Here is a 111,640-nt window from a genome sequence, read left to right as displayed (position 1 = left end):
GGCGCTTGAGCGAAGCCGAAATCCGCATTGCGAAGCAATCCGTCGGATTTCGGATGAGCGGACCTGCCTCGGGCCGGTCTGCCCGGCGGGCGCCGGCGCGCCCGCTCCGCGCACGGCTCTTCGTCTCTGACCATCTCGCGAGATCCCCAGGCGAGATCCTCAGGCTGCGTCCGATCGCGGCCGGTCCGCATCGGACGCAGACATCCACCATCCCACCCCAGAGGGACCCCATGCAGATCTTCGACACGCTGAGCCTCGGCCCCCCGGCCGGGATCGCCGACGCGCGCGCCCTGCGCAGCGGCGCCGTCGTGGTGGAGGGGCGCGCCGCCCGCGCCGGCAACGTCCAGCTCTACCAGGGCGCCGAGCTGGAACGGCCGGATCTCGGCACGGTCCGGGTCTACCGCGACCCCGAGGCCGTCTTCCGGGCGGAGTCGCTCGCGAGCTTCGGCCACAAGCCCGTCACCCTCGGCCATCCGCCCGAGGCGGTCACGCCCCGCACGTGGCGCGCCGTCGCCCGCGGCCATGTCGGCGGCGAGGTGCTGCGCGACGGCGAGTTCGTGCGCATCCCGCTCCTCCTGGCCGATGCCGAGGCCATCGCGGCCGTCGCGGGCGGGCAGCGCGAGATCTCGGTCGGCTACACCTGCGACCTCGACTGGACGCCCGGCACGACGCCGGACGGCGCCCCCTACGACGCCCGCCAGACCAACGTCGTCGTCGACCACGTCGCCATCGTGGCGCAGGGCCGGGCCGGGCCGGAATGCCGCCTCGACGACGCGGCGGCGCTGCGCCGCAGGCTCGCCGAGGCCGAGCGCGAGGTCGCGGCCCTGCGCGCCCCCGGCGCCCTCGACGCCCTCGCGGCGGAGCGCGCCGGCCTCGTCGCCGCCGCCCGCCTTCTTCTCGGGGACGCCTTCGATCCCGCGGGCCTCGACGCCGCCGCGATCCGCCGCGCCGCCGTCGCCGCCCGCCTCGGCGAGGCCGAGGCCTGCCGGGGCGAGGCCGAGGTCGCCGCCGCCTTCCGGGCCCTGGCGGCGACGGCCGCCCCCGCGCCCCCGCCCGACCCGCTGCGCGCGGCCCTGAGCCGCCCCGCCGACGCCCTCGACCCGCGGGCGGCCCACGCCGCCATGATCGAGACCCTCCGCACCGCCTGGCAGCAAGGAAGCCGCTGATGCCCGTCCAGACCGCCTATTCCGGCCGCGCCGCCGCCGCCTACGAGGGCATGCTCGCCTTCGAGGAGCCGAGCCTCACGGTCAGCCGCCTCGTCGAGACACCGGCGGGGATCGGCTTCGGCAAGCCCGCCTTCCAGGGCGCCCGCGACGAGGGCATCGCCGCGCAGGGCGCCACCTTCCGGGGCGTCACCCTGGCGGACCGCAACGTCGCTCCCCGCAACGGCGGCGACCTCTTCGCTCAGGGCGACACCGCCCCGGTGATGATCAGGGGCGCGGTCTGGGTCGTGGTCGCGGGCGCGGTCGCGGCCGGCAACCCGGCCTTCCTCACCCCGGCCGGCGCCTTCACGGCCGCCGCCTCCGGCAACGTCCCGATCCCGAACGCCCTGTTCGATTCCTCCGCCGCCCCCGGCGGGCTCGCGCGCCTGCGCCTCAACTGACGGAGATCCCCGTGACCGCCCTCGTCACCGACGCCCCCCGGGCCCTCGCCTTCCTGGTCAGCCAGCAGGCCTTCATCGAGCCCGGCGTCTATCGCAGCCTCTACCCGGCGATCCGCTATCCCCGGCTGATCCCGGTCGACACCGCGGCCCCCGAATGGGTGCCGACCGTGACCTACTTCTCGTCCGACCGGGTCGGGCAGGCCGCCTGGCTGCACGGGGCGGCGAGCGACGTGCCCCGGGCCGAGGTGCTGCGCCGCCAGAGCGAGACCGCGGTCGCCATGGCCGGGATCGGCTACGGCTACGACCTCGAGGAACTCGGCAAGGCCCAGCTGCTCGGCATGAATCTCGGCAGCGAGAAGGCCGAGGCCGCCCGCCTCGCCTCGGAGGAGTTCATCGACCAGGTCGCCCTGTTCGGCGACGCCGGCAAGGGCTTCTCCGGCCTCCTCAACCACCCCGCCGTCACCACCGGCCTCGCCGCCGCCACCGGGGAGGGCGGCGCCACCGCCTTCGCCCGCAAGACCCCCGAGCAGATCCTCGCCGACGTCAACGGGCAGCTCGTCGGCCTCTTCACCGCCTCCGCCACCGTGGAGATGGCCGACACCCTGCTCCTGCCCTACGAGCAGATGCTCGGCCTCGGCCTGCGCCGCATCGACGCCGTCAACCCGGTCACCATCCTCGACTGGATCCGCCGCCACAACGTCTACACCCTGGAGACCGGCCAGGACCTCACCATCCTGGGCGTGCGCGGCCTGGAGAATGCCGGGGCCGGGGGCTCGGCCCGGATGGTCGCCTATCGGCGCGACCCCACGGTGCTGAAGCTCTGGCTGCCGATGCCGTTCCGGTTCTTCCCGGCCTGGCAGAGCGGCCCCTGGCGCTTCGACGTGCCGGGCGCCTTCCGGCTCGGCGGCCTCGACATCCGCCGCCCCGGCGCCTTCCGCTACCTCGACGGGATCTGACGCCATGGTGCAGGTGACGAACCGCGCCCGCGGCGCCCGGCTGTTCTGGGTGCGCGGCGAGGCCGCGCCCCGCCGCCTCGCGCCCGGCGAGAGCGCCGACCTCGACCGCAACGATCCGCTCCTGCGGGCCTGGGAGGCGGCGGGCGAGATCGAGATCGCCGGGGAGCCGGCCCCGCGCCGGCGCGCCCGGCCCCGGGAGGCCTGAGATGGAGGCGCCCGCACCGGCGGAGCTCAAGGCCCGCTTCCCCGTCTTCGCGGGGCTGCCCGACGAGGCGGTCGCCCCGGCGCTGGCGGAGGCCCGCGCCCGGGTCGATGCCGCCCTCCCGCAGGCCGGCCTCGCCCGGATGCTCTACGCCGCGCACCTCCTCACCCTCGACGGGCATGGCGGCGCCGAGGGGGCCTGGATCCGGGCGGGGCGCCCCCGGCTCCTGCGCAGCGGCACCCTGACGGTCGAGCGCCGCGGCGCCGGCGAGGCCGGACCCGACCCGGCCGGCACCCTCGCGGAGACCTCCTACGGGCGCCGGTTCCGCGACCTCCTGCGCCTGACCAGCCCCGGCATCGCGGTGGTGTGATGGATCGCCCCGACAGCCTCGCGGCCCTCCTCGCCGCCGCCGCCGATCCCCTCTGCCGGGACGGCCTCCTCCACCGGGCCCGGGAGGAGGGCGGCTTCGCGGATGTCCCGGTCCGCTGCCGCGTCGAGGCGCTCGGCGCGGGCGAGGAGGCCCCCGGCCTCCCCGGCCGCCGCATCAGCCTGATGCTGCTCCTCCCCGGCCTCGACCCGCCGCCCACGCCCGAGGACGAGATCACGCTGCCGGAGGGCCGCTGGCGGATCACCGCCGTGGAGCGGGACCCTGCCGGCAGCCACCTCCTCCTGCAGGGGAGGCCGGCCTGATGGACGCGACCCGCCTGCGGGCCCGCCTCGACGCGGTGAGGCGGCGGGACCGCGCACGGGTTCGGGCCCGCCTCGACGCCGCCGGCCGGGCGATCCTGGCCGGGCTGCCGCCCGGCCTCGCCGGCAGCCCGGCCCCGACCCCGGCCGGCCTCGCCCTCACCGTCGCGGGGCCCGGCCTCGCCGCCCGCGAGTTCGGCACCGCCGCCCGGCCCGCCCGGCCCGTGCTCGGGCCCCTCATCGACCGCCTGCGGGCGGACCCGCCGCCCGGCAAGCCCCCCGACCCGGAGCCCTGACATGGCGAGCCTCGATCTCGGCGAACCCCTCGGCCAGGCCGTGATGGCGCGGCTCGCCGCCGATCCGGCCCTCTGCGCCCTCGTGCAGGGCCGCGTGCGCGACTACGTGCGGGCGAGCGAGGACTGGCCCTTCCTGCGCCTCGACCCCGTCGAGACCCGCCCCTACGAGGCCGAGGGCTGGGTCGGCTGCACCTGCCGCATCACGCTGCACGCCTTCGCCCGCGGCGAGCGCGGCACAAGCGCCATCCAGCGCCTCGCCGCCGCGGCCGCGGCCGCCCTCGACGAGGCCGATCTGCGCCTGTCCCGCGGCCGGCTCCTCTGGATCGCCCACGAGCGCAGCCTGTACGTGCCCGAGCCCCAGGGGCCCGCCTCCTGGCACGCGGTGCTGCGCTTCTCCGCCGTCGCCGCCGCCTGAACCCCCGGGGCGCCGCCCCGGACCCGCCGGGGACGCGGTCCCCGGACCCCCACGAGGAATCCCGCCATGACCGAAGCCGCCACGCTGCCCTTCTCGGGCGTCTCCGTGAAGCTCGAGAGCCCCGACCGGGCCGGTACCTTCGAGGCGCCGGTCGGGCTCACCGAGCGCTCCGTCTCCTTCAGCAAGGAGACCAACAGCGTCGCCATCCCGGACGCCGTCAACGAGGACGCCGCCCCCTTCGTCGCCCGCGACGTGGTCTCGAAATCCGTGACCATCTCGGGCAAGGGCGTGATGGCCCGCCAGAGCCTCGGCCGCTGGCGCGCCGCCTTCGAGGCGGACGGCCCCGTGCGGACCCGCGTGGACGTCGCCGGGGACGGGACCGGAGGCACCGGCACCGGCGCCGGAGGCGCCGGCCACTGGGAGGGGCTGTTCCACCTCACGAGCTTCGAGGTCGGGGCGATCCGCGGCGAGCGCTGCACCGTCACGGTCGCCCTGCAGTCGAGCGGCCCGGTGCCGTTCACGGCCGCGCCCTGACGGATCCGATGAGCCGCGACGGCCATGTCGACCTCGCCCTCGGCGGCGCGGTCCGGCGCTTCCGCCTCGCGATCGGCGACCTGGAAGCCCTCCAGGAGGCGACCGGCCTCGGCCCCGCCGACCTCCTGCACCGGCTCCGGACCGGGCGGCCCTACCGCTTCCGGGACGTGGCCGAGACCCTGCGCGTCGCCCTGGTCGGCGGCGGCCTCGGCGTCGGCGAGGCCCACGCCCTCGCGGCGGGCCTCGACGGCCTGCCCTGCCTCACCGTCATCGCGGCGGCGACGCTCGCCCTCGCGGCGGGCCTCGACGGCGCCGAGGACGAGGAGGTCGGGCGCTGGACCCGGCCCTCGCCGGCCCGCCCGGACGGGCGCATGGCCTTCGCGCCCTTCTACGAGGCCGCCGCCGCCCTCGGCCTCGCCGTCGCCGACCTGCGGGCGATGAGCCTCTGGCAATTCGCCGCCTACCTGGACGGCTTCAACCGGGCCCACGGCCCCGACGGGCCCGAACCGATGAGCGCCGCCGAAGAGGACCGGCTCTGGGCCTGGATCCGGGCCGAGACCGCGGGAGCCCCGCATGCCGACCGAGCTTGACCGCCTCGTCGTCTCCCTGGAGGCGAATCTCGACGCCTACGAGCGCGCCCTCGACCGGGCCGCGCCCCTGGCCGAGCGCGCCCTCGGCCAGGCCGAGCGGGCCGTCGCGGCGAGCGCCGCCCGGATGCAGGCCGCCATGGCGCGGGCCGGGGAGGGGGTGCGCGGCGAGATCGTCCGGATGGTGGCGCAGGCCCCCGCCGCGGCGTCCGCCGTCCCCGCCGCCCAGGCCCCCCGCCCTGCCGGCGGCGCGGCCGCGGCGCCGGCCTCCTCCGTATCCGGCGCGCCGCCGCAAGCCGCGCCGCCGACCGGCGCCCGCGCCCCCGAACCCGCCCGGAGGATGTCCGGCGCCGAACCCGGGCCGACCCGCGCCGGGGAGGCCGAGGAGCCGGCACCCGCGCGCGCCCTCCCGCCCGCCCTCCCGGTCCCGGCACCCGCCGGGGCCCCCGCGCCCGCGGCCGCGGCGCCCGCGTTCCAGGGCGCCGCCCCGGCATCCCCGCCCGCGGCGCGCCCCGGGACATCCGCGGCCCCCGACGGCGACGCCTTCCGCTCCGAGGTCGCCCGCCTCACCAAGCGGACCGGGCTCCTGCGCGTCGAGGCCGAGACGCTCGGCCAGTCCGAGGGCGCCGCCGCCCGGGCCGAGGCCGCCTTCCGCCTCCTCGACGCGGCCAAGAAGGCGGATCTCGCCGTCACCCCCGCCCTCACGGCCGAGGTTGAGAAGGTCGCGGCGGCCTACGGCGCGGCGACCCAGCAGGTCGAGGACGCCGAGCGGGCGCAGCGCGCCTTCCAGCAGGCCTCGCGGGATTTCGGCTCCGCCCTCTCGGGGGCGCTGAAGGGCGCGATCCTCGACGGCGAGCGGCTCAACGCGGTGCTCTCCCGCTTCGCCATCACGCTCGCCGCCCGGAGCATCGACCGCACCGTCGAGGGCTTCCTCGCCAGGGGCGGGGCGGGCGGCGACCTGCTGGGGGAGGCCGCCAAGGGCCTCGGCCTCGACCTCAACCCGACCGGCCGCGCCGAGGGCGGGCCGGTGGTGCCGGGCGTGGCCTACACGGTGGGCGAGCGCGGCCGCGAGACCTTCGTGCCGCTCCAGCCCGGCCGCATCGTCCCGGCGGCCCGCGGCCCGGCCGCGGCGCCCGCGCCCGCCCCGATCCAGGTGAGCGTGGTGGTGCAGACGCCCGACGCGCCGAGCTTCGCGCGCGCCGAGGCGCAGGTCACCGCCGCCCTGGCGCGCGCCGTCCAGCGCGGGTTGCGGGGGCAGTGACATGGCCTCGCCCTTCCACGAGGTGCGCTTTCCGCTCGCCCTCTCCTACGGGTCCCGCGGCGGCCCGGAGCGGCGCACCGAGATCGTCACGCTCGGCTCCGGCGACGAGGAGCGCAACAGCCTCTGGCGCCACTCTCGGCGCGCCTACAATGCCGGGCCGGCGCTCCGCCGCGCCGAGGACATCGCGCTCCTGATCGCCTTCTTCGAGGAGCGCCGCGGGCCCCTCTACGGCTTCCGCTGGCGCGACACCTTCGACCACGCCTCCGCCCCCTTCGGCCGCGCGCCCGCCGCCACCGACCAGCCCCTCGGCACGGGCGACGGCGCCGCGACCGTGTTCCCGCTCGCCAAGACCTACGGGGCGGCCTTCGCCCCCTACACCCGCCCGATCGTCAAGCCGGTGGCCGGCTCGGTCCGGGTGGCGGTGGCGGGCGCCGAGTTGCCGGCCTCCGGCTTCGCCGTCGACGCCACCACCGGCCGCGTCACCCTCGCGCAGGCCCCGCCCGCGGGCGCCGCGGTGACGGCGGGGTTCCTGTTCGACGTGCCGGTGCGCTTCGCCACCGACCGCCTGGAGATCGACCACCAGGCGGTGCTGGCCGGCGTGGTCGCCGATATCCCGATCCTGGAGCTGCGCCGGTGAGATCCCTGCCTCCCGCCCTCGCCGCGAGCCTCGCGAGCGGCGTCACCACGCTCTGCCGCTGCTGGATCCTGACCCGCACGGACGGGATGCGGCTCGGCTTCACCGACCACGACGAGGACGTGGTCTGCGACGGGGTTCCCTGCGCGGCCGAGACCGGCGCCACCGGCTCGGCCCTGGAGCAGGGCGCGGGCCTGAGCCCCGACACGGGCGAGATCATGGGGGCGCTCCGCTCCGGACGGCTGGCGGAAAGCGAACTGGCGCGCGGCCTCTACGACGGGGCGGCGGTGGCGGTGTGGTGGGTGGATTGGTCCGCCCCGGCGCACGCGGTGCCGGTGCTGTGCGGGCATCTCGGCGAGGTGTCCCGCGGCGCCTGCGGCTTCACCGCGGAGGTGCGGGGGCTCGCGGACCGCCTCGGCCAGCCGACCGGGCGGCTCTATCAGCGCTCCTGCGACGCGCTGCTCGGCGATGCGCGCTGCGGGATCGACGCGACGGGAGCCGCCTACCGCGGCACCGGCACGGTCGCGGCCGTGCGCTCGCCGCGGACGCTCCTGGCCGCGGGCCTCGACGCGTTCCGCACGGATTGGTTCACGGCCGGGCGGCTGGTCTGGACGCGGGGCGCCAATGCGGGCGCGGTGGTCGAGGTGCGGGCGCATCAGCGCGGGGTCGCCGGCGCCGCCGCGCTCCTCGACCTGTGGGAGCCGGCCCCGGCCGCGATGGCGGCGGGCGACGCGTTCACGGTCACGGCCGGCTGCGACAAGTCCTTCGGCAGCTGCCGGACCAAGTTCGGCAACGCGGTCAATTTCCGCGGCTTCCCGGACCTGCCGGGCAACGACTACGCGGTGTCCTCCAGGCGGGACGAGGCCGGCAATGACGGCGGGCGCCTGCGGTAGCCGGGCGCCCGCGGCAGCAAGGAGGTTGCCGGCGCGCCGGCCGCCCGGTCCGGCCGCCCGGTCCGGCCGCCCGGTCCATGCCGGATCGGCCCGTCCACGCGCCGCGGGATGCGCGTCACCGCCAAGCATCCGCCCGCCGAGGCCGGAGCGACCGGGGAGCGTCCGATCCGCGCCTGCGGCGGAGCCGGGACCGCATCCGAGACCAGTCCCGAGCGCGCCCGCCTGCCGCAGCGGCAAGGACCGTCGTGCCCGGTCCGGACCGGTTCGGGCCGGGCTCGGCACGACCCGCTCGGGACGAACAAACGGCCTGTTTGCAAGTTAGCCGGCTTTCCAGAGAAGCGCCTGCGGGCGGTCGGACGAGGCAGGTGGGGCATGCTGGGCTGGTTTCGCGCGCTGATGCCGAAGGAGGACCGCTTCTTCGACCTGTTCGAGCGGCACGCCGACACCCTGGTCGCGGCGGCCGAGGCGCTGCAGGACCTGCTCAAGGGCGGGGAGGACGTGCCGCGCTACTGCCGGATCATCGCCGAGCGCGAGCACGAGGCGGACGACATCTCCCGCGAGGTGCTGCAGGCCGTGCGGCGCAGCTTCATCACCCCGTTCGACCGCGGCGACATCAAGGACCTGATCCAGTCGATGGACGACGCCATCGACCAGATGAACCGCACCGCCAAGGCCATCACCCTGTTCGATGTGCGCCGGTTCGATCCGATCATGCAGGAGCTGGGCGGTACGGTGCTGGAGGCCGCCCGGCTCACCGCCCAGGCCGTGCCGCTCCTGAAGGCGATCGGCCCGCAGGCGGGCCGCCTCGCCATGCTGACCGAGCTGGTGGTCAAGGTGGAGGGCCGCTCCGACGCGTTGCACGAGCAGGGCCTCAAGTCCCTCTACCGCGCGCACGGGCGGACCGATCCCATGGCCTACATCGTCGGCAGCGAGATCCTGGGCCACCTGGAGGACGTGGTCGACCGCTTCGAGGACGTCGCCAACGAGATCAGCGGCATCGTGATCGAGAACGTGTAGGGCGGCGATGACCGACGCCCTCGCGCTGCCGGCGCTCACCGGCCTCATCGCCGTCGCGCTCCTGTTCGACTTCCTCAACGGCCTGCACGACGCGGCCAACTCGATCGCCACCATCGTCTCGACCCGGGTGCTGCGGCCGCATTACGCCGTGGTCTGGGCGGCCTTCTTCAACTTCATCGCCTTCCTGTTCTTCGGCCTGCACGTCGCCCAGACGCTCGGCACCGGCATCGTGGAGGCGAGCCTGGTCGATGCCCGCGTGATCTTCGGCGCGCTCGTGGGGGCCATCGCCTGGAACGTGCTGACCTGGGTGCTCGGCATCCCGTCGAGCAGCTCGCACGCGCTCGTGGGAGGGCTCGTCGGGGCGGGGATCGCCAAGGCGGGCTGGCAGGCGGTGGTCTGGGGCGGGCTCGGCAAGACCGCGGCGGCCATCGTGCTCTCGCCCCTGCTCGGGTTCCTGCTCGCGCTCCTGCTGGTGCTGATCGTCTCGTGGGGGTTCGTGCGCTCGACGCCCTTCGCGGTCGACCGCACCTTCCGCCACCTGCAATTCGTCTCGGCCTCGCTCTACTCGCTCGGCCACGGCGGCAACGACGCGCAGAAGACGATGGGGATCATCGCGGTGCTGCTCTACAGCCAGGGGCACCTCGGGAGCGCGTTCTTCGTGCCGCTCTGGGTGGTTTTGTCCTGCCAGGCGGCGATGGCGGCCGGCACGCTGCTGGGCGGCTGGCGGATCGTGCGCACGATGGGCTCGCGCATCACGCGGCTCACGCCGATGCAGGGCTTCTGCGCCGAGACGGGCGGGGCGCTGACGCTGTTCGGGGCGACTTGGCTCGGGATCCCGGTCTCGACCACGCACACCATCACCGGGGCGATCATCGGGGTGGGGGCGGCCCGCCGCACCTCCGCGGTGCGCTGGGGGGTGGCGAGCAACATCGTGGTGGCCTGGGTGCTCACCCTGCCCGCGGCGGCGCTGATCGGCGCGGGCGCCTACGGTCTCGCAGTGCTGATGTCCTGACCGGGGCCCTGCCGCGGCCGGTTCCCCGTCCCGGACCGGGCCGAGGAGGGCGGCCCGGCGAGGGTCTCCGTCGCCGCGGCGGTCTGGCCCGCGAGCGCCTTCACCTCGCTGGCGACGACCGCGAAGCCGCGCCCCGCCTCGCCGGCCCGGGCCGCCTCGATCGTGGCGTTGAGCGCCAGCAGGTTCGTCTGCCCGGCGATGCTGGCGATCAGCGCGACCACGTCGCCGATCCGCTCCGCCGAGGCCGACAGCTGACGGAGCATCGCGTCGGTCCGCTCCGCGTCCTCGCAGGCGCGCTCGGCGATGGCGGAGGAGCGGGCGACCTGGCCGGCGATCTCCTGGATCGAGGCCGCCATCGCCTCGCTCGCCGCGGCCACGGTCTGCACGTTGGCGGCGGCCTGCTCCGCCGCGGAGGCGACCGAGACCGCGTGCGCCGTCGTCGCGTCCGCGGTCCCGTTCATCGAGCGGGCAATCACCGCCATCTCGGCCGAGGAGGCGGAGAGGCCCCGCGTCAGGGCGGAGACCTGCGCCTCGAACTGCCGGGTGAGCGCGTCGAGCACCTGCGCGCGGCGCGTCCTGGCGGCGTTCTCGACGGCGCCGGCCTCGTCCGCCTCGCGCTTGGCGATCATCGCGTCCTTGAACACCTGGACGGCGCGCCATCGCGCCGATCTCGTCGCGGCGCGCGGTGCCCTCGACCGGCACGGCGAGGTCGCCCCCGGCCAGCGGCGTCATGGTCGCCGTCGCGGCGAGGAGCGGGCGCGTGACGCCGACCAGCACGGTGACCAAGCCGAGCACGCTCGCGACGACGGCCAGCGCGAGGCACGCGGTCAGCGCCATCTTGGCCCATGCCGCGGAGATCCGAGCACGCTCGAATTCGCTGCGCGTCTCACGGAGCTGGTAATCCGAGAGGCGCGTAAGCACCTCGTTGGTCGGTTTCATCATCTCGTTGAGCGAGAGATGCGCCGCACCGTAGCCGTCGAGGGACATCGATCGTGGGCGTTCGGGTGCGGTCGCGATAGGCGGCTTCCATCCGGGCCGCCCGTGCACGGGTGCCCGGAATGAACGCGGATCCTCATCTCACCCGCGCCCGCGTGGTCGCGACCGCCCGGGCGTGGCGCGGCACGCCCTACCACCACCAGGCGGCGCTGAAGGGGCTCGGCTGCGACTGCCTCGGCCTGGTGCGGGGCGTCTACGCCGAACTCTACGGGCGCAGCCCCGAGGAGCCGCCCCCCTACGCCCCGGGCTGGGCCGAGAGCGCCGCGCTCGGACCGGACGGCCCGGCCGAGCCCCTGCGCGACGCCGCCCGCCGCCACCTCGCCGAGATCCCGCCCCCCGAGGCGCTGGCCGGCGACGTCCTGCTCTTCCGCTGGCGCGACGGCCTGCCCGCCAAGCACTGCGCCATCCTCACCGCCCCCCTCGCCGGGCCGGCGCCCCGGATGCTCCACGCCTATGACGGCCACGCCGTCCTCGAATGCAGCCTCCCCCGCGCCTGGTCGCGGCGCATCGCCCACGCCTTCCGCTTCCCGGGCCTCCGCGCATGAGCACCCTCGTCCTCTCCTATGCCGGCAAGGCCGCCGGTACCGCCCTGGCCGGCCCGCTCGGCGGCCTCCTCGGCGGCGTCGCCGGTGCCGGCCTCGGCGGCGTCCTCGACCGCGCCCTGTTCGGATCCCGCCCCAGGCCGCAGATCAACGCGGGGCCGCGCCTCTCCGAGCTCTACGTCACCGCCTCCAGCGAGGGCGCGGCGATCGCCCGCGTCTTCGGCCGCGCCCGCGTCGCCGGCCAGATCATCTGGGCCACCAAGCTCCGCGAGGAGCAGCACGTCGAGACGGTGAAGACCCGCGGCGGCAAGGGCGCGCCCACCCAGAAGACCTACAACGTCACCTACACGTACAGCGTCAGCCTCGCGGTCGCCCTCTGCGAGGGGCCGATCACCGCCATCGGCGAGATCTACGCCGACGGCAAGCCGCTGCGGCTCGCCGATTACCAGGCCCGCATCTACCTCGGCGACGAGGCGCAGGGGCCCGATCCCAAGATCGAGGCCGTCGAGGGGGTCGCCCCCGCCTATCGCGGCCTCGCCTACATCGTGGTCGAGGACATGCCGCTCGCCGCCTTCGGCAACCGCGTGCCGGTGATCACCGCCGAGGTCATCCGGCGCCCGCCCCGCGCCGATGGTCGCCCGGCGCTGGAGGACCTCGTCACCGCCGTGACCCTGATCCCGGCCATGGGCGAGTTCGTCTACGCCACCACCCCGGTGACCGCGAACGCCTTCGGGGCGCTCGCCGGGCAGAACACCGTCTCGGGCGCGGTCGACCTCGTCCGCGCCCTCGACCAGCTTCAGGCCGAGGCGCCGGCCTGCCGCCACGTCTCCCTCGTCGTCGCCTGGCAGGGCACGGACCTGCGCCTCGCGGCCTGCCGCATCGTCCCCAAGGCCGAGGCGGCGCGGAAGACCACCGACCTGCCCTGGAGCGCCAGCGGCCTCGCGAGGGCGCAGGCGCAGCTGGTCAGCCGCGACCCGGACGGCAACCCGTTGATCGGCGGGGCGCCCTGCGACCTCTCGGTGGTGCAGGCGATCCGCGAGCTGAAGCGGCGCGGGTTCTCGGTGACGCTCTACCCGTTCGTGATGATGGACGTGCCGGCCGGCAACGGCCTGCCCGACCCCTATGGCGGCCCGGAGCAGGCGGCCTTTCCCTGGCGCGGGCGCGTCACCTGCGATCCGGCGATCGGCCGGCCCGGCAGCCCGGACGGAACGCCCGCCGCCGCCGACCAGGTCGCCGCCTTCTTCGGCCGCGTCGCCCCGGCCGACCTCGCCTGGAGCGGCGGCACGGTGACCTGCGCCAGGGCCGAGTGGAGCTTCCGCCGCTTCATCCTGACCTGCGCCCGGCTCGCCGAGGCGGCGGGCGGGGTCGACGGCTTCCTGATCGGCTCCGAGATGGTCGGGCTGACCGCGCTGCGCTCCGGCCCCGGCCTCTTCCCGGCGGTGGCGCAGCTGCGCGCGCTCGCCGCCGACGCGCGCGCCATCCTCGGGCCCGGCACGGCGATCGGCTACGGGGCGGACTGGACCGAGTACGCCAACCATCGCCCGCAGGACGGCAGCGGCGACGTCTACTTCCACCTCGATCCGCTGTGGGCCGACCCCAACATCGACTTCGTCGGGATCGACAACTACATGCCGCTCGCCGATTGGCGCGACGGCTTCGGCCACCTGGACGCGCGGCGCTTCGCGAGCGTCGACGACCCCGCCTATCTCGCCGGCAACGTCGCCGGGGGCGAGCTGTTCGACTGGTTCTACCCGACGCAGGCCGACCGCGATGCGCAGAACCGGGTGCCGATCCGCGACACCGCCCACGGCGAGGACTGGGTGTTCCGGCTCAAGGACCTGCGCGCCTGGTGGGCCAACCCCCACCACGACCGGCCGGGCGGGGTGCGCCGAGCCACGGCCACGGCGTGGGTGCCGCAGTCGAAGCCGATCCGCTTCACCGAGCTCGGCTGCCCGGCGGTCGACAAGGGCGCCAACCAGCCCAACGTCTTCGTCGACCCGAAATCCTCGGAGAGCCTCCTGCCGTACTTCTCGAACGGCCGGCAGGACGTGGCGATGCAGCGCGCCTTCCTGGAGGCGGTGCTGCGCCACTGGCGGGCGCCGGAGGCCAACCCGGTCTCGGCAGTCTATGGCGGGCGCATGGTCGATGCGGAGCGGATCTTCGTGTGGACCTGGGATGCGCGGCCCTACCCGGACTTCCCGCGCCAGGTCGGGGTGTGGAGCGACGCGCCGAACTACGCGCTCGGGCACTGGCTCAACGGCCGGCTGACCCTGGGCAGCCTGCCGGACGTGGTGGCCGACCTGTGCCGGGGCACGGGGGTCGAGGTCGACGTCTCGGCCCTGCGCGGGGTGGTGTTCGGCTACGTGGTGGCGGAGGTGCAGGCCCCGCGCGACAGCCTGGCGCCGCTGCGCACCGCGTTCTTCTTCGACGGGGTCGAGAGCGGCGGGGTGCTGCGCTTCCGGCCGCTCGCCCGGGCGCCGGTGGCCCGCTTCACGCAAGCGGATCTGGTCGCCGCGGGCCAGGGCCCGGATTTCCGGCGCACCCGGACCGAGGAGGCGGCGCTGCCGGCGGCGCTGTCGCTGAGCTTCGTCGATCCGGCGCGGGGCTACCAGAGCGCGGCGGTCGAGGCGCGCCGGCTCTCCGGCCGGGCGGCCTCCGTGTCGCGGGTGAGCCTGCCGCTCTGCCTGGAGGAGGGGGCGGCGCGGGGCCTGGCGCAGGCGCTGCTCTACCAGGCGGTGGTCGAGCGCGAGGCGGTGACCGCGACCCTGCCGCCCTCGGCCCTGGCCCTGGAGGTCGGGGACGTGGTCGCGCTCGACCTCGCCGGCAGCCCGGTCGAGGTGCGGCTGACCCGGCTCGGCCTGGAGGCGGGCCGGCCCTTCTCCGCCGTGCGGGCGGATGCGGGGGTCTACGCCTACCGGGACGGGGGCGGGACCGGGCGGGCGCCGGCACCGCCGGCGGCGGTGGGGGTGGGGCTGTTCCGCATCCTCGACCTGCCGCTCCTGAGCGCGCAGGCGGTGCCCCACGCGCCCTCCTTCGCGGCCTACACGGTGCCGTGGTCGCCGGTGAGCGTGCTGCGGGCGCTCGCCGGCGGGGCGCCGGAGGCGGACGCCCTGATCCAGGCGCGCTCGATCATCGGCGAGCTCGTGGCCGACCTGTTCCCGGGCCCGACCGGGCGCTGGGACCGGGTGAACGAGGTGTTCGTGCAGGTGCCGCCCGGCGCCGAGCTGGTCTCGGCCTCCGATCTCGACGTCCTGAACGGCGCCAACACGGCGGCCCTGCTCGGGCCCTCGGGCGCGTGGGAGGTGCTGCAATGGGCCGGCGCCACCCTGCTGGGGGCGGGCCGCTACCGGCTCACCGGGCTCCTGCGCGGGCAGCTCGGCACCGAGTTCGCCATGGGCACCCCGACGCCGGCCGGGGCGGCGTTCGTGGTGCTCTCGCAGGCCCTGGTGCAGTCGGGCATGCCGGCCTCGGCGCGGGGGCTGCCGCAGGACTTCCGCTGGGGGCCGGCGGCGCGCGGGCCGGAGGAGCCCTCCTACGCCGCGGCCCGCGTGACGGTGACGGGGGCGGGGTTGCGGCCCTACGCGCCCGTGCAGGCGCGGCTGCGGCGGCGCGAGAGCGGCGACCTCGACCTGTCCTGGATCCGGCGCACGCGGCGGGACGGGGACAGCTGGGACCAGGTCGAGGTGCCGCTGGCCGAGGAGACGGAGGCCTACGCGGTGGACATCCTCTCCGAGACCGGCGCCGTGCGGCGCAGGCTGGCGGCGGCGGGCCCGTCCCTGACCTATCCGGTGGCCGAGCAGGCGGCCGATTTCGGCGGCCCGGTGCGGCGGCTCACCGTGGCGATCTGTCAGGTCTCGGCCGCCTACGGCCGGGGCACCCCCTTGAGGATCACGCTCGATGTCTGAGGCCACCCCCAACCTGGCGCTGCCGCTGCTGGCGGCCGCGCAGGCGCAGAAGCACGTGACGCACAACGAGGCGCTGATGGGCCTCGACACGCTGGTGCAGCTCGCGGTGCTGGACAAGGACCTGCTCGCCCCGCCGGCCTCGGCGGCGGAGGGGGACCGCTACCTGCTCGCCGGGGCGAACCCGACCGGGGCCTGGGCGGGCTGGGCGGGGCGGGTGGTGCGCTACCAGGACGGGCGCTGGCTGTCGTTCATCCCCCGGCCGGGCTGGCTGGCCTACGTGGTGGACGAGGGCGACCTCTACACCTATGCGGCCGCGCCGGCCGGCGCGGCCGGGCCGGCCGGCGGCGGCGCGTGGGTGGGCTTCCGGAGCAGCCTGAGCGCGCTGCAGAACCTGGCGCGGCTCGGGATCGGCACCACGGCCGACGCCGCCAACCCGTTCGCCGCCAAGCTGAACAAGGCGCTGTGGGCGGCGCTGCCGGCGGCGGAGGGCGGCAGCGGCGACCTGCGCTACACGCTCACCAAGGAGGCGGCCGGCAACACGCTCTCCCTGCTGCTGCAATCGGGCTGGTCGGGGCGGGCCGAGCTCGGGCTGACCGGGGACGACGACCTGCACCTGAAGGTCTCGGGCGACGGGGCAACCTGGACGGAGGCGCTGCGGGTCGACCGGGCCACCGGCGGGGTGGATTGGCGGGCGGCCGAGGCGAGCGTGGCGGCGGGGCCGAGCGTGGATCTCGGGGCGGTGAACGCGCTGTGCGTGACGCTGACCGGGGCCGCGACGGTGACGAGCTTCGGCAGCGCGCCGCGGCGGCTGCGGCTCCTGCGCTTCTCGGGCGCGATCGGGCTGACGCACGACCCGGCGCGGCTGATCCTGCCCGGCGGCGCCACCCTGGTGACGGCGGCCGGGGACACGGCGCTGGCGACCTCGGACGCGGCGGGGGCCTGGACGGTGCGGGCCTACAGCCGCGCGAGCGGCAGGGCGCTGGCCGGGCCGGCCGCGGCCGAAATCGCCGACGCGACGGCGACCGGCCGCGCCGTGCTGACCGCGGCGAGTGCGGCCGCGGGGGCGAGCGCGCTGGGGCTTGGGAGTGAGAGCGCGCCGACCTTCGCCGGGCTGACCATCTCCGGTTGGTCGACGTTCAGCGCGGGCACGGCGTCGTTCATCGGCACAACCGGGACGATAGCAGTCGCCTCTGGGACACCCCGACTCGAAGTCAGGGCTGGCACTGGCACCGGTGATGCCGCGTTTATGGCGTTCCACCGGCCGGGCCAGTTCGCGGCCTATTTCGGCCTCGACGTCGACAACGCCTGGAAGGTCGGCGGCTGGTCCATGGGGGCCAACGCCTACAGGATCTTCCACCAGGGCTTCCGCGACGCCACGAAGGCCGACCTCTCCGGAGCGGCCTTCGCGGGCCCGGTGCGGCTGCCGGGCTACACGGTGGCGACGGTGCCGAGCGCGGCGGCCGCGGGGGCGGGCGCGCAGATCCACGTCGCGAACGAGGCGGGAGGCCCGGTGCCGGCCTTCAGCGACGGGGCGACCTGGCGGCGGGTGACCGACCGGGCGGCGATTTCCTGAGGGGGCCTGAGGATGGCGATCGAGAAGACGGTGCACCTCTACGAGGTGCTGTTCCGGATTGCGGCGAGCGGTGCGATCGCGGCGCACCGCAAGGACCTGGAGCGGGTGGCGGATCCGGCGACGGGCGAGGTCTACGCCGAGCGCGAGACGGATCCGGTGCCGATCGCCGGGGCGGAGGTCGCGGCGGTGCTGGGGGAGGTGCTGAGCGCGATGACGGCGGAGCGGGACGCGAAGGCGGCGGCGCTGGCGACGGCGGAGGCCGAGCGGGAGGGGCTGCGCCGGCAGCTCGCGGCGGCGACGGCCGAGCGCGACGCGCTGCTGCGCGAGGCCGCCCGTCCGCCCGCCGCGGCGCCCGCGGCCTGAGCGGCCGCCCCGCCGCACGACCCGCGGCCGCCTCGGGCGGCCCCTCTCTCCCGGAGGCACGTCGTGGACTTGTCACCCATCGGCCGCGCGGTCCTGCGGGCGCGCGAAGGCGAGCGGCTGACCGCCTACAAGGACAGCGTGGGCGTCTGGACCATCGGCGTCGGGATCACCACGGCCTCCGGGCTGATCGTGGTCAGGCCCGGGCTGCGCATCACGCGAGCCGAGAGCGCCCGGCTCTTCGCGCAGGCGGTGGAGACGTACGTCGACCCGGTGCGCAGGGCGCTGGCGAAGCCGGTGCCGCAGGAATTCTTCGATGCCTGCGCGAGCCTCGCCTACAACATCGGCCCGGTGCGCTTCGCGGAATCGACCATCGTCCGCAAGGCCAATGCGGGCGACCTCGCGGGGGCGGCGGAGGCGTTCCTGCTGTGGAACCGGCCGGCCGCGATCCTGCCGCGGCGGCGGGCGGAGCGCGACCAGGCGCGGACGCCCTACGCGCGGGCCCTGCCGAGGGCGCGCGCCGGCGACGCGGCGCCGGTGCCGGCCGGGCCGCCGCCCGGGCCCGCGCCGCGGCCGCCCGACCCGATGGCGCCGCTCACCCGCCCGGGACCGGCCCGGCCCGCCCCCTCCGGCGGGCCTTCCGCTGCCGGCCGGGCCGCACCGGCGCCCTCGGGCCGGACGCTCGCGCGGGGCTGATCCGCGCGGCCCTCGATGTCTCGCGCGCCGCCGGACGGCGCGCCAACCTGGAGAGAGACGATGACCAAGATCCTGACGCCCGGGGTGGTGACCGGGCTGCTCTCGGCGGCGGCGGTGGCGGCGAGCCTGGCGGGCCGGCCGGCCCTGGCGGCCTTCTTCCAGGATCCCGGCACGGCCGCGAACGTCCTGGCCCTCCTCGGCGCGGCCGGCGCGCTCGCGGCCGGCTTCCTCAAGGGCGCGCGGACCGGGTGACCGGCCGGCGTCTCCCGCTGCAAGTCTTCGCGAGACCGCGCATGGCGGCCGGGCGCGATCCGGCTGTCGTTCGCCGCCGAAGACCGGGCCCGGCTTCGGGAACGCTGCGTTCCGGGGGCGCCGTTCCATGGGACAGCGCTGCCCGTGGCGCAGCGGCATCCTCGGCGCTCCGCCTCCGGGGGGCTCGACGCGGATGCGCGCAGGTTCCCGTTTCGTTGCCGGGGCGCCTGTGCTCTTCTGGTCTCCTCTCAGAGGTCGTTCCTTGGCCCGGCTGCCCCGCGCAGCCGGGCTTTTTCCTTTCGCGGCTCGGTGGCACTGCCGCGCCGAGACGGCTCAGCGCCCGTGGCGGGCGGCGAGCGCCTCGGCCAGGGCCAGGTCGTCGGGCGTGTTGAGGTTCAGGAACGGATCGACCGGCTCGGACGGCCACGCCGCCTCGGCGGTGCCGTGCCGGGCGATCCACTGCCCGACCCGCCGCAAGCCCTCCGTCACCAAGGCCGCCCGCAGGTCGTCGCGCAGCACGACCGGCCAGAGCCCGTCCACGTAATGCGCCCGGCCCCCCGACGCGGCCGTGGCGAGGGGCGTGCCGGCCGCCGCGCGGGCGGCGTGGAGCCGGGCCACGAAATCCCCCGGCAGGAAGGGCGTGTCGCCCGCCACCGTGGCCACGAAGGCGACGCCCGGGTGATGTGCGGCGGCGTGGTCGAGCCCGGCCAGCACCCCGGCGAGCGGACCGGGCGCGTCCGGCACCGAATCGGGCAGGACAGGCCCCGCGAAGGCGGGCCGGAAGCGCGCCGGATCGCCGTTGGCGCTCAGGACCACGCCCGCGGCGCATTGCGGCGCGAGCCGCGCGGCGACCCGCGCCAGCAGCGTCTCGCCGCCGAGCCGCAGCAGGGGCTTGTCGCCGCCCCCCATCCGCCGGGCGAGGCCGCCGCCCAGGATCACCCCGAGGGTGGGCGGGACGCTCACTCGATGACGATCCGCGGCGGCGTGCGGCCGGCGGGAGCCCCCGACAGGCCCGCCCAGAGGCGCGCCGCGATCTCCCGGTAGATCGCGGCCTGGGGCCCGTCCGGGTCCACCGCCACGACGGGACGGCCCGCATCCGAGGATTCGCGGATCGCCATCGTCAGCGGCACCTCGCCGAGGAAGGGCACGCCGAGGCGCTCCGCCTCGTGGCGCGCCCCGCCATGCCCGAAGATGGCCGAGGCCTGCCCGCAATGCGGGCAGACGAAGGTCGCCATGTTCTCGACGATGCCGAGGATCGGCACCTCGACCCGCTTGAACATCGTCACGCCCCGCCGCGCGTCGATCAGCGCGAGGTCCTGCGGCGTCGAGACGATCACCGCGCCCGCGAGCGGGGTCGCCTGGGCCAGGGTGAGCTGCGCGTCGCCGGTGCCGGGGGGCATGTCGACCACCAGCACGTCGAGGTCGCCCCAGGCCACCTCGCGCAGGAGTTGGGTGAGGGCCGATTGCACCATCGGCCCGCGCCAGATCATCGCCGTCTCGGCCTGGATCAGGAAGCCGATCGACATCACCGGCATGCCGTAGCCGGAGAGGGGCACGATCCGCTGGCCCTCCGGCGTCGACACCGTCTCGGGCTTCCGGTCGAGGCCGAACAGCTTGGGCACCGAGGGGCCGTAGATGTCGGCATCGAGCAGGCCGACCTTCAGGCCCTGCGCCTTCAGGGCCAGGGCGAGGTTGCAGGCGGTGGTCGACTTGCCGACCCCGCCCTTGCCGGAAGCCACCGCGACCACGTGGCGGATGCCGGGCAGCGCCGGCCCGGGCCGGGGCGCCCCGCCGGGACCGGCCGGCCGCTTCGGCGGTTGCGGCCGGGCCTGCGGCCGCTCGGACGTGAGGCTCGCGAGCGCGCCCGTCACCCCCGGCAGCCTGAGCACGGCGACCTCGGCGGCCCGCCGCACCGCCTCGAAGGCCTCGGCCTCGCTCGGATCGATCCCGATCGAGAACATCACCCGGTCGCCCGGGCCGATCACGATCTCGGAGAGGCGCCCCGAGGCCGGAAGCGGAGTGCCCTTCTGGTCCACCGTCACGCCCGACAGCGCCTGCAGCACGTCCTCACGGGTGATCGCCACGTCTCGTCACTCCTGGCGGGCGGGAAGGCGCCCGGTCCCTCATGCGTGCATGTAACCTTGCGGGTGCGAAACACCAGAGTGCGCCGGCGCGCGGCTTGGATCGGGCGAATGCGCTTCAAGGCGGCTCCAAGGATTCCGTCGCCCGCCGCGTCCAAGGGGGCGAGCGCGGCCGCGGGGCCGCCGGGATCGTCCGATGCGGGACCTCGCCATGCTCCACCCCGACACGCCGCCGGCTTCCCCGAAGGCCGCGATCCCGCCGCCCGATCCCGACGCGGACCTGGTCGCGCGAGCGGGGCAGGGCGATCGAGCGGCCTTCGAGACGCTGCTGCGGCGCCACTACGACCGGCTGCACCGCGTCGCGTGGCGCATGACCGGCTCCCGGGAGGATGCGGAGGACCTCGTGCAGGAGGTCTGCTGCGCCCTGCCGGCCAAGCTCGCCGGGTTCCGGGGCGAGGCGCGGGTCGCGACCTGGCTCACCGGGATCCTGATCAATGCCTGCCGCGACCATCACCGCCGCCGGGGCGCGCTGGACCGGCTCCGGCGGGGGCTCGCCGTCTGGGCCGGCCTCGCCCGGCCCCCCGACGGACGCGACCTCTACCGGCGGTCTTGGCTCGCAGGGGAACTCGCCCGGCTCGACCCGGCCCTGCGCGCGACCGTCATCCTGGTCCACGGCGAGGGACTGACCCACGCCGAGGCGGCCGCCGTTCTCGGCCTCGCCGAATCCACCGTCTCGTGGCGCCTGCACGACCTGCGCCGCCGTCTCAAGGCCTCCGGGGAGGAAAGCCATGGCGCCTGATCCCGCCCTCACGCCCCCGCCCGCCCCCTCGCCGCAGGCGCGCGAGCGCGCGGTTGCGGCGGCGCTCGCGCGCTTCGACGCGCTGCACGGCGAGGCTCAAGGATCCGGTGTCCAAGGATCCGGTGTCCAAGGATCCGGCGCGCCGGTGCGTCCGAGGGAGCGGCAGATCCTCGGGAGACCTCCCCTCATGCGCCGCGCCCGCCCGCTCATCGCCGCCGCCCTGATGACCGCGCTCGCCGGTCCCGCCGCCTGGACCATCCTGCGCGAGGATCGCGCCCGCGAGGATCGCGCCCGCGAGGATGCCGAACCGCCCGCACCCGCCGCCCCGGCCTCCGGGGCGGACCGGCAGAATTCCGCCGGGCCCGAGGCCCGACCCGCGCCCCGGGCGCAGGCCGCGCCGATCCCGGACGCGGCGCCGCCCCCGCCGGTCCTGACCCCGCCGATCCTGCCCGCGCCGCGCCCGGCCGCTCCGCCCGCCGCCGTCGCGCCCCGGGCGGCGGGCGCGCCGCCGGTTCCCGCCCCCGCGCTGGACCGGAACCGCGCCGGCGAGGCCGATGCGGGCCGCACCCTCCAGGCCTTCCGGTCCTCGGGAGGCTTCCGGTTCGAGGCCTCGCCGCGAGGCCCGGCCGCGATGGCCCGGGCGGCCGGCGAGACCGCCCCGGTCCCGTCCGAGCCCGTCGGCCGCGACCGCTTCGCCAACGCGCCGGAGGGGGGCTTCCGCATCACCCGCGAGGCCCCGGTCTCGACCGTCTCCCTCGGGGTGGACACGGCCTCCTACGGTATCGTGCGCGACGCCCTGAACCGCAACCACCTGCCGCCGCCCGCGGCGGTGCGCACCGAGGAATTGATCAACTACTTTCCCTACGCCTATCCGGCGCCGGCGAGCCCCGACGCGCCGTTCCGGGTGACGGCCTCGGTCTTTCCGAGCCCCTGGGCCGAGGGCCGCAAGCTCCTCCACATCGGCATCCGGGGCTACGCGGTCGCCCCGGCCGAGCGCCCGCCGGCGAACCTCGTCTTCCTGGTCGACACGTCCGGCTCGATGGCGGCGCCCAACCGGCTGCCCCTGGTCAAGCAATCCCTCGCCATGCTGCTCACGACCCTGGATGCCCGCGACCGCGTCGCCCTCGTCGCCTATGCGGGCGAGGTCGGCACCGTGCTGGAGCCGACGCCCGCCGGCGAGGCGGGCCGGATCCTGGCGGCGATCGAGACCCTGCAGGCGCATGGCAGCACGGCGGGCGGGGAGGGGATCCGGCAGGCCTACGCCCTCGCGGCGCGCCACTTCGACCCGAAGGCGGTCAACCGGGTGATCCTCGCCACCGACGGCGACTTCAACGTCGGCATCACCGGCCGGGACGAGTTGACCGGCTTCGTCGCCCGCGAACGCCGGAAGGGCATCTTCCTGTCGGTCCTCGGCTTCGGGATGGGCAACCTCAACGACGCGCTGATGCAGGCCCTGGCCAAGGACGGCAACGGCGTCGCCGCCCACATCGACACCGCCCAGGAGGCCCGCAAGGTGCTGGTGGAGGAGGCGACCTCGACCCTGATCCCGATCGCCAGGGACGTGAAGATCCAGGTCGAGTTCAATCCCGCGACCGTGGCCGAGTACCGGCTGATCGGCTACGAGACCCGCCCCCTCGACCGGGCCGATTTCGCCAACGACGAGGCCGATGCCGGCGAGGTGGGCTCCGGCCAGACCGTGACGGCCCTCTACGAGATCGTGCCCGCGGACGGGAAGCGGGTGACCGGCGACCTGCGCTACGCCCCCCGCGAGGCGGCGCCCGCCCCGGCGAGCCGCGACTACGCCCACGTGGCGATCCGCTTCAAGCGCCCGGACGCGCGCGAGAGCACGCTGATCGAGACGCCGGTCGGCCCGGAAGGCGAGGCCGCGCGCTTCGCCGAGGCGCCGCAGGAGGCCCGGTTCGCCGCCGCGGTCGCGGCCTTCGGGCAGATCCTGCGCGGGGGCAAGCATACCGGCCGCTTCTCCCTCGACGACGTGATCCGCATCGCCGCCCCGGCCCGGGGGGACGACCCCTTCGGCTACCGGGCGGAGTTCCTCGGCCTCGTGCGGGCGGCCAAGGTCGCGCCGGGCCTGCCCGCCCAGAACCTGCCCGCCCAGAACCTGCCCGGCGCGGGCCTGCCCGGGCCGCGGTGAGGGGCCGCGCCTCCTGTGCTGCACCGCACCGCCGGGCCCCGGCCGGCGCCGTATTCCGGTCGCCAGCAGAACGGACCTGCCAAGCCCACGGAGGCAGCCATGCGCGAGCGGATCGAGGATCTCGGCTTCATCATCAAGATCGCCGGACTGGCGATGCTGGGCAGCCTGCTCACCAGCCTGTTCGCCTGATCCGGGATCCGCTTGATCGAAGCGGATCCCGGATCCCAAGCCCGCGCGGCGCCTGAGCGACGCCGACATCCGCATGGCCGAGATGGGAGATGGCGCAGCCATCAACCGGATGGCGGATGCGGCGCCCGCGTCCCGACCCGGGGCGGCTCCCCGCGAGGGCGCCGCGTCAGGCCCGGGAGGCCGGGCCGTAGAGGAGATGCCGGAAGGCGCTGCGGATCGGCGCCTCCGGCTCCTCCAGGAGAGGGCCCCGGTCGGCCCCGATCCCGTCCGCGAGGAGCTGGGCCGCGAAGACCGCCCCGGCCTCGCCGGTCATCCGCTCCTCGACCCGGTCGAGCAGGCGCTCGGCCTCCTCCGCTCCCAGGAGCTTTGCCCGCAGCAGCGTGCGCATCAGTTCCGTCGTGAGCGCCTCGAGCGCCCGGAGCCGGTCTTCGAGTTCGAGCGTCCCCACGGCGTCCCCCTGGCGGGTTGATATCCCGCTATCCTCGCCGGGAGGTTGCAACGTCCCGCAAACGCGGTCGCTCGATTTCGAGCGATGCCGCGTGGTCCGGACGGCGGCCGCCCGCGGCTCAGACCGACCGGATCGCGCCGCCGTCGACCCGGATCATGCTGCCGGTGACGTAGGAGGCCCGCGCGGAGGCGAGGAAGCAGGCCACGTCGGCGAATTCCTGCACGCGGCCGTAGCGGCGGGCGGGGATCGCCGCGCGGGCGGCCTCGGCGATCTCGGCCGGGCTCTTGCCCTGCGCCTTGGCGTTGGCGGCGTCGAGCTCGCCGGTCCGGTCGGTCTCGATGCGGCCCGGCAGGATCATGTTGACGGTGACGCCCTCGGCCGCGACCTCGCTCGCCAGCGTCTTCGCCCAGCCGGCCAGCGAGGCGCGCAGCGCGTTCGACATCACGAGGTTGGGGATCGGCTGCTCGACGCCGCTCGACGCCACGATCAGGATGCGCCCGAAGCCGCCCTGCCGCATGCCCGGCAGGACGAGGCCGGCGAGCCGGATCACCGGCACCACCATGGCGTCGAATTGCGGCGCCCAGGCCTCAGGCGCCACATTGGTCGCTTGGCCGGCCGGCGGGCCACCCGTGTTGGCGACCAGGATGTCGACCCCGCCGAGATGCTGCTGCGCGGCCGCGTGGATCGCCTCGACGCTGTCCTTCAGGTCGCCCGCGACCGCGAAGGCGCGGCCCTGGCCGCGGGCGTTGATGGCCGCCACCGCCTGGTCCAGGCGCTCGCCGCTGCGCGCCGCGAGGAGGACGTTCGCCCCCTCCGCGGCGAGACCCTCGGCGATGCCGCGCCCGAGGCCGCGGCTCGACGCCAGGACGATGGCGCGCTTGCCCGTGAGGCCGAGATCCATGGGGTGTCCTCCGTTCCAATCATAAGCTGTCCGGAAGATCACTTCCGGCCAGCGCATGACAAGCCCGCGCGGCGCGTGAGCGAGGCCGAAATCCGCATTGCGACGCAATCCGTCGGATCACGAGCCCGCGCGGCGCTTGAGCGAAGCCGAAATCCGCATTGCGACGCAATCCGTCGGATTTCGGATCACTGCGTGTCGCCGAGCGCGGCGAGCCAGCGCTCGGCCTGCGCCCGCACGTTGGCGGGCGCGGTGCCCCCATAGCTGGTGCGGCTCGCCACGGAATTCTCGACGCCGAGCACGGCGTAGACCGCCTCCGTGATGCGAGGCTCCTCCTCCCGCATCTCGGCGAGGCTCAGCGCCTCCAGCCCCACCCCCCGGGCCGAGGCCCTGCCGACGAGGCGGCCGGTGACGTGGTGGGCGTCGCGGAAGGGCAGGCCGAGTTCCCGCACCAGCCAGTCGGCGAGGTCGGTGGCAGTGGCGTAGCCCGCGCCCGCCGCCGCCTTCAGCACCTCCGGCACCGGCTCGAGGTCGCGCACCATCCCGGTCATCGCGGCGAGGCAGAGCGAGAGGGTCTGGAGCGCGTCGAAGGTGCCCTCCTTGTCCTCCTGCATGTCCTTCGAATAGGCGAGGGGCAGCCCCTTCATGACGATGAGGAGGCCGGCCAGCGCCCCGATCACCCGGCCGGCCTTGGCCCGCACCAGTTCGGCGGCGTCCGGGTTGCGCTTCTGCGGCATGATCGAGGAGCCGGTGGTGAAGCGGTCGGAGAGCCGCACGAAGCCGAACTGGGCCGAGGTCCAGACCACGATCTCCTCGGCGAAGCGCGACAGGTGCACGGCCGCGATCGCGGCGGCCGCGAGGGCTTCGAGGGCGAAGTCGCGGTCGGCGACCGAGTCGAGGGAATTCGCGGTCGGCCGGTCGAAGCCGAGCGCCGCCGCGGTGGCGTGGCGGTCGATCGGGAAGGAGGTGCCGGCGAGCGCCGCCGCGCCGAGCGGGCACTCGTTGAGCCGCGCGCGCGCGTCGCGGAAGCGCCCGCGGTCGCGGCCCAGCATCTCCACGTAGGCCAGTAGGTGGTGGCCGAAGGTGACGGGCTGGGCCGATTGCAGGTGGGTGAAGCCCGGCATCACGGTGCCGGAATGCGCGAGGGCGAGCGCCGCCAGCGCCCGCTGCAGGTCGGCGGCCTGGGCGTCGAGGGCGTCGAGGGTGTCGCGCACCCACAGGCGCATGTCGGTGGCGACCTGGTCGTTGCGCGAGCGGGCGGTGTGCAGGCGGCCCGCGGCCGGCCCCACGAGTTCGGTGAGCCGGCTCTCCACATTCATGTGGATGTCCTCGAGGGCGCGCTGGAACGTGAAGGCGCCGGACTCGATTTCCGCCTGGACCGTCTTGAGGCCGGCCTCGATCGCCGCCACATCCGCCTGCGGCAGGATCCCCGTCTTCCCCAGCATCGCCACGTGGGCGAGCGAGCCCCGGATGTCCTGGGGGGCGAGGCGCTTGTCGAAGCCGATGGAGGCGTTGATCTCCTCCATGATCTCGGCGGGGCCGCTCGCGAAGCGCCCGCCCCACATCCGGTTGCTCATGTCCGCACCTCATCTCGCCCGCACGCCGCTCGCCCTCGCCCTGGGAGGCGGGATCGCCGCCGCGGCACTGGCGCTCGGCGCCGCCCTATACGCCGCGGGCAGTCCGGGCAACAGCGGCGCCTGCCGGGCGGCCGCCGCGACCGCCGCCCGGGTGGCGCCCTTCTCCCGCGGCGAGGTCGCGGCGCTGCAGGTCGATCCCGCCCCCAGACCCGCCCCCGCCCTGTCCTTCACGGGGCCGGACGGCAGGCCGCGCAGCCTCGACGACCTCCGGGGGCGGACCGTGCTCCTGAACCTGTGGGCGACGTGGTGCGCCCCCTGCAAGGCCGAGATGCCGTCCCTCGACCGGCTCCAGGCGGCGCTCGGGGGGCCGGATTTCGAGGTCGTGGCGATCAACCTCGACACCCGCAACCCGGAGCGCCCGCCCGCTTGGCTGCGCGAGAACGGGATCGCGCGGCTCGCCTACTACGCCGATCCGGGCGGGCGCGTGCTGCCGGTGCTGCAGAAGAGCGGGGAGGTGGTGGGGCTGCCGACCACGCTCCTCCTCGACAAGGCCGGCTGCGAGATCGGCGTCATGAAGGGCCCGGCCGAGTGGGCGAGCGAGGACGGGCTCGCGCTGGTGCGGGCGGCGCTCGGCCGCCTGCCGCCGGGCTGAGCGGGGCGCCCCTGCGGGCCCCCCGGCCCGCCCTGCGGGCCCCCCGGCCCGCCCTGCGGGCCCCCCGGCCCGCCCTGCGGGCCCCCCGGGCCGCCCTGCGGGCCGGCGGTGGTCAGCCCGCCGCGAACCCGACCGTGATCCGCCCGCCGAGCGCCCGCGCGGCCGCCTCGATCGCCTCGATCTCCGTGGCGTGGTCGGGATCCAGGATCTGCCTCACCTGCGCGACGGGGCATCCGAGCCGCGCCGCGAGGGCCTCCTCGCCGAGCCCGCTCAGGTGCCGCAGGACGTGGAGCGACGCCTTCGCGGCGAGCCGCGCGGGCAGCACCACCCGGTAGGTCTCGGCCCGCGTGGCCGGGCTCGGCAGGGAGAGGTGCTCGCCGTTGGCCATGGCGAAGTAGGCGAGCGCGGTGAGGGACTTGGTCATCCCGTCGAGGGCCGCCTCGACGCTCGCGCCGGACGCCATCGCGGCGGGCTCGCCCGACGCGTAGGCGTGGTAGCGTCCCTCCTCCCACCGCAACTCGACCGGGTAGCTCCAGGTGAGGTCCATCAGGTGTCTCCGTCGCGGGGGGCGTGCCGATCGGGCCCGGGCGCCCGAACGGGGGTCCAACCCGCGGCGTTGAACCCACTCTCGATTCCTGGCAGGGGGCCCCATGACCGCACAGCGCCCCCCCCGCCGGTTCCCGCGGCCGCTCTCGGCCCTGCGCAGCCTCCTCTCCAGCAGCGCCGGCGGCGGCGTCGCGCTGATGGGCAGCGCGCTGCTCGCCCTCGTCGTCGCCAACGGCCCCCTCGGCGAGGCCTACGCGCACGGGCTCCACGCCGAGGTCGGGCCGCTCAGCCTGCTCCACTGGATCAACGACGGCCTGATGGCGGTCTTCTTCCTGCTGGTCGGGCTGGAGATCAAGCGCGAGTTCCTGGACGGGGGCCTGCGCACCTGGCCGGACCGGGCGCTGCCCGGCATCGCGGCGCTCGGCGGCATGATCGCGCCCGCCCTCGTCTACGCCGCCCTCAACTGGCACACGCCCGCCACCCTGCGCGGCTGGGCGATCCCCGCCGCCACCGACATCGCCTTCGCGCTCGGCGTGCTGGCGCTGCTCGGCTCCCGGGCCCCGGTCTCGCTCAAGGTCTTCCTGACCGCGCTCGCGATCCTCGACGATCTCGGCGCGGTGCTGATCATCGCGCTCTTCTACACGGCCGACCTGTCCTGGCCGATGCTCGGCCTCGCCGCCGGGATCACCGCGATGCTGTTCACCCTCAACCGGGTCGGCCTGCGCCGGCTCGGGCCCTACCTGATCCTGGGGGCGGCCCTGTGGCTGGTGGTGCTGCGCTCGGGCCTGCACGCCACGGTGGCGGGCGTGATCCTGGCGCTGGCGATCCCCTGCCGCCCGAGCCCGGGCCGGCCGGACGACGCGCATTCGCCCCTGCACGCCCTCGAACACGCGCTCCAGCCCGTCGTCGCCTACGCGATCGTGCCGATCTTCGGCTTCGCCAATGCGGGCGTGTCGCTGCGCGGGCTCGGGCTCGACGCGCTCGTCGCCCCGGTGACGCTCGGCGTCGCGGCGGGGCTCTTCCTCGGCAAGCAGGTCGGCGTCTTCGGCGGGGTCTGGCTCGCCGTGAGGGCCGGCCTCGCCAAGAAGCCCGCGGGGGCGACCTGGCAGCAGATCTACGGGGTGGCGCTGCTCTGCGGCATCGGCTTCACCATGAGCCTGTTCATCGGCGCGCTCGCCTTCGCGCCCCATCCCGAATTCGAGGCCGAGACCAAGCTCGGGGTGCTGCTCGGCTCGCTCGCCTCGTCGCTCGCCGGGGCGCTGGTCCTGTCGCTCGCGGCGCGCAGGATGCCGCCCGAGGCGTGATCCTGCGGGACCCGCGACCGGGCCATCGGCGCGGATCGGCGGGAGGGCGCCGCGCCTCAATTCACCTCGACCTCAATTCACCTCGACCTGCACCACCCCCGGCACCGCCCGGAGCGCGCCGGCGATCTGCGGGCTCGCCTGGTAGCGGTCCCTCAGCTTCACCTCGACCTCGCGCTCGCCCCCGTCGAGGATCAGGATCAGCGAGACCTCGCCCTCGCCGCGGGTGGTGAGCCGCTGCTGCACGCTCGGGATCGGGCGCTCGTCGCGCAGGTAGATCCGCATGCCCTTCTGGTAGCGGGCCACCGCCTGGTCGAGGGGCTCGCAGGTCTGGATGCGGGCGCGCACGTCCTCGCCCTCGGCACTCGCCTGGAGCTGGAGGGCGAGCGCCCGCCCGGGTTCCAGCAATTCGCGGTATTGCTGCAGCCCCTCCGAGAACACGATCGCCTCGAAATGCCCGGTCTGGTCCGAGAGGTTGACGATGCCGAGCTTGTTGCCGGTCTTGGTGCGCCGCTCCGAGCGGTCGAGCACCGTGGCGGCGACCCGGCCGACGCTGTTGCCGGCCCGCACCGAGCGGCAGAACTCGACCCAGGTCTGGACGCGCAGCTTCTTGAGGAGCTCCCCGTACTCGTCGAGCGGGTGGCCCGACAGGAAGAAGCCGACCGCCTCGTACTCCTTCTTGAGCCGGTCGGCGGCCGGCCAGGGATCGTAGGGCGGGATGCGCAGCGCCACCGTGGCGGCGGCGACGCCCCCGAACATGTCGGTCATCCCGACCGTCTCGGCCTCGAGCGCGCCCTGCGCCAGGCGCAGCATCGGCTCGATCGCCGCGAAGGCCCGCGCCCGGTCGGGCTCGATCTCGTCGAGGGCGCCCGCGCCGACGAGGCTCTCCAGCGTGCGCTTGTTGACCAGCCGCGGGTTGAGGCGGCGGGCGAAGTCGCCGAGGTCGCGGAAGGGCCGGTCGCCCCGCGCCTGCACGATCGCCTCGACCGCGGCCCGCCCCACGCCCTTGATCGCCGCGAGCGCGTAGCGGATCGTCCCGTCATGCACCTCGAAGGTGACGCCGGAGCGGTTCACCGACGGGGGCTCGACCTTGATCGCCAAGCGCTGCGCGTCCTGGCGCAACTCGGCGAGCTTGTCGGTGTCGTCGAGGTCCTGGGACATCGAGGCGGCCAGGAACTCGACCGGGTAGTTCGCCTTCAGGTAGGCGGTCTGGTAGGTGATCAGCGCGTAGGCGGCCGCGTGCGACTTGTTGAAGCCGTAATCCGCGAACTTGGCCAGCAGGTCGAAGATCTCGTTGGCCTTGGCCTTGTCGAGGCCGCGCTCCATCGCCCCCTTGAGGAAGCGGTCGCGTTGGGCGTCCATCTCGGCCTTGATCTTCTTGCCCATGGCGCGGCGCAGGAGGTCGGCGTCGCCGAGCGAGTAGCCGGCGAGCACCTTGGCGACCTCCATCACCTGCTCCTGGTAGACGATGATGCCGAAGGTCTCGGCCAGGATCGGCTCCAGCTTGGGATGGGGGTACCAGACCGCCTCGTTGCCGGCGTCGCGCCCGAGCTTGCGCTCGCAATAGACCGGGATGTTGGCCATCGGGCCCGGCCGGTAGAGGGCGACGAGCGCGATCAGGTCCTCGAAGCGGTCGGCGCACATCTCGACGAGCGCCTTGCGCATGCCCGCCGATTCCACCTGGAACACGCCGACCACCTCGCCCTTGCGCAGGCGCTCGTAGGTGAGCTCGTCGTCGAGGGGCAGGGCCGCGAGGTCGAGGGTGATGCCGCGCTGCTCGAGCAGGTCGGTGGCGCCGCGCAGCACCGTCAGGGTCTTGAGGCCGAGGAAGTCGAACTTCACGAGGCCGGCCTGCTCCACCCACTTCATGTTGAACTGGGTGACCCGCATGCCGGTCTTCGGGTCGCGGTAGAGCGGCACCAGCGCCTCGAGCGGCCGGTCGCCGATCACCACGCCGGCCGCGTGGGTCGAGGCGTGGCGGTGCAGGCCCTCCAGCTTCTTGGCGATCTCCATGAGCCGGGCGACGACCGGCTCCTCCTCCATGGCGCTCTGCAGCCGCGGCTCGCCCTCGATGGCCTGGACGAGGGTCACCGGGTTCGCCGGGTTCTGCGGCACCAGCTTGGTGAGCTTGTCGACCTGCCCGTAGGGCATCTCCAGCACGCGGCCGACGTCGCGCAGCACGCCGCGGGCGAGCAGCGTGCCGAAGGTGATGATCTGCGCGACCTGGGCCTCGCCGTAGCGGCTCTGCACGTACTCGATCACCCGCTCGCGCCCGACGACGCAGAAGTCGATGTCGAAATCCGGCATCGAGACGCGCTCGGGGTTGAGGAAGCGCTCGAACAGCAGGCCGAAGCGGAGCGGGTCGAGGTCGGTGATGAGGAGCGACCACGCCACCAGCGAGCCCGCGCCCGAGCCGCGGCCGGGCCCGACGGGGATGTCGTTGGCCTTGGCCCACTTGATGAAGTCCGAGACGATCAGGAAGTAGCCCGGGAACTTCATCTTGGTGATGATGCCGATCTCGTAGGCGAGCCGGTCCCGGTAATCCTGCTCGCTCAGCCCCTCGGCGGGGCCGGCCTCGGCGAGGCGGCGCGCCAGCCCGGCCTCCGCCTGCCGCTTCAGCTCCCCCGCCTCGTCGAGGGCGGGATCGCCCGCCGGGGGGGGGGAGCCCGCCTGCGCGGCATCCCTCGCCGCCGGCCCGCCGCTCACCCCGAAGCTCGGCAGGATCGGCTTGCGGGTGCGCACCCGGTAGGCGCAGCGCATCGCGATCTCGACGCTCGCCGCGAGCGCGTCCGGCAGGTCGCGGAAGAGCTCGGCCATGGCCGCGCGGGTCTTGAAATCGTGGCGCGGCGTGAGCCGGCGGCGCTTCTCGTCCGAGACGAGGCGGCCCTCCGCGATGGCGAGGAGCGCGTCGTGCGCCTCGTAATCCTCGGGACGCGCGAAGAACGGCTCGTTGGTGGCGACCAGGGGCAGGCCGTGGCGATCGGCGAGGCCGATCAGCTCGGCCTCGACCGCCCGCTCGTCGGGCAGGCCGTGGCGCTGGATCTCGACGTAGAGGTGATCCTCCCCGAAGGCCTCGACGAGCCGCGCGAGGCGGCCCGCCGCGTGCTCCGGCCGCGCCGCCCGCAGGCAGGAATCGAGCGGGCCGCCGGGCCCGCCGGTGAGCGCGATCAGCCCCGGCGCGCAATCCCGCAGGGCCTCGACCGGGACCCGGGGCGCCTCGCCGAGGGGACCGTCGAAATAGGCGAGGCTCGCGAGCTTCAGGAGGTGGCCGTAGCCGGTCTCGTCCTTGGCGAGCAGCACGAGGTGGGGCAGGGGCGCGGGCCCGCCGCGCTGGCCGGGCTCGGGCGCCTCGAACAGCACCGAGAGCTGGATCCCGGCGATCGGCTGGATGCCGAGGCCGGCCGCCTTCTCGGAGAATTCCAGCGCCCCGAACAGGTTGTTGGTGTCGGTGAGCGCCAGCGCCGGCTGGCGGTCGCCGGCCGCCGCCTTGACGAGGTCGCCGAGCTTCAGCGCCCCCTCCAGCAGCGAGTAGGAGGAATGGGTGTGGAGGTGAACGAAGCCGACGTCCTTGAGAACCCGCACCCGGCGCCCTCCGCGTGTGCCGCTTGGAGCAGGGGAGCTTTGCAGGCTCGGCCGGAGAGAGTCAGCAGGGGCGCGGCCACACCGGCCGGCATTCCGGCCGCCTTCCACAGAGATCGTTGGGGCCGGGCTCAGTGGACCGGCGCCAGCGCCACCGCCCAGAACGCCACCGCGCCCGCGAGCAGCCCCATCGAGGCGATCTCCGTGACACCGAGAAGGATCTTGCGTAGGATCATGGGGCGGACCTCGTTCGCTGTTGAGACCATGTTTGTTCGCTCTCCGTTCGCAGTCAAAGGGGACTGCCCGGCGACGTGGTCCTGCGGTAAACGACCGGTGAAGAGGGCGGCGCCGGCTTGGAGGGCGCCCCGAGGTTTCCGCGTTGCGGCGCGGGGGGCCGCGGCCTATCTAAGCGCGACCGTTTCGGCGGGGTCTCTGCCGGATCCGAGCAACCGACGACGAGGTGGCGCATGGCGCGCGACGAGTCCGACGCGACCCCGCTCACCACGCGGGACGAGCTGATCGAGTGGTTCGCGGAGGGCGAGAAGCCCGCCGCCGCCTTCCGGATCGGCACCGAGCACGAGAAGGTGCCGTTCTACCGCGCCGACCGCTCCCCGGTGCCCTACGCGGGCGAGCGGGGCATCGGGGCGCTCCTCGACGGCCTGCGGCGGGCGACGGGCTGGGAGCCGATCGTCGATGCGGGGCGGGCCATCGGGCTCGCCGGGCCGGAGGGCGGCGGGGCGATCTCGCTGGAGCCCGGCGGCCAGTTCGAGTTGTCCGGCGCCCCGCTCGCCGACGTGCACCGGACCAGCCTCGAACTCGCCCAGCACCTCGACGCCGTGCGGGCGGCCGGCGATCCCCTCGGCATCGGCTTCCTGACGCTGGGCGCGAGCCCGAAATGGACGCGGGCCGAGACGCCCGTGATGCCCAAGAGCCGCTACCGCATCATGCAGGCCTACATGCCGAAGGTCGGCCGCCTCGGCCTCGACATGATGCTGCGCACCGCCACCGTGCAGGTGAACCTCGACTTCGCCTCCGAGGCCGATTTGGTGCGCAAGATGCGGGTCGGGCTCGCGCTCCAGCCCGTGGCGACGGCGCTCTTCGCCAACTCGCCCTTCACGGACGGCCGGCCGAACGGCTTCCTGTCCTACCGCTCCGAGATCTGGCGCCACACCGATCCCGACCGCACCGGCATGCTGCCGCGGGCCTTCGAGCCCGGCTTCGGCTACGAGGCCTACGCGGACTGGCTCCTCGACGTGCCGATGTACTTCGTGAAGCGGGGCGAGACCTACCACGACGTGAGCGGCGCCTCGTTCCGCGACCTGATGGCGGGGAGGCTCGCCGCCCTCCCGGGCGAGCGCGCGACCCGCTCCGACTGGGCGAACCACGCCTCCACCGCCTTCCCGGAGGTGCGGCTCAAGCGCTTCCTGGAAATGCGGGGCGCGGATGTCGGCGATCCGGGGATGATCGCCGCGAATGCCGCCTTCTGGGTCGGGCTCCTCTACGACGCCGCCGCCCTCGACGCGGCGATCGACCTGATCGACGGCTGGGACGCCGCCGCCCGCGAGGCGCTGCGGGCGGAGGCCCCCCGCCGGGGACTCGACGCCGCGATCGCCGGGCGCAGCCTGCGCGACGTCGCCCGCGAGGCCCTCTCCATCGCGGAGGCGGGCCTGCGCGCCCGCGCCCGCCTCGACGCGCAGGGGCGCGACGAGACCCTCCACCTCGCGCCCCTGCACGCCATCGTGGCCGGCCGCACCCGCGCGGAGGACCTGCTCGCCCTCTACGCGGGGCCCTGGAACGGCTCGGTCGACCCGGTCTTCGAGATGTGCGCGTTTTGACGCAGGGACGGGGCGTCCCGCGCAAGCACAGCGCTGATGTCGGCGCCGCCTCGCATGCGCTTCCGCACAGTCGGCGCGCCGCGCGCGCGCGCTCCTCTGCGATCGATGCGGCGCCAAGCGGGCGCGTCATTCCCGGGCGGCGGATCTGACCTGCGGGACAACGGGGCGAAGACGGGAACGAGGCCTGCCCTTGCCCGTTCTAGAGCCCAGCAGGGCCGCGGTTCGCCGCCGGTCCGATCTGGCAACAGGAGACCCAGCATGTCGCGGATGAAGACCATCGCCCTGGCCGGCAGCGCCGTCCTGGCGCTCGGCACCGGCCTCGCCAGCACGGCCGAGGCAGCTCCGCTCCCGGCCGCGACCTCGGCCGCCGTCGCGGGCGCGCCCGCGACCCTCGACCAGGTCCGCTGGCGCGGCGGCTATTACGGCGGCTACCGGGGCTACGGCTACCGCGGGTACGGCTATCGCCGCGGCGCCGGCGGCGCGCTGGCGGCCGGCGCGGCCCTCGGCCTGATCGGCGGCGCGATCGCGGCGAGCGCGGCCCCGCGCTACTACGATTACGGCTACGGCTACCCGGCCTATGGCTACGCCGCTCCCGCCTACGGCTACGCCGCCCCGGCCTACGGCTACAGCTACGGCTACCCGGCCTACGGCTATTACGGCTACTGAGCTGCCGCCCCGCGGCGGTGCCCCCTGACGGCGGCGCCGCCCGAGCACGATCGGCGGCCCGGCGCCCCGCGCGCCGGGCCGCTGCCCTGTGGAGCCCCCGGTGAGCGACACGACCGACGAGTCCGGCGCCGACGATCTCGACCTGCGCGGGCTCAAATGCCCGCTGCCGGTGCTGCGCACCCGCAAGGCCCTGCGGGGGCTCCCCCCCGGCCGCCGCCTCGTGGTGCGCTGCACCGACCCGCTCGCCGCCATCGACATCCCGCACCTGCTGCACGAGACGGGCGACCGGCTCGAGGCCGCGCGCGAGGCCGGCGGCGTGCTGGTCTTCGAGATTCGCCGCGCCGCCGCGGACGGTTGACGCTGGCGCCGTTCCCCGCGACACCGCGTGCGCCCGCGAGGGCGCCTCCCCCGGAAACCGGAAGCCCCATGCCCAGCCCCTCCGCCGCGTCCCGCCCCGCGATCACCGGCACGAGGGTGCTGTACGAGGGCTGGGCGCGCTACCTCCTCGCCGAACTGCGCCTGCCCGACGGCCGCACGGTGACGCGGGAGGTGGAGGATCACGGCCGGGCCGTTGCCGTCCTGCCCTACGATCCCGACCGGCGCACCGCCCTGCTGGTGCGCCAGTTCCGGGCGCCGGTCGCGCTCACCGGCGCGGCCGAGGACCTGCTGGAGGCGCCGGCCGGGCGCCTCGACGAGGCCGACCCGGCCGATTGCGCCCGGCGCGAGGCCTTCGAGGAGGTGGGCGTGCACCTCGCGGAACTGGAACCCCTCGGCCGGGTCCACGCGATGCCCGGCATCTCCACCGAGGTGCTCGACCTCTACCTCGCGCCCTACGCCGCGGCCGACCGGGCCGGGGAGGGCGGGGGCCTCGCCGAGGAGGACGAGGCGATCACGGTCGTCGAGGTGCCGCTCGCCGGCCTCGCCCGGATGGCCGATTCCGGGGCGCTCCCCGACCTCAAGACCCTCGTGCTGATCCAGACCCTGCGCCTGCGCCGCCCGGACCTGTTCGCGGACGGGCAGGCCTGATCCGGGATCCGGTTGATCACGGCGGATCCCGGATCGCGCGCCCGCGCGGCGCGCGAGCGAAGGTCGATCGGATTTGGTCTGAGACGACGAAGGCCGGCGTCGCCGCCGGCCCTCGCGCGCCGTGCCGCTGCGCTCAGCGCAGCACCACCACCTTCGTGCCGACCTTGGCGCGGGTGTACAGATCCATGACGTCGTCGTTCGTCATCCGGATGCAGCCCGAGGACACCGCGGTGCCGATCGTCTCCGGCTCGTTCGAGCCGTGGATGCGGTAGAGCGTGCCGCCCAGATACATGGCGCGGGCGCCGAGCGGGTTCTCGGGTCCGCCCTTCATGTAGCGGGGCAGGTCGGGCCGGCGGCGGATCATCTGCGACGGCGGGCGCCAATCCGGCCACTCGCGCTTCATGGTGATGGTCTGCATGCCGCCCCAGGTGAAGCCCGGCCGGCCGACGCCGATGCCGTAGCGCAGGGCCTGGCCGCCGCCGAGCACGTAGTAGAGCCGCCGCTCGGCGGTCGAGACCACGATCGTGCCCGCGCCGTAGGGACCGTCATACGACACGGTCTCGCGCGGGACCGGGCTGATCTTCGGCACGGTCGTGTCCATCGCCGCCGGCGAGGTCGGATCGGCGGCCGTCGCGGAGGGGCGGACCGTGACGCTGAGGCCCTGGTTGAGGGGCTGACGGGTGAGGGGGTCGATCTCGTAGGCGGCGGCGGGGGCCGCCCACGCGGCGACGGCGCAGGCGAGCCCGGCCAGAACAGGGGCGAAGCGGCGCATGGGAGCCTCTCGGGGAACTCTCGGCTGGGGAAGGAGCGATGCGTGAACTGCCGCGCATCGTGCGGCGGAACCCATCGCCAAGCCGTAAACGGGCCCGGCATAAAGCCAAGCTTAAAACCGCCGCGCTTGTGCGGATGCGAAGCGCCCGTTGTGCGTGGGTCACACTGATGCATCCGCGCCGCAGGTGCGGGCGGCTGCCGGGTCCCCGCCGGCGACGCGGGGCTTACGGCTCGGCCGCGCCCGGCTGCGGGCCGGGCACGAGCCGGCGCACCGCGGCCTCGATCCGCTCGGCGGCCCGGCCGATCCCCTCGGCGATGCGGCCCTCCACGGCCTCGCGCTCGCTGCTGGCGGCGGCGGCGGCCTCGCGCAGGGCGGCGGTCTCGCGCTCCAGCGCCTCGACCCGGCGGCGCGTCTCGGCGAGTTCGTCCGAGACCATCAGCGCCGCCATGACGTGCAGGCGCATGTCGCCGATCTCGCCGAAGGCCTTGCGCATCTCGCCGATCCGCGCGTCGAAGCCCCGCGCCAGCTCCTCGAGGTGGCGCTCCTCGCCCTCGCCGCAGGCCATGCGGTAGGTCTTGCCGGCGATGCTCACCGTCACCTGAGGCATCCGGATCCTCACCCTTCCGCGCGGTTGCGCGTCAGCACTGTCTCGACGGTGCCGATCGCCCGCCCGAGGCGATGCTCGACGTCGTCGGTCACCGCCACCGCCTCGGCGAGCTGGCCCAGGGCCGCGTCGAGCTCGGCGGCGAGGCGGGCCCGGTCCTCCTGCATCAGGGCGAGTTCGGCCTCCAGGTCGCCCCGGCTGCGCTCGGCGTCGAGCCGACGGGTCACGGCGGCGTCGAGCAGGGCGACGGCGGCATCGAGCCGGCGCAGCGCGTCGTCCACGGCCGCACTCATGGTTGAACCCCTGAACTCCTCACCCCGGCCCGAGCCTAGACGCTGGCCGCGCGGCCCGCAATCGCCCGGCCGGGGCGCTCCCGTCAACGGGCGCGGACCGCCGCGGGGCGGCGGGCGGGGCCGATTTGACAGGGGAGGGTGTCATGTTAGGAAGCCCGCGCTCGCGCCCGGCCATGTCGGCCGGCGGACAGCCGCAGATCTCGGGTTCCCGTGACGCCTCCCGCCCTCCTCGGTCGCGCCGCCCGCAACGGGACCTCCGGCGCGCGCGGGATGGCCGTCCCGCCCGCGGCACCTCATATCACCCGGCAACCCCATCCACCCGCACGGGCGCTCGCAGGCCCGGGCCGCACCACGAGGCGGGGCGCCGGCACCCCCGCCCGCTCTCGGGAGTCATCGACATGACGGTCAAGGTCGCCATCAACGGCTTCGGACGCATCGGGCGCAACGTCCTGCGCGCCATCAAGGAGGCGGGGCGCACGGACGTCGAGGTCGTCGCCATCAACGATCTCGGGCCGGTCGAGACCAACGCCCACCTGCTGCGCTACGATTCCGTGCACGGCCGCTTCCCGGGCGAGGTGAAGGTCGAGGGCGACGCCATCGTGGTCGACGGCCAGCGCATCCGCGTCACCGCGATCAAGAGCCCGGCCGAGCTGCCCCATCGCGCGCTCGGCGTCGACATCGCCCTGGAATGCACCGGCATCTTCACGGCGCGCGACAAGGCCAAGGCCCACCTGGACGCGGGCGCCAAGCGCGTCATCGTCTCGGCCCCCTCGGACGGCGCCGACCTCACCGTCGTGTACGGCGTCAACCACGACAAGCTGACCGCCGACCACCTCGTGATCTCGAACGCCTCCTGCACGACGAACTGCCTCGCGCCGGTTGCCAAGGTGCTCAACGACGCGGTCGGGATCGAGCGCGGCTTCATGACGACGATCCACTCCTACACCAACGACCAGCCGTCGCTGGATCAGATGCACAAGGATCTCTACCGGGCCCGCGCCGCGGCCCTGTCGATGATCCCGACCACGACGGGCGCCGCCAAGGCGGTGGGCCTCGTCCTGCCGGAGCTGAACGGCAAGCTCGACGGCACCTCGATCCGGGTGCCGACCCCGAACGTCTCGGTCGTCGACTTCAAGTTCGTGGCCAAGCGCGCCACCTCGGTCGCCGAGATCAACGAGGCGATCAAGGCGGCGGCGAACGGGCCGCTCAAGGGCGTGCTCGGCTACACCGAGGCCCCGAACGTCTCGATCGACTTCAACCACGACCCGCATTCCTCGACCTTCCACATCGACCAGACCAAGGTGATGGACGGGACCTTCGTGCGGGTGCTGTCCTGGTACGACAACGAGTGGGGCTTCTCGAACCGCATGGCCGACACCGCGGTCGCCCTCGCCAAGCTGATCTGAGCCTCGATCCCGGGCGGGGATCCCCCGCCCGGCGCCCTCTCTTCCCGCGAACCGGCGCCCCGCCGCGGCGGGGCGAGACCGAGGAGCAGCCATGACCGACGCGACGGACGTCACCTCCACCTCCGGAACCGCCACCGCGAGCCCGCTGCCGGTGCCGGCCGGCACCGCGCTCGCACCCGCCGCGGCGGCCCCCGCCGGCACCGCTGCGGCAGCCGGCGCCGCACCCGCCGCGGCGGCCGAGGCCGCCCGGCGCCCCCAGCCGGCCGCGAGCCTGCCGCCCCCGGTCGCCGACCAGCTCGCCCGCATCGAGGACAAGGCCTCGCGCATCGAGGACAAGTACGCCCGCTCGGAGGCGCTCCTGTCCCGCGTCGAGGACCGGGTCGAGGCGGCGAGCCAGCGGATGAACGAATCCGCCCGCCAGTCCGACCTCGCCGCCCTGCGCAGCGAATTGCGCGCCGTCGCCGACCGCACCCGGCGGCTGCCGGGCTTCGGCACCCTGCTCCTGACGGCGATCATCACCGCCGTGCTGACGGTGGCGCTCACGCTCGCGGCGCAGCGCCTCAACCTCCAGAACCTCATCCCGCCCCGCTGATCCGCGCCGCGAATCCCGTCCCGTGAATCCAGCCCCAGGAATCCCGCCCAAGGAGGCCCGAGGTCCATGACCCGTTTCCGTACCCTCGACGATGCCGGCGACCTGAAGGGCAAGCGCGTCCTCGTCCGCGTCGACCTCAACGTGCCCATGGAGAACGGCCGCGTCAGCGACGCGACCCGGATCACCCGGGTGCTGCCGACGATCCGGGAGATCGCCGAGGCCGGCGGGCGCGTGGTGCTGCTCGCGCATTTCGGCCGCCCCAAGGGCAAGCCCGACCCCAAGGAATCCCTGCGCCCGATCGCCGAGGCGGTGGCGGCCGATCTCGGCCGCCCGGTCGCCTTCGCGGAGGATTGCGTCGGCGAGGCGGCCGCGGCCGCCGTGGCGGCGCTCGGCGACGGCGACGTGGTGATGCTGGAGAACACTCGCTTCCACCCGGGCGAGGAGAAGAACGACCCCGATTTCGCGAGGGCGCTCGCCCGCAACGGCGACGTCTACGTCAACGAGGCCTTCTCCGCCTCGCACCGGGCCCACGCCTCGACCGAGGGCCTCGCCCACGTCCTGCCGGCCTATGCGGGGCGCCTGATGCAGGCCGAGATCGAGGCGCTGACCAAGGGCCTGGAGGCGCCGGCCCGGCCGGTGGTCGCGATCGTCGGCGGCTCCAAGGTCTCGACCAAGATCGACCTCCTGGTGAACCTCGTCGGCAAGGTCGACGCCCTGGTGATCGGCGGGGGCATGGCCAACACCTTCCTGCACGCGGCCGGCCTCGGGGTCGGCAAGTCGCTCTGCGAGAAGGACCTCGCCGGCACGGCCCTGCGCATCATCGAGGCGGCCCGCGAGAAGAACTGCGCCATCATCCTGCCGGTCGACGCGGTGGTGGCGGAGGAGTTCAAGGCGAACGCGCCCCACCACACCTACGGGGTGGACGCGATCCCGCAGGCCGGCATGATCCTCGACGTCGGCTCGCAATCGGTCGAGCGGGTGGCCGCCGCCCTCAACGACGCCCGGACGCTGGTCTGGAACGGGCCGCTCGGCGCCTTCGAGTTCCCGCCCTTCGACCAGGGCACGGTCGCGGCGGCGCGCCACGCGGCCGAGCGCACCCGGGCGGGCCGGCTCGTCTCGGTGGCGGGCGGCGGCGACACGGTGGCGGCCCTCAACCACGCGGGCGTGGCCGAGGCCTTCACCTACGTCTCCACGGCCGGCGGCGCCTTCCTCGAATGGCTCGAGGGCAAGCCCCTGCCCGGCGTCGACGCGCTCAGGGCGTGAGGCGCGCGTTCAGGGTGCGGCCGTGAGGACGGCGGCGCCCCGATCGCCTATACTGGTGGAAGTCGGTTCTCTCGGAGGGTTGGAGATGGCGCGTATCACGCTGAGGCAGCTTCTGGACCACGCGGCCGAGCACGGCTACGGGGTCCCGGCCTTCAACATCAACAACATGGAGCAGGGGCTGGCCATCATGGCGGCCGCCGACGCGACCGACTCGCCCGTCATCCTGCAGGCGAGCCGGGGCGCGCGCGCCTACGCCAACGACGTCGTGCTGGCCAAGCTGATCGACGGCCTCGTCGAGATCTACCCCCACATCCCAGTCTGCATGCATCTCGACCACGGCAACAACGAGGCGACCTGCGCGACCGCGATCCAGTACGGCTTCACGTCGGTGATGATGGACGGATCGCTCAAGGCGGACGGCAAGACGCCGGCCGACTACGCCTACAACGTCGAGATCACCCGCAAGGTGGCCGAGATGGCGCATTGGGCCGGCGTCTCGGTGGAGGGCGAACTCGGCGTGCTGGGCTCGCTGGAGAGCGGCCAGGGCGAGGCCGAGGACGGCCACGGCGCCGAGGGCACGCTCAGCCACGACCAGCTCCTCACCGACCCGGAGGAGGCGGTGAAGTTCGTCGAGGCCACCAAGGTCGACGCGCTCGCGGTCGCCATGGGCACCAGCCACGGCGCCTACAAGTTCACCCGCAAGCCGGACGGCGCCGTGCTCGCCATGCACGTGATCGAGGAGATCAACCGCCGCCTGCCCAACACCCACCTGGTGATGCACGGCTCCTCCTCGGTGCCGCAGGACCTGCAGGACATCATCAACCAGTACGGCGGCGAGATGAAGCCGACCTGGGGCGTGCCGGTGGAGGAGATCCAGCGCGGCATCAAGCACGGCGTGCGCAAGATCAACATCGACACCGACAACCGGATGGCGATGACGGGCCAGATCCGCAAGGTGCTGGCCGAGAACAAGGCGGAGTTCGACCCGCGCAAGTACCTCAAGCCCGCCATGGACGCGATGACGAAGCTGTGCAAGCAGCGCTTCGAGGAGTTCGGCACGGCCGGGCAGGCCGGCAAGATCCGTCCGGTCTCGCTCTCCGAGATGGCCAAGCGCTACGCCGCCGGCAAGCTCGACCCGTCCTTCGGGGCGACCCGCAAGGCGGCCGCCGAGTAGGGCGGGCCGCGGTCCTGTCTCCGGCGCAGGACGGGGGTCCCGCGCCGGAGAGCCGCTGTCGCGGCAAAGCTCGGCTGCGTCGAACGGGCCTGCCGTCGCCGAGGCAGGCGCGTCGGCGCGTGAGGGACGCGGAGCGCGCGCCTTACTTTTGAAGCGTTGCCACGCCACACAGCGCTCATGAGCGACCCGACGATGCCGACCCCCCATCCCCCGAAGACCCGCCTCGTCCTGATCGCCGGCCCGGAATCCGGCCCCGATCTCGCCGCGCGCCTCTCGGCCGCCTGCCGGGCCGGGGACGTGGCGGCGGTGATCCTGCGGCTGGCCGCCGCCGACGAGCGCGCCCTGATCAGGCGCGTCAAGGACGTGGCGCCCGCCGTGCAGGAGGCCGGCGCCGCCCTGGTGGTCGCCTGCGACGCGCCGGGCATCGACCCCGTGGCCCTCGCCGCCCGGGCGGGGGCGGACGGCGTCCACGCGGGGGCGGGCGAGGAGCCCGGCGAGGCCCTGCGCGACCTGCGCGAGCGCCTGCGCGACGGGCGCATCCTCGGGGTCGGATCCCTGACCTCCCGCCACGCCGCCATGGAAGCCGGGGAGGCGGGAGCCGATTACGTGCTGTTCGGCGAGGAGCCCCGGGCCACGCCCGCCGGCACCCGCGCCCTCGCCGCGTGGTGGGCGGAGATCTTCGAGACCCCCTGCGTGGCCCTGGCCCGCAGCCTCGACGCGGTCGCGGACCTCGCCGCGACCGGGGCCGAGTTCGTCGCCCTCGACCCCGCCCTCTGGGAGGGCCCCGCCCTCCGGGAGGGCGCGGGCACCCAGGGCCCCGACGCCGTGGCGCAGGCCCAGGCGCGGCTGGCGGGAGGCGCCGCGTGAGGCGGAACGCCCTCGCCGGGCTCGCGCTGCTCCTCGCCGGCGGGGCCGCGGCCGCGCCCTCCACCACGATGCCGACCGCGCTGCTGCCGGGCGCCACCACCCTGCCGCCCGCCATCGGCAGCACCGACCCGAAGGCGGACGTCGCCTACGGCGCCTATCAGCGCGGCTACTACAACGCCGCCTTCCGCGAGGCGACGAAGCGGCTCGAGGCCAACAAGGCCGACGCCCCGGCCATGACGCTGCTCGGCGAGCTCTACAACCAGGGCCTCGGGGTGCGGCAGAGCCCCGCCAAGGCGGCCGAGTGGTACCGGCTCGCGGCCGATCTCGGCGACGCGCCGGCCATGGGCCTGCTCGCCATGATGGCGATCGAGGGCCGCGGCCTGCGCAAGGACCTGGCGGCCGGCCGGGCCTGGCTGGAGAAGGCCGCCGCCAAGGGCGAGCCCACCGCATCCTACAACCTCGCCCTGATCCTGCTCGGCACCGGCTCGCCCGAGGACCTCGCCCGCGCCGCGACGCTGCTGCGCCGGGCCGCCGACCAGGAGGTGCCGGCCGCCCAGCACGCGCTCGGGATCCTCTACCTGAAGGGCCGCGGCGTGGCGAAGGACCTCGCCGAGGCGGCCTCCCTGTTCCGCCGCGCGGCCGACAACGGCGACATCGCCGGCGAGGTCGAGTTCTCGATCCTGCTCTTCAACGGCGAGGGCGTGGCCAAGGACGAGGCGAGGGCTGCCCGCTACTTCCGCCACGCCGCCTACCGGGGCAACGCCGTGGCGCAGAACCGCATCGCCCGGCTCTACGCGGCCGGACGGGGCGTGCCCAAGAACCTCGTCGAGGCGGCGGCCTGGAACATGGCGGCGAGCGCCCAGGGCCTGAGCGACGCGTGGCTGGCCCAGGTGGCCGCCGGGCTCACGGCGGAGGAGCGCGCGCGGGCCGAGCGCCTTGCCGCGGACCGGATGACGCCTTAAGGCCGGACCCCAATTCCAGAGGGCGGCCGGCGCGCGCCCCGCGCCCCGCGCGGGCGCCCGTCCATGCCGCCCGCCCCCGGCCCGAGCCGCCACGCAACCGGACCCTCTCGCGATGATCAACTCTCCCCTCATGACCGTGATGGTCGATGCCGTGCGCAAGGCCGCGCGGGGCCTCAAGCGCGATTTCGGCGAGGTCGAGAACCTCCAGGTCTCGCGCAAGGGCCCGGGCGACTTCGTCACCGCCGCCGACCGGCGCGCCGAGGCCAGCCTGCGCGAGTCCCTCATGAAGGCGCGGCCCGGCTACGGCCTCGTGATGGAGGAGGGCGGCGCCGTCGAGGGCTCCGACAAGACCCATACGTGGCACGTCGATCCCCTCGACGGCACCACCAACTTCCTGCACGGGATCCCGCATTTCTGCATCTCGGTCGGGCTGGAGCGCGAGGGCGTGGTCGTCGCGGGCGTGATCTACGACCCGATCAAGGACGAATTGTTCATCGCCGAGCGCGGCAAGGGCGCCTTCCTCAACAATCGGCGGCTGCGCGTCTCCGCCCGCGGCGACCTCGCCGACGCGCTCGTGCTCTACGGCTCGCCCTATCTGGGCCGCGGCAACCACCCGCGGCTGCTCAAGGAGCTCGGCACCGTGATGGCCGTGACGGGGGGCGTGCGCCGCTTCGGCTCGGCCGCCCTCGACCTCGCCTACGTGGCCTGCGGCCGGGCCGACCTCTACTGGGAGCGCGACCTGCAGACCTGGGACATGGCGGCGGGGCTGATCCTGGTGCGCGAGGCGGGCGGCTTCGCCACCAGCGCCGATGGCGGGCCGGACGCGCTCGCGGCCCGGTCGGTCGCCTGCGGCAACGAGGGGCTGCACCGCGACCTCGTCGCCCTGCTCAGGAAGGCCAACGCCTGAGCCTCGTGCGCGGATGGGGGCGCCGGCCCCCGGGAGCGGCCGGGCGCTTTCCAGCGCGGCCGCGATCTGCTCTAACCCGCCTCCGGCTCGACCGTTTGGGCCGTGGCGTCTCGACCCCAAAGGCTCCCGCATGGACCCGCGCACGCTCTCAGCGCTGAAGGACGCGATCCGCTCGATCCCGGATTACCCGAAGCCGGGCATCGTCTTCCGGGACATCACGACGCTGCTCGGCGATCCGGGCGCGTTCCGGCGCGCGGTCGACGCCCTGGTCCATCCCTTCGCGGGCGGGCGGATCGACCGGGTCGCCGGCATCGAGGCCAGGGGCTTCATCCTGGGCGGGGCGGTGGCCCACCAGCTCTCCTCGGGTTTCGTCCCGATCCGCAAGAAGGGCAAGCTGCCCCACACCACGGTGTCGATCGCCTACGCGCTCGAATACGGCACCGACGAGATGGAGATCCACTCGGACGCGGTGAAGCCGGGGGACCGGGTCGTGCTGGTCGACGACCTGATCGCCACCGGCGGCACGGCGGAGGCGGCGTGAACCTCCTGCGCCAGATCGGCGCCGAGGTGGTGGCGGCCTGCTTCGTCATCGACCTGCCCGCACTGGGCGGCGCCGCGAGGCTGCGCGCCCTCGACGTGCCGGTCTTCACCCTGGTCGAGTTCGAGGGGCATTGAGGGCGCGCCCGCGCCGTTCCGGTCCACGATGACGGCCCGCGGGGCACCTCCGGACAGGAGGGCGGCCCCGCGACGCGTCAGGGCCGCTGGGAGGTCCGCATGACCGACGTCTCCGCCCGCCGCGCCGCCTTCCGGGCCCTCCACGCGAGCGGCTGCTTCGTGATGCCGAACCCCTGGGACATCGGCACCGCCCGCTACCTCGCCGCCCTCGGCTTCCCGGCGCTCGCCAGCACGAGTTCCGGCTTCGCCTTCTCGCGCGGGCTGCCCGACACCGACTGGGCGGTGCCCCGGGACGCGATGCTCGCCCACATCGCCGAGATCGCGCAGGCCACCGACCTGCCGGTCAACGCCGATCTCGAATCCGGCTACGCCCACGACCCCGAGGGCGTCGCGGCGAATGTCCGGCTCTGCGTCGCCACCGGGATCGCCGGCCTCTCGATCGAGGACGCGACCGGCGATCGCGGCGCCCCCCTCTACGACCTCGGCCTGGCGGTCGAGCGGATCCGGGCCGCCCGCGCGGCGATCGACGAGGCCGGGGGCGAGGTGCTGCTGACCGCCCGCTGCGAGGCCTACCTGGTCGGCCACCCCGAGCCGCTCCCCGAGGTGCTGCGCCGCCTGCAGGCCTACGCGGAGGCGGGGGCCGACGTGCTCTACGCGCCCGGCCCCAAGCGCCGCGAGGAGATCCGCGCCGTCGTGGCGGCGGTGGCGCCCAAGCCCGTGAACCTGCTGGTCAGCACCAATGCGGGGCTGCGGGTCGCGGATCTCGAAGCCCTCGGGGTGCGGCGCGTCAGCGTCGGCTCGTCCCTCGCGCGCGCCGCCTGGACCGGTTTCATCCGCGCCGCCAAGCGCATCCGCCAGGAGGGCAGCTTCGCCGGCTTCGACGGCTCGGTGAGCTTCTCCGACCTCAACGGCTTCTTCCGAGAGGACCGCGCGGCCCGATGAGCCACGAGACCGATCCGGCGACCGGCCTCCCGGTCGGCGCCCCCGTCGTCCCGGCCGATCCGGCGCCCCGCCCGGCGCGCGTCACCCTGCGCGGGCGCTTCGTCACCCTGGCCCCCCTCGACGCGGCGGCGCACGGGCCGGACCTCGCGGGCGGCGCGGTCGGCCCGGGCACCGAGGCTCTGTGGCTCTACATGGCCCGCGGGCCCTTCCCGGAGGCGGCCGCCTTCCAGGATTACCTCAGGGCGGGCGCGGCCTCGGAGGATCCCCTGTTCTTCGCCATCCTCGATGCCCGCTCGGGCCGGGCGCTCGGCCACGCCGCGCTGATGCGGATCGACCCGGCGAACCGGGTGATCGAGGTCGGCCACATCCTGTACACGCCCGCCCTGCAGCGCTCGCCCGGCGCCACCGAGGCGATGCGGCTCCTCGCCGCCCACGCGTTCGGCCTCGGCTACCGCCGCTACGAGTGGAAGTGCAACGCCCTCAACGCGCCGTCGCGGGCGGCGGCCCTGCGCCTCGGCTTCACCCCCGAGGGCGTCTTCCGGCAGGCCATGATCGTGAAGGGCCGCAACCGGGACACGGCGTGGTACTCGATCCTCGACCGGGAATGGCCGCAGGTGGCGCAGGGCCTCGACCGCTGGCTCGCCCCCGAGAACTTCTCCCCGGACGGCGGCCAGCGCCTGCGCCTCTCGGTGCTGAACGCGCCCTCCATCCCGGGCCATCCGCTGCGCCGGGCGACCCGGGCGGACCTCCGGGCGCTCGGCGCCCTGCAGGCGGCGGCCTACGCGCCCAACCGGGCGCTGCTCGGCGCCGAGCCGCTGCCGCTCCTCACGCCCCCCGAGGCCGTGCTCGCCGCGCACGAGGTCTGGCTCCTGGAGGAGGGGGACGACCTCGCGGGCGCCCTCATCCTCGATCCGAGGCCCGACCACCTCCTGGTCTGGAGCATCGCGGTGGCGCCGTCCCGCCAGGACCGGGGCCTCGGCGCCGGCCTGCTCGCGGCGGCCGAGGCCCGCGCGAAGCATCTCGACCTCTCCTGCCTGCGCCTCTACACGGGAGAGAAGCTCGCGCGCGCGATCGGCTGGTACGCGCGGCACGGCTGGAAGACGGAGCGGGTCGAGGCCCGCCCGGACCGCCGGCTGGTGCACATGGTGAAACGCCTCGCGTGACGGGCGGCTGGGGAGGGAGCGCATGGTGGGACGTCTTGCGGGCAGGAGCGCCGTGGTCACGGCGGCGGGGCAGGGGATCGGCCGGGCGATCGCCGAGGCGTTCCTGGCGGAGGGCGCCCGCGTGCTCGCGACCGACCTCGACGCGGGCAAGCTCGAAGGGCTGAGCGGCGCCGCGACGGCGTCCCTCGACGTGCGCTCGGACGAGGCGGTGGCGGCCTTCGCGCGGGGCGCCGGCCCGGTCGACATCCTGGTCAACGCGGCGGGCTTCGTCCATCACGGCACGATCCTCGACTGCACCGACGCGGAGTGGGACCTCGCCTTCGACCTCAACGTGCGCTCGATGCACCGGACCATCCGGACCTTCCTGCCCGGCATGCTGGAGCGCGGCCACGGCTCCATCGTCAACATCGCCTCGGCGGTCTCGACCCTCGCCACCGCGCCCAACCGCTACGTCTACGGCACCACCAAGGCGGCGGTGATCGGCCTCACCATGGCGGTGGCCCGCGACTTCATCCGCCAGGGCGTGCGCGCCAACGCCATCTGCCCCGGCACGATCCAGTCGCCCTCCCTCGACGAGCGGATCAAGGCGCTCGCCGCCCAGACCGGCACCAGCGAGGCCGAGGCCCGGCAGAGCTTCATCGACCGCCAACCGATGGGCCGCCTCGGCCGCGCCGAGGAGGTGGCCGCGCTCGCCGTCTACCTCGCCTCGGACGAATCCCGCTTCACCACCGGCCAGACCCACCTGGTCGATGGCGGCTTCGCGCTCTGACCGGCACCGGGATCCCAGCCATGCACATCCTGATCCTCGGCGCGGCCGGCATGGTCGGCCGCAAGCTCCTCGCCCGCCTCCTGCGCGACGGCCGGCTCGGGGCCGAGCCGATCACCCGGCTCACCCTGCACGACGTGGTGGCGCCCGAGGCGCCCGCCGCCCGCTTCCCGGTCGCGCTCTCGGCCTCGGACCTGTCGCTGCCCGGCGAGGCGGAGCGGCTGGTCGCCGGCCGCCCCGACGTCATCTTCCACCTCGCGGCGATCGTCTCGGGCGAGGCGGAGGCCGATTTCGACAAGGGCTACCGGATCAACCTGGACGGCACGCGGGCCCTCCTCGACGCGGTGCGGGCGATCGGGGACGGCTACCGCCCGCGCCTCGTCTTCACCTCCTCGATCGCGGTCTTCGGCGCGCCGATGCCCGACGTGATCGGCGACGAGTACCTGACCGCCCCGCTCACCAGCTACGGCACCCAGAAGGCGATCGGCGAGCTTCTCCTCTCGGACTACACGCGGCGGGGCTTCCTCGACGGGGTCGGGATCCGGCTCCCCACGATCTGCGTGCGGCCGGGCAAGCCCAACAAGGCGGCCTCGGGCTTCTTCTCGGGCATCATCCGCGAGCCGCTCGCCGGGCAGGAGGCGGTGCTGCCGGTGCCCGACGGCGTGCGCCACTGGCACGCCTCGCCCCGCGCCGCGGTCGGCTTCCTCCTCCACGCCGCCACGATCGAGGGCGCGCGGCTGGGCGACCGCCGCAACCTGACCATGCCGGGCGTCGCCGTCACGGTGGCCGAGCAGATCGAGGCCCTGCGCCGCGTCGCCGGCGAGGCGGTGGTCGCGCGCATCCGCCGCGTCCCCGACCCGACGGTCGAGCGCATCGTGGCGGGCTGGCCGCGCGCCTTCGACCCCCGCCGGGCGCTGGACCTCGGCTTCACGGCGGAGCCGGATTTCGAGACGATCATCCGGGTGCATATCGAGGACGAGCTCGGCGGCAGGATCGCCGCCTGACCCGGGATCCGGTTGATCGAAGCGGATCCCGGATCACCAGCCTGCGCGGCGCCTGAGCGACGCCGACATCCGCATGGCCGAAATCGGAGATGGCGAAGCCATCAACCGGATGTCGGATGAGGGCGGCCGCCGCGGGCGGGGCCGCCCGCGGGGTCTCCCGCCGCCCGGCGGGGGACCGGATCAGGTCAGCTGGTTGCGCAGCAGGATCGACAGGCCGAAGGCGAGGGCGGCGCCCGCCTCGGTGACGGCGATCCACTGCAGCCGCCGCGGCTGCTCGGCCGATTGCGGCAGGCTCGGCTGCACCGCGACGGTGAAGAACTCGACTTGGCGGTCGGCGATCATCCGCGCCTGCTCGCGCGCGGCGATCATGCGGCCGTAGAAGGCCTGCGCGTTCTTGCGGTCGACCTCCAGCTGCTCGAAGCGCGTGAGGGCGTCGGACAGGACCCGCCGCTGGTTCGGATCCTGCGTCGTCGCCTCCCGCTCCAGGCCCGCGATCGTGGCGTCGAGCTGCGCGATCTGCGCCTTGAGATCCTGGACGCTGCGGGTGTCCTCCTTGAGGTCGCGCTGCAGCAGCGCGAGCCTCACGCCGAGCGCGATGCGCTGCTCGCGCACCTGCGCGACCATCTTGACGTTGATGCCGGCGGTCTTCTCGGCGTCGAGCACGCCGCCGCGGTTGCGCAGGTTGCGCATCTCGACCTGGAGCCCGGTCAGGCGCTCCTCGGCGCGCGCGAGCGCGCGCTCGCTCTCGGCGAGCGCGTCCTCGCGGGCCTTGGCGGTGAGTTCGTTGATCCGCCGCTCGCTCTCGGCGAGGATCGCCCGGCTGATCGCCACCGCCTCCTCGGGGGCGAAGGCGTTCACCTTCACGGAGACGAGGCCGGCCCCCTCGACCGTGACCTGGACGCGGTCGCGCCAGTAGCGCACCAGCCTCTCGACCGGCTCCTCGGCGTCGAAGCGCGAGAACTCGTCGATGGAGTCGCGGGAGAAGATCGCGCGCAGGGGCAGCGCGCGCTCGACCGCCTCCACCATCGGCCGGCTGGTAATGTACTCGGCCGCGAGCGCGATGTCCTGGGCGATCATCTGGCCGATCACGCTCGCGAAAGCGTTGCCGCTGCCCCCGCTGCCCCCGCTGCCGCTCTCGCCGCGGCCCCCGGCCTCGGTCGCGCCCACGGCCGGGCGGATCGCGAACTGCGTCTCCGCCACGTAGCGGTCCGAGAGGTAGAACCCGAACACCCCGATCCCGGCGAGCGAGGGGAGCACGAACAGGGCCAGGAACAGGATCGGCGTGACGTAGTCGCGCCGCCGCTGGGCCCGCGCCTCGCGCAGCTGCTGGCGCGGATCGTTGTAGCGCGAGATGCGCGCCATCTGGCGCAGCGACTCGGAGATCAGCCGCGAGCGCTCGATCGGTTCGAGCGGCTGGCCGGTCGGGGGGCGGGCGTCGGCCGTCATGACGAGGTCCGGTTCGGGGGCGGGGGGAGAGGGCGGCGGCGGCGCGAGAGTCCGGGCGGGCGCAGGATCCGCTCGGGAGCCCTGGCCGCCTCGGCCGAGATCCCCGCTTCCGCCATGCGCCGCACTCCCTCGCGCCGAGCCGGCATCCCCCTCGGCCGCGAGCGCTCTAGGGCCACATCGCGACCAATTTGTGAGGGGGCGCTCACGCGGGGATCCGCACCGTCGCGCGCAGGCCCCCGAGGGGCGAATCGTGGAGCGCGATGTCGCCGCCATGGGCGCGGGCGATGTCGAGGGCGATGGCGAGGCCGAGCCCGGAGCCGCCCGCATCCTGGCGCGCGTCGTCGAGGCGCACGAAGGGCTTGAACACCTCCTCGCGCCGCTCCGGCGAGATCCCCGGCCCGTCGTCGTCGATCGAGACCGCGAGCCAGCGGCTCTCCTGGCGGGCGGTCAGCGCGATCGTCTCCCCGTAGCGCGCCGCATTGGCCGCGAGGTTGAACAGGCAGCGCCGGAAGGCGTCGGGCCGCACCGTCACGGTGGCGGGCCCCTCGAGCGTGACCTCGCTCACGTGGCCGCCCAGGCGCTCCACGTCGGTGCGCAGGTCCTCCAGCAGCGCCCGGATGTCGACGGGGGCGGCCTGCTCGCCCGAATCGCCCCGCGCGAAGGCGAGGTAGGCCTCCAGCATCCGGCTCATCTCGTCCACGTCGCGCAGGAGGTCCTCGATCTCCGGATTCTGCTCCAGCAGCGCCAGCGACAGGCGGAAGCGGGTCAGGATCGTGCGCAGGTCGTGGCTCACCCCGTTCAGCATCGCGGTGCGCTGCTCCATCGCCCGCTCGATGCGCCGCTTCATCTCGATGAAGGCGTGGCCGGCCTTGCGCACCTCGCGGGCGCCGCGGGGACGGAACTCGACGTCCCGGCCCTTGCCGAAGCTCTCGGCGACGTCGGCGAGCCGCAGGATCGGCCGGATCTGGTTGCGCAGGAACAGGATCGCCACCCCGAGCAGCACCAGCGAGGTCCCGCCCATCCAGAGCAGGAAGATGTGCGAGTTCGAGGCGTAGGCCTGGCTGCGCTTGGCGATCACCCGCATCACCCCGCCCGGGATCGCCACCCGGATCTCGATCAGGCTGGAGCGGCCGACCGTGTCGATCCAGAACGGCCGCTTGATCTGGCGGCGGATCTCGTCCGAGAGGGCCTCGTCGAGGAGGGAGAAGAACGGCCGCGGGCCCGGCGCCGGGATCCTGGCCCCCTCCAGGATGTCGACGTCGAGCTTGAGGCGCTGCTCCGCGATGCGCTGCAGCGTCTCGGCATCCCGGTCCTGGGGGTAGCTCTCGTAGATGTCGATCAGCGCCGCGACGTCGGCGGTCACCGCCGCGGAGAGGCGCCGCGTCACCAGCTGCCAGTGCCGCTCCATGAAGGTGTAGGCGATCACCGATTGCAGCAGCACGACCGGCGCGATGATGATGATCAGGGAGCGGGCGTAGAGGCCCTTGGGCAGCCGCTCGCCCAGCGCCCGGCCGAGGCGGCGCCAGAGCGCGGCCGGCGAGAGCTGTGCGGCCAGGGTCGGGCGGGCGGCTCCTTCCTCCGCGGCGCCCGCCTCCGCGGCGCCCGCGATCCCGCCGGGCAGCGCCATCTAGTCGAGCACGAGCCGGTAGCCGATCCCCCGCACCGTCTGCAGGTAGCGGGGATTGGCCGGATCGTCCTCGAGCTTGCGGCGCAGGCGGTTCATCTGCACGTCGATGGTGCGCTCGTTGCCCGGCTCCGCCCCGCCGGTGAGCGCCTCGCGGGCGACGTTCCCGCCCTTGGCCAGGGCCAGGATGGTGAGGATCTCGCGCTCGCGCTCGCTCACCCGGATCGGCTCCTCGTCGCGGGTGAGTTCCCCGCGCTCGACCCGGAACAGGAAGGGGCCGAAGCGCACCGCGTCGAGGGGCGCCGCCGCGCCGACCGGCCCGCTGCCCGCGCTGCGGCGCAGGATGTTGTTGAGCCGCAGGATCAGCTCGCGGGGCTCGAAGGGCTTGGGCAGGTAATCGTCCGCCCCGATCTCCAGCCCCGTCACCCGGTCGTTCGGGTTCGAGCGGGCGGTGAGCATCAGGATCGGCACCTGCGAGGTCTGCCGGATCTGGCGGGCGTAGTCGAAGCCGGTCTCGCCCGGCATCATCACGTCGAGGACGAGGGCGTCGAAGACGAGGTTCGCCCCCTTGGCGCGGGCCTCCGCGGCGCTCGCCGCGGCGGTCACCCGGTAGCCCTGCTCGTAGAGGAAGCGCGAGAGCAGGTCCCGCAGGCGCCGGTCGTCGTCGACGACGAGGATGTGGGGCGCGTGGTCGGGGAGATCCGCCCGGGCGGCGAGCGCCGTCATTCCCTCAGCCCTCCTCGGGCGCCGGCGCGGCGCCGAGTGCCGGCGCGGCGCCGAGTGCCGCCCCGGCGCCGAGTGCCGGCGCGGCGCCGGATCCCGCCGCGGCGCCGTCCGGCGCCGCCGCGATCAGGCGGCGCACCGCCGGGCGGTCGCCGGCATCGATCATTGCAAGGAGGAAGCGGCTCGCCGGGCCGCGGGCAGCCGGGCCGGCCTCGGCCAGGGCCCGCCGCACCCGCTCGCCCTGCAGGCGGGCGAGGTCCGCGGCCAGCCGATGCCCCTTGGGGGTGCAGGTCAGCAGCCGGTGGCGGCGGTCGCTCGTCCCGGCGCGCTGCGCGATGTAGCCCGACTCGATCAACTCCTTGAGCACCCGGTTGAGGCTCTGCTTGGTGATGCGCAGGATATCGAGGAGTTCGGCGATCGTGAGGCCGGGATTGCGCTCCACGAAGTGCAGCACCCGGTGGTGCGCCCGCCCGAAGCCGTATTCCGCCAGGATGCGGTCCGGATCGGAGACGAAGTCCCGATAGGCGAAGAACAGGAGTTCGATCAGGTCGTAGGCGTGGCCGACCTCCGGCAGGTCCTCGTTCGCCGGGTCCGGCGGGGCCTCGCCGGCCGGGTCGGCCGGCGCCGCGCGCGGCCCCTCCGCGGGGTTCGGCCGGGTTCGGGCAGCTCGGTTCGCCGTCCTGTCCATGGTCTCACCGCCCCGATCTCCGGGCCCCGCCCGGCCGTCCGATTTATGTCAGCCTTGTTGACATATCTCAGCCCCGTTGATACCCGTCAACCCCGCCGGCGCAACGAACGAACGCCATTCGCGTCGCTGAAGCACGAAGATTGCGAGCCGGCCCGCCCTTCCGGACACGAACCGCAACCGAGGATCATCGTCATGTCCGTCATCCCCTTCGACCAGCGTGAAGGCCACATCTGGTTCGACGGCCGCATGGTGCCGTGGGCGGACGCGAAGATTCACGTCCTCAGCCACGGGCTCCATTACGGCTCCTGCGTGTTCGAGGGCGAGCGCGCCTATGGCGGGCAGATCTTCAAGAGCACGGAGCATTCGCAGCGGCTGCGCCGCTCGGCCGAGCTCCTCGATTTCGAGATCCCGTTCTCCGTGGCCGAGATCGACGCCGCCAAGGCCCTCGTCCTGAAGGAGAGCGGTCTGCAGGACGCCTATCTGCGCCCGGTGGCGTGGCGCGGCTCGGAGATGATGGGCGTCTCGGCGCAGAACAACACCATCCACCTCGCCATCGCGGCCTGGGAATGGCCGAGCTACTTCGACCCGGCCACCAAGATGAAGGGCATCCGCCTCGACCTCGCCGAGTACCGGCGTCCCGACCCGCGCACGGCGCCCTCCGCCTCGAAGGCGGCGGGCCTGTACATGATCTGCACGATCTCCAAGCACCGGGCCGAGAAAAAGGGCTACGCCGACGCGCTGATGCTCGACTGGGAGGACAACGTCGCCGAGTGCACCGGCGCCAACGTCTTCTTCATCCGGGACGGCGCGATCCACACCCCGCTCGCCGACCGCTTCCTCAACGGCATCACCCGCCAGACGGTGATCGAGCTCGCCCGCCGCCGCGGCGTCGAGGTGATCGAGCGGCGCATCCGGCCCGAGGAGATGGCGGGCTTCTCGGAGTGCTTCATCACCGGCTCGGCCGCCGAGGTGACCCCGGTCTCCGAGATCGGCCCCTACCGGTTCCAGCCGGCGGCGCTCACCCGCGCCCTGATGGACGATTACACCGCCGAGGTGCAGCCCCGCGCCAAGGCGGCCTGACCCGCCCGGGAGACCTCTCCCGAGCACCGCGCCGCCGCATTCCCGCGGCGGCGTCCCCGGGCGCGGGATGTCGCGGCCGGGGACGGAACAGGGCGCCTCCTCCGCGCGTTCCCCCGACGAGAACAATACGGGAACAGAGGAGCCGACATGACGGCCAAGACGCACGCGGCCAAGACCCACGCGGCCGAGACTCGCGCGGCGGAGAATCCGAAGACCGCGCCCGAGGCGGCGGAGCCCTCGAACCGGATCAAGGATCCGAAGGACTGGACGACCGGGCACGAGCCGATGACCGGCGCGCAGGCCTCCTACCTCAAGACCCTGTCGGAGCAGGCCGGGGACGGCGAGGCCTACGATCCCGATCTCGACAAGGCCGAGGCCTCGGAGCGGATCGACGCCCTGCGCAAGGCGACCGGCAAGGGCTGACCAGGAGCTGACCAGGAAGGTTGATCCGGGCAGGGCGGCCGACCAGGCCGGCCCTGACCCTGCGGAAGAGGCGTGGCGGGCGGCTCACTTTCGGGGGTTCTCTTAACCGATGATGAGGGAGTTCCGCCCTATCGTTGCACTGTGAGGTGGAGGGGGGGCGTGTCGTGACCGGCAGATGGCTGCGTGCCAAAACCGTGCGACTGTTCCTGTGCGATTCCTCAGGGAGCACGGCGATCGAGTACGTGATGATCGCCGGTTTCATCTTCCTGGCGCTGGTCGGGGGCTTGAGCCTGTACGGCAATCAGACCGGGAATCTCTACGCCAACTTCAGCAGCCAGGTGGTGAACGTGCTCTCGAAGCCGTGAGCGCGCGGGCCCCCGCCGACGCCGCTCCTATTCCGCGGCGACCCCGAGATTGTCGAGGCACTCGCGGATCTGCGCCGCGAGGGCGTCGGCCAGCGGCATCGGCTCCGGGATGCGCGGGCGCATGAGCCCGATCCGGCAGGTGGGGAGGGCGGGAAACCCGTCCGCCGGGGAGAGGATCCGCATCCCGGGCCTGAGCGCGCTCTCGGGCAGGACCGAGACGGCGAGGCCGGCCAGCACCGCGGCGCCGACCGCGGTCGAGCTCCAGCTCACGAACAGGATGCGGTTGGGGCGGCCGACCCGCTCCAGGGCCGCGAGCGCCGCCGCGCGCCAGACGCAGGCCGGGCGCCCGAGGGCGAGCGGCAGGGGCGTCTGCGCGTGGGTGCGGTGGCGGCCCGACCCGACCCAGAGCAGCGCCTCGGTGCGGATCGTCTCGATGCTGCCGCGGTGGCGCGCCTCCGTGATGATGGCGAGGTCGAGGTCGCCGCTCCCGATCCGGGCGACCAGCATGTCGGTGGGCTCGCAGACCACCGTTACCTCGGCGCGCGGATGCGCCCGCGCGAAGCGGGCCAGGATCTCCGGCAGGTAGCGCTCGGCGTAGTCGTCGGGCAGGCCGAGCCGCACCCGGCCCGCGAGGTCGCCCTCGGCGAAGCGCGCGAGGCACTCGGTCTGCAGCCGCACGATCCGCCGCGCGTAGTCGAGGAGGCGCTCCCCGTCGTCGGTGAGCCGCACCCCGCGCCCGGCCCGGGCGAAGATCTCGCGCCCGATCCGCTCCTCCAGCCGCTTCATCTGCATCGAGACGGCCGATTGCGTCTTGTGCACGCGCTCGGCGGCCTGGGTGAAGGAGCCGGTTTCGGCGATCGCCACCAAGCTGCGCAGCTGGTCGATGTCGAGGGGGTGCAGGGCGGCCTCCTTTCATCAGCTTCCGTGATGTGACACATCTCAAGCATTCGCTCAACGGATCGGTCGCGCCGGCGTATGAGGGGGCTGCGGCGCGCCCCGGAATGGCCGCCGCCGGAGGTCAGGATGACGGTCGGTTTCGCTCCCCTCGGTGTTCTCTCGCTGGTCCTGCGGGCCGGTCGCGTGGCCCGCAAGGGCGTGGCGACGGTGATCCGCCTCCTCGCCCACCGGCGCGCCGCCCATCGCCTCGCCGCGCTCGACGACCGCATGCTCAGGGATCTCGGGCTGACCCGCGCCGAGGTCGTGGGCGCCCTCGACCTGTCGTGGCGGGACGACCCGACCCTGCACTTGGCGGACCGACGTCACTCCAAGATCCTGGGCGCTTCGCCTGTGGGCCCTTCAGCGGTGCGCGTGACCCTGGTGGCCCGCGACGGGAGCCGGGTGGGGCGGGGCCTCGCCGCCTGAGGCCGCGCCGGGGACGGGGGCCGGTCCGCTGCGCGGCCGGCGCTCCAGCACGCCCACGACCCGGAACGCGGCGAGGAGCGCCAGCGCCCCGAAGGCGACCGAGCCCGCCCCGACCCCGAGCAGGGCGCCCTCCGGCCCGCCGAGCCGGGCGCCCAGCACCGCGAAGGGCATGGTGCCGAGCGTCGCCCGGCCCCAGTTGAAGGCGGTGGAGAGGAGCGGGAAGCCGAGATTGTTGAAGGCGGCGTTGGCCAGGAACAGCAGCCCGTTGAAGAACCAGATCGCGCTGCCGACGAGGCAGAAGAAGGCGACGAGGCGCGCCGCCTCGCCGTCGAGGGCGAAGGCGCGGGGGATCGCCCCGCGCCCGAGCGCCAGCGCGAGCCAGACCGCCGCGAGGTAGAGGGCGGTGACCAGGACGGCGTCCCGCAGGATGCGCCGCATCCGGTCGAAGCGGCCCGCGCCCCAGTTCTGGCCGAGGATCGGCCCGATCGCCCCCGAGAGCGCGAACAGCCCCCCGAAGGCGACCGGGATCAGCCGGTCGATCACTGCGCCGGCCGCCACGGCCTGCGTCCCGAACCCCGCGATCACCTGGGCCAGGAAGGCGCTCGCCACGGGCGGGGCGAGGTTGGTCAGCACCGCCGGCAGGGCGATGCGCAGCACCTCGGGGGCGTCGGCCAGGACCGCCTCAGCCCGCGGCAGGGCCACCATGCGGTGCACCGCCACGGCGCCCTGCCAGCCGATCGCCGCGAAGGCGAGGCGCACCGCCACCACGCTGAGCGCCGCCCCGTCGAGCCCGAGCCCGAGGCCGAAGATCAGCAGCGGGTCGAGGACGGCCATGACCACGGCCCCGCCGACCGTCACGGCGCTGGACCGGCGGGCATCGGCCACGGCGCGCAGCACGCCGGACAAGCCCATGCCGAGCGCCATCAGGGGCAGGGCCGGCAGCGAGATCAGCAGGAAGCGCCGCGCCGCCGGCACCACCTCCGGCCCCGCCCCGACGAGGCGCAGGAGCGGGTCGAGGAAGAGCACGAGGAGCGCGAGGACGAGGAGGGAGGCCAGGACCGTGAGCGCCATGGCGGAGGCGGCGAGGCGCCGCGCGCGCTCCCGGTCGCCGGCCCCGAGGGCCCGCGCCACCAGGGCGCCGACCGCGATCATCATGCCGATGTTGATGGAGACGCCGAAGACCTGGAGGATGGAGGCGAAGCCCACCGCCGCGGTGAGCGACGGGTCGCCGAGCCAGGACACGTAGAGCAGCGACAGGAGGTCGACGGCGAAGACCGCCATCAGCCCGGCCGAGCCCGCCGCCCCCATCACCACCACGTGGCGCAGCGTCGAGCCGGTGACGAAGGCGGCCTCGCCCGTCCGGGCGGCGTCAGGCCTCATCGGAGACCGGCTCCGGGCTGGCCTCGGGGGCGGGCTCGGGCGGCGCCGGCCGCTCCTTGGCGAGGATGTCCCGCGTCTCCTGGGTCAGCGCCCGGGAGGCGCGCTGGGGCGCGGTCAGGGGCTCGGGCTTGATGCGCACGAGGCCGCGCACCGGGTCGGTGCGGTCGAGGGGCTCGCCGGCCTGCTGCAGGACGAGCCGGGCGACGTCGCGCTTGCGCACGTCGTCGGCGATGCCGGCCGCCTCCTGGGCCGGCACGCCGAGCGCCTCCAGGGTGGCCCGCCCGAAGGCCAGCGCCGACTCGACCGTCTCGCGGATCAGGAAGTCGACGTCCCGGTTCATCGCCTCGATCGCCTGGACCCGGTCGAAGACCCGCACGTAGGTGCGGGCGGCGGGGAATTCCGCGTGGACGAGGTCGATGATCTTGAGGGTCTCCTCGGCCTCGTCGATGCAGATGCAGATCACCTCGGCGCGCCCGGCCCCGGCCGCCCGCAGCACGTCGAGGCGGGTGCCGTCGCCGTAATAGACCCGGAAGCCGAAGCGGGCGGCGCTGCGGATCTGCTCCACGTCCTTGTCGATCACCGTGACGCTGATCCCCTGCGCCAGCAGCACTTGGTTGAGGATCTGGCCGAAGCGGCCGAAGCCGACCACGAGGACGCGGGCGTCGGTGCTCTCGATCTGGTCGTAGGCCGGTTCGAGGGCGCCGGTGCGCCGCCGCGCGAGCAGCCCGTCGAGCCCCTTGGCGGCGAGCGGCCCCACCAGCATGGTGAGCGCCGCGAGCGCGATGGCGAGCCGCCCCGCCGCCCCGTCCACGATCCCGAGCTCGCCCGCCATCGGCAGGAGCACGAAGGCGAATTCCCCCGCCGGCGCGAGCACGGCGGCGCCCCGCAGGGCGTCGAGCCAGGGCGAGCCGAACAGGCGGAACAGGGCCGCCACGACCGCGGTCTTGAGCAGGATCGCCGAGACCGTGGCGGCCGAGAGCCCGAGCCAGTGCTCCCGCACCAGCGCCACGTCGATCGACATGCCGACGCTCATGAAGAAGAGGCCGAGCAGCATGCCGCGGAACGGCTCGATATCGGCCTCGAGCTGGTGGCGGAAGTTCGATTCGGCGAGCAGCAGCCCGGCCAGGAAGGCGCCCATCGCCATCGAGAGGCCGACATGCTCCATCAGCAGCGCGGTCCCGAGCACGACCAGGAGGGCGGCGGCGGTCATCACCTCGCGGGCGCCGCTGGCGGCCAGCAGCCGGAAGAACCGGTTGAGGCCGTAGCGTCCGACCAGCACCGCCGCCAGGATCGCCGCCACCGCCGAGCCCGCCGCGCGCAGCGCCTCGCCGAGCGGGTTGCCGCTCGCCGCCGTGCCGGTCGAGGCGAGCAGCGGCAACAGGGCCAGGATCGCCACCACCGAGAGGTCCTGGAACAGCAGCACCGCGAAGGCGCGCTGGCCGTAGGGGGCGGCGAGGTCGCGCCGTTCCTCCAGCAATTGCAGGGCGACCGCCGTCGCCGAGAGGGCGAGCGCCGTGCCGACCACCCCGGCGGCGGCCGGGGTGAGGCCGCCCAGGATGCCGAGTCCCCCGAGCGCCGCCGCGCAGGCGACGAGCTGGAGCGTGCCGAGGCCCAGGATGTCGCGGCGCATCGAGATCAGCCGCGAGAGCTCCAGTTCGAGCCCGACGATGAACAGCAGCAGCACCACCCCGAGCTCCGAGACGCTGCGCGCCGTCTCGGCCTCCGGGATCAGCGAGAACCCGGAGGGCCCGATCACCACCCCGGCCAGGAGGTAGCCCAGAACCGCGCTCTGGCCGAGCAGGCGCACGATCGGCACGCCGACCACGGCGGCCGACAGGAAGGTGAGGACCGGCGGCAGGAAGCTGGCGTGGTCGGCGGCACTCGCCATGCGGGGCTCCCGGTGGGTGAGGGGAGCGCACTCCTTAACCCGGGGATGTGGCGCAAAGCGAGGCGGGAGGGGGCGGGGCGGGAGGCCGGAGCGAGCCTCGGTCGGCGGGCGCGCCATCGCGGCGCGCCCGGAGCGTCGCGCGGCGCGACGCGTCGCTCCGACGTTCGCCGGCGCCCCCGCCGGCGCCCCTCGCCGAAGCCGAAGCCCCGAGGGGCCGGCGCGAGAGGGCGCCCGCGCCGCCCCGCCGTTGCGGCAGATCCGTGAAGCGGCCATGCTGCGGCGCTCCCGCCCGCCCATCCCCGGTTCCCCATGCAGGTCCGCCTCGGCCGCCCCCTCGCCATCCTGGGCGCCACGCAGGTGATCGGGTGGGGCAGCATCCTCCTGCCCCCGGTGATCGGCGCCCGGATGGGGGCCTCCCTCGGCCTCGACCTGCCCACCGTTCTGGCCGGATCCTCGCTCGTGATGGTGGTGTCGGGGCTCGCCTCGCCGCTCCTCGGCCGAGCCTACGCGCGCATCGGGGCGCGGTCCGTGATGATGGCCGGGTCCCTCCTCGGCGCCGCCGGCCTGCTGCTGCTCTCGGCCGCCGCCGGCCTCGCGAGCTACCTGCTCGCCTGGGCGGTGCTCGGCCTCTTCGGCGCGGCGATGCTCTCGACCAGCGCCAACGCCTACCTGACCGAACTCGCCGGGCCCCGCGCCCGCAGCGCGATCGGCCTCGTGATGCTGGTGACGGGCCTCGCCACCGGGATCTTCTGGCCGCTCACCGCCTGGCTCGACGCCGCGATCGGCTGGCGCGGGGCGGTGCGGCTCTATGCCGGGCTCCAGCTCGCCCTCGTGCTGCCGCTGCTCGCCTGGCTGCCGCCCGCGCGGGGCCCGGTCCCGGCCACCGCGGCGGCGCCCGCGCCCTCCGCCGCCGATTCCCCCTTCCGGCTGATGGCGGCGGCGATCGGGCTCAGCGGCTTCGTCTCCTTCGGGCTCGAAGCGGTCACCATCGCGCTCCTCACCGCCTACGGCTTCGGCACCGCCGAGGCCGTCGCCGCCGGCTCCGCCATGGGCCTGCTCAAGGTCGCCGGGCGGATGATCGACATGGCCGGCGGCGCGCGTTGGGACGGCCTGACCACCGGGATCGTCGCCACCGGGGCGATGCCGCTCGGCCTCGCGGCGCTGCTCCTCGGCGGCGGCGGCAGCGCGGCGGCCCTGGTCTTCGCGGTCCTGTTCGGGCTGGGCAGCGGCGCCTTCGCGATCGCCCGGGCGACGATGCCCCTCGTCTTCTACGACGGGGCCGCCTACGGCGCGGCGCTGGCGCGGATCGCGCTGCCGCTCAACCTCGCGGCCGCGGCGGCGCCGCCGCTCCTCGGTGCCCTGCTGACCCGGTTCGGGCCGGCCCCCGCGCTCGCCACCGCGATGGGCTGCTCGCTCGCGGCCTGCGCCCTGCTCGCGCGCCTCGCCCGGCTGCGGCCGGCCCGCTGACCGCCGCCCGCCGAAGCCGCCGCGCCGCGCGGGGCGCGCCCGCGACGCGCGAGGTGCGCCTGCGCCGCGCAGGTGCGCCGTCTCACCCGGCGCGCGGGCGATCCGGCGGTTGCGTCTAGGGATCGCCGTGATTCGATGCGATGAGAGGTTGACAGGCCAAGCCCCCCTTCGCCACATCCCGGGTATCATGACCGCTCCCGCGAACTCCTCCGCCCCCGGCGCCGCCGCGCCCGAGAAACCCCCGCTCGAGATCATGCTCTGCGCGCCCCGCGGCTTCTGCGCGGGCGTGGTGCGCGCCATCGACGTGGTCGAGCGGGCGCTCGCGATCTACGGGCCGCCGGTCTACGTCCGGCACGAGATCGTCCACAACAAGTACGTGGTCGAGAGCCTGAAGCGCAAAGGCGCCGTCTTCGTCTCCGAACTCGACGAGGTTCCGGACGGCAACGCCCCGGTGATCTTCTCGGCCCACGGCGTCGCCAAGACCGTGCCGCAGACCGCCGAGAGCCGCGGCCTCACCACCATCGACGCGACCTGCCCCCTCGTCACCAAGGTCCACCGCGAGGCGGAGATCCACCACAAGCGCGGGCGCCACGTGCTCCTCGTCGGCCATTCGGGCCATCCCGAGGTGGTCGGCACGATGGGCCAGCTGCCGGCGGGCTCGATCACCCTGGTGGAGGACGTCGAGCAGATCGAGGCGCTGGAGCCCGCCAACCGCGACAACCTCGCCTGGGTGACGCAGACCACCCTCTCGGTCGACGACACCCACCACATCGTCGAGGCGCTCAAGCGCAAGTTCCCGGCGATCGTCGGCCCGCACAAGGACGACATCTGCTACGCCACCACCAACCGCCAGGAGGCGGTCAAGCAGGTGGCGCCCCTCGTGGACGCGCTGATCGTGGTCGGCTCGTCGAACTCCTCGAACTCGCAGCGCCTGCGCGAGGTGGCCGAGCGGGCGGGCTGCCCGATCACCCGGCTCCTCAACCGCGCCGAGGAGATCGACTGGGACGCCTTCGCCAATATCCGCCGGCTCGGCCTCACCGCCGGCGCCTCGGCCCCCGAGGTGCTGGTCGAGGAGATCATCGACGCCTTCGCGACCCGCTACGCGGTCACGGTCGACACGGTCTCGACCACCACCGAGGACATGGTCTTCCCGCTGCCGCGGGAATTGCGCAGCGAGGCCGCCGAGTGACCTGACCGCCCCGCCGGGCGGTCTTTGACAAGCGCGGGGCGCCGCCCCATCACCGGGGCGGCGCCCCTCGCGCGCCGGGGCGACGCCGTCCGGCCGCCTCCTTCCTTCGAGACGGATACGGACCGTGGCGGTCTACACCGAGGTTCCCGACGAGGCGCTCGCCGCCTTCCTGGCCGATTACGACATCGGCGGCCTGCTCTCCTACAAGGGCATCGCCGAGGGGGTCGAGAACACCAACTTCTACCTGCACACCACGGCCGGCTCCTACATCCTGACCCTCTACGAGAAGCGGGTGGCGGAGGGGGACCTGCCCTTCTTCCTCGGCCTGATGGAGCACCTCGCGGCGCGCGGCCTCGCCTGCCCGCAGCCGATCCGCAACCGGGCCGGCACGGCGCTCGGGCGGCTCTGCGGGCGGCCCGCCGTGATCGTGTCCTTCCTGGACGGCGTCTCGGTGCGCCGGCCCGGGGTGCGCCACTGCCGGGCGCTCGGCCGGGCGCTGGCCGGCCTCCACGCGGCCGGGGTGGATTTCCCGATGCGGCGCCCCAACGCCCTCTCGGTCGCGGCGTGGCGCCCGCTCTTCGCCCAGGCCGAGGCGCAGGCCGACCGGGTCGCCCCGAACCTCGCGGCGCGCACCCGCGACGACCTCGCCCGGCTGGAGGAGGCCTGGCCGCGGGACCTGCCGGGCGGCGTGATCCACGCCGACCTCTTCACCGACAACGTCTTCTTCATCGGCGACGCGGTCTCGGGGCTGATCGACTTCTACTTCGCCTGCACGGACGCCTTCGCGTACGACCTCGCCATCTGCCTCAACGCGTGGTGCTTCGAGCTGGACGGCTCCTTCAACCGCACCAAGGGCCAGGCCATGATCGCCGCCTACCAGGCGGCACGGCCCCTCGATCCCCGCGAGGTCGAGTCCCTGCCGCTGCTCGCCCGGGGCGCGGCCCTGCGCTTCATGCTCACCCGCCTGGTGGATTGGCTCAACGTGCCGCCCGGCGCGCTGGTGAAGCCGAAGGATCCCCTCGAATACGACCGCAAGCTCGCCTTCCACCGCCGGGTGACGGGGGCGGAGGAATACGGCTGGACGCCGTAGGGGAGGGCGCCCGAACCCCCCGCGGCCGCCCGCGGGCGATGCCATGGGCCGGAGACCGGTTCACGCCCCCCGGGGCCCGGCCCTGGGTTCCAGCAGCGGCACCACCACCCCCGCCGCCGCGAAGGCGCCGCCGACGAGGCAGAGCAGCGGCCAGCCCCCCGCCGCGAAGGCGCGGGTGCCCGCCGAGGCGCCGAGGGCGCCGCCGATGAACACCGCCGTGAAGAACACCGTGTTGATCCGCCCCCGCGCCCCCGCCGCCAGCGCGTAGACCCGGGTCTGGTTGGCGATCAGCGCCGTGTTGATGCCGATGTCGATGAGGAGCACGCCGAGGGCCATCGCGGCGAGGGAGCGGCCGCCGAGGAGCCCGAACACCGCGAAGGAGGCGAGCGTCAGCAGCGCGCCGCCGATCACCACCGGCCGCGGGCTCTTCGCGTCGGCGAAGCGCCCCGCATAGGGCGCGCAGAGGGCGCCCGCGGCGCCGATCAGCCCGAACAGCCCGGCCCCGGCCGGATCGAGGCGGAAGGGCGGTCCCTCCACGAACAGGGCGAGGCTGGTCCAGAAGGCGTTGAAGGCGGCGAAGAGCAGCGCCTGGGACAGCGCCGCGCGCCGCAGGGGCGCCTGGCCCCGGGCGAGGTCGAGGACCGAGGCCATCAGCGCGCCGTAGGGCAGGCGGGTGGCGGCCCGGGTCGCCGGCAGGGTCAGGGCCGCCAGGGCGGCGAGGGCGAGGGAGAGGCCGCAGGCGGCGCCGAACATCGCCCGCCAGCCGAACCACGCCCCCACGAGCCCGCTCAGGGTCCGGGCGAGCAGGATGCCGAGCAGGAGCCCGGTCATCACCTGGCCGACCATCCGGCCGCGGCTGGCGTCCGGGGCGAGTTCGGCCGCGAAGGGCACCGCCTGCTGGGCCGCCGTCGACAGGACGCCGATCAGGAAGCTCGCCGCCGCCAGCGTGCCGAGCCCCGGGGCCAGGGCCGCCAGCACCAGCGCGCCCGAGAGCAGGAGGAGCTGGCCGACGATCAGCCCGCGGCGCGGGTAGCGGTCCCCCATCGGGACGAGGCCGAGGATCCCGAGCCCGTAGCCGGCGAGCGTCGCGGTCGGGACCAGGCTCGACGCCGCCGCGCCGAGATCCTGCGCCAGCACGGCGAGGAGCGGCTGGTTGTAGTAGATGTTCGCCACGGCCCCGCCCGCGATCAGGCTCAGGCTGAGGCGCGTCGCCGGGGTGAGGGCCGGCAGCGCGGCGTTCTGCGGCAGGGCGGAGGACGGGGCGCTCGTCATCGGGTCCGGTTCGCTGGGCAGGGGCGACTCGCCCCGAATGGTCCCCCCAGGGTAGGGCCTGCGCCCGCCCGCGCACGGGTCCCGCGCCGCGCGGCCGCCCCGCGCTGCGCACATGCCGCACGCCCCTCACGGGGCCCGGGGGGGCCCGCTCACGGGGCCCGCGGGGTCCCGCTGCGACGATCCCGGCGGGCCCGAGCCCTTTCGCCCCCAACCCGCCGGCCCCATCTCCGGGGCCGGCGCAGGCCGGCGACATTCTGCACGACGAATTCCGCTTGGCCTGGCGGCGCGGCCCGGGGATACTTGGCGCCGGATGTCCTGCCGGGACCGCTCCCGGATCGGCACGGTCGAATGGCCGCGCTGCACTGGCGGCGGGTCCGGGCAGGACAGCGTGAACTCTTGGTGAGGCAGCTCCGCAGGGCCGGCGCGACGCCGGCATGACCTGGATCCGCGAGGGATCGGACGATGTCGCAATACCGTGTTCAGTTCGCCAAGGAGATCATGGGAGTGCCGTTCGCGGTCGGCACGGTCGAGATCACCCGCGCGCGCGACCCGCAGCGGGCCGAGCGGGCCGCCGCCCTGCGCTTCGCCCGCCAGCACGGCATCGAGGATTGGCGCGAGCGCGCCGACCGCATCGAGCTGACGCCGCTGCCCGGCCGCGGCGGCTGAGCCTCATCCGCCGAGGGGCGCCGCTTCGGCGGACGCGCCCGCGGGCGATCCGGCCGGGGCTCACGCCGCCGCGCTGTCGCGGCGCAGGCTCAGGATCAGGTCCGCGAAGCGGTCGCCCTGCACGATGACGTGGGCGCGCATGCACTCGCCCGCGCGCGCCTCGTCGCCCGCCAGGATCGCCTCCACGGCCCCCGCGTGCTCGGCGAAGGACTGGCCGAGCCGGTGGCGGGCGCGCAGCTGGATGCGGCGGAACGGCGCGAGGCGCCGGCTCAGCTGCACGGCCTGCTCGCACAGGAATCCGTTGCGCGAGGCCCGGTAGATGACCGCGTGGAAGACCGCGTTCTCGGCGTAGTAGGCCTCGGTGTCGCCGGTCTCGGCCGCCTTCCGGCAGGCCTCCAGGGCCGCGACGAGCTCCCGCTGGTGCTCGGCCGTCAGGCGCCGGGCCGCCAGCCGCGCGCAGGACGCCTCCAGCTCCGCCATCGTCTCGAACATCTCGAGGAGCCGCGCCGGATCGGGCGTGCTCACCACCGCGCCGCGGCGCGGCTTCACCTCGATCAGCCCGGTCGCGGCGAGCTGCAGCAGCGCTTCCCGGATCGGCGTGCGCGAGACCCCGAACCGCGCGGCGAGCTGGACCTCGTCGAGCCGCGCCCCGGGCGGCAGCACGCCGTCGACGATCTCGTCCTCGATCGTCTGCTTCAGCCGCTGGGCGTGGTTCCTGGGCGGGTTGTTCCTGGGCGGGTTGTTCCTGGGCGGGTGGTTCCCGTTCGGGTGATTCCCGAGCGGGTGATTTTTGGGCGCGTGACCCTCGGTCCTGTCCGCGGGACCGTTCCTGTGCGTGTGACTCATGGCGGCGTCACCCCCCGGGCGGCCCGAACCGGATCCGCGCGGATTATGCAGGCCGGTTGACAAAATATACAAGAGCGGGCTTCTTTCCGTGCAATATACCACGAGCCGCCCCGTCCATAAGGGGTGGCCGCACACAGAGCCGGGGCGTGGCCCCGGCCGCGCCGGGATCGACCCGGCCGGAGGAGACACGCCATGGCTCTCACGCGTCGTTCGCTCGTGGCCGCCGGTCTGGCGGCGCCCGCGCTCCTGTCCGCCCGGACGGCCCGGGCGGCCACCACCCTCAAGCTGTCGCACCAGTTCCCGGGCGGCTCGATCGACGAGGGCGACTTCCGCGACCGCATGGCGCGCAAATTCGCGGTCGCCCTCAAGGAGCGCTCGAAGGGCGCCCTCGACCTGCAGGTCTATCCGGGCTCGTCCCTGATGAAGACCAACGCCCAGTTCAGCGCGATGCGGAAGGGCGCGCTCGACATGAGCCTCTACCCGCTCCCCTACGCGGGCGGCGAGGTGCCGGAGACCAATATCGGGCTGATGCCGGCGCTGGTGACCTCCTACGAGCAGGCCAAGGCCTGGAAAGCCGCCCCGGTCGGCCGCAAGCTCGCCGAGATCCTGCAGGCCAAGGGCATCGTGATGGTGTCCTGGGTCTGGCAATCGGGGGGCGTGGCGAGCCGCGAGCGCCCGCTGGTGACGCCGGACGACGCCAAGGGCATGAAGGTGCGCGGCGGCTCCCGCGAGATGGACCTGATGATGAAGGCGGCGGGCGCCGCCACCCTCAGCCTGCCCTCCAACGAATCCTACGCGGCGATGCAGACCGGCGCCTGCGACGCCGTCATCACCTCCTCGACCAGCCTGATCTCCTTCCGCCTGGAGGAGCTCGCCAAGGCGCTGACCTCCGGCAAGGGCCGCTCCTACTGGTTCATGCTGGAGCCGATCATGATGTCGAAGATCGTCTTCGACGGCCTGCCGAAGGACCAGAAGGACCTGATCATGCAGGTCGGGGCCGAGCTGGAGTCCTTCGGGCAGCAGGGCGCGATGGCGGACGACGACCGGGTCGAGCAGGTCTTCGGGAAGGCCGGCGCCAAGATCGCGACCCTCGACGAGGCGACCCTCGGCCGCTGGCGCGACATCGCCCGCGACACCGCCTGGAAGGATTACGCGGCGAAATCGTCGAGCTGCGCCGAGATGCTCAAGCTCGCGGAGGCAGTCGCGTGAGCCACGCCTTCGACGCGGCCTCGGCGGCGGCCGCCGGCCACGACGGGCGCGGCATCCCGCGCGCCCCGGGGGCGCTCGGCGCCGTCGAGGCCGCCATGGCGGCCGTCAACCGGCTGATCCTGCTCCTCGGGGGGCTCGCCCTGATGGCGGCCTGCCTGGTCCTCACCCACAGCGTCGTGGTGCGCTACTTCCTCAAGGTCCCGACCGAGTGGCAGGACGAGACGGCGGTGTTCCTGATCGTCGGCGCGACCTTCCTGTCGGCGGCCGCCGTGCAGGCGCGGCGCGGCCACGTCGCCATCGAGGCGCTGACCGGCCTGCTGAGCCCCCGCGTCAACGCCGCGCGGCTCGTCCTCGCCGACCTCGTCAGCCTGCTCTTCGTCGCCTTCTTCTCGTGGAAGAGCTGGACCCTTCTGCATGAGGCCTGGGTCGACGGGCAGACCTCGCAATCGACCTGGGGCCCGCCCCTCTGGATCCCCTACGCGCTGATGGCCTCCGGCATGACACTGCTCACCCTGCAGCTCCTGCTGCAGCTCGCCGAGGGGATCGCGCGGGGCCCCCTCGCGGCCGGCCGCGCCGATCCCAAGGTCGGGCTCGGGGCCGACCTCGCCGAGGTGGCCTCGCGGCCCGAGGCGGGCCCGCGGCCCGAGGCGGGCCCGCGGCCCGAAGTGGCCCCGCAGCCCGAAGTGGCCCCGCAGCCCGAAGTGGCCCCGCAGCCCGGGAGGGCCCCGCGGCCCGGGAGGGCCGCCCAATGAGCACGGCCGTCGTCGGAATCCTCTATGCCGGGGCGACGCTCGGGGCGATGCTGTCGGGCATCCCGATCGCCTTCGCGCTCGGGGCGGTCGCCCTCGTCTTCATGCTGGCCTTTATGCCGGGCGCCTCCCTCGATACGGTGGCGCAGAACGTCTACGAGGAGATGGCGTCGATCACGCTGCTGTCGATCCCGCTCTTCATCCTGAAGGGCGCGGCGATCGGGCGCTCGAAGGCCGGCCAGGACCTCTACTCGGCGATGCACGCCTGGATGCACCGCATCCCCGGGGGGCTCGGCATCGCCAACGTCTTCGCCTGCGCGCTCTTCGCCGCCATGGCGGGGTCGAGCCCGGCCACCTGCTCGGCGATCGGCTCGGCCGGCATCCCGGAGATGCGCAAGCGCGGCTATTCGGGGGGATTCGCGGCCGGGATCATCGCGGCGGGCGGCACGCTCGGCATCCTGCTGCCGCCCTCGATCACCATGATCCTCTACGCGGTGGCGGCCGAGCAATCCCTCGGGCGGCTCTTCCTCGCGGGGATCGGTCCGGGCCTCCTCCTGGTCGCGCTCTTCGCCCTCTACGCGGTCTTCCGCTTCCGGCGGGAATTCGCCGCCGCGCGGGCGGTCCAGGCGGCGGGCGGGCCCGGCCACGCGATCCTGGCCGAGGAGAGCTACTCGATGGCGCAGCGCTTCTCGACGCTGCCGCGGGTGATGCCCTTCGTGGTCCTGCTCACCGGCGTGATGGTGGCGCTCTACGGCGGCTACGCCACCCCCTCCGAGACGGCGGGGCTCGGCGGCATCCTGGCGCTCGTGCTGATCGCGCTGATCTACGGGGTCTGGAAACCGCGGGACGTCGACCCGATCCTCACCGCCACCCTGCGCGAATCGACCATGCTGATGCTGATCATCGGCATGTCGCTGCTCTACGCCTACGTGATGAGCTACCTGCACATCTCGCAGGCCGCGGCCGCCGCGATCGTGGCGCTGCAGCTCTCGCCCTGGCTGCTGCTGGCGACGATCCTGCTCCTCGTCGTGGTGCTCGGCTTCTTCCTGCCGCCGGTCTCGATCATCCTGATGACCGCGCCGATCATCCTGCCGCCGCTCAAGGCCGCGGGCTTCGACCTCGTCTGGTTCGGGGTGGTGATGACCATCACCATGGAGATGGGCCTGATCCATCCCCCGGTCGGCCTCAACATCTTCGTGATCAAGAACATCGCGCCGGACATCCCGCTCTCGGACATCATCTGGGGCACGCTGCCCTTCGTGCTGCTGATGGCGGCGGCGATCCTGATCCTGTGCGTCGCGCCCGGCATCGCCCTGTGGCTGCCGGACCGGCTGCTCGGGAGCTGACGCCGTGGCGGGCCGAGACTTCTCCGCCGGCGCGGCGGAACCCTATCTGTCCCGGACGGGCGGCGCGGCAGGAGACTTGCCCGTCGCGGAAGACTTGCCCGTCGCGGAAGACTTGCCCGCCGCGGACAGGCGGCACGGAGCGTGGGCTGGCGACATGGTGGCGATCTCCTTCCTCGGCGACCTCCTCCAGAGCATCACGGAGCGAGGCCGCGGGCTCATCCCCTTCGGCCGGGGGGAGGCTCTGTCGCGGGCGAGCGTCCCCGACCTCGTCAAGCTCTGCGAGGACCTGATCTCGCGGCGGGGCGAGGCCTCGGGCGTCGCCCTCGCCCGCATCATCCTCGACCGCTACGCCACCTTCACGGTGGCCGAGCGCCACGACTTCCTGCGCCGGATCGCGGTGGATTTCGGCGCCGACGTCGAGGCGGTGGCGGGCGCCATCGCGGGCTACCAGGCGGCCCCCTCGCGGGCGACCCTCGGGCGGCTGCACGAGGCGGCCGAGCCGCGCTCGCAGGAATTGATCCGCCGCCTCAACCTCGCCCGCGACGGCACGATCGCGCTGGTGCGCATGCGCGAGGACCTGTTCAGCTACCGCGACCTCCTGCGCGGCGCCGAGGACCGCGACGCCGCCCTGCTGGACGCGGTCGAGAGCCTCGATTCCGACTTCGAGCACCTCTTCGCCTCCTGGTTCAACCGCGGCTTCCTGGTGCTGCACCGGATCGACTGGACCACGCCGGCCCACATCCTGGAGAAGATCATCCGCTACGAGGCGGTGCACGCGATCTCGGGCTGGGACGACCTGCGGCGGCGGATCGAGCCGGCGGACCGGCGCTGCTTCGCGTTCTTCCACCCGGCCCTGGTCGACGAGCCGCTGATCTTCGTCGAGGTGGCGCTGACCACCAGCATCGCCACGGCGATCGGCCCGATCCTCTCGGATGAGCGCCAGCCCATGGCCTCGCGCGAGGCCACGGCCGCGATCTTCTACTCGATCTCGAACTGCCAGCGCGGGCTCGCCGGCGTGACCTTCGGCAATTTCCTGATCAAGCAGGTGGTGGAGGATCTCTGCCGGGAGATGCCGGCGCTGAAGACCTTCGTGACGCTCTCGCCGGTGCCGGGCTTCCGCCACTGGCTCGACCGCGAGCGCCGGGCGGACGCGCCGCAGGGCCTCACGCGCGAGGACGTCGAGACCCTGCGCCTCCTCGACAGGCCCGACTGGCACGCCGACAAGGCGACCGCGGAGACGGTGCGCAAGGCGCTGCTGCCGGCCGCCGCCTACTACTTCCTGCGCGCCAAGACCCCGCGCGGCAAGCCGGTCGACCCGGTCGCCCGCTTCCATCTCGGCAACGGCGCCCGGCTGGAGCGGCTGAACTTCCTCGGCGACGTCTCCAAGAAGGGCCTCGCCCAGTCCTACGGGCTGATGGTGAACTACCTCTACGACCTCGCGGCGATCGAGAAGAACCACGAGACCTACGCCAACCTCGGCACGGTCTCGGCCTCCATCGCGGTCAACCGCGAATTGCGCCAGAACCTGCCCCCCGCCCGCGCCGTCGCGCTGGCGGAGGCCTGAGGCGACCCGACGCGCCGCTCCCTGTCCGGATCCCCACCATGGCCAACCACTTCTTCGACCTCGTCCGCGCCCGCCTGCCGCAGGACCCCGCCGCGCGCCTCTTCCTCGAGACGCCCGAGGGCCTGCGCTGGAGTTACGCCGACCTCGTGGCGGCGTCCGGGGCCTACGCGGCCGCCCTCGTCGGCCTCGGCGTGGCGCCGGGCGACCGGGTCGCCGTGCAGGTGGAGAAGAGCCCGGCGGTGATCGCGCTCTATCTCGGCTGCGTGCGGGCGGGCGCGGTGTTCCTGCCCCTCAACACCGCCTACACCCCGGCCGAGATCGCCTACTTCCTCGGCGACGCCGAGCCGGCGCTGTTCGTCTGCGATCCGGGCCGGCTCGACACGCTGCGGCCGGTGGCGGAGGCGGCGGGCGTCAAGCAGGTCGCCACCCTCGACGCGGCGGGCGAGGGCACGATGGCGGCGGAGGCGCGCGGCCAGACCGAGAGCTTCGCGGACGTGGCGCGGGGCTCCGACGACCTCGCGGCGATCCTCTACACCTCCGGCACGACCGGGCGCTCGAAGGGCGCCATGCTCACCCACGACAACCTCGCCTCGAACGCGCTCACCCTGGTCGAGGCGTGGCGCTTCACGGCGGACGACGTGCTGATCCACGCGCTGCCGGTCTTCCACACCCACGGGCTGTTCGTGGCCACCAACACGGTGCTGATGGCGGGCGCCGCGATGATCTTCCTGCCCCGGCTCGACCCGCCGCGGATCCTCGCCCTGATGGGCCGGGCGAGCGTGCTGATGGGCGTGCCGACCTTCTACACCCGCCTCCTCAAGGAGCCGGGCCTGACGCCGGCGGCGGCCAGGGGCATGCGCCTGTTCGTCTCCGGCTCGGCGCCGCTCCTGGCCGAGACCCATCGCGAGTGGCGCGAGCGCACCGGCCACGCGATCCTCGAGCGCTACGGCATGACCGAGACCAACATGAGCACCTCGAACCCCTATGACGGGGAGCGGGTGGCGGGCACGGTCGGCTTCCCGCTGCCGGGGGTGGCGCTGCGGGTGGTCGATCCGGAGAGCGGGGCGCCGCTCCCGGCCGAGGCGGTCGGCATGATCGAGGTGCGCGGTCCCAACGTCTTCAAGGGCTACTGGCGCATGCCGGAGAAGACCGCGGCGGAGTTCAAGCCCGACGGCTTCTTCATCACCGGCGACCTCGGCAAGATCGACGCGCGCGGCTACGTCCACATCGTGGGGCGGGGCAAGGACCTCATCATCACGGGCGGCTACAACGTCTACCCGAAGGAGGTCGAGACCGAGATCGACGCGCTGCCGGGCGTGCTCGAATCGGCCGTGATCGGCCTGCCGCACCGGGATTTCGGCGAGGGCGTGACGGCCGTGGTGGTGCGCCGGCCGGGCGAGCGGGTGGGCGAGGCCGAGATCCTGGGCGCCCTCGAGGCCCGGCTCGCCAAGTTCAAGCTGCCCAAGCGCGTGCTGTTCGTGAACGAGTTGCCCCGCAACACCATGGGCAAGGTGCAGAAGAACGTGCTGCGGGACGCCAACCGGGACCTCTACGCGGGCTGAGACCCGCCGCCCGAGGGGCCGCGATGCCGGAGAGCCGGCGCGTCCGACCCCGCCCGCGGCCGGCGCCCGCACCCCGCGCCCGGATGCCCCTCCGGGGCCGGGTGGCCCTCCGGGGCCGGGTGGCCTCCAGGACCCCGACGGCCGCGCATCGCCCGTAATGGTCGGGAAGCGCCCGGCGGGCTGCCTCCGGGACGGGAGCGCTGCCGAAGCGCGGCGCAGCGCACGCGGCCGACCATCCGCCCGGATCACACCCCCGCGCGGCGCCTGAGCGAAGCCCCAATCCGCCATCCCAAAGGGGTCGAGCGGATGTGGTCTGACGCGCACGCCCCAGCCGCATCCCCGCAATCCACACGCGCCCCCGCCGCCCGTCCGCAACCTTGACCGATTGCCCGCCGCGTGTTTTGTTCACGTTATGTTCTCAAGATGAGTCGGCGGCGATGGCGGATGGCGCGAGGCAGGGCGAGGCGCATCCGGCCCTCGACGCGGTGACGGCGGCCTATCTGCGCGAGGCGGGCGGCGATCCCTGCGCGGCCCTGCGGCGGGCGGTGGCCGACGCGCTCGCAGCGCTCGACGAGGCGGAGCGGCAGCGGGCGGCGCGCGAGCGGCTGATCTCGCGCGGCTACGTCCGGGCGGGCTGCCGCCCGGCGGCGGGCTGCCGCCCGGCGGCGGGTTGCTGCCCGGCGGCGGGTTGCTGCCCGGCGGCGGGTTGCTGCCCGGCGGCGGGCTGCCGCCCGGCTGACTGATGGCCCTCGGCCCCGAAACGCGCCGGCCCGCGCCGGCCGGCATGTGCGGGCGAGCACCTAGGCCGGAGCGCGGCGGAGCTATTCCGCCGGCTTCCCGATGATCGCGACGGAGCGGATCCATGGACACCAAGGCAGACCTGATCCGGGCAGACCTGATCCGGTACGACATCCGCCGCGACCGCCACGGCTGGACGGTCTACGACGTGCGCACCGGCGAGACCGCGGTGATCGACGGCGTGCTCCAGGTCGGGCTCGACATGGACGAGGCGGACGCCGTCGCGGACGCGCTGAGCGCGGACGCGCCGCTGCCGGGCCTGGCCGCCTCGCTGGCGGCGCGCTGGCCACACGCCGCACCCGAGGCGGGCCGATTTCGCCGCGCCTGATGCCGGCGCCGACGCTCCGCCGGAAGGCCCCGAGCGGCCCTGACGGCCCCGGACCGAGCGCATCGTCCGACGAAGGGGATGCCGGTTCGTCGAAGACAAGGCCCCGAGATCAGAGACCTGGAGCGGCGCCCGATCGCCGCGTGATCGCGTGCCGCCCTAGGCCGCGCCGTCCCGGGCGAGGGACGCCGTCGCGCCCGGCCCCGCCTCGCCGCGGCGCAGATGCGCCACGAAATCCTGCGCGAAGGGCGGCAGGGCGGCGAGGTCGCGCATGCAGATGGTGAGGTCGCGGGTCGCCCAGGGATCCTCCAGCGCCACGATCGCGATCGCCATGGTGCGGGCGGCCCGCCGGGCCGTGGTCTCCGGCACGATGCCGAGGCCGACCCGGCACTCCACCAGCCGGCAGACCGCGTCGAAGCCCCGCAGCTGCACCCGCAGCCGCAGCGGCTGGCCGATCCGCGCCGCCTTGGTGAGCAGGAACCGGGTCAGGGCGCTCGCCCGGTCGAGCCCGACGAGGTCGTGGTCGATCACCTCCGCGAAGGGGACGGCGACGCGGGACGCCAGCGGGTGGTCGGCCGCCACCGCCAGCACGAAGCGGTCGCGCCGGAACGGATAGGTCTGCAGCGTGCCGGTCTCGACGGTCGCCGCCACCAGGCCGAGATCCGCCGCCCCCTCGGCGACCAGCCCGACGATCTCGTCCGAGAGCCGCTCCTCGATCTCGACGCTCACCCCCGGATGCTGCGTCAGGTAGGCCGAGAGCACCTCGGGCAGGAATTCGGTGAGCGCGTTGGTGTTCGACAGGACGCGGATCTGCCCGGCCGCGCCCCCCGCGAAGGCCGCCAGGTCCGCCTGCAGCCGCTCGACGCCCCCCAGGATCGCCCGGGCATGCGACAGCAGCGTGCGCCCGGCCGGCGTCGGCGTCACCCCGTGCCGGGCCCGGGTCAGCAGCGCGGCCCCGAGGGAGGCCTCCATCGCCCGGATGCGGTGGCTCGCCGCGGCGAGCGCGAGGTTGGCCCGGGCCGCCCCGTGGGTGATCGAGCCCGCCTCGACCACGTGGCGGAACAGGCTCAGGTCGACGAGGTCGAAATGCATCGGGCAGTCCCGCCGGGAGAGGGCCCGATCCTGCGCCGCGCACGAAGGGCCGCCGCGGGAAATCTCTGGTATACCAGGGAGCGGATGGGTCCCCAGGTTTCGCGGATCGCGAAGTCTCCGTCAACGAGATTCGCATTGCGAACCGGACCATTTCCAAACAAAGAGGGCACGAATGGGCGGCGCGCCGCCGGAACGCCCGGGCCCCGTGGCCGCGTTGTCGCCCCGTGACGGAGCCGATACGTAGCTGAGTTGGGAGCCGGACCAGTCGCCGGGCCTGCACGGAGCAAGGATCGCATCATGGCCGAAATCGTCAGGCCCGCCGTGGCCCGACCCCTCTCGCCCCACCTCCAGATCTACCGCTGGACCTGGACCATGGCGATGTCGGTGGCCCATCGCCTCACCGGGATCGCCCTCTACGGCGGCACCGCGCTGGTGGCGGTCTGGCTGGTGGCGCTCGCCTCCGGCAAGGCGGCCTACGATCCCGTGGCCTGGCTCTACGGCTCGATCCTCGGGCGGCTGGTGATCTTCGTCTATACCTGGATCCTGATGCACCACATGCTGGGCGGCATCCGCCACCTCATCTGGGATTTCGGGCACGGCATGGAGCCGGGCACGCGCATCGCGATGGCGCGGTACACGCTCGTCGGCTCGGCCGTGCTCACGGTCGTGATCTGGGCCGCGGCCCTGCTGGCACGCTGAGGGAGAGCGCCATGGTCGACAACCGTCCCGAGGCCACCCGCACCATCCGGACCTCCTACGCCCGGGTGCAGGGGCTCGGCCCGGCCCATCACGGCACCGGCGAGTGGTGGCTGCACCGCGTCACCGCGGTCTCCAACGTGCCGCTGATCCTGTCCTTCGTGGTGATCGTCGCCCTCTGCGCCGGCCGCTCCTACGAGGACGCGGTGCGCCTGGTGTCGCACCCGCTCGTCGCGATCCTGCTGATCCTGGGCGTCCTCTCGGTGACGAACCATATGCGGATGGGCATGCAGATCGTCATCGAGGATTACGTCCACGACAAGGGTCTGAAGATCGCCGCGGTGATCGCCAACACCTTCTACAGCACGGTGGTGGCGGTCGCCTGCCTGTACGCCATCGTGCGGATCAGCCTGCGCGCCTTCGCCTGACGTCCAACCCCCTCGAGCAGCGCCCGATCACGTTGCCGCCGGACGCTGCTCCAGGTTCCTGATTTGCCGCATTTTCTTCGACGAGCCGGAAGCCACTTCGTCGGAAAATGCTAGAGGGATCACGCCCATGGCCATCAACGGAAAAGCCGCGCCGGCCCAGACCGGCCAGGCGTACCCCATCGTCGAGCACAGCTTCGACGTCGTCGTCGTCGGCGCCGGCGGCGCGGGGCTGCGCGCCACGGTCGGCTGCAGCCAGGCGGGCCTGCGCACCGCCTGCATCACCAAGGTCTTCCCGACCCGCTCGCACACGGTCGCGGCCCAGGGCGGCATCTCGGCCTCCCTCGGCAATATGGGCCCGGACGATTGGCGCTGGCACATGTACGACACCGTGAAGGGGTCGGACTGGCTGGGCGACCAGGACGCGATCGAGTACCTGGTGCGCAACGCCCCGGCCGCGGTCTACGAGCTCGAGCACTGGGGCGTGCCCTTCTCGCGCACGGCCGAGGGCAAGATCTACCAGCGGCCCTTCGGCGGCATGACCACCGATTACGGCAAGGGCACGGCCCAGCGCACCTGCGCGGCGGCCGACCGCACCGGCCACGCCATGCTGCACACCCTCTACGGGCAGGCGGTCAAGAACCGGACCAACTTCTTCATCGAGTACTTCGCCCTCGACCTGATCATGGACGAGGAGGGCCGCTGCCGCGGCGTCATCGCCCTCGACCAGGCCACCGGCGAGATCCACCGCTTCCGCGCCGCCATGACCATCCTGGCGACGGGCGGCTACGGGCGCGCCTATTTCTCGGCGACCTCGGCCCATACCTGCACGGGCGACGGCAACGCCATGGTGCTGCGCGCCGGCCTCGCCCTTGAGGACATGGAATTCGTGCAGTTCCACCCGACCGGCATCTACGGGGCGGGCTGCCTGATCACCGAGGGCGCCCGCGGCGAGGGCGGCTACCTCACCAATTCGGAGGGCGAGCGCTTCATGGAGCGCTACGCGCCCTCGGCCAAGGACCTCGCCTCCCGCGACGTGGTCTCCCGCTCCATGACCATGGAGATCCGCGCCGGCCGCGGCGTCGGCAAGAACAAGGACCACATCTACCTCCACCTCGACCACCTCGATCCCAAGATCCTGCACGAGCGCCTGCCCGGCATCTCGGAATCGGCCAAGATCTTCGCCGGCGTCGACGTCACCAAGGAGCCGATCCCGGTGCTCCCGACCGTCCATTACAACATGGGCGGCATCCCGACGAACTATCACGGCGAGGTGCTGACCCTGCGGGACGGCAATCCCGACTACGTGGTGCCGGGCCTGATGGCGATCGGCGAGGCGGCCTGCGTGTCGGTGCACGGGGCGAACCGGCTCGGCTCCAACTCGCTCATCGACCTCGTGGTGTTCGGCCGCGCGGCCGGGCTGCGCTGCGCCGAGATCGTGGAGGCGAACGGCCGGCTGCCGGACCTGCCGAAGGACTCGGCCGACAAGGCGCTCGCCCGCCTCGACCGCTTCCGTTACGCCAATGGCGGCAGGCCGACCGCGGAGCTGCGCCTCGACATGCAGCGGACGATGCAGAACAACTGCGCGGTCTTCCGCACCGGCGAGGTCCTGGAGGAGGGCAAGCACCTCATCCACAAGGTCTGGTCGGGCATCGACGACATCCGGGTCACCGACCGCTCGCTGGTCTGGAACACCGACCTGCTGGAGACGCTCGAATTCGACAACCTGATCGGCCAGGCGGTGGTCACGATGGAATCGGCGGTCAACCGCACCGAATCCCGCGGCGCCCATGCCCGCGAGGACTTCCCCGACCGCAACGACAAGGACTGGATGAAGCACACCCTCGCCTGGCTCGACCCGGAGGGCCGCAAGGTCACGATCGACTACCGGCCGGTCCACACCTACACGATGTCGAACGACATCGCCTATATCGAGCCGAAGGCGCGGGTCTATTGAGCGGCGCGGCGGGCGGGAGAGCCCCATGCTGAAGCGGATGCGCCGCGCCAAGCCGGCGGCCTCGCCCGATTTCCTGCGGGCCGGGGCCCCGGCGGAGCCGCCCGGCTCCTGGCAGGAGATCGTGCGCGGGGCCTCGTCCGGGGACCTCGCGGCCGAGCGCCTGCGCGTCGCCAACCCGATGCGGGAGGCCTACTTCGCGCAGAACGCGGATCCGGAGAGCCGCTTCGCCTCGAAATGGACCCACTACCTCGACGCCTACGATCGCCACCTGGCGCGCTACCGCGGCCGGCCGGTCCGGCTGCTGGAGATCGGGGTCAACCACGGCGGCTCCCTCCAGGTCTGGCGGCGCTATCTCGGGCCCGAGGCGGTGATCCACGGCCTCGACATCGACCCGCGCTGCGCGACGGTCGGGGATCCGGACGTCACCATCCACATCGGCAGCCAGACCGACCGGGCGCTGCTGGGGCGGATCGCCGAGGCGATGGGCGGGATCGACGTGGTGATCGACGACGGCAGCCACGTCAGCGCCCACCAGATCGCCACCTTCGAGACCCTCTACCCGCTGCTCGCGCCGGACGGGGTCTACGCGGTGGAGGACGTGCACTGCTCCTACTGGCCGGAGGTCGGCGGCGGCTACCGGGCGCCCGGCGCCTTCATCGAGTACGCCAAGGACCTGCTCGACCGCCTGCACGCCCGCTACGTGCTCGACCCCGACCCGGGGCCGCGCGACCCGGGCTTCGCCGACGTGACCGACGCGATCGCCTTCTACGACAGCCTCGTCGTGTTCGAGCGGCGCCTGAAGGGGCCGGCCCGGGCGATCCCGGTCGGATTCCGGATGCTGGAGTGAGGGAGGCGCGCCGTGACCCGATTTCCCCGCAGCGCCCGCGATCCCGCCGTGAGGGGCGGCCGCGCCTGCATCCGCGGCACGGTTCGGGCGATCGGGAGGGCGCACGACGATCGTCTTGCCGGTTCCCTCCTCCTGACCATCGAGGCCGGTCGGCTCCGGCTTCGGGCTCTCGGTTCCGATCAATCTGCCTAGGTTTGCGACATGGCCCAATTCTCCCTTCCCAAGAACTCGCAATACGGCGAGGGCAAGACCTGGCCGAAGCCGGCCGGCGCCAAGAACCTGCAGGAGTTCCGGATCTACCGCTGGAACGAGGATGACGGCCACAATCCGCGGATCGACACCTACTACGTCGACCGCGACGATTGCGGGCCGATGGTCCTCGACGCGCTCTTGTGGATCAAGAACAAGGTCGACCCGACCCTGACCTTCCGGCGCTCCTGCCGCGAGGGCATCTGCGGCTCCTGCGCCATGAACATCATGGGGCAGAACACGCTGGCCTGCACGCTCGGCATCGACGATTGCCGGTCGGCCCAGATCCGGATCTATCCGCTGCCGCACATGCCGGTCCTGAAGGACCTCGTGCCGGACCTGTCGAGCTTCTTCGCCCAGCACGCGGCCATCGAGCCCTGGCTGCAGACCGAGACGCCCTCGCCCGAGAAGGAGTGGCGCCAGACGCCGGAGGACCGCGCCCGCCTCGACGGGCTCTACGAGTGCATCCTCTGCGCCTGCTGCACCACCTCCTGCCCGAGCTACTGGTGGAACGGCGACCGCTTCCTCGGCCCGGCGGCGCTGCTCCAGGCCTATCGCTGGCTGATCGACAGCCGCGACGAGCACACGGGCGAGCGGCTCGACATCCTGCACGACCCGTTCCGGCTCTACCGCTGCCACACGATCATGAACTGCGCCAATACCTGCCCCAAGGGGCTGAACCCGGCCAAGGCCATCGCCGAGATCAAGAAGATGATGGTGGCGCGCGAGGTCTGATCCGGGATCCGGTTGATCCGAGCGGATCCCGTCTCACGCGCCCGCGCGGCGCCTGAGCGAAGCCCGCATCCGCATGGCGACGCAATCCGCCGCATTCGGGATGATCCTTCCCGCTGCGGCATTGCGGCCACACCCCCTCGAAAAGGCGCCTGCGGGCGCCTTTGTCGTTCCGGCCGGCCCTGCGGGCGCCTTCCGGTGCGGCTATGGCGGCGAAAACCCCTCCTGTCCGGGATCCGTGATGCCGCGTTCGACCCTCCGCCCCGTCGCCGTGCCGTCGCTCGCCGTCGCGGCGCTCGCCGCGAGCCTGGGGGCCTGCGCCTCCTCGCGCTTCGACGCGGCGCCGCCGCGCCTCGCCGCCCGGCAGGCGCGCCCGGCCGCGCCCGAGGCGGAGCCGGATCTCGGCCCGCCCGGCCTCGCCGCCGGCCCGGTCACCTCCGCCCCGCTCGCGCCGCCGCCCGGCGCCAGCGCGGCGCCGGGCGAGCCGGCGGCCCCGTCCGGCGTGGCGGCCAATCCCGGCGGGCCGATCATGGCCGAGCCGGGCCCGGCGCCCGCGCCGGTGCAGCAGCAGGCCGCCCTGGCGCCGCCCCCGCCGGTCGCGGCCGGCGGGCGCTCCTCGGTGGTCGGCGGCTGGACCGCCAAGGACGCCACCGGGGCGAGCTGCCGCATCACGCTCGCCAGCACCCCGGCCCTCGACCTCTACAAGGCGACCTCGAGCGGCTGCGCCAACAAGGACCTCGCCAAGGTCACGGCCTGGGACTACCGCGACGGCGAGGTCTACCTCTACCAGCCGGGCGGCACGGTCGCGGCGCGGCTGCGCGCGGCGGGCGGCGCCATGGACGGCGCCCTCTCCAAGTCCGGCGCGCCGCTCGCGCTGGTGCGCTGAGGCTGGACAGGGGCGCGGATCGGGGCGAGGGTCGCGGCCTCGTCCCGCCGCCCCGGAGTCCCCGATGCCCTCCCTCGCCGAAGAGGTCGCCCGCACGTTCGGCAGCCCGGCCGTGATGATCGACCTCGACCGGGTCGAGCGGAACATCGCCCGGCTGCAGGCGGCCTGCGACGCCGCCGGCCTCGCCAACCGCCCGCACATCAAGACCCACAAGAGCCCGGTCCTGGCGCGGATGCAGCGGGAGGCAGGGGCGCGGGGCCTGACCTGCCAGACCCTCGGCGAGGCCGAGGTGATGGCCGAGGCCGGCCTCGACGACATCCTGATCAGCTACAACCTCGTCGGGCCGGAGAAGCTCGGGCGCCTCGCCCGCCTGCTGCGGCGCACCGCCCTGACGGTGAGCGCCGACCACCCGGCGGTGGTGGCGGGGCTGGGCGAGGCGGCGGCCGCGGCCGGGCGCCCCCTCGCGGTGATGGTGGAATGCGACACCGGCCGCGCCCGGGCCGGCGTCGCGCGCCCCGAGGAGGCGGTGGCCCTGGCGCGGCAGATCGCCGGCACGCCCTCCCTGCGCTTCGCCGGGCTCCTGCTCTACCCGCCGGAGGACGGCGTCGCGGCGACGCAGGCCTTCCTCGACCGCGTCCGGCAGGGCCTGGCCGGGGAGGGGCTGGAGGCCGGCATCGTCTCGACCGGCGGCACCCCGAACCTGCGGCATCTCGGGGCGGTCCGCGGCGCCACCGAGCACCGGGCCGGTACCGTGATCTTCAACGACCGCATGATGATGGCCTGCGGGGCGGCGCTCCCGGAGGATTGCGCCCTCGACGTGGTGGCCACGGTGGTGAGCCGGGCCGTGCCCGAGCGCGGCGTCCTCGACGCGGGCTCGAAGACGCTCACGGCGGATCCGGGCGGCGGCCTCGACGGGTACGGGCTGATCCGCGAGGCGCCGCGGGCCCGCATCCACAAGCTCGCCGAGGAGCACGGCTTCCTCGACCTCGCGGCCTGCCCGGAGGCGCTGCCGGTGGGCAGCGTGGTGCGGGTCGTCCCCAACCACGTCTGCGTCGTGGTCAACATGGTCGACCGGCTGGTGACGACCCGCGCAGGACGGATCGTCGGCGAGATCCCGGTCGCCGCCCGCGGCCTCACGGGCTGACGGGCGCGCCCGCGCGGGCGGCGGCGAGCATCGCCCCGGCGCGCGACACCTCCCGCATGATCCCCGCCCCGTCGTCGAAATCCGCGTCCCTCTCGACGATGACGACCCGCGCGGCCGCCCGCCGGAGGAGGTCCGCGTAGAGGCTCCAGCTCCGCTCGGAGATCGGCGCGCTGTGGCTGTCGATCATCCGCCCCCCGGCCTCGACGCCGCCCGAGAGGTGGACCTGCACGACGCTCTCCAGGGGAAAGGAGCGCAGGATGTCGGCCGGGTCCAGGCCGCGGTTGAGGCTGTTGACCTCGATGTTGGTCACGTCGAGGAGCATCCCGCACCCCGTCGCCCGCACGAGCTCGCGGAAGAACTCGCCCTCCGTCATCTCGGCCCCGGGGATCGTCAGGTCCGCGGTGATGTTCTCGAGGACCAGCGGGATCCCGAGGCAGTCCTGGACCGCGTTCACGTTGTCGATCGCGGCGCTCAGGTTCGACCGGCCGTACCAGACCGGCGTGAGGTGGCCGAGGCTCACGCCCCGCACGCGGGTCACCGCGAGGTGGTCGCTGTAGTAGGGCGCCGCCGTGAGCCGGCAGAGGCGGCGCACCTCCCCGAGATAGTCCGGGTTCGGGCGCTCCGCGCTCCCCACCGAGAGGTCGAGGCCGTGCAGGACGATGGGCAGGCGCTCGCGCAGCGCGGCGAGTTCGTTCCGCCGCTCCGGCCGGAACAGGTAGTTGTCGGCCATCACCTCGACGACCTCGACCCGGCCCGCGGCGCCGAGGATCTCCTCGCGCAGGTCGAGCCGGTAGCCGATCCCCGCGCCCAGGTGGGCGCTGGCGTCAGGGCGCTCAGGCATGCAGGACTCCGAGCCGGACCAGGTGCGAGACGTGCCGGCGCACGAGGTCCGCGACGTCCCCCCGCCGCAGCTCCTCTCCCAGGATCCGCGCGCAGGCGGCGAGGTCGGTGCGCCCGTCGCACAGGTCGAGCAGGCGCTCCGTCGCCGCGTTGATCGCGAGCGCGCCGGGCGCGCCGTCCTCCCGCCGGCGATAGACCGCGAGGATGCAGGCCGAGGGCTGCGGCGCCACCGCCTCGCCCCGGCCGAGCGCGGCCGCGATCGCCGCGACCGCGAAGCCGTGCCGCTCCACCGTCGTCCCGCGCGCCAGGCGGGGCCGGGCCTCGCGCGCCGGTTCGCCGTCGCCCGCGGACCGCGCCGGCTCCGCGCCCCGCTTCGTGCAGAGCCGCTGCCGCTCGTACCGGACGAGGTCGAACAGGTAGGGCGGGTCGCCGGCCCCGACCGCCTGGGCGAGGCTGCTGCCGAACCCGATGAGATGCGCCAGGGACTGCGCCCTATCCTGGGACGGGTGGCCCGCGTAGTAGCGGCGGTAGGCCCGCGCGACGCGGTCCGGCGCCGCGGCGCAGGCCGCCGGGTAGGCGTTGCGGATGCGGTCGAGCGCCTTGCCGAACAGCTCGCCGGCGATCTCCTCCACGGGCGCGCGGGGCAGCGCCGCCAGCGCCGCGGCCTCGGCCGCCGGCAGGCCCAGGCTCTCCACCGCGGCTTCCGGATTCTTGAAGAACAAACCCCGATAGATTTCGTCGGTATAGAGTTTCGCCAGCACGGATTGCATGTCAGACAAGCTCATCCTGGCGATCTCACCCCCTCATCTGAAGGAGAAGAACTTCACGATCGTGGTGAGAATGCCGGAATTGAACCGGCTGCTGGTGTCCGTGATCTGGACGAACTCGGATCGCCGGCACTTGGTGTTGTCGGCCGAGCAGGAGCCGGCCCCGCAGGAGGCGCCGCCGCTCGCCAGATCGAGGTCGTCCAGGGGCAGGGATTGCGGGTCCGAGGGCGCCGCGACCTCCACGGCCTCGAACGGGTCGCCCTGCTCGGGGGCGCTCCCCTCGGGCCGGGCGCCGTCCTTGTCGTCGCGGGTCGGCATGCCGGTCTCCTCCGTGGCGCGTCGGGTCGATGGTCCGGCCGCGTTCGGGGGCACGCGGCGCCCGCCCTGGCCGTGCACCGCGCATGTCCGTGACCGGCAGGACGCGTCCTCCTCGGCGGGGCAGTCCTCGACGCCTCCCCTCCCGGGGGATGCGCCCGCACTCCCGCCGATGCTCCAATCCGGCCGGACTTGCAACTGTACAGACGAAGAGTATCACTTGGGCATGACTCCCGCAACGCGGCCTTCTCGTTGCGTATGCTCCGGCCTCGGCGCAAGTCGGGCGCGCTCGTCTGCGCCGGGACGCCGCGAGGGCCGGTCTCTCCTGATGCGGGGGAGCCTGTGCCGGCCCGCGGCGGGGAGCGGCCGGCCGTGACCGACCGGGCGCAGGCGCGCGGCGCGTCCCCGATCGACGATCCGCCCCGGGCGTCCCTCGTCGAGGCGCTGAGGCGGATGGGCCGCGGCGGGGCGGGCGCGCGGCGGCTCGCGATCGATCTCGGCTGCGGCGCCGGTCAGGACAGCCTCGCCCTGCTGCGCCGGGGGTGGACCGTCGTCGCGATCGACGCCTCCGCGCGCGCCGGGGAGGCCGTGCGGGCGGCGGTCGAGCCGCGCCACGCCGCCCGGTTCCGCTTCGTCCGGGCGCGGTTCGAGGCCGCGGCGCTGCCCGCCGGAGCGGCGCTCGTCAATGCCAGCTTCAGCCTGCCGTTCTGCGCGCGGGAGCACTTCCCGCGCGTCTGGGCCGGGATCGAGGACGCCCTGGCTCCGGACGGATGGTTCGCCGGCCACTTCTTCGGCATGCGGGACGAGTGGGTCCGCGAGGGCGCCTGCCTCGGGTGGACGGCGGAGGAGATCGCGCGGCTGTTCGCGCGCTTCGAGGTCGTCTGGCGGCGCGAGGAGGTCGAGCGCGCCCCGTCGATCCACGGCCCGGTGAAGCGCTGGCACATCGTCGCGGTGGTCGCCCGGAAGCGGGCGCCGGGAGGCGGCCGGTTCGGCTGACCCGGTCGCGGGCCGTCGCGTGTCGCCCGGCATCAGGGGGCCGTGGCTCGACGGGGCGGCGGGGCCCCGGGCGCCCGTCGCGGCGGGACCGCGGCCCCGAGCGGGCGGGCCGGGGATCAGATCCGGGCGCACAGGCCCCACCAGAGCGGCAGCGTCAGGAAGGACAGCACGGTGCCGATGCCGACGAGCAGCGTGATCAGCCGCGCGTCGAGGCCGTACTGGATCGCGACGATCGACCCGCCGATCTGCGGCGCCATCGCGGATTCGAGCAGCGTGACCTGGACCGGGACGCCCCTCAGACCGAGCAGGCCGATGTACAGGGCCATGATGATCAGGGGGGCGAGCAGGAGCTTGTAGCCGATGCCCAGGCACAGGGCCAGGGCGTTGCCGGAGAGGGCCGCGGCGCGAAGCTGCAATCCGACGGAGACGAGCGCCAGGGGAGCCAGCGTGCCGCCGAGCCGCGCCAGGATCGACGCGAACCAGTCGGGATAGGGGAGGGGCAGCAGGAGGAGGGCGGCCGCGAGCGCGATCAGCGGCGGGAAGCCCGCGATCCTCTTGAGAATGTCGCGGTGCGTGAGCGATGGTCCCTCGGCGTAGAAGCACACCGCGAGGATCCCGAGCGTGCTGAGGACCAGGTAGGTCCCGAGTTGATCGATGATGATCCCGAGCTGCATCTTGTCCGCGCCGAAGAAGCTCTCGATCACCGGCAGGCCGATGAAGGAGGTGTTGCCGAGCCCGGCCACGACGCTGAGCGCGCCCGTCGTCTTCCTGCTGAAGTTCAGCATCCTGCCGAGCAGCCAGAACAGCACCACGCTCGCGAAGAAGACGATCCACGGCATGGCGATCGCGTAGAGCACGGACGCGTCGATGCGCACGGAGTGGATGTGGGACAGGATCAGCGCCGGCAGCGAGATGTGGATGATGAAGGCGTTCAGGGCCGTGTGGGCGTTGTCGGGGACGCGCCCGGCCTTCTGCAGGATGATCCCGATCATCAGGCAGGCGAACAGCATGATGATGTTGTCCATGGCGTCACGCCCCTGTTCGGCGGCCGTCCCGCCGGCCTTCGTGGATCAGTCGGCGTCGCCCGCGCGGGTGGCGGGGGCGGGGACATCCGCGAGATCGCTCGCCCCGGGCGAGGCCGCCTGAACGACGCGGTCGGCGTGGCAGATGATCGGCAGAAATGCAGTCATGGCTACCACATCCGGCATGAGTGATGATGCTCCCGGGTCGTCTCGGAGTGCATCCTTGTCGATTTACGCCGCTTGCGCCTCCGCCAAACGGAGGAGAGAGTTCGTCGTCTTGAAGAGTTGCGCGGGCGCCGTGATCGGCAGCGCGAACTCAGCGTGCGGGCAGCTTTCGCCTGTCGCGCATCCGGCGGTTACGACGCGTCCCCGAGGGGCGACCGCAGGCCGAGCACGACGCGCAGGAGATCCGTGTGCGAGCACCCGCAGCTCGCCGGGCGGGAGCCGGACCAGGGTGGCGGCCGAGGCGAGCGGGGGTGACGAAGTCCCGCTCCGGCTCGCGCAGGAGGCGCAGGAGCGCCTCGCCGACCTTCGCCAGGGCGACCCGGGAGGCGTACGGGACCCGTCCCGTCGCGTCGCTGAGGCGCGCGTCGCGTCCCCTGCTCCCGTGCCGGGCGGTCACCTCGGCCACGAGCCGCCTCCCGTCCGCCGTCGCGCCCACGAGGCGTCCCGCCCGCTCGCGGAGCAGGCTCCCCCGCGCGCGCTCGGCCCGCGCCTTGAGCGTTGCCGAACACGATGCGCCGGTCCGGCGCCAGGATCAGGACCGCGGCGGAGAGCGCGTCGGCGGCACCCCGATGGAGTCGTCGTGGTCGCGGTCCGCGAAGCAGTTCCGCCCGGAGGGGCTGGCATGGACGGCCTCGACGCTCATGTCCGGCTCGCGGCTCTCGCACATCGGCTCGCGCAGGGGATGCACCGGGCCGATCGGCGTCATCGGGTTGAGATGCATATTCTCCGCTGCGGGCTTCAGAATTTCTTCTGCATAGCCGTGATGTGCGGCCATTCTGCTTTCATCGCCAGGCGCCATCCTGCGGCGCGAGGCGTCGTGACGGATGGACAACTCGGCTGCACGACAGGATATCCGCCTTCAACGGGACGATTGCTTCCCGGAGACGGATGGCAAGCCCGGCCGGGCGGCGCCGCCGGCCCGGCTCACGGATTGACCCGCACTCCCACCAGGAACGTGTCGGAGCGGTAGCTCGATCCCGCCGCGGTGCTGCGCAGGTCCTCGTGCGTGTAGCTCGCCCGGATGCCGAGCCAGCGGGTGAGCCGGTAATCGAGCTTCAGGCCGGCGAGCAGCCCGTCCTCGCGGATGCCGACGCCCCGATACTCGTTCGAGTAGAGAGAGCCCATCAGCGTCAGGCGCAGGTTGCGCAGGAGGTCGTAGGTGAGCTCCGCCCCGTAGGATTGGGTGAGGACGCCGCTCGCGTTCGGCACCACGGTCTCGATCACGCCGGTGCTGGCGGTGAGCCGCAGGGCGATCAGCGGCGTCGCGGCCCAGAGCAGCGCCCCGTCGAAGACCGGGCCGGTGACGTCGCGCAGGCGGTTGTCCGCGTAGCCGCGGCGCAGATAGCCGGCCGAGACCTCGCCGATGAGGATGCGCGAGAGTTCGAACGACGACCCGCCCCGCAGCGTCAGCCCGTCCGAGTCCCGCCGGTAGCCCGCGGAATCGGCCCGCAGGTCGTGCACGCGGGTGTCGAGGAGCGCGTCCACGAAGGGGGTGAAGCCCGGGCCGATCTCGTAGCCCGTGCGCAGGCGCAGCCCGTAGGTGTTGGCGTTGCGCTCGTCCTGGCGCTGGACCGAGCCGTTGGCGAGGAGCGCGTCGTCGAAGGAATCGCGGGTGATCACCCCGCGCAGGGCCACCTGCAGGCGGTTGAAATCCTGCACCACCCCGACCGTGCCGCCGTAGCTCGCCGCGACCGGACGCTCGCGCAACTGCGCGTTGAGGTCCGGACTGTTCGCGCGCTGGGTCGTGACGAGGTAGCTGCCCTGGACCTCGATCCGGGTGTCGCGGGAGGCGTCGAGGCGCAGGAGGAAGGCGCCGTCGCCGTCCGGGCGGTCGGCCGTGCGGTTGTCCGGGAAGCTGACGTAGCCCCCGCGCAGGGTCCCGCTGAGCGAGTGGGCCGACCAGTCGCTCTGGAAGCCGAGCTCGCCGTCCGTGCGGAACGCCGCCGAGCCCTTGCCCTTGGCGGCGCGGTCCGGGTTGGTGTCGTAGCCGGCGCTCTGCTGCAGGGCGGGAAACAGCGTCAGGCCGCCGACCTTCACGCCGAGCGGCGCGTAGGGGTCGGTCGGGTCGATCGGGCGTCGCCGCAGGAGCGGCGCGGCGAGGTTCGGATCGGGCAGGCCGACCACCGGCTCCTGCACGACCGGATGCAGGGCCGGCGGATCGGCGACCGGAGCCTGCGTGAGCGGCCGCACGAGGCCCGCCGTCGGCGGCCGGGTGCGCCGCTGCGGCGGCCGGCGGGGCTTCTCGCCCGCGCCCAGAGGGCGGGCGGAGGAACGGGCTTGGGCGCGGGGACCTGTCTCGGCCGTGCCGCGCAGGCGCAGGCTCCCGGACGCCGCCGCGCCGCCCGCCTCGGCGGCGATTCCGGGCGCCGGGTCCGTGCCGGGGAGCGGAGCCTGGGCCCGGGCCGGTCCGGCCAGGAGCAGCGCCGCGAGGGCGAGCCCGCCTGCGGACCAGGGTCCCGGCGCGGACCAGGGTCCCGGCGCGGATCCGGCTCCGCCAGCGGACGGGTTCGCCGGCCGCTTCCCGGCGGCCCGTCCCCGCTCGTCTGTCGGCCGCTCTGGCACCACCGGCCGCTCCGCCTCGCCGGGCCTGCAGGGCAGGGCGCCGGACCCCAGGATCGAGGGAGCCGCCCGGATGCGCGGCCACGGCCCCGCAAGCGCGCGGCTCCCCGGACCGGCAATAAAACGTTAGGGTTAGCAGCCGATTAACGCATCGGGGCCGGGCCGGCCGCCGCGGGCGGCCGGGACGACGCCCGCCTCGTCGAGGTGATCGCCAACGCGGCCGCCCGGACCGCGCTCGACGTCCCGAGGGGCGGGCCCTCGCCTGAGGAGGGCCGCGCCGCCGTGGGCGGTCCGGTCACGGGGCGTCCGGCGGCGCCGCGTCGCCCGGGCCGAGCGCCCGCTGCATCAGCACGGTGTCGAGCCAGAGCCCGTGCTTCCAGCCGACCGCCCGCAGCACCCCGACCTGCGCGAAGCCGAGGGCGGCGTGGAGGCGGATCGAGGCCGCGTTGGCGGAATCCCCGATCACCGCCACCATCTGGCGGAAGCCGCGGGCCGTCGCGGCCTCGACGAGGTCCCCGAGCAGGCGCCGGCCGATGCCCTGGCCGAGGCGGGCGGGATCGACGTAGACCGAGTTCTCGACCGTGCCCCGGTAGGCCGGCCGGGTCCGGTAGGGGCCCGCATAGGCGTAGCCGAGGAGGGCGTCGCCCGCGACCGCCACGAGGTAGGGGTAGCCCGCCCCGACCAGGCCCGCGTGGCGGCGCAGCATCTCGGGCATGTCCGGCGGATCGAGCTCGAACGAGGCGCGGCCGGTGCGGACCGCGTGGGCGTAGATCGCCTGCACGGCCGGGATGTCCTCCGGGCCGCAGGGCCGCACGATCAGGTCGTCCGCACGCGCCATGCCGCTTCCCCTCCCGCATCCGGCCCCGCTTGTGCCATGCCGGGGGCGCCCGCGGATCCCGGGCAGGGTCATAGGTTTTCCGGAAGATCACTTCCGGAAAACCTATGACAAGCCCGCGCGGCGCTCGAGGGAAGCCGAAATCCGCATTGCGAAGCAATCAACCGGATGTCGTATCAGGGGTCGAGGCGGGCGAACACCACCTGTGTCTCGCCGTAGGTCCGGCGCTCCAGCTCCGAGAAGCCGGGCGGCAGGGTGAGGGCGGCGCAGGCCGCCTCCTCGACCAGGGCGAGGGCCCCCGGCGCGAGCCAGCCGCCCGCCCGGCAGGATTCCAGGGCCCTCGGGGCGAGGTCGCGCCCGTAGGGCGGGTCGCAGAAGACCAGGCCGAAGGGCTCGCCCGGCGGGGCCGCCCCGAGCCGGGTCGCGTCGCGGCGGAAGAGCCGGGTCGTGCCGCCCAGGCCGAGCGCCTCGACGTTGCCGCGGATCACCCCGCGCGCCTCGGCGCCCTCGTCGACCATCAGCGCGAAGGCGGCGCCCCGCGACAGGGCCTCCAGGGCCAGGGCGCCGGTCCCGGCGAAGAGGTCGAGCACCCGTGCCCCCGGGACGGGGTCGCCGTAGGCGTGGGCCAGCACGTTGAAGAGCGCCTCGCGCAGCCGGTCCGAGGTCGGCCGGATCGCGTCGCTGCGCGGCCCCGCCAGGGCCCGGCCCCGCAGGGCGCCGCCGACGATGCGCATGGCTCAGCGCCCGCGGGGCGGCCGCCCTTCGCCGGGCCGCCCGCCGCCCGGTCGTCCGCCCGGTCCGCCGGGTCGCGGGGCCGCGCCGCCGCGACCCGGCCGGCCGCCCTTCGAGCCGCCTTTTGCAAAGCCGGGGCCGCCCTTTGCAAACCCGGAGCCGCCCTTTCCGGGACCGCCCTTTCCGGGACCGCCCTTGCCGAAGCCGGGGCCGCCGCGGCCCGCGCCGGGGCCGCCCTTGCCGAAGTCGCCCTTGCCGAAGCCGCCCTTGTCAAATCCGCCCTTGCCGAAGCCGGGCCGGCCGCCGCCCTCGGGGCGCGGACGCGCGCCGCCCTCGGGCCGCCCTGACCCCTCCGGGCGCGGGCGCCGCGCGGGGCGCTCCTCGCCCGCGCGGGGCGGGCGGTCGCCGCGGGCGGGCCGCTCGCGATCTAGGCGGCCCTCCGGCCGCTGCCGGCCCTCCGGCCGGGGCCGGCCCTCGGGCGGGCGGCGCGGCTCGGGGGCGGGCTCCGCCTTGAGGCGCTCCACCACGACGCGGCGCTCCCCCGTCGCGATCGCGCCGACCCGCTCGCGCGGGCGCTCGGCCGCCGCGGCCCGGGCCTCCTTGGGATCGTTCGTCCGCCGCCGCAGCCGCGGGCGCGCCTCGACCGCGGCCTCGATCTCCGGGTCGTGCCAGACCGCCCGGCGCAGGGCCGGCCCGGTCGCGGGTTTGCGGTCCCGCTCCGGGCGCGCCCCGGGGGCGGGCGGGCGCGCGAATTGCGGCCGGGCCGGGTCGCGGCCCGGCCGGGCCGGACGCTCGCCGCGGTCGAGGCGCTCCCCGCGATCCGGGCGCGCGCCGCGGTCCGGGCGCTCGCCCCGGGGCCGGTCGCGACCCGGGGCGCCCGTCCTGCCGGCCGCGGGGGCCGGGGGTTTGGGCGACCCGAACGGGGCGATCGGTTCGCGCACGGGGCTGGTGAAGTCGACGCCGGCCTGCTCGGCGAGGGAGCGGCCGAGCTGCTCCTTGAGCACCTTGGTGCGCACCTCCTCGACGAGCCCGACCTCCAGGTCGCCGAGCTGGAACGGGCCGAAGGAGAGCCGGATCAGCCGGTTCACCGAGAGGCCGAGATGCTCCAGGATCCGCTTCACCTCGCGGTTCTTGCCCTCCCGCAGGCCGAGCGTCAGCCAGACATTGTCGCCCTGCTGCCGGTCGATGCTGGCCTCGACGGGGCCGTATTCCATCCCGTCGATGGTGACGCCGCCGCGCAGGCGGTCGAGGGCCGCCTGGTCGACGTCGCCGTAGGCGCGCACCCGGTAGCGGCGCAGCCAGCCGGTCTCCGGATGGGCGATCACCTTGGCGAGACCGCCATCATTGGTGAGGAGCAGCAGCCCCTCGGTGTTGATGTCGAGCCGGCCGATCGCCACCACCCGCGGCAGGTCCTCGGGCAGGATGTCGAACACGGTCTGGCGCCCCTCGGGGTCGCGGGCGGTGGTGACCACGCCGCGGGGCTTGTGGAAGATCCACAGCCGGGTGCGCTCGCGGACGGGCAGGGGCTCGCCGTCGACGACGATGCGGTCGCCGGGCCCGACCGTCACGGCGGGCGTGGTCAGGGTCTCGCCGTTGAGGCTGACGCGCCCCTCCAGGATCATCGCCTCCGCGTCCCGCCGCGAGGCGACGCCCGCCCGGGCCATGACCTTGGCGATGCGCTCGGGCTCGGCCGTCTCGGAGGGCGCGGGGCGGGCGGGGGAGGCCGCGCCGGGGGACGCCTCGGCCGTCCCGCGGCGGCGCCTCTCCCCGCGGGGCTCGTCGTCGTTGCTGTCGCTCATGCGCGCCTGATACCAGAGCGCATCCTTTTCCGCGAGCGGGGCCGATGGGGGATTCGCCGGAGACGACGAGACGGGGCCGCCCCGATCCGCTCGGGCTCGCCTTCGCGGCGGCGCGGGAGGCGGCCGCCCTCGGGGAGGTGCCGGTGGGCGCCGCGATCGTGCGCGACGGGACCGTGCTGGCGGTGGCGGGCAACCGCCCGCGCGCCCTGCGGGACCCGACCGCGCATGCGGAGATCCTGGCGATCCGGGCCGCCTGCCGGGCGATCGGCGACGAGCGGCTGATCGGCTGCGACCTCTACGTGACGCTGGAGCCCTGCGGCATGTGCGCGGCGGCGATCAGCCTCGCGCGCCTGCGCCGCCTCTACTTCGCCGCCGCCGACCCGAAGGGCGGCGCCGTCGAGCACGGGCCGCGCTTCTTCGCGCAGCCCACCTGCCACCACGCCCCGGAGGTCTACGGGGGGCTGCGCGAGAGCGAGGCCGCTTCCCTGCTGCGGGAGTTCTTCCGCGCGCGGCGGGACTGAGCGGAATGGCCCCGCCGCGCGATCTCCGCGGGCGGCTCATCCGCCATCCGGTCGATGGCTTCGCCATCTCCCATTTCGGCCGTGCGGATATCGGCGTCGCTCAGGCGCCGCGCGGGCTTGCGATCCGGGATCCGCTGCGATCGAGCGGATCCCGGATCAGGCGGCCCTGGCTTGGCTCCGCGCCGAGGCCCGCGCGATCGCGTCGATGACCCGGTCGGGCGCGAGGTGATGGATCATGTGGCCCATGCCCGGAACGACGATGAAGTCGCTGCGCGGCACGTCCCGGTGCAGCCGCTCCGATTGGCGGCCGACATCGGCGATCTGGTCGTCCGCGCCCGTGATGATCACCACCTTCTGCGTCAGGTCGCGGTAATGCCCCTGAAGCTCCATGCTGACGGGGGTCATGAGCGCCGCGTCCTCGGCCGCCGCGCGCAGCTGCGACGGGCGGAGCATCAGCTCCTTGGGCATCTGCGCGTCGAAGCGCGCCGGCACGTCGGCGGGCGCGAACATGGCCTTGATCAGGCCCGGCAGGATGAGCCGGGCGATCAGCGGCGACACGGTGTGGCGCATCACATCCCCGAGCACCGGGATGGCCGGGGGCGAGAACAGGACCACGTCGGCCCGCAGGGTCGGGTAATAGTACCCCGAGGCGAGCACGAGGCTGCGCACGAGGTGCGGGGCCTGCAGCGCGAGGGCGACCGCGACCAGGCTGCCCCACGAATGCCCGAGCACGACCGCCCCTCTGACCCCGAGGCGCTCCAGCGCGCCCTGAAACAGCGTCGCGTGCGAGCGTCGCGTGCGCCCGCGGCGTCCAGAGGGCCCGCGGGCGCGACGTGTAGCCGTAGCCCGGCCGGTCGATGATGATCACCCGGTGGCGCGTGGCGAGCGCCTCGACCACGCCGCTGACGAGGAAATCCTCGATCATGGTGCCGTTGCCGTGAATGAGCACCAGGGGGTCGCCCCGTCCCCGCTCCACGTAGTGCAGGCGCACCCCGTCGACGGTGAGGAACCGGCCGACGGGCGGGTGGTCCCGCTCCGCCTCGCGGGCCTTGATGGCGGCGTAGACCGCCGAGGCCCCGAGGGCAGCCCCTGAGGCGACCAGGGTAGGCACCAGCCAGGTCGGGCGGCGGGTGGGCGGCCTCAGATGATCGGTGCTGTCGTGGCGCATGTGTCCTCGCTTGATCGAGCCGGGTCAAGCCGAGGCCCTGCGGTTTGTTCCGAGGCCGCCGCAGCACCATGAGCTGTCGTCGCCGAGGAAAGTCTCACGAATACGTCGGATCATCGATTGTCGTGGGCTTTCTCGCTGCGGAACCGGGCAGAATTGCTGGGCTCGCGCGGCCGAGTCCATTTTCCTGCCCTGACGGGGCGCCGGCCCGCCCGCGCGGCGATTCGCTCCGTGCCACCCCATTCAGCCTTGTCGATTGATTATAGCACCAGCTATAATCGCCGCGCAGGCGGGAGCGCGGGACGATGCGGGCGTGGCGGTTCGAACAGGCCGGGGGGGAGGCGAGCCTCGGGGCGATGAACGGGAGCGTCGCGGTGCACGGCACGGGCTCCTGGCTGCGGCGGCTGCTCGCCTTCCTGGGGCCTGGCTACATGGTCTCGGTCGGCTACATGGACCCGGGCAACTGGGCCACCGACATCGCGGGCGGCGCCAAGTTCGGCTACACCCTGCTCGCCGTCGTCCTGCTGTCGAACCTGATGGCGATCGTGCTGCAGGCGCTCGCCGCCCGGCTCGGCATCGCCACCGGCCGCGACCTCGCGCAGGCCTGCCGCGACCATTATCCCCGGCCGGTGGGCCTCGCCCTCTGGCTCGCCTGCGAGGCGGCGATCATCGCCTGCGACCTCGCCGAGGTGATCGGCACCGCCATCGCCCTGAAGCTGCTCTTCGGCCTCCCGCTCCTGTGGGGCGCGGTGCTCACCGGCCTCGACGTGCTGCTGATCCTGCTCCTGATGCGGCGGGGCTTCCGCGCCCTCGAAGCCTTCGTGATCGCCCTCCTGACCCTGATCTTCGCCTGCTTCGCCGTCCAGATCGCGCTCGCGGCGCCGCCGCTGCGGGCGGTGCTGGGCGGCTTCGTGCCGAGCCCCGCCATCGTCACCGATCCGGCCGCCCTCTACCTCGCCATCGGCATCCTCGGGGCGACCGTGATGCCCCACAACCTCTACCTCCACTCGGCCATCGTGCAGACCCGGGCCTATCCGCGGACCGAGCCCGGCCGGCGCGCGGCCCTGCGCTTCGCGGTGGCGGATTCGACCATCGCCCTGATGCTCGCCCTCTTCGTCAATGCCGCGATCCTGATCATGGCGGCGAGCGTCTTCCACGCCGCCGGGCGGACCGACGTCGAGGAGATCGAGCAGGCGCACGAGCTGCTCGCGCCGCTGCTCGGCACCGGCCTCGCCTCGATCCTGTTCGCGGTGGCGCTCCTCGCCTCGGGCCTCAACTCCACGGTCACGGCGACGCTCGCCGGCCAGATCGTCATGGAGGGCTTCCTGCGGCTTCGCCTCGCGCCCTGGCTGCGCCGCCTCCTGACCCGGGCCATCGCCATCGTGCCGGTCATCGCGGTCACCGCCCTCTACGGCGACGCGGGCACCGCGCGGCTGCTGGTGCTGAGCCAGGTCGTGCTCTCGATGCAGCTCCCCTTCGCGGTGATCCCGCTCATCCGCTTCGTCTCCGACCCGGCCAAGATGGGGCCGCTCGCGATCCCCGGCTGGCTGCGGGGCCTGTCCTGGGTCATCGCGGCGCTGATCGTCGGGCTCAACGCCAAGCTCCTGGCGGACGCGCTCTTCGGGTCCTGACGCTGCGTCCCGGCAGCATTCGGCCGTCTTCCGCCTGCGGCAGGCCGAATCGTCGCGCCCGGGCGGCCGGCCTCTGCTTGCAATTTAGGCAGTGTGAGGCCGATATCGGCAGGCGCGGCCGGAACATGCGCGGCATGAAGGACTTCTGTGTCGAGACGTCCCCGACCGTGGCGCACGCATGAGAATCAGAACAGGCTTCTCGATCGCCTTCGACCTGCCCGCGCCGACCCCGATGGTGCTGATGCTGAGCACCCATCCGTCCCGCGCGGCCGATCTGCTGGCACCCGAGGCGATCGTCTTCGACCCGCCGCTGCCGGCGCGCCAGTACCGGGACGCGTTCGACAATCTCTGCACGCGCATCCTCGCGCCGGCCGGGCGGCTGCGCATGGCGGCCGAGGCGACGGTGCGGGATTCCGGCCGGCCGGACGAGCAGGCGCCGCAGGCCCGGCAGGTCCCGGTGGCCGACCTGCCGGACGCGGTGCTGCCCTTCCTGATGGGCAGCCGCTACTGCGACACCGACAAGCTCGGGGCGACCGCCTGGCAGCTCTTCGGCGCGGTGCCGGAGGGCTGGGGCCGCGTCCAGGCCATCGTCGACTTCGTGCACCGCCACATCCGCTTCGACTACATGCAGGCGGACGCGACCCGCAGCGCCTCGGAGGCCTACGCGCAGGGGCGCGGCGTCTGCCGGGACTTCGCGCACCTGACGGTCGCCTTCTGCCGCTGCATGAACATCCCGGCGCGCTACTGCACGGGCTATCTCGGCGACATCGGCGTGCCGCCGGTGCCCGACCCGATGGATTTCTCGGCCTGGTGCGAGGTCTATCTCGACGGGCGCTGGTACACGTTCGACGCCCGCCACAACCGCCCGCGCATCGGCCGCATCCTGATGGCCCGCGGCCGCGACGCCACCGACGTGGCGCTCACCACGAGCTTCGGGGAGGCGCGGCTCGCCGAGTTCACGGTGCGCACGGAGGAGGTGCCGGAGGCGGCGCGGGGCAGGGCGGCCTGATCCCGGCTCAGGCCGCCGCGAGGAACGGCACCAGCGCCCGCAGGGTCTCCTCCGTGTTCTCCTCCGCCACGAAGTGCCCGGAGGCGATGGCGGCGCCCGCGGCCGCCGGCGCGAAGGTCTCGCGCCACGCGCCCAGCACCGGATCGAGCCCGCCCCGGCCGACGAAGCCGGTCCCGGGCAGGATCAGGGTCGGGCAGGCGAGGGTGCGGCCGGCCGCGAGGTCCGCCTCGTCCGCCGCCCGGTCCGGCCCGGCGCCGGCCCGGTAATCCTCGCACATGGCGTGGATGCGCTCGGGCACCGACCAGCTCTGGCGATAGAGGGCGAGGGCGCCCGGCGCGAAGGCGTCGAGGGTCCCGTCGCCGGTCCAGCCCCGCAGGAGCCCCTCGTAATAGGCGTCCGGGCCCCGGCCGATCCGCGTCTCCGGGCCGGGGGCCGGCTCGGCGAGGAAGCGCCAATGCGGGTAGAGGGCGGGATCCGCCTCGATGCGCCGCCACTGCACCAGGGTCGGCAGGATGTCGAGGAGGGCGAGGCGGGCCACCCGGCCCGGATGGTCGAGGGCGAGCCGGTAGCCGACCCGCCCGCCGCGATCGTGGCCGACGAGCGCGAAGCGCGCGTGGCCGAGCCGCTCCATCACGGCGACCGCCTCCTCGCCCATCCGGCGCTTGGAATAGGCCTCGTGCGCGGGATCGCCCTTCGGGGCCGCCGACCAGCCGTAGCCCTTGAGGTCGAGGCAGATCACCCGGTGGCGGCGGGCGAGGGCCGGCGCGACCCGGTGCCAGCAGGCATGGGTCTGCGGGAACCCGTGCAGCAGGAGCACCGGCGGCCCCTCCGCGGGCCCGCCCGCGCGGGCGAAGAAGCGCCCGTCCGGCAGGTCGATCCAGTGGGAGTCGAAGCCGGGGAAGAGGTCGGCGGGCATGGGACGGCTCCGTCTGTCGCGTCCCCGGCATTCTAAGCATCATTCCGCCGGCCGACAGCGGCCGGTGCCGAAGGGGTCACCGTTTCGGCGGCGAACCGAAGCACCCGTCGGCGACGATGATGCAGGACCAAGAGCTAGGCGGAGTTGCCCGCCGCAACTCCGCCGAGCGTGCGCGGCTCCGCGCTCCCAGGGCGCGGTTCCAGGGCCCGCCAGCCGATGTCGCGCCGGTAGAACCCCTCCGGCCAGTCGATCCGCGCCAGGGCCGCGTAGGCGCGGCCCTGCGCCTCCGCGATCCCCGCGCCGGTCGCCGTCACGGCGAGCACCCGGCCGCCATCGGCCAGGAGCCGGTCGCCCTCCCGCCGCGTGCCCGCCTGGAACACCAGGGCGCCCGCCGCCTCCGCCTCGGCGAGGCCGCGGATCTCGGAGCCGCGGGTCACCGGCCCCGGATAGCCTGGCGCCGCCATCACCACGGTGAGCGCCGCCTGCGGCGACCAGGCCGGCGCGATCCCCGCGAGGTCGCCCGCCGCGGCGGCGAGGAGCGCCGGCACGAGGTCGCCCGCGAGCCGCGGCATCAGCACCTGGCACTCCGGGTCGCCGAAGCGGACATTGTACTCGATCAGCTTCGGCCCCTCCGCGGTCAGCATCAGCCCCGCGTAGAGGATGCCCCGGAAGGGCGTGCCGCGCGCCCGCATCCCGTCGAGGGTCGGCCGGATGATCCGGTCCATCACCTCGGCCTCGATCGCGGGCGTCAGGACCGGGGCGGGCGAGTAGGCGCCCATGCCGCCGGTATTCGGGCCGCGGTCGCCGTCGTGGACGCGCTTGTGGTCCTGCGCCGTGCCGAAGGCCACCGCCCGGGTCCCGTCGCAGAGGGCGAAGAAGCTCGCCTCCTCGCCGACGAGGCACTCCTCGATCACCACCTCGGCGCCGGGCTCGGCGAGCAGGCGCGCGACCGCCTCCTCGGCCTCCGGCAGCGTCTCGGCCACGACGACGCCCTTGCCGGCCGCGAGCCCGTCCGCCTTGACGACGATCGGCGCCCCCCGCGCGCGCAGGTAGGCGAGGGCGGGCTCGGGCGCGGAGAAGCGCGCGAAGGCGGCGGTCGGGATGCCGCAGGCCGCGCAGAGCTCCTTGGTGAAGCCCTTCGAGCCTTCGAGCCGCGCCGCCGCGGCCCGCGGCCCGAAGGCCGCGAGGCCGGCCGCCTCCAGGGCGTCGACGAGGCCGGCGACCAGCGGCGCCTCCGGCCCCACCACCACGAGGTCCACCCCCTCCCGCCGGCAGAAGGCGACGACCGCCGCCCCGTCCATCACGTCGAGGTCGGGCCGGTTGGTGCCGTGCGCCGCGGTTCCGGGGTTGCCCGGCGCCACGAGGAGGCGCCGGCAGGCCGGGCTCTGCGCCAGCTTCCAGGCCAGGGCGTGCTCGCGGCCGCCGGAGCCGATCAGCAGGATCGTGAGGGAATCGGTGCGCATGGCCCGTCCGTGACAGAGAGTCTCGCCTGGTCCTGTAGGCGATCGGGCGGCGCGATGAAACCGCTCCCGGCCGGCCCCGCCGCGCCCCCTTGGCCGGAGGGCGGCGGTGTGGGATGACCACACCATGAGCATCGACGCCTCCCTCGACCTCGACGCCCTGCGTGCGCGGGCGACCGACTGGTTCGCCACCCTGCGCGACCGCATCTGCGCGGCCTTCGAGGCCCTGGAATCGGAGGCGGCGGGCCCGTTCCATCCCGAGGCCGAGGCGCCCGGGCGCTTCGTGCGCACGCCCTGGGAGCGCACCGACCATTCGGGCGCGCCCGGCGGCGGGGGCGTGATGGCGATGCTGCGCGGGCGCGTCTTCGAGAAGGCGGGCGTGCACGTCTCGGCGGTGCACGGGGAATTCGCGCCGGAATTCCGCATCCAGATCCCGGGCGCCGCGGAGGATCCGCGCTTCTTCGCCACCGGCATCTCGCTCATCGCCCATCCCTGGAATCCGAACGTGCCGACCGTGCACATGAACACCCGCCTCGTCGTCACCACGAAGGCGTGGTTCGGGGGCGGGGCGGACCTGACGCCGGTCCTCGACCGGCGCCGGACGCAGGAGGATCCCGACTCGGTCGCCTTCCACGAGGCCCTGAGGCGGGCCTGCGCGCGGCATCCGGGCGCCGACTACGCCCGCTACCGGACGTGGTGCGACGAGTATTTCCACCTCAAGCACCGCAACGAGCCGCGGGGCATCGGCGGCATCTTCTACGATTACCACTGGAGCGGGGACCCGGAGGCCGACCTCGCGCTCACCCGCGACGTCGGCGAGGCCTTCCTGGAGGTCTACCCGGCCATCGTCCGGCGGAACCTCTCGCAACCCTGGACGGAGGCCGACCGGCGCGAGCAGCAGGTGCGGCGGGGACGCTACGTCGAGTTCAACCTGCTCTACGACCGCGGCACGATCTTCGGGCTGAAGACCGGCGGCAACGTCGACTCGATCCTCTCCTCCATGCCCCCGACGGTGCGCTGGCCCTGACGCGCGCCCGGCACGGCCCGCTCCCCGGCCTCGCCGTCGTCCCCCGGATGGGGCGCGGCGACGGGGAACCGCCGGGCCGGGGCTTGACCTTCCGGCCCGGCGCGCGCGTTCTTCGCGCATGCTCCTGACCTTCTTCACCGAATTGCGCGCCGCCAAGGTCCCGGTCTCGCTGCGCGAGTACCTGACCCTGCTCGACGCCCTCGACCGCGACCTCGCGGGCCAGCGGGTCGAGGAGTTCTACTACCTGTCCCGCGCCGCGCTGGTGAAGGACGAGCGCCACCTCGACAAGTTCGACCGGGTCTTCGGGCAGGTCTTCAAGGGGATCGAGTCCCTGGGCGAGGCCGTCGCGCCGCAGGGCATCCCCGAGGAGTGGCTGCGCAGGCTCGCCGAGAAGCACCTCACCGAGGAGGAGAAGCGGCAGATCGAGGCGCTCGGCTGGGACGCGCTGTTCGAGACCCTCAGGCAGCGCCTCGCCGAGCAGAAGGGGCGCCACCAGGGCGGCTCGAAGTGGATCGGCACGGCCGGCACCTCGCCCTTCGGCGCCTACGGCTACAACCCGGAGGGCGTGCGGATCGGCCAGGACGGCAACCGCAACTTCCGGGCGGTGAAGGTCTGGGACCGGCGCGACTTCAAGGACCTCGACGATGCCGAGGAGCTGGGCTCGCGCACCATGCGCCTCGCCCTGCGGCGGCTGCGCCGCTTCGCCCGCACCGGGGCGGCGGAGGAGCTCGACCTCGACGGCACCATCCGGGAGACCGCCCGGGCCGGCTACCTCGACCTGCGCCTGCGCCCGGAGCGCCGCAACGCCGTCAAGGTGCTGCTCTTCCTCGACATCGGCGGCTCGATGGACTGGCACGTCGGCCTCGCCGAGCAGCTCTTCGCGGCGGCGCGCTCGGAGTTCAAGCACTTCGCCCATTTCTACTTCCACAACTGCCCGTACGAGACGGTCTGGACCGAGAACCGGCGCCGGCACACGGAGCGCACCCCGCTCCTCGACGTGATCCGCACCTACCCGTCCGATTACCGGGTGGTGTTCGTGGGCGACGCCTCGATGTCCCCCTACGAGATCGCCATGCCGGGCGGCTCGGTCGAGCACTGGAACGAGGAGGCCGGGCAGGTCTGGCTCACCCGCATCCTCGATCATTTCACGAAGGCGGTCTGGCTCAACCCGGTGCCGGAGGCGCACTGGCCCTTCACGCAATCGATCGCGATGATCCGGCAGATCGTCTCCGGGCGGATGTTCCCGCTGACGCTCGACGGCATCGACCGGGCGATGCGCGAACTGGTGCGCTGAGGCCCGCGGCCCCGCCGGGGGCGGGACGGCCTCGCGCTGGCCCGCGCCGGAGCGGGGCCGGCGCCGAGGGGCGCGCGAGGGGGACGGCGTGATCGCGCGGCGGCCGCGCCCCGGGCGAAGCCGCGCCCCGCCCGTCGATCGTCGTCGGGCCGGGCTCAGCCCTGCCGGGCCGGGGTCGTGACCTTGAGCCCGTCGAGTTCCGGCCGCACCCGGATCTGGCAGGAGAGGCGGGAATTCGGCCGCACGTCCGAGGCGAAGTCGAGCATGTCCTGCTCCATCGGCTCGGCCGGGCCCACCGCGGCCTCCCATTCCGGATCGACGTAGACGTGGCAGGTGGCGCAGGCGCAGGCGCCGCCGCACTCCGCGTCGATGCCCGGCACGTTGTTGCGGATCGCGGTCTCCATCACGGTCGAGCCGACCTCGCCCGCGACGGTGCGGGGCGTGCCAGCGGCATCGACGTAGGTGATCTGGACCATCGCGCGCTCCGAACCTGTCTGCGCCGCGCGGCCTGCCCGCGGCTGCGCCTGATTGACGGCAGGCCGCCCGGAAAGCAAGCGCGCCGTTGGCCGCGCGCCGCCCGCGTCGCGCGCCGCCCGGTCAGGCCTCCGGGGCCCGGTCCGCGGCGCCCGCGCCGGTCGCGCCGATCCCGGCCGTCCCGATCGTCTCGGCGGTCGCCGCGATCGCCGCCAGCAGGGGAGGGAGGAGGCGGGCGGCCTCGCCCGCGTCGGCCCGCCGCAGGGCGGCGTCGAGGCGCTCCGCCAGGGCGCCGACCCGCGCCGCGCCGACCCCCGCCGCCGAGCCCTTGAGGGTGTGGGCGAGGTCGGCCCGCTCCGCGGCCGGCCGCGCCGCGTCGGCGAGGGCCGGCCCGAGCCGCGCGCATTGCGCGCGGAACAGGCCCAGCACCTCCCGGGCGAGGTCCGCGTCGCCGAAGGTCGCGCGCGCCAGCGCGGCCCGGTCGATCAGGGGCGCGAGGTCGTCCATGGCGCCTGACTCTCCCTCTCCCACGGGCTATCCACAGCGCGATGCGCGGGCCGCGCGGCGGCGCGCCCGCCTCCCGACCCCTTGCGTGCCCGTGGGATAGGCCGGGATAACGCCAAGCGCCCCCGCAATGGTAACCATTCGGTTAAGGTTTTTGCGCGGGGTCGAGCGGATCGGGTATCCCGCTGGTACTCCTTGCGTCTAAGGTCCGATTGGTAAATGGCGGAAGCCTCGCGTCCGGGTCGGGCGGGGGGCGGGATCCCCGGGGGCGGCCGCGGGATCCCTCGCCGGCGTTCACGGCGTAACGAGGCGTTCGATGGCAACCGAGAAGAAGCTCAAGGACCCGACGGAAGCGGCGCTGTCGGCGATTGAGCAGGCCTTGAACCTGGACCAGGCGCCTGCCGGGCCCGAGGCCGGCCGGACGGAGCCGCGCCTGCCCGACGTCGAGGATGCCGACCCCCTGGCGGGCCCGCCCCGGACCGACGGCCGCCCGGCCGAGCCGGTCTTCGACGGGAGCGTGATGCCCGAGCTCGAGCGCGAGGCCCGCCGCGAGGGCGGCCTGCTGCCCCCCGACCGCTCCCTCGTCGCCAACGACGACCGCCGCGGCCTCGGCGCCATGCGCCAGAGCCTGCGGGTGAAGCCCTCGCGCACGCCCTACCTGCTCGCCATGCTGGCGGCCGCTCTCTGGCTCGCGGGCTTCGCGGCCCTCGCCTGGGGGCAGGCGAACGGCGACCTGCGCGGCTTCCTCGCCGGACTCTCGGGCCTGCAGGGCGCGGTTGGCGCCGCCGCCGTGCTGGCGCCCGTGCTTCTGTTCTTCATCGCCGCGATGCTCGCCGTGCGCGCCCAGGAGATGCGCCTCGTCGCCCGCGCCGTCGGGGACGTGGCGATCCGGCTCGCCGAGCCCGAGGCCTTCTCGACCGACGCCGTGCTGACGATGTCGCAGGCGGTCCGCCGCGAGGTCGCGGCGGTGGGCGACGGCGTCGAGCGCGCGCTCGCCCGCGCGGGCGAGCTCGAGACCCTGGTGCGCGGGGAGATCTCGACCCTGGAGCGGGCCTATTCGGACAACGAGATCCGCATCCGCGCCCTGGTCGACGAGCTCGTCGCCCAGCGCGAGGCCATCGTGGCCAATGCCGAGCGGGTGCGCGGGGCGATCCAGGGCACGCACCAGACCCTGACCCAGGAACTCGACACCGCCGCCTCCCGCATCGTCGCGGCGGTGGACGGGGTGGGCGAGCGCGTCACCGGCTCGCTCGGCGCCCGCGGCGAGGAGATCACGGCGGCGCTCGGCCGCCGCGGGGAGGAGATCACCGCCTCCCTGGCCGAGACCGGCGAGCGCGTCGCGCAGGCGGTGTCCGGCGAGGGCGACGGGCTCGTCCAGCGCCTCGCCGCGACGGGCGAGACCGTCAAGGCCGGCCTCGGCGAGGCCGGCGACGCGCTCGCGGCCACGCTCCAGGCGCGGACCGAGGCGGTCACGCAGGCGATCGGCCACACGAGCGGGCTCCTCACCGCGGCCCTCGCCGACAGCGCGGGCGAGGTCGCCCGCGTGCTCGGCGAGACCGGCTCGGGGGTGATCGAGGCGCTCAACCGGGAGGGCGAGCAGGTGCGCGAGACCTTCGCGCGCTCGGCCGCCACCCTGGAGGAGCGCCTGCTCGCCCGCGGCGAGGACCTGACCACGCGCTTCGCCGAGACCGGCAACGCCATCACCCACCGCTTCGCCGCCTCGGGCAGCGCGCTCGCCGCCCATCTCGACGACCGCTCGGTCGCCCTGCGCGAGGAGATCGAGGGGGCCGGCACCCGCGTCGTCGAGGCGCTGGAGCGGAGCGGCCGCGAGGCGAGCGGCGCCCTCGGGTCGACCAGCGACGCGGTGCTCGACGCCTTCGCGGCCCGCGCCGCGCGGCTGCGCGAGGAGGTCGCCGCCCTGGTCGAGGAGGCCGCCCAGGCGATCGGCGTGCACGCCGCCGACCTGTCGGGCCGCCTGGAGGACACGATCGGCCGGGTCGAGCAGGCCATCGTCGTGCATGGCGGCGCCCTGGAGCGCGGCCTCGCCGAGGGCGGCGACCGCTTCGCCGGCCTGATGGCCGAGCGCGCGGCGAGCGCCGCCGCCTCCTTCGCGGGCGCCACCGAGTCCCTGCAGAATTCCCTCGACGGGCGCACCGGCGCGGCGATCGCGGCCCTGCGCCGGACCGCCGAGGAGATCGGGCGCGAGATCGACGCCCGCGCCGCCGAGGCCGAGGAGGTCTTCCGCCGCGCGGCCGAGACCGCCGCCGGGGCGGTGGGGGCCCGCACGGAGACGGCCGCGGAGGCGATCCGCGCCGCCGGCAGCGGCACCGCCGAGACGGTCGGGGCGAGCGCCGCGGCGGCGGTCGAGGCCTTCCGCCGCGCCGCCCGGGAGGGCGCCGAGGCCGCGACCGCGTCCGGGGCCGAGGCCGTCGAGGCCTTCCGCCTCGCGCTGGCCGGGATCTCCGGCGAGCTCGACACCCGGGCCGCGGAGGCGGCCGAGACCATGCGCCGCGCGGCCGAGGACGCCACCGGGGCGCTGGGCACCCGCACGGTCGAGGCCGCACAGGTCTTCCACCGCACCGTGGAGGCGACCGGCACCGAGCTCAACGCCCGCGCGGCCGAGGTGGTGGACGTGCTGCGCCGCTCGGCCGAGACGGTCGCGCAGGCGATCGGCGCCCGCACGGCCGAGAGCGTCGACCTCGCCCGCCTGAGCGCCGAGGATCTCGCCGCCGCCTTCGAGGCCACGAGCGGGGCCGCGGCCTCCCGCGTCCTCGGCGCGGCCGAGGAGAGCACCCGGATGCTCCACGCCCGGGCCGACGCGACCGATGCGCAGCTGCGCGAGGCCCTCGGCCGCATCGAGGCCGCCGCCGAGGCGGTGGCGCACGCGGCCGCCTCGGCGACCGGCGACCTCGACGCGCGCCTCGGCGGCGTGGCCGCCGAGCTCGCCCAGGCGGCCGAGACGGCGCGCGGGCAGATCGGCGCCACCGTGCAGGAGACCGACGCGGCCCTGCGCGAGACCCTCGACGGGATGGTGCTGCGGGCGCGCGACGCGGCCTCGGTGATCGCCCGCACGGCCGAGACGGCGGCCGGGGCGGTGGATGCGCGGCTCGCGGGAGCGGCGGAGGCGTTCCTGCGGGCGGCGGAGGCGGCCGAGGGGCGGGTGACCGCGCGCACGGCGCAGACCGACGCGGCCCTGCGCGGCGCGGTCGAGACCCTGGCGGCCCGGGCCGAGGACGCCGCGGCGGCCATCCTCCAATCGGCCGAGACGGCGGCCGGGACGGTGGATACGCGCCTCGCGGGGGTCGCGGAGGCGTTCCTGCGGGCGGCGGAGGCGGCCGAGGGGCGGCTGGCCTCGCGCACGGCGCAGACCGACGCGGCCCTGCGCGGCGCGGTCGAGGCCCTGGCGACCCGGGCCGAGGCGGCCGCGGCGGCGCTCGCCGGCGCGGCGGATTCGGCGACCGGCGACCTCGACGCGCGCCTCGGCGGCGCGGCCGCGCAGCTCGCCCAGGCGGCCGAGACGGCGCGCGGGCAGATCGGCGCCACCGTGCAGGAGACCGACGCGGCCCTGCGCGAGACCCTCGACGGGATGGTGCTGCGGGCGCGCGACGCGGCCTCGGTGATCACCCGCACGGCCGAGACGGCGGCCGGGGCGGTGGATGCGCGGCTCGCGGGAGCGGCGGAGGCGTTCCTGCGGGCGGCGGAGGCGGCCGAGGGGCGGGTGACCGCGCGCACGGCGCAGACCGACGCGGCCCTGCGCGGCGCGGTCGAGACCCTGGCGACCCGGGCCGAGGACGCCGCGGCGGCGCTCGCCCGCGCGGCCGAGACGGCGACCGGGAGCCTCGACGCGCGCCTCGGCGGCGTCGCCGCGCAGTTCTCGCAGGCGGCCGAGGCGGCCCGCGGGCAGATCGGCGCCCAGGCGCAGGAGACCGACGCGGCCCTGCGCGAGGCGGTGGAATTCGTGGTCCTGCGGGCGCGGGACGCCGCGGTGGCGATCGCCCGCTCGGCCGAGATGGCGACCGGCACGGTCGACGCGCGCATCGGCAGCGTCGCCTCCGCCTTCGCCCAGGCGGTCGAGGCCGCCACCGGCAGCCTCGACGGGAAGATGGCCGCGGCGACGACCGCGCTGCTCGGCACCGCCGACATGGTCGGGGCGCGGCTCGACGAGCGCACCGCGCAGGCCGACGAGCGCCTGCGCCGCGCGGTCGAGGCCCTGGCGGAGCGCAGCGAGGCGGCGGCCTCCGCCCTGGCGCACTCCGCCGAGAATGCGGCGGGCGCGGTCGATGCGCGCTTCGCCGGGCTCGCCGAGAGCTTCCTGCGGGCCGCCGACGAGGCGGGCCGGCGGGTGAGCGCCCGCACGGAGGAGGCCGACGAGGGCCTGCGCCGGGCCCTCGACGGGCTGGCCGCGCGGGCGGAGGCCGTGGCGGCCGCGATCGCGGCGGCGGCGGAGAGCGCGACGGGCGGGCTCGACGGCCGGGTCGAGGCGGTCGCCGCCTCCCTGGTCGGCGCCGCGGACGAGATGGGCGCGCGGCTCGGCCGGCGCGCCGCGGAGGCCGACGAGGCCCTGCGCCGCTCGGTCGAGGTGCTGGCGGCCCGCGCCGAGGAGGCGGCCGGCGCGATCGCCCGCTCGGCCGAGACCGCGACCGGCGCGGTCGATGCCCGGCTCGCCGGCGTCGCCGAGGCCTTCCTGCAGGCCGCCGAGGCGGCCGAGACCCGGGTGGCGGCCCGGTCCGGCGAGGCGGACGCGACCCTGCGCCGCTCCGTCGAGTCCCTGGCCGAGCGGGCCGAGACCGCCGCGGCCGCGATCGGGCAGGCGGCCGAGGAGATCGGCCGCGAGCTCACGGCCCGGATCGGCACCGTCGAGACCGCCTTCGGCGGCAGCGGGCGCGACGTCGTGGCGCTGATCGGCCAGCACGCGGACGAGACCCAGGCCCGGCTCGCCGGTGTCGGGCGCGACATCGTGCTCGCCGTGACGAGCCAGGGCGCGCGCGTCAACGACGCGCTGGTGCGCACCGGGGAGACCCTGGCGAGCACCGCCGAGACGAGCGGCAAGGCCCTCGACGAGGTGCTGACGAACCGCCTCGCCGCCCTGCAGGACCTGATCGCCCGCGGCGACATCCTGGCCGACCGGATCTCCCGCGACACCGGCGCGATCTCCGAGACCGTGGTGAGCCGGCTCGAGGAGATCGACCGGGTCATCACCGTGGAGGGCCGCGCCGTCGCCGACCGCATCGCGGAGCGCACCCGCGAGGCGAGCGACCTCGTCGAGACCCGGCTCGGCGCCCTGGAGGAGCGCTCGGCCAAGCGCACCGCCGAGCTCAGCGCGAGCTTCGACAGCCTGGTCGGGCAGGTCGACAAGCATCTCGGCGCCCGGGCGACCGCCCTCAACGAGGCCCTGATCGTGCGGGCGGGCGAGATCGCCCGCGCCATGGCGGAGGGCGGGCGCGAGGTCGCCCAGGCCCTCGACGCCCGCGCCGACGAGCTCGCCCGGGCGGTCACCGCCCAGATCCAGGCGATGAGCGACGCGCTCGGCGCCCGGGCGGGCGAGATCGGCGGCGAGTTCGGCCGCCGGACCGAGGAGCTCGCCGCCCGCCTGGACGAGGGCGCGGCCCGCTTCGACGAGCGCGTGCTCGCCCGCCTGGACGGCGTCGCGGCGGCCCTCGACGCGCGCAGCCGCGTGATCGAGGAGGCGTTCGGCGGCCAGGCCCAGGAGATCCTGCGCCAGGTCGAGGCGCGCACCCGCGCCCTCGACGAGGAGCTCGGCCGGCGCGCCCGCGACCTCGTCGACTTGGTCGAGCACCACGGCGGCGCGGCGAGCCGCGACCTCGCCGGGCAGGGCGAGGCGATCCGCGCCGCCTTCGAGACCGGCGCCGAGAGCCTCTCGCGCCTCGTGGAGGAGCGCGTCGCCGCCCTGGCGGCCGGGCTCGACGAGCGCCGCCGCCTGATCGAGGACACGTTCGGGGCGAGGACCCAGGAGGTCCTGGGCGAGATCGAGGCGCGCACCCGCGCCCTCGACGAGGAGCTCGGCCGGCGCACGCGCGACCTCGTCGGCTTCGTGGAGACCCATAGCGGCGCGGCGAGCCGCGACCTCGCCGGGCATGCCGAGGCGATCCGCGCCGCCTTCGAGGGCAGGGCGGAGGGCCTCTCGCGCCTCGTGGAGGAGCGCACCGCCGCCCTGGCGGCCGAGCTCGACGAGCGCGGCCGGGCGATGTTCGGCACGGTCGGCCAGCGGATGACGGACCTCGCCCGGCTGTTCGACCGCGGCGGCGCCTCCCTGGCCGAGCTGCTGGAGCGCCGCGGCGAGAGCGTGATCGGGCGCCTGCAGGAGGCGGTCGCCGAGGCCGAGCGCAGTCTGGAGAGCGGCGGCGCCCGCCTCCAGGAGGGCGTGGCCGGCCGCACCGGCGTGCTCGCCGAGCTCCTCGACCGCGGCACCGCCAGCCTCGCGGAGGTGCTGGAGCAGCGCGGCGAGGCCCTGGTCGGGCGCCTGCAGGGCGCCGTGGCCGAGGCCGAGCGCGCCCTCGACGCGGGCGGCACCCGCCTGCAGGAGGGCGTGGCCGCCCGCACCGCGGCGCTCACCACCCTGCTCGACGCGCGCGGCGGCGCCGTCGACGCGGCCTTCGAGGACCGCCTGCGGCGCCTCGGCAGCCTCGTGGACGAGCAGGCCACGACCATCCACGCCCTGCTCGACGGCCAGGCCGAGATCCTGCGCGCCGCCCTCGACGAGCGCATCCGGGCCCTGCACGACCTGCTCGACCAGCGCGCCGCGGCGATGCGCGGCCTGCTCGACGGCCAAGCGGGCGCGCTCGGCCACGTCCTCGATGAGCGGGTCGGCGCCCTGCAGGGGCTCCTCTCCGAGCGCGGCCAGGGCCTCGCGCAGCTCTTCGAGACGCGGGTCGGCGACCTCACGGGGGCCCTCGACGCGCGCACCCGCGACCTCGCCACCCTGTTCGACCGGCGCCTCGCCGCCCTCGACCTCCTGGTCGAGCGCCGCGGCAGCGCCCTCGCCGAGACCGTCGAGGCGCGGGCGAACGCCCTGGCCAGCCTGGTGGACGACCGCGCGGCGGCCTTCGCGCGCACGGTCGACGACCGCGCCGCCTCCCTGTCGGGGCAGCTCCAGGCGCGGATCCACGACCTCGGCCGCGCGGTGGACGAGCGCGCGGAGGCCTTCTCGGGCCTCGTCGAGGGGCGGCGCGCGGCCTTCGCGCAGCTGCTCGACGGCGGCGCCGGCCTGCGGGATCTCCTGGCGGAGAACGAGCGCGCGATCGCCGCCCTGCTCGAGTCCCGCCAGGCCGCCCTCGCCCGCGAGATGCACGAGCGCACGGCGAGCCTCGCGGCGCTCCTCGACGAGCGGGTGCGGATCCTCTCCGGCACGCTCGCGCAGGGCGGGCAGGCGCTCGCCGACGCGATGGGGGCGGGGGATTCGGCGGTCGCCGCGCTGCAGGCGCGCGTCGCCACCCTGTCGGAGGCGGTGGAGGGCTCGACGCAGGCCCTCGTCTCCCTGTTCGACGGCCGCGCCACCGAGCTGCTCGCGCTGATCGAGACCCGGGGCGGGGCGCTGGGCGCCGCCCTGCAGAGCCGCATCGCGGAGTTCGCCGAGGTGGTGGCGCAGCGCGACGCCGCCTTCCGCGCCCTGGTGGAGGGGGGCGCGGAGGCGCTCGGGCGCGTGCTCGACGCGCGCGGCGAGGCCCTGGCGGCGCGGCTCCAGGGCCAGATCGCGGCCCTCGACGGCACGGTCGCGGCGGGGGCGGACGCCTTCGCGCACACAATCGAGGCCCGGGCCCAGGCCCTGGCCTCCGTGCTGCAGGAGCGCGGCGACGCCCTGGCGGGGTCGGTGGACGAGCGCAGCGCCGCCTTCACGGCGCGGATCGACGGGCGGATGCGGGCCTTCGCGGCCCTGGTCGCGGCCCGCGGCGAGGCGCTGGCGGACGCCTTCGACGACCGCAGCGACGCCTACGCGGCCCTGGTCGACACCCGCATGGCGGCGCTGACCCAGGCCCTCGACGAGCGGGCGGCCGCCTTCCAGGCCGCCTTCGACGAGCGCCAGGAGGGCCTCACCGGCGGGTTCGACCGCCGGGCGGCGGCGCTCGCCGCCCTCATCGACCAGCGCAGCGCCACGCTCGCCCGCAGCCTCGCCGAGGCCGCCCGCGAGATGGTCCAGGCCCTCGACGGGCCCGGCGCGGACCTCGCCCGCAGCCTGGACGAGCGGGTGGGGACGCTGGCCGAGATCGTCGACGGGCGGGGGCAGGCCCTCGGCCGCACCCTCGAGGCGAGCACCCGCACCCTCCAGGAGGCGATCGACGCCCGCGGCCAGGACCTGGTGGCGCGCCTGGAGGCGAGCGGCCAGGCGGTGGTGGGCGGCCTCGACCAGCAGGTCGCGGCCCTGCGCGGCCTCGTCGAGGGGCCCGGCACGGCCCTCGTCTCGGCCCTCGGCGAGCGCTCCGAGGCCCTGGAGCAGGCGCTGGTCCACGGCGTCGGCGGCGTGATCGAGGCCCTGGAGCGGCGCGGCCGGGAGCTGGCGGAGGCCGCCTCCCGCACCGCGGCCGAGCTGCACGCGGCGGCGGACCAGGGCGCGACGCGGGCCGTCGAGGTGCTGCGTCAGGCCAACGAGCGGCTCGGCGGCGACCTCGGCGTCCTGCTCGGCCGGGTCGAGGGCGCCTGCCTGGGGCTGCAGGAGCTGGTCGGCAGCGCGGGCGAGAACCTCGCGGCGATCGAGAACGGGCTCGCGGGCCGCGTCCAGCAGATCCAGGCGGCGCTCGGCGAGATCGCCGAGGAGACGGGCCGGGCCTCCGAGCAGGTGTCGGGCCGGGTCGCCCAGCTGCAGGACGTGGCCTCCGGGAGCCTGCGGCAGGCCGCGACGCTCGCCGCCGCCCTCGATGCCCGCGGCAAGGCGCTCGCCGAGACC

Annotated in this window: 103 protein-coding genes and 2 pseudogenes (1 of these 105 running past the window's edge); 70 read left to right on the top strand and 35 right to left on the bottom strand. The window is 74.6% G+C overall.

All coding sequences use genetic code 11. From position 1 onward, the window contains the following. Positions 1–230 precede the first annotated feature (230 nt). From MET2598_RS0132820 to MET2598_RS0132750, 15 genes are all read left to right on the top strand, one after another. Positions 231–1,166, top strand: coding sequence for a DUF2213 domain-containing protein (locus MET2598_RS0132820; RefSeq protein WP_018263724.1), 936 nt, complete (start codon positions 231–233; stop codon positions 1,164–1,166). After that, on the top strand, positions 1,166–1,603 hold the full coding sequence (locus MET2598_RS0132815; protein WP_018263723.1) for a structural cement protein Gp24: 438 nt from the start codon (positions 1,166–1,168) through the stop codon (positions 1,601–1,603). The genes MET2598_RS0132820 and MET2598_RS0132815 overlap by 1 nt, the downstream gene beginning before the upstream one ends. Before the next feature lie 11 nt (positions 1,604–1,614). Beyond that, entirely contained in the window at positions 1,615–2,559 is a 945-nt protein-coding gene (locus tag MET2598_RS0132810) for a DUF2184 domain-containing protein (RefSeq protein ID WP_012335618.1), read from the top strand. 4 nt (positions 2,560–2,563) lie between these two features. Further along, the gene (locus tag MET2598_RS0132805) at positions 2,564–2,764 is read left to right on the top strand and encodes a hypothetical protein (RefSeq protein WP_018263722.1); all 201 of its coding nucleotides are present in this window, start codon (positions 2,564–2,566) and stop codon (positions 2,762–2,764) included. A 1-nt stretch (position 2,765) separates the two neighbouring features. Beyond that, the gene (locus MET2598_RS0132800) at positions 2,766–3,131 is read left to right on the top strand and encodes a DUF4054 domain-containing protein (RefSeq protein ID WP_018263721.1); all 366 of its coding nucleotides are present in this window, start codon (positions 2,766–2,768) and stop codon (positions 3,129–3,131) included. Continuing rightward, complete coding sequence (locus MET2598_RS0132795; protein ID WP_012335621.1) at positions 3,131–3,451, top strand: hypothetical protein; 321 nt, start codon at positions 3,131–3,133, stop codon at positions 3,449–3,451. The genes MET2598_RS0132800 and MET2598_RS0132795 overlap by 1 nt, the downstream gene beginning before the upstream one ends. Continuing rightward, positions 3,451–3,744 carry a hypothetical protein gene (locus tag MET2598_RS0132790; protein ID WP_018263720.1) on the top strand — a complete coding sequence of 98 codons (294 nt, stop codon included), beginning with the start codon at positions 3,451–3,453 and terminating at the stop codon, positions 3,742–3,744. Before MET2598_RS0132795 ends, MET2598_RS0132790 begins: the two co-directional genes overlap by 1 nt. Position 3,745: 1 nt before the next feature. Beyond that, entirely contained in the window at positions 3,746–4,159 is a 414-nt protein-coding gene (locus MET2598_RS0132785; RefSeq protein ID WP_018263719.1) for a DUF3168 domain-containing protein, read from the top strand. A 66-nt stretch (positions 4,160–4,225) separates the two neighbouring features. Then, positions 4,226–4,693 (top strand): phage tail tube protein, encoded by a 468-nt coding sequence (locus MET2598_RS0132780; protein ID WP_018263718.1) that lies wholly within the window; start codon positions 4,226–4,228, stop codon positions 4,691–4,693. 8 nt (positions 4,694–4,701) lie between these two features. After that, the gene (locus MET2598_RS0132775; protein ID WP_012335625.1) at positions 4,702–5,283 is read left to right on the top strand and encodes a gene transfer agent family protein; all 582 of its coding nucleotides are present in this window, start codon (positions 4,702–4,704) and stop codon (positions 5,281–5,283) included. Next, positions 5,267–6,541 carry a hypothetical protein gene (locus tag MET2598_RS0132770; protein ID WP_018263717.1) on the top strand — a complete coding sequence of 425 codons (1,275 nt, stop codon included), beginning with the start codon at positions 5,267–5,269 and terminating at the stop codon, positions 6,539–6,541. Before MET2598_RS0132775 ends, MET2598_RS0132770 begins: the two co-directional genes overlap by 17 nt. Position 6,542: 1 nt before the next feature. After that, positions 6,543–7,178 carry a DUF2460 domain-containing protein gene (locus MET2598_RS0132765; RefSeq protein ID WP_018263716.1) on the top strand — a complete coding sequence of 212 codons (636 nt, stop codon included), beginning with the start codon at positions 6,543–6,545 and terminating at the stop codon, positions 7,176–7,178. Beyond that, a complete protein-coding gene (locus tag MET2598_RS0132760; RefSeq protein WP_018263715.1) occupies positions 7,175–8,068 on the top strand; it encodes a DUF2163 domain-containing protein in 894 nt (297 codons plus the stop codon). Before MET2598_RS0132765 ends, MET2598_RS0132760 begins: the two co-directional genes overlap by 4 nt. Positions 8,069–8,440: 372 nt before the next feature. Then, positions 8,441–9,085, top strand: a complete 645-nt coding sequence (locus MET2598_RS0132755; RefSeq protein ID WP_012335629.1) for a DUF47 domain-containing protein — start codon at positions 8,441–8,443, stop codon at positions 9,083–9,085. 7 nt (positions 9,086–9,092) lie between these two features. Continuing rightward, complete coding sequence (locus MET2598_RS0132750; RefSeq protein WP_018263714.1) at positions 9,093–10,097, top strand: inorganic phosphate transporter; 1,005 nt, start codon at positions 9,093–9,095, stop codon at positions 10,095–10,097. Here MET2598_RS0132750 and MET2598_RS43630 read toward each other — a convergent pair. Further along, the gene (locus tag MET2598_RS43630; RefSeq protein ID WP_157182310.1) at positions 10,070–10,726 is read right to left on the bottom strand and encodes a methyl-accepting chemotaxis protein; all 657 of its coding nucleotides are present in this window, start codon (positions 10,724–10,726) and stop codon (positions 10,070–10,072) included. The two genes, MET2598_RS0132750 and MET2598_RS43630, sit on opposite strands and share 28 nt — an antisense overlap. A 429-nt stretch (positions 10,727–11,155) precedes the next feature. Here MET2598_RS43630 and MET2598_RS0132740 point away from each other — a divergent pair, with 429 nt between their 5' ends. The 6 genes from MET2598_RS0132740 (at position 11,156) to MET2598_RS0132715 (ending at position 18,421) form a co-directional block, all read left to right on the top strand. Then, positions 11,156–11,638 carry an NlpC/P60 family protein gene (locus MET2598_RS0132740; RefSeq protein ID WP_012335631.1) on the top strand — a complete coding sequence of 161 codons (483 nt, stop codon included), beginning with the start codon at positions 11,156–11,158 and terminating at the stop codon, positions 11,636–11,638. Beyond that, positions 11,635–15,540: a baseplate multidomain protein megatron gene (locus MET2598_RS0132735; RefSeq protein WP_018263710.1), complete on the top strand. Its 3,906-nt coding sequence runs from the start codon at positions 11,635–11,637 to the stop codon at positions 15,538–15,540. Before MET2598_RS0132740 ends, MET2598_RS0132735 begins: the two co-directional genes overlap by 4 nt. Then, a complete protein-coding gene (locus MET2598_RS43185) occupies positions 15,533–17,113 on the top strand; it encodes a DUF2793 domain-containing protein (RefSeq protein ID WP_018263709.1) in 1,581 nt (526 codons plus the stop codon). The genes MET2598_RS0132735 and MET2598_RS43185 overlap by 8 nt, the downstream gene beginning before the upstream one ends. A 12-nt stretch (positions 17,114–17,125) precedes the next feature. Beyond that, entirely contained in the window at positions 17,126–17,476 is a 351-nt protein-coding gene (locus MET2598_RS0132725) for a hypothetical protein (RefSeq protein WP_018263708.1), read from the top strand. A gap of 63 nt (positions 17,477–17,539) precedes the next feature. After that, positions 17,540–18,169, top strand: coding sequence for a lysozyme (locus MET2598_RS0132720; RefSeq protein WP_018263707.1), 630 nt, complete (start codon positions 17,540–17,542; stop codon positions 18,167–18,169). 60 nt (positions 18,170–18,229) lie between these two features. Next, a complete protein-coding gene (locus MET2598_RS0132715; protein WP_012335635.1) occupies positions 18,230–18,421 on the top strand; it encodes a hypothetical protein in 192 nt (63 codons plus the stop codon). A gap of 333 nt (positions 18,422–18,754) precedes the next feature. Here MET2598_RS0132715 and mobA read toward each other — a convergent pair whose 3' ends face one another. After that, entirely contained in the window at positions 18,755–19,384 is a 630-nt protein-coding gene (gene mobA / locus MET2598_RS0132710; RefSeq protein WP_018263706.1) for a molybdenum cofactor guanylyltransferase MobA, read from the bottom strand. Continuing rightward, positions 19,381–20,505, bottom strand: a complete 1,125-nt coding sequence (locus MET2598_RS0132705) for an Mrp/NBP35 family ATP-binding protein (protein WP_012335637.1) — start codon at positions 20,503–20,505, stop codon at positions 19,381–19,383. Before MET2598_RS0132705 ends, mobA begins: the two co-directional genes overlap by 4 nt. Positions 20,506–20,698: 193 nt before the next feature. On the opposite strand from MET2598_RS0132705, the gene MET2598_RS0132700 reads away from it, so the two are divergent. Continuing rightward, positions 20,699–21,301: an RNA polymerase sigma factor gene (locus MET2598_RS0132700; RefSeq protein ID WP_012335638.1), complete on the top strand. Its 603-nt coding sequence runs from the start codon at positions 20,699–20,701 to the stop codon at positions 21,299–21,301. Between the two features lie 187 nt (positions 21,302–21,488). After that, positions 21,489–23,453, top strand: coding sequence for a vWA domain-containing protein (locus tag MET2598_RS0132695; protein ID WP_018263705.1), 1,965 nt, complete (start codon positions 21,489–21,491; stop codon positions 23,451–23,453). Between the two features lie 355 nt (positions 23,454–23,808). Here the strand turns inward: MET2598_RS0132695 and MET2598_RS0132685 are convergent, their stop codons facing one another. From MET2598_RS0132685 to argH, 3 genes are all read right to left on the bottom strand, one after another. Beyond that, complete coding sequence (locus tag MET2598_RS0132685; protein ID WP_012335641.1) at positions 23,809–24,090, bottom strand: hypothetical protein; 282 nt, start codon at positions 24,088–24,090, stop codon at positions 23,809–23,811. A gap of 118 nt (positions 24,091–24,208) precedes the next feature. Further along, positions 24,209–24,991 carry an SDR family oxidoreductase gene (locus MET2598_RS0132680; protein WP_012335642.1) on the bottom strand — a complete coding sequence of 261 codons (783 nt, stop codon included), beginning with the start codon at positions 24,989–24,991 and terminating at the stop codon, positions 24,209–24,211. A gap of 185 nt (positions 24,992–25,176) precedes the next feature. Next, positions 25,177–26,565: an argininosuccinate lyase gene (gene argH, locus MET2598_RS0132675; protein WP_026191056.1), complete on the bottom strand. Its 1,389-nt coding sequence runs from the start codon at positions 26,563–26,565 to the stop codon at positions 25,177–25,179. On the opposite strand from argH, the gene tlpA reads away from it, so the two are divergent. Beyond that, the gene (tlpA, locus tag MET2598_RS0132670; protein ID WP_026191055.1) at positions 26,564–27,217 is read left to right on the top strand and encodes a thiol:disulfide interchange protein TlpA; all 654 of its coding nucleotides are present in this window, start codon (positions 26,564–26,566) and stop codon (positions 27,215–27,217) included. The genes argH and tlpA overlap by 2 nt on opposite strands. A 112-nt stretch (positions 27,218–27,329) precedes the next feature. Here tlpA and MET2598_RS0132665 read toward each other — a convergent pair whose 3' ends face one another. Then, positions 27,330–27,764: a hypothetical protein gene (locus MET2598_RS0132665; protein WP_012335645.1), complete on the bottom strand. Its 435-nt coding sequence runs from the start codon at positions 27,762–27,764 to the stop codon at positions 27,330–27,332. Between the two features lie 103 nt (positions 27,765–27,867). Between MET2598_RS0132665 and nhaA the strand changes: the two genes are divergently transcribed. Beyond that, positions 27,868–29,067, top strand: a complete 1,200-nt coding sequence (gene nhaA / locus MET2598_RS0132660) for a Na+/H+ antiporter NhaA (RefSeq protein ID WP_018263701.1) — start codon at positions 27,868–27,870, stop codon at positions 29,065–29,067. Positions 29,068–29,139: 72 nt separating this feature from the next. Here nhaA and dnaE read toward each other — a convergent pair whose 3' ends face one another. Then, positions 29,140–32,646, bottom strand: coding sequence for a DNA polymerase III subunit alpha (gene dnaE / locus MET2598_RS0132655; protein WP_018263700.1), 3,507 nt, complete (start codon positions 32,644–32,646; stop codon positions 29,140–29,142). Between the two features lie 464 nt (positions 32,647–33,110). Here dnaE and MET2598_RS0132645 point away from each other — a divergent pair, with 464 nt between their 5' ends. The 4 genes from MET2598_RS0132645 to MET2598_RS0132630 all read left to right on the top strand — a co-directional run bounded on the left by MET2598_RS0132645 (position 33,111) and on the right by MET2598_RS0132630 (position 36,170). Continuing rightward, a complete protein-coding gene (locus MET2598_RS0132645; protein ID WP_018263699.1) occupies positions 33,111–34,478 on the top strand; it encodes a glutamate--cysteine ligase in 1,368 nt (455 codons plus the stop codon). A gap of 258 nt (positions 34,479–34,736) precedes the next feature. Beyond that, positions 34,737–35,144, top strand: coding sequence for a hypothetical protein (locus MET2598_RS0132640; RefSeq protein WP_012335650.1), 408 nt, complete (start codon positions 34,737–34,739; stop codon positions 35,142–35,144). Between the two features lie 100 nt (positions 35,145–35,244). Next, a complete protein-coding gene (locus MET2598_RS37815; protein WP_018263698.1) occupies positions 35,245–35,502 on the top strand; it encodes a sulfurtransferase TusA family protein in 258 nt (85 codons plus the stop codon). A 68-nt stretch (positions 35,503–35,570) separates the two neighbouring features. After that, the gene (locus MET2598_RS0132630) at positions 35,571–36,170 is read left to right on the top strand and encodes an NUDIX domain-containing protein (RefSeq protein WP_018263697.1); all 600 of its coding nucleotides are present in this window, start codon (positions 35,571–35,573) and stop codon (positions 36,168–36,170) included. Between the two features lie 133 nt (positions 36,171–36,303). Here the strand turns inward: MET2598_RS0132630 and MET2598_RS0132625 are convergent, their stop codons facing one another. The 3 genes from MET2598_RS0132625 to MET2598_RS0132615 all read right to left on the bottom strand — a co-directional run bounded on the left by MET2598_RS0132625 (position 36,304) and on the right by MET2598_RS0132615 (position 37,839). Continuing rightward, positions 36,304–36,942: a L,D-transpeptidase gene (locus MET2598_RS0132625; RefSeq protein ID WP_018263696.1), complete on the bottom strand. Its 639-nt coding sequence runs from the start codon at positions 36,940–36,942 to the stop codon at positions 36,304–36,306. A 223-nt stretch (positions 36,943–37,165) separates the two neighbouring features. Further along, a complete protein-coding gene (locus MET2598_RS0132620; RefSeq protein WP_018263695.1) occupies positions 37,166–37,549 on the bottom strand; it encodes a cell division protein ZapA in 384 nt (127 codons plus the stop codon). Positions 37,550–37,557: 8 nt separating this feature from the next. Next, on the bottom strand, positions 37,558–37,839 hold the full coding sequence (locus MET2598_RS0132615; RefSeq protein WP_012335655.1) for a DUF4164 family protein: 282 nt from the start codon (positions 37,837–37,839) through the stop codon (positions 37,558–37,560). A 398-nt stretch (positions 37,840–38,237) separates the two neighbouring features. Here MET2598_RS0132615 and gap point away from each other — a divergent pair, with 398 nt between their 5' ends. The 12 genes and pseudogenes from gap to denD all read left to right on the top strand — a co-directional run bounded on the left by gap (position 38,238) and on the right by denD (position 49,560). Continuing rightward, entirely contained in the window at positions 38,238–39,245 is a 1,008-nt protein-coding gene (gene gap, locus MET2598_RS0132610; protein ID WP_018263693.1) for a type I glyceraldehyde-3-phosphate dehydrogenase, read from the top strand. 91 nt (positions 39,246–39,336) lie between these two features. Beyond that, positions 39,337–39,837 carry a hypothetical protein gene (locus MET2598_RS0132605; protein WP_018263692.1) on the top strand — a complete coding sequence of 167 codons (501 nt, stop codon included), beginning with the start codon at positions 39,337–39,339 and terminating at the stop codon, positions 39,835–39,837. A 66-nt stretch (positions 39,838–39,903) separates the two neighbouring features. Beyond that, entirely contained in the window at positions 39,904–41,100 is a 1,197-nt protein-coding gene (locus tag MET2598_RS0132600; RefSeq protein WP_012335658.1) for a phosphoglycerate kinase, read from the top strand. Positions 41,101–41,185: 85 nt separating this feature from the next. After that, a complete protein-coding gene (gene fba, locus MET2598_RS0132595) occupies positions 41,186–42,274 on the top strand; it encodes a class II fructose-bisphosphate aldolase (RefSeq protein WP_012335659.1) in 1,089 nt (362 codons plus the stop codon). A 192-nt stretch (positions 42,275–42,466) separates the two neighbouring features. Further along, positions 42,467–43,141, top strand: coding sequence for a thiamine phosphate synthase (locus tag MET2598_RS0132590; RefSeq protein WP_018263691.1), 675 nt, complete (start codon positions 42,467–42,469; stop codon positions 43,139–43,141). Further along, positions 43,138–44,103, top strand: coding sequence for a tetratricopeptide repeat protein (locus MET2598_RS0132585; protein ID WP_012335661.1), 966 nt, complete (start codon positions 43,138–43,140; stop codon positions 44,101–44,103). The genes MET2598_RS0132590 and MET2598_RS0132585 overlap by 4 nt, the downstream gene beginning before the upstream one ends. Positions 44,104–44,215: 112 nt before the next feature. Beyond that, positions 44,216–45,010: an inositol monophosphatase family protein gene (locus tag MET2598_RS0132580; protein ID WP_012335662.1), complete on the top strand. Its 795-nt coding sequence runs from the start codon at positions 44,216–44,218 to the stop codon at positions 45,008–45,010. Positions 45,011–45,140: 130 nt separating this feature from the next. Further along, positions 45,141–45,685 (top strand): annotated as a pseudogene (locus MET2598_RS37810) (adenine phosphoribosyltransferase). Between the two features lie 99 nt (positions 45,686–45,784). Further along, on the top strand, positions 45,785–46,627 hold the full coding sequence (locus MET2598_RS0132570; RefSeq protein WP_012335664.1) for an isocitrate lyase/PEP mutase family protein: 843 nt from the start codon (positions 45,785–45,787) through the stop codon (positions 46,625–46,627). Continuing rightward, positions 46,624–47,790: a GNAT family N-acetyltransferase gene (locus MET2598_RS0132565; RefSeq protein ID WP_018263688.1), complete on the top strand. Its 1,167-nt coding sequence runs from the start codon at positions 46,624–46,626 to the stop codon at positions 47,788–47,790. Before MET2598_RS0132570 ends, MET2598_RS0132565 begins: the two co-directional genes overlap by 4 nt. A 22-nt stretch (positions 47,791–47,812) precedes the next feature. Further along, positions 47,813–48,559: an SDR family oxidoreductase gene (locus tag MET2598_RS0132560; RefSeq protein ID WP_012335666.1), complete on the top strand. Its 747-nt coding sequence runs from the start codon at positions 47,813–47,815 to the stop codon at positions 48,557–48,559. Positions 48,560–48,579: 20 nt separating this feature from the next. Continuing rightward, positions 48,580–49,560: a D-erythronate dehydrogenase gene (gene denD, locus MET2598_RS0132555; RefSeq protein ID WP_012335667.1), complete on the top strand. Its 981-nt coding sequence runs from the start codon at positions 48,580–48,582 to the stop codon at positions 49,558–49,560. Positions 49,561–49,740: 180 nt separating this feature from the next. Here denD and MET2598_RS0132550 read toward each other — a convergent pair whose 3' ends face one another. The 4 genes from MET2598_RS0132550 to MET2598_RS0132535 form a co-directional block, all read right to left on the bottom strand. Next, on the bottom strand, positions 49,741–51,006 hold the full coding sequence (locus tag MET2598_RS0132550) for a capsule polysaccharide transporter (protein ID WP_012335668.1): 1,266 nt from the start codon (positions 51,004–51,006) through the stop codon (positions 49,741–49,743). Positions 51,007–51,208: 202 nt separating this feature from the next. Then, on the bottom strand, positions 51,209–52,633 hold the full coding sequence (locus tag MET2598_RS0132545) for an ATP-binding protein (RefSeq protein WP_012335669.1): 1,425 nt from the start codon (positions 52,631–52,633) through the stop codon (positions 51,209–51,211). After that, positions 52,634–53,356: a response regulator gene (locus tag MET2598_RS0132540; protein WP_012335670.1), complete on the bottom strand. Its 723-nt coding sequence runs from the start codon at positions 53,354–53,356 to the stop codon at positions 52,634–52,636. Positions 53,357–53,360: 4 nt separating this feature from the next. After that, positions 53,361–54,041 (bottom strand): MarR family winged helix-turn-helix transcriptional regulator, encoded by a 681-nt coding sequence (locus MET2598_RS0132535; RefSeq protein WP_018263686.1) that lies wholly within the window; start codon positions 54,039–54,041, stop codon positions 53,361–53,363. Between the two features lie 192 nt (positions 54,042–54,233). Between MET2598_RS0132535 and MET2598_RS0132530 the strand changes: the two genes are divergently transcribed. From MET2598_RS0132530 to MET2598_RS0132520, 3 genes are all read left to right on the top strand, one after another. After that, positions 54,234–55,121, top strand: a complete 888-nt coding sequence (locus MET2598_RS0132530; RefSeq protein ID WP_018263685.1) for a branched-chain amino acid aminotransferase — start codon at positions 54,234–54,236, stop codon at positions 55,119–55,121. A 147-nt stretch (positions 55,122–55,268) separates the two neighbouring features. Next, complete coding sequence (locus MET2598_RS0132525; protein ID WP_018263684.1) at positions 55,269–55,544, top strand: DUF3072 domain-containing protein; 276 nt, start codon at positions 55,269–55,271, stop codon at positions 55,542–55,544. A gap of 194 nt (positions 55,545–55,738) precedes the next feature. After that, the gene (locus MET2598_RS0132520) at positions 55,739–55,909 is read left to right on the top strand and encodes a Flp family type IVb pilin (RefSeq protein WP_236728862.1); all 171 of its coding nucleotides are present in this window, start codon (positions 55,739–55,741) and stop codon (positions 55,907–55,909) included. Positions 55,910–55,936: 27 nt separating this feature from the next. Here the strand turns inward: MET2598_RS0132520 and MET2598_RS0132515 are convergent, their stop codons facing one another. Beyond that, a complete protein-coding gene (locus tag MET2598_RS0132515) occupies positions 55,937–56,809 on the bottom strand; it encodes a LysR substrate-binding domain-containing protein (RefSeq protein WP_026191053.1) in 873 nt (290 codons plus the stop codon). Positions 56,810–56,932: 123 nt separating this feature from the next. Here MET2598_RS0132515 and MET2598_RS0132510 point away from each other — a divergent pair, with 123 nt between their 5' ends. Next, positions 56,933–57,271 carry a DUF1127 domain-containing protein gene (locus MET2598_RS0132510; RefSeq protein WP_020493681.1) on the top strand — a complete coding sequence of 113 codons (339 nt, stop codon included), beginning with the start codon at positions 56,933–56,935 and terminating at the stop codon, positions 57,269–57,271. On the opposite strand, the gene MET2598_RS0132505 is transcribed toward MET2598_RS0132510, so the two are convergent. Both MET2598_RS0132505 and MET2598_RS0132500 read right to left on the bottom strand, forming a co-directional pair. Then, positions 57,206–58,651 carry an MATE family efflux transporter gene (locus tag MET2598_RS0132505; protein WP_018263680.1) on the bottom strand — a complete coding sequence of 482 codons (1,446 nt, stop codon included), beginning with the start codon at positions 58,649–58,651 and terminating at the stop codon, positions 57,206–57,208. The genes MET2598_RS0132510 and MET2598_RS0132505 overlap by 66 nt on opposite strands. Further along, positions 58,641–60,539, bottom strand: a complete 1,899-nt coding sequence (locus tag MET2598_RS0132500; RefSeq protein ID WP_012335678.1) for a monovalent cation:proton antiporter-2 (CPA2) family protein — start codon at positions 60,537–60,539, stop codon at positions 58,641–58,643. Before MET2598_RS0132500 ends, MET2598_RS0132505 begins: the two co-directional genes overlap by 11 nt. Positions 60,540–60,848: 309 nt before the next feature. Between MET2598_RS0132500 and MET2598_RS0132495 the strand changes: the two genes are divergently transcribed. The 3 genes from MET2598_RS0132495 (at position 60,849) to MET2598_RS0132485 (ending at position 64,285) form a co-directional block, all read left to right on the top strand. Continuing rightward, positions 60,849–62,006: an MFS transporter gene (locus tag MET2598_RS0132495; RefSeq protein WP_018263679.1), complete on the top strand. Its 1,158-nt coding sequence runs from the start codon at positions 60,849–60,851 to the stop codon at positions 62,004–62,006. A gap of 187 nt (positions 62,007–62,193) precedes the next feature. Further along, positions 62,194–63,195 carry a 4-hydroxy-3-methylbut-2-enyl diphosphate reductase gene (ispH, locus tag MET2598_RS0132490; RefSeq protein WP_012335680.1) on the top strand — a complete coding sequence of 334 codons (1,002 nt, stop codon included), beginning with the start codon at positions 62,194–62,196 and terminating at the stop codon, positions 63,193–63,195. 124 nt (positions 63,196–63,319) lie between these two features. Then, entirely contained in the window at positions 63,320–64,285 is a 966-nt protein-coding gene (locus tag MET2598_RS0132485; protein ID WP_018263678.1) for a homoserine kinase, read from the top strand. Positions 64,286–64,345: 60 nt separating this feature from the next. On the opposite strand, the gene MET2598_RS0132480 is transcribed toward MET2598_RS0132485, so the two are convergent. Next, the gene (locus tag MET2598_RS0132480; protein WP_012335682.1) at positions 64,346–65,557 is read right to left on the bottom strand and encodes an MFS transporter; all 1,212 of its coding nucleotides are present in this window, start codon (positions 65,555–65,557) and stop codon (positions 64,346–64,348) included. 462 nt (positions 65,558–66,019) lie between these two features. Here MET2598_RS0132480 and MET2598_RS0132475 point away from each other — a divergent pair, with 462 nt between their 5' ends. Beyond that, a complete protein-coding gene (locus MET2598_RS0132475; RefSeq protein ID WP_018263677.1) occupies positions 66,020–66,223 on the top strand; it encodes a hypothetical protein in 204 nt (67 codons plus the stop codon). 60 nt (positions 66,224–66,283) lie between these two features. Here the strand turns inward: MET2598_RS0132475 and MET2598_RS0132470 are convergent, their stop codons facing one another. After that, positions 66,284–67,069, bottom strand: a complete 786-nt coding sequence (locus MET2598_RS0132470; protein WP_018263676.1) for a GntR family transcriptional regulator — start codon at positions 67,067–67,069, stop codon at positions 66,284–66,286. Between the two features lie 192 nt (positions 67,070–67,261). Here MET2598_RS0132470 and dctP point away from each other — a divergent pair, with 192 nt between their 5' ends. The 7 genes from dctP (at position 67,262) to MET2598_RS0132435 (ending at position 74,625) form a co-directional block, all read left to right on the top strand. Next, complete coding sequence (gene dctP / locus MET2598_RS0132465) at positions 67,262–68,278, top strand: TRAP transporter substrate-binding protein DctP (RefSeq protein WP_012335685.1); 1,017 nt, start codon at positions 67,262–67,264, stop codon at positions 68,276–68,278. After that, the gene (locus MET2598_RS0132460; RefSeq protein WP_018263674.1) at positions 68,275–69,030 is read left to right on the top strand and encodes a TRAP transporter small permease; all 756 of its coding nucleotides are present in this window, start codon (positions 68,275–68,277) and stop codon (positions 69,028–69,030) included. The genes dctP and MET2598_RS0132460 overlap by 4 nt, the downstream gene beginning before the upstream one ends. Further along, entirely contained in the window at positions 69,027–70,373 is a 1,347-nt protein-coding gene (locus MET2598_RS0132455) for a TRAP transporter large permease (protein ID WP_012335687.1), read from the top strand. Before MET2598_RS0132460 ends, MET2598_RS0132455 begins: the two co-directional genes overlap by 4 nt. 154 nt (positions 70,374–70,527) lie before the next feature. After that, positions 70,528–71,937 carry a malonyl-CoA decarboxylase gene (locus MET2598_RS0132450; RefSeq protein WP_012335688.1) on the top strand — a complete coding sequence of 470 codons (1,410 nt, stop codon included), beginning with the start codon at positions 70,528–70,530 and terminating at the stop codon, positions 71,935–71,937. Between the two features lie 38 nt (positions 71,938–71,975). Continuing rightward, on the top strand, positions 71,976–73,499 hold the full coding sequence (locus MET2598_RS0132445) for a malonate--CoA ligase (RefSeq protein ID WP_018263673.1): 1,524 nt from the start codon (positions 71,976–71,978) through the stop codon (positions 73,497–73,499). 437 nt (positions 73,500–73,936) lie between these two features. Next, the gene (locus MET2598_RS37805; RefSeq protein ID WP_018263672.1) at positions 73,937–74,242 is read left to right on the top strand and encodes a hypothetical protein; all 306 of its coding nucleotides are present in this window, start codon (positions 73,937–73,939) and stop codon (positions 74,240–74,242) included. 119 nt (positions 74,243–74,361) lie between these two features. Next, positions 74,362–74,625 (top strand): hypothetical protein, encoded by a 264-nt coding sequence (locus MET2598_RS0132435; RefSeq protein ID WP_018263671.1) that lies wholly within the window; start codon positions 74,362–74,364, stop codon positions 74,623–74,625. Positions 74,626–74,781: 156 nt separating this feature from the next. Here MET2598_RS0132435 and MET2598_RS0132430 read toward each other — a convergent pair whose 3' ends face one another. Continuing rightward, on the bottom strand, positions 74,782–75,714 hold the full coding sequence (locus MET2598_RS0132430; RefSeq protein WP_018263670.1) for a LysR family transcriptional regulator: 933 nt from the start codon (positions 75,712–75,714) through the stop codon (positions 74,782–74,784). Between the two features lie 297 nt (positions 75,715–76,011). Here MET2598_RS0132430 and sdhC point away from each other — a divergent pair, with 297 nt between their 5' ends. The 7 genes from sdhC to MET2598_RS0132395 all read left to right on the top strand — a co-directional run bounded on the left by sdhC (position 76,012) and on the right by MET2598_RS0132395 (position 82,650). Further along, a complete protein-coding gene (sdhC, locus tag MET2598_RS0132425) occupies positions 76,012–76,413 on the top strand; it encodes a succinate dehydrogenase, cytochrome b556 subunit (RefSeq protein ID WP_012335693.1) in 402 nt (133 codons plus the stop codon). Between the two features lie 11 nt (positions 76,414–76,424). Further along, positions 76,425–76,838: a succinate dehydrogenase, hydrophobic membrane anchor protein gene (sdhD, locus tag MET2598_RS0132420; RefSeq protein WP_012335694.1), complete on the top strand. Its 414-nt coding sequence runs from the start codon at positions 76,425–76,427 to the stop codon at positions 76,836–76,838. A gap of 127 nt (positions 76,839–76,965) precedes the next feature. Next, entirely contained in the window at positions 76,966–78,792 is a 1,827-nt protein-coding gene (sdhA, locus tag MET2598_RS0132415; RefSeq protein WP_012335695.1) for a succinate dehydrogenase flavoprotein subunit, read from the top strand. Between the two features lie 25 nt (positions 78,793–78,817). Further along, positions 78,818–79,639 (top strand): class I SAM-dependent methyltransferase, encoded by an 822-nt coding sequence (locus tag MET2598_RS0132410; protein WP_018263669.1) that lies wholly within the window; start codon positions 78,818–78,820, stop codon positions 79,637–79,639. A 201-nt stretch (positions 79,640–79,840) separates the two neighbouring features. Continuing rightward, positions 79,841–80,623 (top strand): succinate dehydrogenase iron-sulfur subunit, encoded by a 783-nt coding sequence (locus tag MET2598_RS0132405; protein ID WP_012335697.1) that lies wholly within the window; start codon positions 79,841–79,843, stop codon positions 80,621–80,623. A gap of 238 nt (positions 80,624–80,861) precedes the next feature. After that, positions 80,862–81,506, top strand: a complete 645-nt coding sequence (locus MET2598_RS0132400) for an AprI/Inh family metalloprotease inhibitor (RefSeq protein ID WP_012335698.1) — start codon at positions 80,862–80,864, stop codon at positions 81,504–81,506. 64 nt (positions 81,507–81,570) lie between these two features. Then, entirely contained in the window at positions 81,571–82,650 is a 1,080-nt protein-coding gene (locus tag MET2598_RS0132395; protein WP_012335699.1) for an alanine racemase, read from the top strand. Here the strand turns inward: MET2598_RS0132395 and MET2598_RS0132390 are convergent. The 3 genes from MET2598_RS0132390 to MET2598_RS0132380 are packed head-to-tail and all read right to left on the bottom strand — an operon-like array spanning position 82,640 to position 84,575. After that, entirely contained in the window at positions 82,640–83,491 is an 852-nt protein-coding gene (locus MET2598_RS0132390; RefSeq protein ID WP_018263668.1) for a DUF692 domain-containing protein, read from the bottom strand. The genes MET2598_RS0132395 and MET2598_RS0132390 overlap by 11 nt on opposite strands. After that, positions 83,484–84,275, bottom strand: coding sequence for a hypothetical protein (locus MET2598_RS0132385; RefSeq protein WP_236728860.1), 792 nt, complete (start codon positions 84,273–84,275; stop codon positions 83,484–83,486). The genes MET2598_RS0132390 and MET2598_RS0132385 overlap by 8 nt, the downstream gene beginning before the upstream one ends. 18 nt (positions 84,276–84,293) lie before the next feature. Next, positions 84,294–84,575 (bottom strand): hypothetical protein, encoded by a 282-nt coding sequence (locus MET2598_RS0132380; RefSeq protein WP_018263667.1) that lies wholly within the window; start codon positions 84,573–84,575, stop codon positions 84,294–84,296. A gap of 369 nt (positions 84,576–84,944) precedes the next feature. On the opposite strand from MET2598_RS0132380, the gene MET2598_RS0132375 reads away from it, so the two are divergent. Then, positions 84,945–85,568, top strand: coding sequence for a class I SAM-dependent methyltransferase (locus MET2598_RS0132375; protein ID WP_236728859.1), 624 nt, complete (start codon positions 84,945–84,947; stop codon positions 85,566–85,568). Positions 85,569–85,684: 116 nt separating this feature from the next. On the opposite strand, the gene MET2598_RS0132370 is transcribed toward MET2598_RS0132375, so the two are convergent. The 6 genes from MET2598_RS0132370 to MET2598_RS0132340 form a co-directional block, all read right to left on the bottom strand. Beyond that, positions 85,685–86,593 carry an AEC family transporter gene (locus MET2598_RS0132370; protein ID WP_012335704.1) on the bottom strand — a complete coding sequence of 303 codons (909 nt, stop codon included), beginning with the start codon at positions 86,591–86,593 and terminating at the stop codon, positions 85,685–85,687. A 754-nt stretch (positions 86,594–87,347) separates the two neighbouring features. Continuing rightward, positions 87,348–87,590 (bottom strand): hypothetical protein, encoded by a 243-nt coding sequence (locus MET2598_RS0132360; RefSeq protein WP_236728858.1) that lies wholly within the window; start codon positions 87,588–87,590, stop codon positions 87,348–87,350. A gap of 149 nt (positions 87,591–87,739) precedes the next feature. Beyond that, positions 87,740–89,380: an outer membrane beta-barrel protein gene (locus MET2598_RS0132355; protein WP_018263663.1), complete on the bottom strand. Its 1,641-nt coding sequence runs from the start codon at positions 89,378–89,380 to the stop codon at positions 87,740–87,742. 289 nt (positions 89,381–89,669) lie between these two features. After that, positions 89,670–90,212 (bottom strand): GNAT family N-acetyltransferase, encoded by a 543-nt coding sequence (locus MET2598_RS0132350; protein WP_012335708.1) that lies wholly within the window; start codon positions 90,210–90,212, stop codon positions 89,670–89,672. A gap of 173 nt (positions 90,213–90,385) precedes the next feature. Then, positions 90,386–90,943, bottom strand: coding sequence for a 16S rRNA (guanine(966)-N(2))-methyltransferase RsmD (gene rsmD / locus MET2598_RS0132345; RefSeq protein WP_018263662.1), 558 nt, complete (start codon positions 90,941–90,943; stop codon positions 90,386–90,388). 3 nt (positions 90,944–90,946) lie between these two features. Beyond that, positions 90,947–92,740 carry a pseudouridine synthase gene (locus MET2598_RS0132340; RefSeq protein WP_018263661.1) on the bottom strand — a complete coding sequence of 598 codons (1,794 nt, stop codon included), beginning with the start codon at positions 92,738–92,740 and terminating at the stop codon, positions 90,947–90,949. Positions 92,741–92,784: 44 nt separating this feature from the next. Between MET2598_RS0132340 and MET2598_RS0132335 the strand changes: the two genes are divergently transcribed. Continuing rightward, a complete protein-coding gene (locus MET2598_RS0132335) occupies positions 92,785–93,261 on the top strand; it encodes a nucleoside deaminase (protein WP_018263660.1) in 477 nt (158 codons plus the stop codon). Between the two features lie 156 nt (positions 93,262–93,417). Here MET2598_RS0132335 and MET2598_RS37800 read toward each other — a convergent pair. Next, positions 93,418–94,429 (bottom strand): annotated as a pseudogene (locus tag MET2598_RS37800) (alpha/beta fold hydrolase). A 302-nt stretch (positions 94,430–94,731) separates the two neighbouring features. On the opposite strand from MET2598_RS37800, the gene MET2598_RS0132325 reads away from it, so the two are divergent. Both MET2598_RS0132325 and MET2598_RS0132320 read left to right on the top strand, forming a co-directional pair. Next, complete coding sequence (locus tag MET2598_RS0132325) at positions 94,732–96,057, top strand: Nramp family divalent metal transporter (protein ID WP_012335713.1); 1,326 nt, start codon at positions 94,732–94,734, stop codon at positions 96,055–96,057. 178 nt (positions 96,058–96,235) lie between these two features. Then, positions 96,236–97,066, top strand: coding sequence for a transglutaminase-like domain-containing protein (locus tag MET2598_RS0132320; RefSeq protein WP_012335714.1), 831 nt, complete (start codon positions 96,236–96,238; stop codon positions 97,064–97,066). Between the two features lie 7 nt (positions 97,067–97,073). On the opposite strand, the gene MET2598_RS0132315 is transcribed toward MET2598_RS0132320, so the two are convergent. Beyond that, positions 97,074–97,982 (bottom strand): alpha/beta fold hydrolase, encoded by a 909-nt coding sequence (locus MET2598_RS0132315; protein ID WP_018263657.1) that lies wholly within the window; start codon positions 97,980–97,982, stop codon positions 97,074–97,076. Between the two features lie 134 nt (positions 97,983–98,116). Then, positions 98,117–99,445: a phosphoribosylamine--glycine ligase gene (gene purD / locus MET2598_RS0132310; RefSeq protein WP_012335717.1), complete on the bottom strand. Its 1,329-nt coding sequence runs from the start codon at positions 99,443–99,445 to the stop codon at positions 98,117–98,119. A 124-nt stretch (positions 99,446–99,569) separates the two neighbouring features. Here purD and hemF point away from each other — a divergent pair, with 124 nt between their 5' ends. Then, positions 99,570–100,469 (top strand): oxygen-dependent coproporphyrinogen oxidase, encoded by a 900-nt coding sequence (gene hemF, locus MET2598_RS0132305; RefSeq protein WP_012335718.1) that lies wholly within the window; start codon positions 99,570–99,572, stop codon positions 100,467–100,469. Positions 100,470–100,587: 118 nt separating this feature from the next. Next, complete coding sequence (locus MET2598_RS0132300) at positions 100,588–101,763, top strand: vWA domain-containing protein (RefSeq protein ID WP_018263656.1); 1,176 nt, start codon at positions 100,588–100,590, stop codon at positions 101,761–101,763. A gap of 155 nt (positions 101,764–101,918) precedes the next feature. On the opposite strand, the gene MET2598_RS0132295 is transcribed toward MET2598_RS0132300, so the two are convergent. Together MET2598_RS0132295 and MET2598_RS0132290 are read right to left on the bottom strand one after the other, a co-directional pair. Beyond that, positions 101,919–102,239 carry a 2Fe-2S iron-sulfur cluster-binding protein gene (locus tag MET2598_RS0132295; RefSeq protein ID WP_012335720.1) on the bottom strand — a complete coding sequence of 107 codons (321 nt, stop codon included), beginning with the start codon at positions 102,237–102,239 and terminating at the stop codon, positions 101,919–101,921. A gap of 121 nt (positions 102,240–102,360) precedes the next feature. Then, positions 102,361–102,744, bottom strand: a complete 384-nt coding sequence (locus tag MET2598_RS0132290) for an Hpt domain-containing protein (RefSeq protein ID WP_018263655.1) — start codon at positions 102,742–102,744, stop codon at positions 102,361–102,363. A 313-nt stretch (positions 102,745–103,057) separates the two neighbouring features. On the opposite strand from MET2598_RS0132290, the gene MET2598_RS0132285 reads away from it, so the two are divergent. Beyond that, a protein-coding gene (locus MET2598_RS0132285; RefSeq protein ID WP_018263654.1) for a hypothetical protein crosses the window boundary here: on the top strand, positions 103,058–111,640 show its 5' portion. The gene runs 1,302 nt beyond the window's last position; the window shows 8,583 of its 9,885 coding nt (coding positions 1–8,583); the start codon lies at positions 103,058–103,060; its stop codon lies beyond the right edge, outside the window.

This window comes from Methylobacterium sp. WSM2598, assembly GCF_000379105.1.
Classification (GTDB): Bacteria; Pseudomonadota; Alphaproteobacteria; order Rhizobiales; family Beijerinckiaceae; genus Methylobacterium.
This window is presented reverse-complemented; position numbering and strand designations above follow the sequence as displayed.

Bases quoted from the DNA above. Each gene is read 5' to 3' on its own strand.
- MET2598_RS0132820 (WP_018263724.1), top strand. From the start codon at position 231: ATGCAGATCTTCGACACGCTGAGCCTCGGCCCCCCGGCCGGGATCGCC.
- MET2598_RS0132815 (WP_018263723.1), top strand. From the start codon at position 1,166: ATGCCCGTCCAGACCGCCTATTCCGGCCGCGCCGCCGCCGCCTACGAG.
- MET2598_RS0132805 (WP_018263722.1), top strand. From the start codon at position 2,564: ATGGTGCAGGTGACGAACCGCGCCCGCGGCGCCCGGCTGTTCTGGGTG.
- MET2598_RS0132800 (WP_018263721.1), top strand. From the start codon at position 2,766: ATGGAGGCGCCCGCACCGGCGGAGCTCAAGGCCCGCTTCCCCGTCTTC.
- MET2598_RS0132795 (WP_012335621.1), top strand. From the start codon at position 3,131: ATGGATCGCCCCGACAGCCTCGCGGCCCTCCTCGCCGCCGCCGCCGAT.
- MET2598_RS0132790 (WP_018263720.1), top strand. From the start codon at position 3,451: ATGGACGCGACCCGCCTGCGGGCCCGCCTCGACGCGGTGAGGCGGCGG.
- MET2598_RS0132785 (WP_018263719.1), top strand. From the start codon at position 3,746: ATGGCGAGCCTCGATCTCGGCGAACCCCTCGGCCAGGCCGTGATGGCG.
- MET2598_RS0132780 (WP_018263718.1), top strand. From the start codon at position 4,226: ATGACCGAAGCCGCCACGCTGCCCTTCTCGGGCGTCTCCGTGAAGCTC.
- MET2598_RS0132775 (WP_012335625.1), top strand. From the start codon at position 4,702: ATGAGCCGCGACGGCCATGTCGACCTCGCCCTCGGCGGCGCGGTCCGG.
- MET2598_RS0132770 (WP_018263717.1), top strand. From the start codon at position 5,267: ATGCCGACCGAGCTTGACCGCCTCGTCGTCTCCCTGGAGGCGAATCTC.
- MET2598_RS0132765 (WP_018263716.1), top strand. From the start codon at position 6,543: ATGGCCTCGCCCTTCCACGAGGTGCGCTTTCCGCTCGCCCTCTCCTAC.
- MET2598_RS0132755 (WP_012335629.1), top strand. From the start codon at position 8,441: ATGCTGGGCTGGTTTCGCGCGCTGATGCCGAAGGAGGACCGCTTCTTC.
- MET2598_RS0132750 (WP_018263714.1), top strand. From the start codon at position 9,093: ATGACCGACGCCCTCGCGCTGCCGGCGCTCACCGGCCTCATCGCCGTC.
- MET2598_RS43630 (WP_157182310.1), bottom strand. From the start codon at position 10,726: ATGATCGCCAAGCGCGAGGCGGACGAGGCCGGCGCCGTCGAGAACGCC.
- MET2598_RS0132740 (WP_012335631.1), top strand. From the start codon at position 11,156: ATGAACGCGGATCCTCATCTCACCCGCGCCCGCGTGGTCGCGACCGCC.
- MET2598_RS0132735 (WP_018263710.1), top strand. From the start codon at position 11,635: ATGAGCACCCTCGTCCTCTCCTATGCCGGCAAGGCCGCCGGTACCGCC.
- MET2598_RS43185 (WP_018263709.1), top strand. From the start codon at position 15,533: ATGTCTGAGGCCACCCCCAACCTGGCGCTGCCGCTGCTGGCGGCCGCG.
- MET2598_RS0132725 (WP_018263708.1), top strand. From the start codon at position 17,126: ATGGCGATCGAGAAGACGGTGCACCTCTACGAGGTGCTGTTCCGGATT.
- MET2598_RS0132715 (WP_012335635.1), top strand. From the start codon at position 18,230: ATGACCAAGATCCTGACGCCCGGGGTGGTGACCGGGCTGCTCTCGGCG.
- MET2598_RS0132700 (WP_012335638.1), top strand. From the start codon at position 20,699: ATGCGGGACCTCGCCATGCTCCACCCCGACACGCCGCCGGCTTCCCCG.
- MET2598_RS0132695 (WP_018263705.1), top strand. From the start codon at position 21,489: ATGCGCCGCGCCCGCCCGCTCATCGCCGCCGCCCTGATGACCGCGCTC.
- MET2598_RS0132680 (WP_012335642.1), bottom strand. From the start codon at position 24,991: ATGGATCTCGGCCTCACGGGCAAGCGCGCCATCGTCCTGGCGTCGAGC.
- tlpA (WP_026191055.1), top strand. From the start codon at position 26,564: ATGTCCGCACCTCATCTCGCCCGCACGCCGCTCGCCCTCGCCCTGGGA.
- argH (WP_026191056.1), bottom strand. From the start codon at position 26,565: ATGAGCAACCGGATGTGGGGCGGGCGCTTCGCGAGCGGCCCCGCCGAG.
- MET2598_RS0132665 (WP_012335645.1), bottom strand. From the start codon at position 27,764: ATGGACCTCACCTGGAGCTACCCGGTCGAGTTGCGGTGGGAGGAGGGA.
- nhaA (WP_018263701.1), top strand. From the start codon at position 27,868: ATGACCGCACAGCGCCCCCCCCGCCGGTTCCCGCGGCCGCTCTCGGCC.
- MET2598_RS0132645 (WP_018263699.1), top strand. From the start codon at position 33,111: ATGGCGCGCGACGAGTCCGACGCGACCCCGCTCACCACGCGGGACGAG.
- MET2598_RS0132640 (WP_012335650.1), top strand. From the start codon at position 34,737: ATGTCGCGGATGAAGACCATCGCCCTGGCCGGCAGCGCCGTCCTGGCG.
- MET2598_RS0132630 (WP_018263697.1), top strand. From the start codon at position 35,571: ATGCCCAGCCCCTCCGCCGCGTCCCGCCCCGCGATCACCGGCACGAGG.
- MET2598_RS0132625 (WP_018263696.1), bottom strand. From the start codon at position 36,942: ATGCGCCGCTTCGCCCCTGTTCTGGCCGGGCTCGCCTGCGCCGTCGCC.
- MET2598_RS0132620 (WP_018263695.1), bottom strand. From the start codon at position 37,549: ATGCCTCAGGTGACGGTGAGCATCGCCGGCAAGACCTACCGCATGGCC.
- MET2598_RS0132615 (WP_012335655.1), bottom strand. From the start codon at position 37,839: ATGAGTGCGGCCGTGGACGACGCGCTGCGCCGGCTCGATGCCGCCGTC.
- gap (WP_018263693.1), top strand. From the start codon at position 38,238: ATGACGGTCAAGGTCGCCATCAACGGCTTCGGACGCATCGGGCGCAAC.
- MET2598_RS0132605 (WP_018263692.1), top strand. From the start codon at position 39,337: ATGACCGACGCGACGGACGTCACCTCCACCTCCGGAACCGCCACCGCG.
- MET2598_RS0132600 (WP_012335658.1), top strand. From the start codon at position 39,904: ATGACCCGTTTCCGTACCCTCGACGATGCCGGCGACCTGAAGGGCAAG.
- fba (WP_012335659.1), top strand. From the start codon at position 41,186: ATGGCGCGTATCACGCTGAGGCAGCTTCTGGACCACGCGGCCGAGCAC.
- MET2598_RS0132590 (WP_018263691.1), top strand. From the start codon at position 42,467: ATGCCGACCCCCCATCCCCCGAAGACCCGCCTCGTCCTGATCGCCGGC.
- MET2598_RS0132580 (WP_012335662.1), top strand. From the start codon at position 44,216: ATGATCAACTCTCCCCTCATGACCGTGATGGTCGATGCCGTGCGCAAG.
- MET2598_RS0132570 (WP_012335664.1), top strand. From the start codon at position 45,785: ATGACCGACGTCTCCGCCCGCCGCGCCGCCTTCCGGGCCCTCCACGCG.
- MET2598_RS0132565 (WP_018263688.1), top strand. From the start codon at position 46,624: ATGAGCCACGAGACCGATCCGGCGACCGGCCTCCCGGTCGGCGCCCCC.
- MET2598_RS0132560 (WP_012335666.1), top strand. From the start codon at position 47,813: ATGGTGGGACGTCTTGCGGGCAGGAGCGCCGTGGTCACGGCGGCGGGG.
- denD (WP_012335667.1), top strand. From the start codon at position 48,580: ATGCACATCCTGATCCTCGGCGCGGCCGGCATGGTCGGCCGCAAGCTC.
- MET2598_RS0132550 (WP_012335668.1), bottom strand. From the start codon at position 51,006: ATGACGGCCGACGCCCGCCCCCCGACCGGCCAGCCGCTCGAACCGATC.
- MET2598_RS0132545 (WP_012335669.1), bottom strand. From the start codon at position 52,633: ATGGCGCTGCCCGGCGGGATCGCGGGCGCCGCGGAGGCGGGCGCCGCG.
- MET2598_RS0132540 (WP_012335670.1), bottom strand. From the start codon at position 53,356: ATGACGGCGCTCGCCGCCCGGGCGGATCTCCCCGACCACGCGCCCCAC.
- MET2598_RS0132535 (WP_018263686.1), bottom strand. From the start codon at position 54,041: ATGGACAGGACGGCGAACCGAGCTGCCCGAACCCGGCCGAACCCCGCG.
- MET2598_RS0132530 (WP_018263685.1), top strand. From the start codon at position 54,234: ATGTCCGTCATCCCCTTCGACCAGCGTGAAGGCCACATCTGGTTCGAC.
- MET2598_RS0132525 (WP_018263684.1), top strand. From the start codon at position 55,269: ATGACGGCCAAGACGCACGCGGCCAAGACCCACGCGGCCGAGACTCGC.
- MET2598_RS0132510 (WP_020493681.1), top strand. From the start codon at position 56,933: ATGACGGTCGGTTTCGCTCCCCTCGGTGTTCTCTCGCTGGTCCTGCGG.
- MET2598_RS0132505 (WP_018263680.1), bottom strand. From the start codon at position 58,651: ATGAGGCCTGACGCCGCCCGGACGGGCGAGGCCGCCTTCGTCACCGGC.
- MET2598_RS0132500 (WP_012335678.1), bottom strand. From the start codon at position 60,539: ATGGCGAGTGCCGCCGACCACGCCAGCTTCCTGCCGCCGGTCCTCACC.
- MET2598_RS0132495 (WP_018263679.1), top strand. From the start codon at position 60,849: ATGCAGGTCCGCCTCGGCCGCCCCCTCGCCATCCTGGGCGCCACGCAG.
- ispH (WP_012335680.1), top strand. From the start codon at position 62,194: ATGACCGCTCCCGCGAACTCCTCCGCCCCCGGCGCCGCCGCGCCCGAG.
- MET2598_RS0132480 (WP_012335682.1), bottom strand. From the start codon at position 65,557: ATGACGAGCGCCCCGTCCTCCGCCCTGCCGCAGAACGCCGCGCTGCCG.
- MET2598_RS0132475 (WP_018263677.1), top strand. From the start codon at position 66,020: ATGTCGCAATACCGTGTTCAGTTCGCCAAGGAGATCATGGGAGTGCCG.
- MET2598_RS0132470 (WP_018263676.1), bottom strand. From the start codon at position 67,069: ATGAGTCACACGCACAGGAACGGTCCCGCGGACAGGACCGAGGGTCAC.
- dctP (WP_012335685.1), top strand. From the start codon at position 67,262: ATGGCTCTCACGCGTCGTTCGCTCGTGGCCGCCGGTCTGGCGGCGCCC.
- MET2598_RS0132455 (WP_012335687.1), top strand. From the start codon at position 69,027: ATGAGCACGGCCGTCGTCGGAATCCTCTATGCCGGGGCGACGCTCGGG.
- MET2598_RS0132450 (WP_012335688.1), top strand. From the start codon at position 70,528: ATGGTGGCGATCTCCTTCCTCGGCGACCTCCTCCAGAGCATCACGGAG.
- MET2598_RS0132445 (WP_018263673.1), top strand. From the start codon at position 71,976: ATGGCCAACCACTTCTTCGACCTCGTCCGCGCCCGCCTGCCGCAGGAC.
- MET2598_RS37805 (WP_018263672.1), top strand. From the start codon at position 73,937: ATGGCGGATGGCGCGAGGCAGGGCGAGGCGCATCCGGCCCTCGACGCG.
- MET2598_RS0132435 (WP_018263671.1), top strand. From the start codon at position 74,362: ATGGACACCAAGGCAGACCTGATCCGGGCAGACCTGATCCGGTACGAC.
- MET2598_RS0132430 (WP_018263670.1), bottom strand. From the start codon at position 75,714: ATGCATTTCGACCTCGTCGACCTGAGCCTGTTCCGCCACGTGGTCGAG.
- sdhC (WP_012335693.1), top strand. From the start codon at position 76,012: ATGGCCGAAATCGTCAGGCCCGCCGTGGCCCGACCCCTCTCGCCCCAC.
- sdhD (WP_012335694.1), top strand. From the start codon at position 76,425: ATGGTCGACAACCGTCCCGAGGCCACCCGCACCATCCGGACCTCCTAC.
- sdhA (WP_012335695.1), top strand. From the start codon at position 76,966: ATGGCCATCAACGGAAAAGCCGCGCCGGCCCAGACCGGCCAGGCGTAC.
- MET2598_RS0132410 (WP_018263669.1), top strand. From the start codon at position 78,818: ATGCTGAAGCGGATGCGCCGCGCCAAGCCGGCGGCCTCGCCCGATTTC.
- MET2598_RS0132405 (WP_012335697.1), top strand. From the start codon at position 79,841: ATGGCCCAATTCTCCCTTCCCAAGAACTCGCAATACGGCGAGGGCAAG.
- MET2598_RS0132400 (WP_012335698.1), top strand. From the start codon at position 80,862: ATGCCGCGTTCGACCCTCCGCCCCGTCGCCGTGCCGTCGCTCGCCGTC.
- MET2598_RS0132395 (WP_012335699.1), top strand. From the start codon at position 81,571: ATGCCCTCCCTCGCCGAAGAGGTCGCCCGCACGTTCGGCAGCCCGGCC.
- MET2598_RS0132390 (WP_018263668.1), bottom strand. From the start codon at position 83,491: ATGCCTGAGCGCCCTGACGCCAGCGCCCACCTGGGCGCGGGGATCGGC.
- MET2598_RS0132385 (WP_236728860.1), bottom strand. From the start codon at position 84,275: ATGAGCTTGTCTGACATGCAATCCGTGCTGGCGAAACTCTATACCGAC.
- MET2598_RS0132380 (WP_018263667.1), bottom strand. From the start codon at position 84,575: ATGCCGACCCGCGACGACAAGGACGGCGCCCGGCCCGAGGGGAGCGCC.
- MET2598_RS0132370 (WP_012335704.1), bottom strand. From the start codon at position 86,593: ATGGACAACATCATCATGCTGTTCGCCTGCCTGATGATCGGGATCATC.
- MET2598_RS0132360 (WP_236728858.1), bottom strand. From the start codon at position 87,590: ATGGCCGCACATCACGGCTATGCAGAAGAAATTCTGAAGCCCGCAGCG.
- MET2598_RS0132350 (WP_012335708.1), bottom strand. From the start codon at position 90,212: ATGGCGCGTGCGGACGACCTGATCGTGCGGCCCTGCGGCCCGGAGGAC.
- rsmD (WP_018263662.1), bottom strand. From the start codon at position 90,943: ATGCGCATCGTCGGCGGCGCCCTGCGGGGCCGGGCCCTGGCGGGGCCG.
- MET2598_RS0132340 (WP_018263661.1), bottom strand. From the start codon at position 92,740: ATGAGCGACAGCAACGACGACGAGCCCCGCGGGGAGAGGCGCCGCCGC.
- MET2598_RS0132335 (WP_018263660.1), top strand. From the start codon at position 92,785: ATGGGGGATTCGCCGGAGACGACGAGACGGGGCCGCCCCGATCCGCTC.
- MET2598_RS0132325 (WP_012335713.1), top strand. From the start codon at position 94,732: ATGCGGGCGTGGCGGTTCGAACAGGCCGGGGGGGAGGCGAGCCTCGGG.
- MET2598_RS0132320 (WP_012335714.1), top strand. From the start codon at position 96,236: ATGAGAATCAGAACAGGCTTCTCGATCGCCTTCGACCTGCCCGCGCCG.
- MET2598_RS0132315 (WP_018263657.1), bottom strand. From the start codon at position 97,982: ATGCCCGCCGACCTCTTCCCCGGCTTCGACTCCCACTGGATCGACCTG.
- purD (WP_012335717.1), bottom strand. From the start codon at position 99,445: ATGCGCACCGATTCCCTCACGATCCTGCTGATCGGCTCCGGCGGCCGC.
- hemF (WP_012335718.1), top strand. From the start codon at position 99,570: ATGAGCATCGACGCCTCCCTCGACCTCGACGCCCTGCGTGCGCGGGCG.
- MET2598_RS0132300 (WP_018263656.1), top strand. From the start codon at position 100,588: ATGCTCCTGACCTTCTTCACCGAATTGCGCGCCGCCAAGGTCCCGGTC.
- MET2598_RS0132295 (WP_012335720.1), bottom strand. From the start codon at position 102,239: ATGGTCCAGATCACCTACGTCGATGCCGCTGGCACGCCCCGCACCGTC.
- MET2598_RS0132290 (WP_018263655.1), bottom strand. From the start codon at position 102,744: ATGGACGACCTCGCGCCCCTGATCGACCGGGCCGCGCTGGCGCGCGCG.